At 72.6% G+C, this 82,737-nt stretch carries 87 protein-coding genes and 1 riboswitch; of the genes, 49 read left to right on the top strand and 38 right to left on the bottom strand.

Annotation, left to right across the window (positions count from 1 at the left end; genetic code table 11):
- On the bottom strand, window positions 1–1,988 hold a 1,988-nt coding region (locus AB0J71_RS39470; protein ID WP_364419192.1), incomplete at its 3' end, for a helicase.
- A 139-nt stretch (window positions 1,989–2,127) separates the two neighbouring features.
- Between AB0J71_RS39470 and AB0J71_RS39465 the strand changes: the two genes are divergently transcribed.
- Window positions 2,128–2,889 (top strand): SDR family oxidoreductase, encoded by a 762-nt coding sequence (locus AB0J71_RS39465; RefSeq protein ID WP_364419190.1) that lies wholly within the window; start codon window positions 2,128–2,130, stop codon window positions 2,887–2,889.
- 40 nt (window positions 2,890–2,929) lie between these two features.
- Here the strand turns inward: AB0J71_RS39465 and AB0J71_RS39460 are convergent, their stop codons facing one another.
- Both AB0J71_RS39460 and AB0J71_RS39455 read right to left on the bottom strand, forming a co-directional pair.
- On the bottom strand, window positions 2,930–3,508 hold the full coding sequence (locus AB0J71_RS39460) for a CGNR zinc finger domain-containing protein (RefSeq protein ID WP_352328270.1): 579 nt from the start codon (window positions 3,506–3,508) through the stop codon (window positions 2,930–2,932).
- Complete coding sequence (locus AB0J71_RS39455; RefSeq protein WP_364419188.1) at window positions 3,505–3,891, bottom strand: VOC family protein; 387 nt, start codon at window positions 3,889–3,891, stop codon at window positions 3,505–3,507. The genes AB0J71_RS39460 and AB0J71_RS39455 overlap by 4 nt, the downstream gene beginning before the upstream one ends.
- 65 nt (window positions 3,892–3,956) lie before the next feature.
- Between AB0J71_RS39455 and AB0J71_RS39450 the strand changes: the two genes are divergently transcribed.
- Both AB0J71_RS39450 and AB0J71_RS39445 read left to right on the top strand, forming a co-directional pair.
- The gene (locus tag AB0J71_RS39450; RefSeq protein WP_352328272.1) at window positions 3,957–4,292 is read left to right on the top strand and encodes a metalloregulator ArsR/SmtB family transcription factor; all 336 of its coding nucleotides are present in this window, start codon (window positions 3,957–3,959) and stop codon (window positions 4,290–4,292) included.
- On the top strand, window positions 4,289–4,714 hold the full coding sequence (locus tag AB0J71_RS39445; RefSeq protein ID WP_364419186.1) for an SRPBCC domain-containing protein: 426 nt from the start codon (window positions 4,289–4,291) through the stop codon (window positions 4,712–4,714). Before AB0J71_RS39450 ends, AB0J71_RS39445 begins: the two co-directional genes overlap by 4 nt.
- A gap of 13 nt (window positions 4,715–4,727) precedes the next feature.
- Here the strand turns inward: AB0J71_RS39445 and AB0J71_RS39440 are convergent, their stop codons facing one another.
- The 3 genes from AB0J71_RS39440 to AB0J71_RS39430 are packed head-to-tail and all read right to left on the bottom strand — an operon-like array spanning window position 4,728 to window position 6,622.
- On the bottom strand, window positions 4,728–4,940 hold the full coding sequence (locus AB0J71_RS39440; RefSeq protein ID WP_352328267.1) for a hypothetical protein: 213 nt from the start codon (window positions 4,938–4,940) through the stop codon (window positions 4,728–4,730).
- Window positions 4,941–4,979: 39 nt separating this feature from the next.
- Window positions 4,980–5,591 (bottom strand): LysE family translocator, encoded by a 612-nt coding sequence (locus AB0J71_RS39435; RefSeq protein ID WP_352328266.1) that lies wholly within the window; start codon window positions 5,589–5,591, stop codon window positions 4,980–4,982.
- A 59-nt stretch (window positions 5,592–5,650) separates the two neighbouring features.
- Complete coding sequence (locus AB0J71_RS39430) at window positions 5,651–6,622, bottom strand: WYL domain-containing protein (protein WP_352328265.1); 972 nt, start codon at window positions 6,620–6,622, stop codon at window positions 5,651–5,653.
- Between the two features lie 44 nt (window positions 6,623–6,666).
- On the opposite strand from AB0J71_RS39430, the gene AB0J71_RS39425 reads away from it, so the two are divergent.
- Together AB0J71_RS39425 and AB0J71_RS39420 are read left to right on the top strand one after the other, a co-directional pair.
- Entirely contained in the window at window positions 6,667–7,419 is a 753-nt protein-coding gene (locus AB0J71_RS39425; RefSeq protein WP_352328264.1) for a DeoR/GlpR family DNA-binding transcription regulator, read from the top strand.
- Window positions 7,416–8,537 (top strand): MFS transporter, encoded by a 1,122-nt coding sequence (locus AB0J71_RS39420; RefSeq protein WP_364419184.1) that lies wholly within the window; start codon window positions 7,416–7,418, stop codon window positions 8,535–8,537. Before AB0J71_RS39425 ends, AB0J71_RS39420 begins: the two co-directional genes overlap by 4 nt.
- A gap of 30 nt (window positions 8,538–8,567) precedes the next feature.
- Here AB0J71_RS39420 and AB0J71_RS39415 read toward each other — a convergent pair whose 3' ends face one another.
- Window positions 8,568–9,329 (bottom strand): TSUP family transporter, encoded by a 762-nt coding sequence (locus tag AB0J71_RS39415; RefSeq protein ID WP_352328262.1) that lies wholly within the window; start codon window positions 9,327–9,329, stop codon window positions 8,568–8,570.
- A 172-nt stretch (window positions 9,330–9,501) separates the two neighbouring features.
- On the opposite strand from AB0J71_RS39415, the gene AB0J71_RS39410 reads away from it, so the two are divergent.
- The 8 genes from AB0J71_RS39410 to AB0J71_RS39375 all read left to right on the top strand — a co-directional run bounded on the left by AB0J71_RS39410 (window position 9,502) and on the right by AB0J71_RS39375 (window position 14,173).
- Entirely contained in the window at window positions 9,502–9,960 is a 459-nt protein-coding gene (locus tag AB0J71_RS39410; RefSeq protein ID WP_352328261.1) for a MarR family winged helix-turn-helix transcriptional regulator, read from the top strand.
- Between the two features lie 182 nt (window positions 9,961–10,142).
- Window positions 10,143–10,316: a hypothetical protein gene (locus AB0J71_RS39405; RefSeq protein ID WP_352328260.1), complete on the top strand. Its 174-nt coding sequence runs from the start codon at window positions 10,143–10,145 to the stop codon at window positions 10,314–10,316.
- 8 nt (window positions 10,317–10,324) lie between these two features.
- Window positions 10,325–10,480 carry a hypothetical protein gene (locus tag AB0J71_RS39400; RefSeq protein ID WP_364419182.1) on the top strand — a complete coding sequence of 52 codons (156 nt, stop codon included), beginning with the start codon at window positions 10,325–10,327 and terminating at the stop codon, window positions 10,478–10,480.
- An 80-nt stretch (window positions 10,481–10,560) separates the two neighbouring features.
- The gene (locus tag AB0J71_RS39395; protein ID WP_364419180.1) at window positions 10,561–11,082 is read left to right on the top strand and encodes a thioredoxin family protein; all 522 of its coding nucleotides are present in this window, start codon (window positions 10,561–10,563) and stop codon (window positions 11,080–11,082) included.
- Window positions 11,075–12,874: an ABC transporter ATP-binding protein gene (locus AB0J71_RS39390; RefSeq protein WP_364419178.1), complete on the top strand. Its 1,800-nt coding sequence runs from the start codon at window positions 11,075–11,077 to the stop codon at window positions 12,872–12,874. Before AB0J71_RS39395 ends, AB0J71_RS39390 begins: the two co-directional genes overlap by 8 nt.
- Window positions 12,871–13,293 (top strand): S26 family signal peptidase, encoded by a 423-nt coding sequence (locus AB0J71_RS39385; protein ID WP_364419176.1) that lies wholly within the window; start codon window positions 12,871–12,873, stop codon window positions 13,291–13,293. The genes AB0J71_RS39390 and AB0J71_RS39385 overlap by 4 nt, the downstream gene beginning before the upstream one ends.
- Before the next feature lie 119 nt (window positions 13,294–13,412).
- A complete protein-coding gene (locus tag AB0J71_RS39380; RefSeq protein WP_364390373.1) occupies window positions 13,413–13,904 on the top strand; it encodes a hypothetical protein in 492 nt (163 codons plus the stop codon).
- A 2-nt stretch (window positions 13,905–13,906) separates the two neighbouring features.
- Complete coding sequence (locus tag AB0J71_RS39375; protein WP_364390375.1) at window positions 13,907–14,173, top strand: hypothetical protein; 267 nt, start codon at window positions 13,907–13,909, stop codon at window positions 14,171–14,173.
- 29 nt (window positions 14,174–14,202) lie between these two features.
- Here AB0J71_RS39375 and AB0J71_RS39370 read toward each other — a convergent pair whose 3' ends face one another.
- Both AB0J71_RS39370 and AB0J71_RS39365 read right to left on the bottom strand, forming a co-directional pair.
- Window positions 14,203–14,820, bottom strand: a complete 618-nt coding sequence (locus AB0J71_RS39370) for an ATP-dependent Clp protease proteolytic subunit (RefSeq protein WP_352328090.1) — start codon at window positions 14,818–14,820, stop codon at window positions 14,203–14,205.
- A gap of 2 nt (window positions 14,821–14,822) precedes the next feature.
- Window positions 14,823–15,386 (bottom strand): ATP-dependent Clp protease proteolytic subunit, encoded by a 564-nt coding sequence (locus tag AB0J71_RS39365; protein ID WP_352328091.1) that lies wholly within the window; start codon window positions 15,384–15,386, stop codon window positions 14,823–14,825.
- A gap of 144 nt (window positions 15,387–15,530) precedes the next feature.
- Between AB0J71_RS39365 and AB0J71_RS39360 the strand changes: the two genes are divergently transcribed.
- The gene (locus tag AB0J71_RS39360; RefSeq protein WP_352328092.1) at window positions 15,531–16,832 is read left to right on the top strand and encodes a histidine kinase; all 1,302 of its coding nucleotides are present in this window, start codon (window positions 15,531–15,533) and stop codon (window positions 16,830–16,832) included.
- A 110-nt stretch (window positions 16,833–16,942) separates the two neighbouring features.
- On the top strand, window positions 16,943–17,581 hold the full coding sequence (locus tag AB0J71_RS39355; protein ID WP_352328093.1) for a response regulator transcription factor: 639 nt from the start codon (window positions 16,943–16,945) through the stop codon (window positions 17,579–17,581).
- Here AB0J71_RS39355 and AB0J71_RS39350 read toward each other — a convergent pair.
- Window positions 17,551–18,429 (bottom strand): DUF2268 domain-containing putative Zn-dependent protease, encoded by an 879-nt coding sequence (locus AB0J71_RS39350; RefSeq protein ID WP_364419174.1) that lies wholly within the window; start codon window positions 18,427–18,429, stop codon window positions 17,551–17,553. The genes AB0J71_RS39355 and AB0J71_RS39350 overlap by 31 nt on opposite strands.
- Before the next feature lie 43 nt (window positions 18,430–18,472).
- On the bottom strand, window positions 18,473–19,234 hold the full coding sequence (locus AB0J71_RS39345) for a hypothetical protein (protein ID WP_364419172.1): 762 nt from the start codon (window positions 19,232–19,234) through the stop codon (window positions 18,473–18,475).
- Between the two features lie 55 nt (window positions 19,235–19,289).
- Here AB0J71_RS39345 and AB0J71_RS39340 point away from each other — a divergent pair, with 55 nt between their 5' ends.
- From AB0J71_RS39340 to AB0J71_RS39310, 7 genes are all read left to right on the top strand, one after another.
- Window positions 19,290–20,291, top strand: coding sequence for a MoxR family ATPase (locus AB0J71_RS39340; protein WP_352328096.1), 1,002 nt, complete (start codon window positions 19,290–19,292; stop codon window positions 20,289–20,291).
- Window positions 20,288–21,220, top strand: a complete 933-nt coding sequence (locus AB0J71_RS39335) for a DUF58 domain-containing protein (protein ID WP_364419170.1) — start codon at window positions 20,288–20,290, stop codon at window positions 21,218–21,220. The genes AB0J71_RS39340 and AB0J71_RS39335 overlap by 4 nt, the downstream gene beginning before the upstream one ends.
- Entirely contained in the window at window positions 21,217–22,164 is a 948-nt protein-coding gene (locus AB0J71_RS39330; protein ID WP_352328098.1) for a VWA domain-containing protein, read from the top strand. Before AB0J71_RS39335 ends, AB0J71_RS39330 begins: the two co-directional genes overlap by 4 nt.
- Before the next feature lie 11 nt (window positions 22,165–22,175).
- A complete protein-coding gene (locus AB0J71_RS39325) occupies window positions 22,176–22,766 on the top strand; it encodes a methyltransferase (protein WP_352328099.1) in 591 nt (196 codons plus the stop codon).
- Window positions 22,763–23,302: a TrmH family RNA methyltransferase gene (locus AB0J71_RS39320; protein ID WP_352328100.1), complete on the top strand. Its 540-nt coding sequence runs from the start codon at window positions 22,763–22,765 to the stop codon at window positions 23,300–23,302. The genes AB0J71_RS39325 and AB0J71_RS39320 overlap by 4 nt, the downstream gene beginning before the upstream one ends.
- A gap of 34 nt (window positions 23,303–23,336) precedes the next feature.
- Window positions 23,337–24,137, top strand: coding sequence for a glycerophosphodiester phosphodiesterase family protein (locus AB0J71_RS39315; RefSeq protein WP_364390380.1), 801 nt, complete (start codon window positions 23,337–23,339; stop codon window positions 24,135–24,137).
- 175 nt (window positions 24,138–24,312) lie between these two features.
- A complete protein-coding gene (locus tag AB0J71_RS39310; protein ID WP_352331228.1) occupies window positions 24,313–25,746 on the top strand; it encodes an MFS transporter in 1,434 nt (477 codons plus the stop codon).
- A 6-nt stretch (window positions 25,747–25,752) separates the two neighbouring features.
- On the opposite strand, the gene AB0J71_RS39305 is transcribed toward AB0J71_RS39310, so the two are convergent.
- Window positions 25,753–26,196: a hypothetical protein gene (locus AB0J71_RS39305; RefSeq protein WP_364390382.1), complete on the bottom strand. Its 444-nt coding sequence runs from the start codon at window positions 26,194–26,196 to the stop codon at window positions 25,753–25,755.
- Between the two features lie 113 nt (window positions 26,197–26,309).
- Complete coding sequence (locus AB0J71_RS39300; RefSeq protein ID WP_364390384.1) at window positions 26,310–26,789, bottom strand: helix-turn-helix domain-containing protein; 480 nt, start codon at window positions 26,787–26,789, stop codon at window positions 26,310–26,312.
- Window positions 26,790–26,822: 33 nt separating this feature from the next.
- Here AB0J71_RS39300 and AB0J71_RS39295 point away from each other — a divergent pair, with 33 nt between their 5' ends.
- From AB0J71_RS39295 to AB0J71_RS39285, 3 genes are all read left to right on the top strand, one after another.
- Entirely contained in the window at window positions 26,823–27,317 is a 495-nt protein-coding gene (locus tag AB0J71_RS39295) for a nuclear transport factor 2 family protein (RefSeq protein WP_352324947.1), read from the top strand.
- A 111-nt stretch (window positions 27,318–27,428) separates the two neighbouring features.
- The gene (locus AB0J71_RS39290) at window positions 27,429–28,043 is read left to right on the top strand and encodes a hypothetical protein (protein WP_352324946.1); all 615 of its coding nucleotides are present in this window, start codon (window positions 27,429–27,431) and stop codon (window positions 28,041–28,043) included.
- Between the two features lie 153 nt (window positions 28,044–28,196).
- Window positions 28,197–28,541 (top strand): RNA polymerase-binding protein RbpA, encoded by a 345-nt coding sequence (locus tag AB0J71_RS39285; protein ID WP_043625492.1) that lies wholly within the window; start codon window positions 28,197–28,199, stop codon window positions 28,539–28,541.
- Window positions 28,542–28,602: 61 nt separating this feature from the next.
- On the opposite strand, the gene AB0J71_RS39280 is transcribed toward AB0J71_RS39285, so the two are convergent.
- From AB0J71_RS39280 to AB0J71_RS39265, 4 genes are read right to left on the bottom strand one after another with little or no spacing between them, the layout of a single operon-like run.
- Window positions 28,603–29,586, bottom strand: coding sequence for a DUF2804 domain-containing protein (locus tag AB0J71_RS39280; protein WP_352324944.1), 984 nt, complete (start codon window positions 29,584–29,586; stop codon window positions 28,603–28,605).
- Complete coding sequence (locus tag AB0J71_RS39275; protein ID WP_364419168.1) at window positions 29,573–31,279, bottom strand: sugar-binding domain-containing protein; 1,707 nt, start codon at window positions 31,277–31,279, stop codon at window positions 29,573–29,575. The genes AB0J71_RS39280 and AB0J71_RS39275 overlap by 14 nt, the downstream gene beginning before the upstream one ends.
- Window positions 31,276–32,895: an alpha-amylase family glycosyl hydrolase gene (locus AB0J71_RS39270; RefSeq protein WP_364419166.1), complete on the bottom strand. Its 1,620-nt coding sequence runs from the start codon at window positions 32,893–32,895 to the stop codon at window positions 31,276–31,278. The genes AB0J71_RS39275 and AB0J71_RS39270 overlap by 4 nt, the downstream gene beginning before the upstream one ends.
- 4 nt (window positions 32,896–32,899) lie before the next feature.
- Window positions 32,900–34,150, bottom strand: a complete 1,251-nt coding sequence (locus AB0J71_RS39265) for an MFS transporter (RefSeq protein ID WP_352324941.1) — start codon at window positions 34,148–34,150, stop codon at window positions 32,900–32,902.
- Between the two features lie 74 nt (window positions 34,151–34,224).
- On the opposite strand from AB0J71_RS39265, the gene AB0J71_RS39260 reads away from it, so the two are divergent.
- The 9 genes from AB0J71_RS39260 (at window position 34,225) to AB0J71_RS39220 (ending at window position 43,424) form a co-directional block, all read left to right on the top strand.
- Window positions 34,225–34,860 carry a TetR/AcrR family transcriptional regulator gene (locus tag AB0J71_RS39260; RefSeq protein WP_352324949.1) on the top strand — a complete coding sequence of 212 codons (636 nt, stop codon included), beginning with the start codon at window positions 34,225–34,227 and terminating at the stop codon, window positions 34,858–34,860.
- A gap of 76 nt (window positions 34,861–34,936) precedes the next feature.
- Window positions 34,937–36,061: an alcohol dehydrogenase catalytic domain-containing protein gene (locus AB0J71_RS39255; RefSeq protein WP_364419164.1), complete on the top strand. Its 1,125-nt coding sequence runs from the start codon at window positions 34,937–34,939 to the stop codon at window positions 36,059–36,061.
- A 30-nt stretch (window positions 36,062–36,091) separates the two neighbouring features.
- Window positions 36,092–37,450: a sugar ABC transporter substrate-binding protein gene (locus AB0J71_RS39250; protein WP_352324939.1), complete on the top strand. Its 1,359-nt coding sequence runs from the start codon at window positions 36,092–36,094 to the stop codon at window positions 37,448–37,450.
- The gene (locus AB0J71_RS39245; RefSeq protein WP_352324938.1) at window positions 37,447–38,331 is read left to right on the top strand and encodes a sugar ABC transporter permease; all 885 of its coding nucleotides are present in this window, start codon (window positions 37,447–37,449) and stop codon (window positions 38,329–38,331) included. The genes AB0J71_RS39250 and AB0J71_RS39245 overlap by 4 nt, the downstream gene beginning before the upstream one ends.
- Window positions 38,325–39,143, top strand: a complete 819-nt coding sequence (locus AB0J71_RS39240; protein WP_352324937.1) for a carbohydrate ABC transporter permease — start codon at window positions 38,325–38,327, stop codon at window positions 39,141–39,143. The genes AB0J71_RS39245 and AB0J71_RS39240 overlap by 7 nt, the downstream gene beginning before the upstream one ends.
- Before the next feature lie 7 nt (window positions 39,144–39,150).
- The gene (locus AB0J71_RS39235; RefSeq protein ID WP_364419162.1) at window positions 39,151–40,311 is read left to right on the top strand and encodes a mandelate racemase/muconate lactonizing enzyme family protein; all 1,161 of its coding nucleotides are present in this window, start codon (window positions 39,151–39,153) and stop codon (window positions 40,309–40,311) included.
- Between the two features lie 14 nt (window positions 40,312–40,325).
- Window positions 40,326–40,991 (top strand): GntR family transcriptional regulator, encoded by a 666-nt coding sequence (locus AB0J71_RS39230; protein ID WP_352324935.1) that lies wholly within the window; start codon window positions 40,326–40,328, stop codon window positions 40,989–40,991.
- Window positions 40,984–42,387 (top strand): NAD-dependent succinate-semialdehyde dehydrogenase, encoded by a 1,404-nt coding sequence (locus AB0J71_RS39225; protein WP_352324933.1) that lies wholly within the window; start codon window positions 40,984–40,986, stop codon window positions 42,385–42,387. The genes AB0J71_RS39230 and AB0J71_RS39225 overlap by 8 nt, the downstream gene beginning before the upstream one ends.
- 23 nt (window positions 42,388–42,410) lie before the next feature.
- Complete coding sequence (locus tag AB0J71_RS39220; protein ID WP_352324932.1) at window positions 42,411–43,424, top strand: DUF2804 domain-containing protein; 1,014 nt, start codon at window positions 42,411–42,413, stop codon at window positions 43,422–43,424.
- A gap of 5 nt (window positions 43,425–43,429) precedes the next feature.
- Here the strand turns inward: AB0J71_RS39220 and AB0J71_RS39215 are convergent, their stop codons facing one another.
- The 4 genes from AB0J71_RS39215 to AB0J71_RS39200 all read right to left on the bottom strand — a co-directional run bounded on the left by AB0J71_RS39215 (window position 43,430) and on the right by AB0J71_RS39200 (window position 49,143).
- Window positions 43,430–43,942, bottom strand: coding sequence for an FxsA family protein (locus tag AB0J71_RS39215; RefSeq protein ID WP_364419160.1), 513 nt, complete (start codon window positions 43,940–43,942; stop codon window positions 43,430–43,432).
- Window positions 43,943–44,039: 97 nt separating this feature from the next.
- Window positions 44,040–44,786, bottom strand: coding sequence for a polyprenol monophosphomannose synthase (locus tag AB0J71_RS39210; RefSeq protein WP_352324930.1), 747 nt, complete (start codon window positions 44,784–44,786; stop codon window positions 44,040–44,042).
- On the bottom strand, window positions 44,783–46,444 hold the full coding sequence (gene lnt / locus AB0J71_RS39205) for an apolipoprotein N-acyltransferase (protein WP_364419158.1): 1,662 nt from the start codon (window positions 46,442–46,444) through the stop codon (window positions 44,783–44,785). The genes AB0J71_RS39210 and lnt overlap by 4 nt, the downstream gene beginning before the upstream one ends.
- Window positions 46,445–46,977: 533 nt before the next feature.
- Window positions 46,978–49,143, bottom strand: a complete 2,166-nt coding sequence (locus tag AB0J71_RS39200) for an ATP-binding domain-containing protein (RefSeq protein WP_364419156.1) — start codon at window positions 49,141–49,143, stop codon at window positions 46,978–46,980.
- Window positions 49,144–49,484: 341 nt separating this feature from the next.
- On the opposite strand from AB0J71_RS39200, the gene AB0J71_RS39195 reads away from it, so the two are divergent.
- The 6 genes from AB0J71_RS39195 to AB0J71_RS39170 all read left to right on the top strand — a co-directional run bounded on the left by AB0J71_RS39195 (window position 49,485) and on the right by AB0J71_RS39170 (window position 56,142).
- Window positions 49,485–50,681 (top strand): ROK family transcriptional regulator, encoded by a 1,197-nt coding sequence (locus tag AB0J71_RS39195; RefSeq protein WP_364419154.1) that lies wholly within the window; start codon window positions 49,485–49,487, stop codon window positions 50,679–50,681.
- A gap of 64 nt (window positions 50,682–50,745) precedes the next feature.
- The gene (locus AB0J71_RS39190) at window positions 50,746–52,077 is read left to right on the top strand and encodes an ABC transporter substrate-binding protein (protein WP_352330748.1); all 1,332 of its coding nucleotides are present in this window, start codon (window positions 50,746–50,748) and stop codon (window positions 52,075–52,077) included.
- Between the two features lie 6 nt (window positions 52,078–52,083).
- On the top strand, window positions 52,084–53,025 hold the full coding sequence (locus AB0J71_RS39185) for a sugar ABC transporter permease (RefSeq protein WP_364390392.1): 942 nt from the start codon (window positions 52,084–52,086) through the stop codon (window positions 53,023–53,025).
- Window positions 53,022–53,912 (top strand): carbohydrate ABC transporter permease, encoded by an 891-nt coding sequence (locus tag AB0J71_RS39180; protein WP_352350803.1) that lies wholly within the window; start codon window positions 53,022–53,024, stop codon window positions 53,910–53,912. The genes AB0J71_RS39185 and AB0J71_RS39180 overlap by 4 nt, the downstream gene beginning before the upstream one ends.
- Window positions 53,909–55,168 (top strand): 6-phospho-beta-glucosidase, encoded by a 1,260-nt coding sequence (locus AB0J71_RS39175; RefSeq protein WP_364419151.1) that lies wholly within the window; start codon window positions 53,909–53,911, stop codon window positions 55,166–55,168. The genes AB0J71_RS39180 and AB0J71_RS39175 overlap by 4 nt, the downstream gene beginning before the upstream one ends.
- Window positions 55,168–56,142: a BadF/BadG/BcrA/BcrD ATPase family protein gene (locus AB0J71_RS39170; protein ID WP_352326805.1), complete on the top strand. Its 975-nt coding sequence runs from the start codon at window positions 55,168–55,170 to the stop codon at window positions 56,140–56,142. Before AB0J71_RS39175 ends, AB0J71_RS39170 begins: the two co-directional genes overlap by 1 nt.
- A 115-nt stretch (window positions 56,143–56,257) precedes the next feature.
- Here the strand turns inward: AB0J71_RS39170 and AB0J71_RS39165 are convergent, their stop codons facing one another.
- From AB0J71_RS39165 to AB0J71_RS39145, 5 genes are all read right to left on the bottom strand, one after another.
- The gene (locus AB0J71_RS39165; RefSeq protein WP_352326804.1) at window positions 56,258–56,743 is read right to left on the bottom strand and encodes an Lrp/AsnC family transcriptional regulator; all 486 of its coding nucleotides are present in this window, start codon (window positions 56,741–56,743) and stop codon (window positions 56,258–56,260) included.
- 23 nt (window positions 56,744–56,766) lie between these two features.
- Window positions 56,767–57,360 (bottom strand): ATP/GTP-binding protein, encoded by a 594-nt coding sequence (locus tag AB0J71_RS39160; protein WP_352326803.1) that lies wholly within the window; start codon window positions 57,358–57,360, stop codon window positions 56,767–56,769.
- Window positions 57,361–57,608: 248 nt separating this feature from the next.
- On the bottom strand, window positions 57,609–58,475 hold the full coding sequence (locus tag AB0J71_RS39155; protein WP_364419149.1) for a terpene synthase family protein: 867 nt from the start codon (window positions 58,473–58,475) through the stop codon (window positions 57,609–57,611).
- A 394-nt stretch (window positions 58,476–58,869) separates the two neighbouring features.
- Window positions 58,870–59,634 carry a protein phosphatase 2C domain-containing protein gene (locus AB0J71_RS39150; protein ID WP_364419147.1) on the bottom strand — a complete coding sequence of 255 codons (765 nt, stop codon included), beginning with the start codon at window positions 59,632–59,634 and terminating at the stop codon, window positions 58,870–58,872.
- A gap of 4 nt (window positions 59,635–59,638) precedes the next feature.
- Window positions 59,639–60,754 (bottom strand): Xaa-Pro peptidase family protein, encoded by a 1,116-nt coding sequence (locus AB0J71_RS39145; RefSeq protein WP_352326800.1) that lies wholly within the window; start codon window positions 60,752–60,754, stop codon window positions 59,639–59,641.
- A 176-nt stretch (window positions 60,755–60,930) separates the two neighbouring features.
- Here AB0J71_RS39145 and AB0J71_RS39140 point away from each other — a divergent pair, with 176 nt between their 5' ends.
- Together AB0J71_RS39140 and AB0J71_RS39135 are read left to right on the top strand one after the other, a co-directional pair.
- On the top strand, window positions 60,931–62,175 hold the full coding sequence (locus AB0J71_RS39140) for a SpoIIE family protein phosphatase (protein ID WP_364419145.1): 1,245 nt from the start codon (window positions 60,931–60,933) through the stop codon (window positions 62,173–62,175).
- Between the two features lie 10 nt (window positions 62,176–62,185).
- Entirely contained in the window at window positions 62,186–63,079 is an 894-nt protein-coding gene (locus AB0J71_RS39135; RefSeq protein WP_352326809.1) for a 5'-3' exonuclease H3TH domain-containing protein, read from the top strand.
- Here AB0J71_RS39135 and menD read toward each other — a convergent pair.
- Both menD and AB0J71_RS39125 read right to left on the bottom strand, forming a co-directional pair.
- Window positions 63,069–64,730, bottom strand: a complete 1,662-nt coding sequence (menD, locus tag AB0J71_RS39130) for a 2-succinyl-5-enolpyruvyl-6-hydroxy-3-cyclohexene-1-carboxylic-acid synthase (protein WP_352326798.1) — start codon at window positions 64,728–64,730, stop codon at window positions 63,069–63,071. The genes AB0J71_RS39135 and menD overlap by 11 nt on opposite strands.
- Window positions 64,727–65,689, bottom strand: a complete 963-nt coding sequence (locus tag AB0J71_RS39125; protein ID WP_352326797.1) for an o-succinylbenzoate synthase — start codon at window positions 65,687–65,689, stop codon at window positions 64,727–64,729. Before AB0J71_RS39125 ends, menD begins: the two co-directional genes overlap by 4 nt.
- A gap of 13 nt (window positions 65,690–65,702) precedes the next feature.
- Here AB0J71_RS39125 and AB0J71_RS39120 point away from each other — a divergent pair, with 13 nt between their 5' ends.
- The 3 genes from AB0J71_RS39120 (at window position 65,703) to AB0J71_RS39110 (ending at window position 68,751) form a co-directional block, all read left to right on the top strand.
- On the top strand, window positions 65,703–66,848 hold the full coding sequence (locus AB0J71_RS39120; protein WP_352326796.1) for an AMP-binding protein: 1,146 nt from the start codon (window positions 65,703–65,705) through the stop codon (window positions 66,846–66,848).
- A 44-nt stretch (window positions 66,849–66,892) separates the two neighbouring features.
- A complete protein-coding gene (locus AB0J71_RS39115) occupies window positions 66,893–67,243 on the top strand; it encodes a hypothetical protein (protein ID WP_364390399.1) in 351 nt (116 codons plus the stop codon).
- Window positions 67,244–67,413: 170 nt separating this feature from the next.
- Window positions 67,414–68,751, top strand: coding sequence for an RNA polymerase sigma factor (locus tag AB0J71_RS39110; protein ID WP_352331384.1), 1,338 nt, complete (start codon window positions 67,414–67,416; stop codon window positions 68,749–68,751).
- A 189-nt stretch (window positions 68,752–68,940) separates the two neighbouring features.
- Here the strand turns inward: AB0J71_RS39110 and AB0J71_RS39105 are convergent, their stop codons facing one another.
- Complete coding sequence (locus tag AB0J71_RS39105) at window positions 68,941–69,339, bottom strand: hypothetical protein (RefSeq protein WP_352331214.1); 399 nt, start codon at window positions 69,337–69,339, stop codon at window positions 68,941–68,943.
- 130 nt (window positions 69,340–69,469) lie between these two features.
- Here AB0J71_RS39105 and AB0J71_RS39100 point away from each other — a divergent pair, with 130 nt between their 5' ends.
- The gene (locus AB0J71_RS39100; RefSeq protein WP_352331216.1) at window positions 69,470–70,009 is read left to right on the top strand and encodes a TetR/AcrR family transcriptional regulator C-terminal domain-containing protein; all 540 of its coding nucleotides are present in this window, start codon (window positions 69,470–69,472) and stop codon (window positions 70,007–70,009) included.
- Between the two features lie 198 nt (window positions 70,010–70,207).
- Window positions 70,208–70,405: a DUF5999 family protein gene (locus tag AB0J71_RS39095; protein ID WP_125637444.1), complete on the top strand. Its 198-nt coding sequence runs from the start codon at window positions 70,208–70,210 to the stop codon at window positions 70,403–70,405.
- On the opposite strand, the gene AB0J71_RS39090 is transcribed toward AB0J71_RS39095, so the two are convergent.
- A complete protein-coding gene (locus AB0J71_RS39090; RefSeq protein WP_364390401.1) occupies window positions 70,362–70,997 on the bottom strand; it encodes an alpha/beta family hydrolase in 636 nt (211 codons plus the stop codon). The genes AB0J71_RS39095 and AB0J71_RS39090 overlap by 44 nt on opposite strands.
- An 82-nt stretch (window positions 70,998–71,079) precedes the next feature.
- On the opposite strand from AB0J71_RS39090, the gene AB0J71_RS39085 reads away from it, so the two are divergent.
- Window positions 71,080–71,442, top strand: a complete 363-nt coding sequence (locus tag AB0J71_RS39085; protein ID WP_364419142.1) for a hypothetical protein — start codon at window positions 71,080–71,082, stop codon at window positions 71,440–71,442.
- A gap of 18 nt (window positions 71,443–71,460) precedes the next feature.
- Here the strand turns inward: AB0J71_RS39085 and AB0J71_RS39080 are convergent, their stop codons facing one another.
- The 8 genes from AB0J71_RS39080 to AB0J71_RS39045 all read right to left on the bottom strand — a co-directional run bounded on the left by AB0J71_RS39080 (window position 71,461) and on the right by AB0J71_RS39045 (window position 81,411).
- Window positions 71,461–72,261 carry a hypothetical protein gene (locus AB0J71_RS39080; RefSeq protein WP_352325609.1) on the bottom strand — a complete coding sequence of 267 codons (801 nt, stop codon included), beginning with the start codon at window positions 72,259–72,261 and terminating at the stop codon, window positions 71,461–71,463.
- A 127-nt stretch (window positions 72,262–72,388) separates the two neighbouring features.
- On the bottom strand, window positions 72,389–75,214 hold the full coding sequence (gene gcvP / locus AB0J71_RS39075) for an aminomethyl-transferring glycine dehydrogenase (protein ID WP_364390404.1): 2,826 nt from the start codon (window positions 75,212–75,214) through the stop codon (window positions 72,389–72,391).
- 166 nt (window positions 75,215–75,380) lie between these two features.
- Window positions 75,381–75,477, bottom strand: a riboswitch (glycine riboswitch).
- 48 nt (window positions 75,478–75,525) lie between these two features.
- Window positions 75,526–76,146, bottom strand: coding sequence for a MerR family transcriptional regulator (locus tag AB0J71_RS39070; RefSeq protein WP_352325612.1), 621 nt, complete (start codon window positions 76,144–76,146; stop codon window positions 75,526–75,528).
- A gap of 147 nt (window positions 76,147–76,293) precedes the next feature.
- Window positions 76,294–76,764 (bottom strand): bifunctional nuclease family protein, encoded by a 471-nt coding sequence (locus tag AB0J71_RS39065; protein WP_090771501.1) that lies wholly within the window; start codon window positions 76,762–76,764, stop codon window positions 76,294–76,296.
- A 132-nt stretch (window positions 76,765–76,896) separates the two neighbouring features.
- Complete coding sequence (locus AB0J71_RS39060; RefSeq protein ID WP_352325613.1) at window positions 76,897–77,523, bottom strand: MerR family transcriptional regulator; 627 nt, start codon at window positions 77,521–77,523, stop codon at window positions 76,897–76,899.
- A 23-nt stretch (window positions 77,524–77,546) separates the two neighbouring features.
- Window positions 77,547–78,059 carry an FHA domain-containing protein gene (locus tag AB0J71_RS39055; protein WP_352325615.1) on the bottom strand — a complete coding sequence of 171 codons (513 nt, stop codon included), beginning with the start codon at window positions 78,057–78,059 and terminating at the stop codon, window positions 77,547–77,549.
- Window positions 78,060–78,320: 261 nt separating this feature from the next.
- Entirely contained in the window at window positions 78,321–80,825 is a 2,505-nt protein-coding gene (locus AB0J71_RS39050; protein ID WP_364419140.1) for a mannose-1-phosphate guanyltransferase, read from the bottom strand.
- Window positions 80,826–80,829: 4 nt separating this feature from the next.
- Entirely contained in the window at window positions 80,830–81,411 is a 582-nt protein-coding gene (locus AB0J71_RS39045) for a CDP-alcohol phosphatidyltransferase family protein (RefSeq protein WP_352325617.1), read from the bottom strand.
- Window positions 81,412–81,592: 181 nt separating this feature from the next.
- Between AB0J71_RS39045 and AB0J71_RS39040 the strand changes: the two genes are divergently transcribed.
- Window positions 81,593–82,737: hypothetical protein (locus tag AB0J71_RS39040; protein ID WP_364419138.1), on the top strand; the 1,145-nt coding region annotated here is incomplete at its 3' end.

Below are 82,737 nucleotides of genomic sequence, written 5' to 3'. Positions count from 1 at the left end.
GCCAGCTCCGCCGCCACCAGCGCCGGCAGCTCCGCGACCGCCGCCCGCACCGCGCGGGGTTCGTCGCCGCCGTCCCGCACCGACTCCGGCGGCTCCTGCCCCGGCGCCACCGCCGCCAGCACGTCGGCCGCCACCCGCATGATCTCCACCGGCGTGCGGTAGTTGACCAGCAGCCGCTCCTCCCGCCAGCGCCCCTCCAGGTACGGGTCGAGCACCTGCGCCCACGAGCGCGCCCCCGCCGCCGACCCCGTCTGGGCCAGGTCGCCCACCACGGTCAGCGACCGCGCCGGGACCCGCCGCAGCACCGTCCGCCAGGCCATCGGCGACAACTCCTGCGCCTCGTCCACGATCACGTGCCCGTAGGCCCACGTGCGGTCGGCCGCCGCCCGCTCGGCCGTCGTCAGCCCCGCGCCGTCGTCGGCCTGCCGCTCGGCCAGCACGTCGGCCCGGTCGAAGACGCCGCCCTCCAGCAGGCCGGTGGTCTCCAGCACCTCGCGCGCGTACAACTCCTGCTCGGCCCACTCCTCCCCCGCGCGCCGCGCCGCCACCCGCTCGGCCGAGTCGTCATGGCCCAGCAGCTCGGCCGCCTCGTCCAGCAGCGGCACGTCGCCGACCGTCCAGGGCGACTCGCGGGGCCGCACCAGCGCCGTCCAGTCCAGGCCCGGCGGGCACACCGACCACAACGTGTCCGGCGTGGACAGCAGATCGGCGACCAGCTCCTGCGGCGTCAGCTCCGGCCACAGCTCGGCCACCGCGCGCCGTACCGGCTCCTCCCCCCACAGCCGCTCGGCCGCCAGCGCGATGTCCGTCTCGTCCAGGTCGCCCTCCAGGTCCAGCGGCTCGGCCAGCTCCGGGTCGTCGGCCGCCAGCTCCTCCAGGTGCAGCGACTCCTCCAGCGCCCGCGCCTCCGCCCTGGCCAGCTCCTTCAGCAGCTCGGTGACGTACAGCTTGCGGGCCATGTTGTGCGGCAGGCGCACCGCCCGCGCCCGCTCGCGCAAGCGCACGCACACCGCGTGCGGCACGCGCAGCCGCAGCCCGTCGAGCTCCACCTCCAGATCCCCTGCGGGCACCCGCTGCCGGTCGGCCACCGCCGCGGCCACCACCTCGGCCATCCGCAGGTCGCCCTTGACCACCGCGGCCGCCGGCGGATCGGCCGCCACCGCCCGCACCCCCGGGAACAGCTCCCCCACCGTGGCCATCACCACCTGCGTCTCCCCCAGCGCCGGCAGCACCTGCCCGATGTAGCGCAGGAACATCGGGTTGGGCCCCACCACCAGCACCCCGCGCCGCTCCAGCGTGTCGCGGTGGGTGTAGAGCAGGTAGGCGGCCCGGTGCAGCGCCGCGACGGTCTTGCCGGTGCCCGGCCCGCCCTGCACCACCAGCGCCCCCTGCAGACCCGCCCTGATCACCCGGTCCTGCTCGATCTGGATCGTGGCCACCACGTCGCCCATCCGGCCGGTACGGCCCCGCCGCAGCGCCGCCAGCAGCGCCGCCTCGCCCACCAGCGTGCGCCGGTCGCCGTCGGACATGCCGTCCAGGTCGAACACCTCGTCGTCGATGCCGACCACCGTGCGGTCCTTCAGGTGCAGATGCCGGCGCCGCACCAGGCCGCCCGGGTCGGTGGCGGTGGCCACGTAGAACGGGCGCGCGGCCGGGGCCCGCCAGTCGATCAGCACCGACTCGTGGTCCTCGTCGCGCAGCCCGATCCGGCCGACGTACGTGCTGACGCCGCCGGAGTCGTCGATCCGGCCGAAGCACAGGCCGCGCTCGACCGCGTTGAGCTGGGCCAGCCGCCGCGCCTGCTCGGCGGCGGTCACCTCGCGCTCGAACCGTGCCTGGCGGGTGCCCAGCGCGCCACCGCCGGCGTACACCTGGCGCAGCGTCGCCTGCGCCCGCTCCCTGGCCGCGTCGAGCCGGGCGTACAGCCGCCGGACCGTACGCTGCTCGCTGTCAAGGGCTTGCGCGAGACCATCTTGACGATTAGCCATTCCCTGCTATACTCCTTTACGGGAGCTCTGTGGAGCCGCTTCTCGTATTGTCGAGCTCACGAGCCTAGCCCCCCTTCGCCGTTCCGGCAACCGACGCCGCCCGCCCGCCTTCCCGCGGCTGCTGCTACCTTGAGCCGTCGTGTCGGACTATCTGCGTGACCTGTTCTCCCTGCACGGCCGCCGCGCCCTCGTCACCGGCGGCAGCTCCGGCATCGGCCTGGCCATGGCCGAGGCGATCGGCCGGGCCGGAGCCGAGGTCGTCCTCGCCGCCCGCAGGCCCGCCGAGCTCGACCGGGCCGCCGAACGGCTGCGCGCCCACGGCGTCACCACCTCCGCCGTCAGCGCCGACCTGCACGACCGGGACGACCTGGCCCGCCTGTGCGCCGCCGCCGGCGAGATCGACATCCTGGTCAACGCCGCCGGCAACAACATCCGCAAGCCCATGGCCGAGCTCACCCCCGGCGACTACGAACAGACCATCGCCGTGCACCTGACCGCCCCCTACCTGCTCGGCCAGCACTTCGGCCCCCGCATGGCCGCCCGCGGCCGGGGCCGCATCATCAACGTCGGCTCCCAGCAGTCCATCAGCGCCTTCGGCGACAGCGGCGTCTACGGCGCGGCCAAGGCCGCCGTCGCCGGCCTCACCCGCTCGCAGGCCGAGGCGTGGTCGGCGCACGGCGTCTGCGTCAACACGATCATCCCCGGGTTCGTGCTCACCCCGCTCACCGAGCCTGCCCAGACCGTCCCCGGCCGCGTCGAGGAGCTGGCCGCCCGGCACATGACCGGGCGCAACGGCGTGCCGGGCGACTTCGCGGGCGCGGCGGTGTTCCTGGCGGGGGACGCCTCGGCGTTCGTCACCGGCCAGCTGCTCTTCGTCGACGGCGGTTTCTCCGTGCACTGACGGAGGTGGCCGTCCCGGCCCGACGCCTTTACGTTGTAGATCAGGTACGGCGGCGGGCCCGGTAGGCGCTGGCCTTGGCGCGGTTCTGGCACGACAGGCCGCAGAACCGGCGCGAGGCGTTGCGGGTGACGTCGAAGAAGACCAGCTCGCACGCCGCCGCCTCGCACGTGCGCAGCCGTACCCCCTGGCCGACGCCGATGACCATGGCCAGCGCGGTGGCCGTGTCGGCCGCCCACGCCTCCACCAGGCCGGCGGCGGGCCCGTGGAAGGCCAGGACCGGCGGGTCGCCGTGCAGGTTGGGCACGGCGCCGTGGCGCAGCAGGGCCCGGTTCAGCGCGGCCGGCGCGGCGGGGCTCGCGGTGAAGGCGGGCCGCAGCTCGCCGGCCACCCCGGCCAGCCGGTCGGCGTCGGCCACGGTCAGCGCCCTGCTGGGCGTCCAACCGTGCCGGACGAAGGCGGCGTCGAGGGCGGCGCGCCGGTCGGCCGGCGGCCCGGCGGGACGACCACGCACCTGGGTGACGGCCAGTTCGTTGACCAGCAGGACGGCCAGATCAACCCATCTACCGACATAACTGTCGATCTGGGACTGGCCGGTGATGCGCCACGCGTCTGTCGTCACCGGCGAAGCCTACCCAGGCAGTGACGCCGGCCGGGCGAGGGGCACGCGAAGCCGGGGGCGGGCTGCCACAGGCTGATCTCGGTGCCCTGGTCGTCGGTGCAGGTGCAGCCGCGGCCGGACTTGCTCTCGTACACCTCGCCCGTCGTGCCGCCGAGCTCGCGCACCCGCTCGACGGCGGCGTCGATGTCCTCGACGTGGTAGTAGAGGTTGGGCTGCGCGGACCGGCCGGCGGCGTGCAGGCCCATCGGCACGTCGGTGTTGGTGACGTGCAGGTAGCGCTCGTGCTCGCGCCTGAACTCCCAGCCGAACAGCGGCCCGTAGAAGGCCGCCGCCCGCTCCAGGTCCTCGACCGACAGGGTGTAGTAACCCAGTTGGACAGTCATGCACGTCTCCCCGCAATAATTGCCGCTGACGTTAAGCACCAACACCATAACGGAAGCAGGCAAAGATTAACAACGACGTTAACGACCTGGACGCCACGCTGGCCGCCCTGGCCGACCCCACCCGGCGCAAGGTGATCGACCTGCTGCGCGAGGGCCCGCGCCCGGCCGGCGAGCTGGCCCAGGCGGTGCGCATGAGCGCCCCCGCGCTCAGCAGGCACCTGCGCGTGTTGCGGGCCGGCGGCCTGGTACGGGCCGAGGCGGGCGGCGACGACGCCCGGCTGCGGCTCTACACCCTGCGCCAGGAGCCGTTCGCGGCGCTGCAGGCGTGGCTGGACCAGGTGCAGGCGTTCTGGGCCGAGCAGCTCGGCTCGTTCAAGGACCACGTGGAGCGCGGGCGGTGACCGCCGTACGGGCGGCGGTCGTCGTGCCGGTCGATCCGGCGACCGCGTTCCGGATGTTCACCGACGAGATCGACCAGTGGTACGTGCGCGGCCGCCACAGCTGGGTCGACCCCGCCCGCGCGGTGGCCATCCGCTTCCAGGACGGCTACCTGCGCGAGCTGTGGGACGACGGCGGCCACGCCGACCTGGGCCGGATCGTGCGCTGGGAGCCGCCCCGCCGCCTGGTCTGGGCCGACCTGCTCAACCCAGGCGGCCGGATGGAGATCGAGGTGGCCTTCACCGCGGTCAGGGACGGCACACAGGTGCTGCTCGAACACCGCGGCCTGGACACCCTGCCCCCCGACGTGGCCGGGCGCATCCGCCGCGGCTACTCCTGGAACATCGTGCTGGACTGGTTCGCCGCCCGATGGACGCGGGCGTGATACGCGGGCCTGATCAGCGGCGGCCGTACTTCTTGTGCACGGCCTGCTTGCTGACGCCGATCGCGTCGGCGATCTGCGCCCAGGGCAGGCCCGCCACCCTGGCCCGGCGCACCTGGACGGCCTCCAGGCGCTCGATCTCGCGCCGCAGCGCGGTGGTGGCGTGCAGGGCCAGCAGCGGATCGTCGTCCTGCGCCTGCCTCATCAGGGACGCCAGGTCGTTGGTCATGCCCTAACGGTAGTCCACGATCTCCCGCCGCTCAGCAGGTCATCGCGCGTCCAGGACCAGGCGGACGCCGAGGCCGATGAGCACGACGCCGGAGATCTGCTCCAGGCGGCGCCGGACGGCCGGGCGGCCCAGGAAGTCCCTGGCCCTAGCGACGGTCCAGATGAGCAGGCCGTACCAGACGGTGTCCACCAGCACCCACACGACGGCGAGGGTCACCAGCGTCAGCGGCACGTTCTGCCCGGCCGGCACGAACGGCGGCAGGAACGACATCGCGAACACCGCGGCCTTGGGATTGGCCAGGCAGGTGCCGAGCCCCGACAGGTAGGACCCGCGCAGCCCGGCCACCGCCTCGCCCTCCACCGGCGGGGTGCCCCGGCGCGCGTTCCACAACGCCTGCGCGCCCATCACCACCAGCACGACCGCGCCCGTGACGCGCATGACGTCGTAGGCGACCTGCGAGGCCACCAGCAGCGCCGACAGCCCGAACGCGGCGGCCAGCCCCCACAGCAGGATGCCGGTCTCGTTGCCCAGCGTGGCCGCCACGCCGGAACCGCGGCCGGAGCGGATCGTCTGACGCAGGATGACGGCGGTGCTCACGCCGGGGACCATGGCCACCAGGAAGCACGCGCCGACGAAAGCCAGAAGGTACATGGTGGGCATGCTGACAGAGAAGGCGGCCTATTTCTCGCGATTTATCCGGACAGGTGGATCTAGAGGTACAGCTTGCCGAGGCCGGCCACCGCCTCGGCCATCAGCGCCCGCAGCTCGGCCGGCTCCAGCACCTCGACGTCGGCGCCCATGCGCAGCAGCAGCCAGCGCGCGTGGGTGAGCGACTCGACCGGCACGGTGATCGTGCGCCAGCCCTCGGGGTCCGGCTCGCCGGCCGCGGCCAGCGCCGCGGCGACCACGTCGGACCCCATCGTGTACGCCAGCAGGTCCTCCCGGCCGGGCGCCAGCCTGATGACGGCCTCGGCGGTGTACATGCGCTCGCGGAACTCCTTGGCGTACGCCCGCCAGAACGCCGCCAGCTCGAACCCATCCGGCCTGCGGAAACGGCCCGGGAGCTGCTCGACGGTGAGGATGCGCGAGACCCGGTAGGTGCGCGGCGAGCCCTCGGGCGGGGCGGCGACCAGGTACCAGGAGCCCCCCTTGAGCACCAGCCCGTACGGGTGGATCACCCGGTCGACCTCCCGCTGCCCCCACCGGCGGTAGGTCATGTGCAGCGGCCGCTGGTCCCACACCGCCTCGGCCACGTCGCTCAGGTGCGGCACGTCGTCGGCCGAGCGGTACCAGCTGGGCACGTCCAGCAGGAAACGCTCGCGCATGCGGGAGGCGTGCGAGCGTGGCTCGGGCGGCAGCGCGGCCAGCAGCTTCAGCTCCGCGGTCGCCGCGACGTCGGCCAGCCCCAGCTCGGCGGCGGGCCCCGGGAGCCCGGCCAGGAACAGCGAGGACGCCTCCTCGGCCGTCAGCCCGGTCAGGCGGGTGCGGTAGCCGTCCAGGAGCTGGTAGCCGCCCGCCGGGCCGCGGTCGGCGTAGACCGGGACGCCGGCCGCCGACAGGGCCTCGACGTCCCGGTAGACCGTGCGGATCGACACCTCCAGCTCGGCGGCCAGTTCGGGCGCGGTCATGCGGCCCCGCGTCTGCAGCAGCAGGAGGAGGGAGAGCAGACGGCTGGCGCGCATATCCGTCATTGTATTGCGCACATTTTCGGTGTTTGTATGAACAGATGGAACGTTTGACCGCCATCATGAACGCCCTGCGCGCCCAGGACAGCGTCACGGTGACCGAGCTCGCCGAGCGGCACGGCGTGTCGGAGATGACGATCCGCCGCGACCTGGACGAGCTGGCCCAGCAGGGCGTGGTCCGCCGGGTCAGGGGCGGGGCGCTGTCCCTGCTGCTGCGCGGCGAGGAGCCGCCGTTCGGGGTGCGCGAGCGGGAGGCGGTGGAGGCCAAGCGGCGCATCGGCGTCCAGGTCGCGGCGATGATCGCGGACGGGGAGGCGGTCGTCCTGGACGGCGGCACCACCGTCCTGGAGGTGGCCCGCGCCCTGGCCGGGCGGCGGCTGACCGTGCTGCCGCTGGCGTTGCAGGCCGTCTCGCTGCTGGCCGCCGCGCCGCGGGTGCGCCTGGTGCTGCCCGGCGGCGAGGTGCGCAAGGGCGAACTGAACCTCACCGGCCCGCTCGCCGAGAGCTCGATCGCGGCGCTGCGCTTCGACACCGCGGTGATCGGCTGCTGCGGCCTGTCGGCCGAGCACGGCCTGACCGCGCACGACCTGCCCGAGGTCGCGGTCAAACGGGCGGCCATCGCCGCCGCCCGGCGGGTGATCGTGGCCTGCGACTCGGGCAAGTTCTCCCGTACGGCCTTCGGCGCGGTCTGCCCGATCTCCCGCCTGGACGTCGTGGTGACCGACGAAGGCGTGCCGCCCGAGCAGCGTGACGCGCTCCTCGCGGCCGGGGTGGACGTCAAGGAGGCCGGGTGAGACGCGAACGGACGGCCGTCTACCTGCTGTTCTTCCTGGCCGGCCTGGCCATCGGCACCTGGACGGCCCGCATCCCCGCCATCAAGGAGAGCCTCGGCCTCGACGCGGGACGGCTCAGCCTGGCGCTGCTGGCCATCGCGGCGGGCGCCGTCGCGGGCATGACGACCGTCGGCCGCCTGGTCGACCGGTACGGCAGCAGCCGGGTCATGATCCCGGCGGCCCTGTCGCAGGGCGTGGTGCTGGTGCCGCCCGCCTTCGCGCCGGGCCTGGGCGCGCTGGCCGCCGCGCTGCTGGCCTTCGGGATCGTCCACGGCGTCCTGGACGTGTCCATGAACGCCAACGCCGTCGAGGTGGAACGCGCCCACGGGCGGCCGGTGATGTCGTCCTTCCACGCCGTCTACAGCATCGGCGGGTTCGCCGGGGCCACGACGGGCGGGGTGTTCGCGCAGGCCGGGCTGCCGCCGTCGGTGACGTTCGGATGCGTGGGGACGGTGATCGCCGTGCTGGCGGTGTGGGCGTGGCGGTGGGCGCTGCGCTCGGCGCCCGCTCCCCTGCCGGCCGGCGGCTCGGGGTCCGGACGGCCCAAGGGCATCCTGTTCCTCGGCGTGCTGGCCTTCTGCTGCCTGGTGGGCGAGGGGGCGGCGGCCGACTGGAGCTCGGTCTACCTGCGCGAGGACCTGGCCTCCTCGGCGGGGTTCGCCGCCGCCGGGTACGCCGCGTTCTCGATCGCGATGACCGCGGGGCGGCTGGCGGGGGACCGGCTGGCCGCCCGGTTCGGCCCCGTGGCGCTGGTGCGGTGCTGCGGGCTGCTGGCGGCGGCGGGGCTCGGCCTGGCGCTGCTCGGCGGTGGGCCGGTGGCCGGGGTGGTGGGGTTCGGCTGCTTCGGGGCGGGGTTGTCGTGCATCGTGCCGCAGGTGTTCTCGGCCGCGGGGCACCGGGATCCGGCCTTCGCCGGGCGGGCGCTGGCGCGGGTGGCGTCCGTCGGGTACCTGGGGTTCCTGTCGGGGCCGGTGATCATCGGGGCGGTGGCCGAGCTCGCCGGGTTGCCCCGGGCGCTGGCCGTACCGGCGCTGATGGCGGCCTTCGTGGCCCTGACGGCCCCCGCCGTGCGCCCTTGAGGAGTCCGGGCGCGGGCGGCGGGCCGGGGTTCAGCCGAACTGCTGCCAGCCGAGCCTGATCACCATCGCCACCACCACGCACAACAGCACGACCCGGACGAACGCCGTGCCGCGCCTGATCGCCATCCTGGCGCCGAGCTGCGCGCCGGCCACGTTGCACAGCGCCATGCCCAGCCCGAGCGCCCACTGCACGTGGCCCTGCAGCCCGAACACCGCCAGCGCCCCGAGGTTGGTGCCCACGTTGATGATCTTCGCCGAGGCGGAGGCGGAGACGAAATCCAGGCCGAGGATGGTGGTGAAGGCGATGATGAGGAAGGTGCCGGTGCCCGGCCCCATGATGCCGTCGTAGAAGGCGATGCCCACGCCCGCCGCGGCCACCGCCGCCACCACGCGGGCGCCGGTCCGCAGGTGCGGCTGCGGCAGGGCGCCCATCGAAGGGCGCAACGTGACGAACGCCGCCACGCCGAGCAGCACCACCATCACGACCGGGCGCAGCACGTCGGCCGAGATCGCCGCCGCCGCCCACGCGCCCAGCCCCGCGCTCACCACGGCCAGCGCCGCGCCCGGTAACGCCACCTGACGGTCGATCTTGGTGGAGCGCGCGTACGCCACGGCGGCCGAGGCCGTGCCGAACACCGAGGAGAACTTGTTGGTCGCCATGGCCTGGACGGGCGGCATGCCGGTCATCAGCAACGCCGGCAGCTGCACCAGCCCGCCGCCGCCCACGACCGCGTCGACCCATCCGGCGCCGGCCGCGGCCGCCAGCAACACCACAACCTGCTCCAGCGGCACGCCGCTCCCCCACTCCCCCAGGAAACGCCCAGAAGACTACAGCCCCCCTCCAACCACCCACCCCTCCGGTGGAGCAGTCAGACGGCCAGGAGGCGGCCGGCCGGCCGGCGACCCGGCGTTGCGCGGGTGGCCGGCGGGTGGACGATGTGGCCGGGTAGGCGAGACTGGACCGGTGACGATCGAGAACGGACCGCCCGTGTCGAGCACCTCCATCGTGGTGCTGACGCTGGCGCGGCGGGTCGAGACGGAGCTGTCCGCCGAGCTGGCGCCGCTTGAGCTGACGATCAGCCGCCTGGGGCTGCTGGGACACATCGCCGGCGTGCCCGGCGCGTCGTTCAGCGACCTGGCGCGCATGTCGGGCATCTCCGTGCAGAGCGTGCACACGGCGGTGAAGGGGCTCGTCCAGGCGGGGCTGGTACGCGACCGTACGGCGCGGGCGGGGTCCGCCTCCACCATCGAACTCACCCCCGAGGGACAACGCCTCCTGCGGCAGGCCGCCCAGGCCGTCACCAAGGTCGACGAACGCCTCTTCGGCCCCGACGCCGACCCGATCCACCAGCAGGTGGGCGACGCGATCCGCACCGCCTTCACCGGCCCCCGCCGACCGGGCGACACCACCTCCCCCGCCTGACCTGCGACACGCCCCCCACGCGGCCCGCCGGCCATCCAGGTAGGAAGCGCACCCGCGCCGGGCCGCACGGGGAACACCTCTCGCTCCTTTGAGAAATCGCTGCGAAATCACTGAGAAACCGCTGAGACGGCCGGGTCAGTGTGCAGGCGAAAGGTTCGTTCGCCGCAGGAAGCGAGGGCTCGATGAGCGTGTTCACCCGGCTCTGCGACCGCACGGTCGCACTACTCGTCCCCCGGGTCGAGGCCGAAGCCTCGAACTGTTACTGGGACTACCTGCACGTCGACGGCACCTGCTACAAGCGCTGGTGCTGCCTCTACACGTCCGGAACCAGGTGCAACGGCTACGTGGCCTGCTAGGAGGGCTCATGATGCACGACTTGTGTGACCGCCTCGTCGCCCGGCTCGTCCCCCGCCTGACGGCCGCGGCCAGCAACTGCTGGGACGAGATCAACGGCCGCTACTGCCGCCGGTGCTGCGTCTACAGCACCGGGACCAGGTGCAACGGCTGGACGCTCTGTTAGGAACCCGTCGAAGCCGTGATCCGCGGGCCGGGCTCCGCCACCGGGGTCCGGCCCTCCTTTTCCCTCGACGAGGAGGTCAGATGATGTACGCGCTGTGGACCGCCGTCATGATCCTTGCCGTGCTGTGCGTGGCCAACGCGATGCTCGCGTTGGGCGTCATCCGCAGGCTCCGCGAGCACACCGAACGGCTCAACGCCCTGTACGAGCGGCCCGCGGACGGCCCGCCGCCCGCCGTGCAGCCCGGTGAGACGGTCGCCGGGTTCGAGCCGGGAGCCCCGCTGCCCGAGCGCACGCTGATCGGCTTCTTCTCGCCCACCTGCGCCCCGTGCAAGAAGCTCGCGCCCGCGTTCGCCGAACTGGCCGCGACCATGGGACGCGAGCAGGTCGTCGCGGTGATCGCCGGATTCCCCGACGACACGGGCACGCTGCGGGAACTGCTCGACCCCGTCGCCAGGATCCGGCACGGCGGGCCGGACGGCGGGCCGCTGGCCGAGGCGTTCAAGGTCGAGGCCTTCCCCCAGGTGTTCCTCCTGGACGCCGGCCGTACCGTGCTGGCCGCCGGCCACACGCTCGACGACGTGCTCGCCGCCACGCATGACTGAGGTGTCCTCCCCTCGCGCGCTGGCCGGGGCCGCGGAACTGGCCTGGCGCGGCGCGCCCGCCATGGTGATCGTCTACGTCGCGACCACGCTGGCCCAGGCGCTGCTGCCGATCGCCGCGGCATGGCTGACCAAAGCCCTGCTCGACGCGCTGAGCCGGCACAGCGGGCCCGTGCTCGGCCCGGCGGTGGGGCTGGCCGCCTGCGGGCTGGCGGCGGGGGTGCTGCCCGCGGTGTCGTCCTTCGCCAACAGCGCACTGGGCCGGTCGGTGGGACTGCGCGCCACCGACCGGCTCTTCGAGGCCACCGAGCGCTTCGTCGGGCTGCGGCACTTCGAGGACCCGGCGTTCCTCGACCGGCTGCGCCTGGCCCAGCAGTCCACCGCGAGCTGCCACGGGCTGCTCGGATCGGTGTTCGAGGCGGGCCGGGCCGCGCTCACCATCGCCGGCTTCCTGGGCGCCGTGGCCCTGATCAACGCCTGGATGGCCGCCGTCGTGCTGGCGTCGCTGGTGCCCGCGCTCGCCGTCCAGCTGGGGCTGGCCAGGCGGCAGGCGGCGATGTTGTGGCGGACCAGCCCCGCCGAACGCCGCCAGTTCTTCTACGGGCAGTTGCTCACCGGCACCCAGGCCGCCAAGGAGATCAGGCTCTTCGGGACGGGAGCCTTCCTGCGCGGCCGCATGCTGGACGAGCGCAGGCAGGTCAACCGCGTCCGGCGCCGCCTGGACGTGCTGCAGCTGGCCTCGCACGGCGGGCTCGAACTGCTGGCCGCGCTGGTCGCCGGCGGCGGGCTGGTGTGGACGGGGCTGGCGGCGAGCGCCGGCGAGCTCAGCGTCGGTGACGTCGCGATGTTCGCGGGCGCCGTGGCGGGCACCCAGCAGGGCCTCAACACGCTGGCGCAGACCATCGCGCAGATCTCGCAGAGCCTGCGGCTCTTCGCCCACTACCTCCGCGTCACCTCCACCCCGCCCGACCTGCCGGTCGCCGCCGTCCCGCTGCCCGCGTTGCGCCGCGGGATCGAGCTGCGCGACGTGTGGTTCCGTTACGGCGACGACCACCCCTGGATCCTGCGCGGCGTCGACCTCTTCATCCCCTGCGGCGGCGCCCTCGCCCTCGTCGGCCTGAACGGCGCGGGCAAGAGCACCCTGGTCAAGCTGCTGTGCAGGTTCTACGACCCCACCAGGGGCACGATCCTGTGGGACGGCGTCGACCTCCGTGACGCGGCGCCGCAGGACCTGCGGGCCAGGATCAGCGCGGTGTTCCAGGACCACATGGCCTACGACCTGTCGGCCGCCGAGAACATCGGACTCGGGAACCTCCCGCTGATCGGCTCGGCATCCGCCATCAGGGCCGCGGCCGGGCGAGCGGGGATCGACGGCGCCATCGAGGCGCTGCCCAGAGGCTATGACACGTTGCTGACCAGGCTGTTCTTCGACGACGAGGCCGAGGGCAGCGCGGGGGTCGAACTGTCGGGCGGGCAGTGGCAGCGGATCGCCATCGCCCGGGCCCTGCTGCGGGACGATCCGGAGCTGATGATCCTGGACGAGCCGAGCTCCGGGCTGGATCCCGAGGCGGAGTACGACATCCACCTTCGGATGCGTGCGGGCCGGGCGGGCCGGACGAGCCTGCTCATCTCGCACCGGCTCAACACCGTGCGCGACGCCGACCTCATCGTGGTCCTGGACGAGGGACGGGTCGTCGAGCAGGGCCGGCACCGGGACCTGATGGGACGCGACGGCCCCTACTCCCGGCTGTTCACCCTGCAGTCCAGCGGGTACGTCGCGGAGGCGGTCGGATGAGGTACCTGCTGGTGGCGGCGGTCACAGCGGCGGTCGCGGCGGCGGTCGCGGCGGCGGTCGCGGCGGCGGTCGCGGCGGCGGGGCTGGCGTGGCTGCGCGGGCGCTACCTGGCGGTCACCGTCGAGGGCGTCAGCATGGTGCCGACCCTGCGGCCGGGTCAGCGACTGCTCGCACGCAGGGGCGCGGGCGTCACCGGTGACATCGTCGTGGTGCGCGGGGGCCGCGGGCTGATGGTGAAGCGACTGGCCGCGTGCGAGGGGGAGCGGCTGCCCGCCGTGCTCGGGGGCGGCCTCGTGCCCGTGGGGCGGGTCGCCGTCCTGGGCGACAATCCGGGCCGGAGCGCGGATTCACGGCAGTTCGGCCTGCTGCCCGCCTCGGCGGTGGTCGCGGTGGTGCGCTCCGCCCCCGTCCGGACGTAGCAGCGGGACCTGTCGTCGAGAACGTGGCGCTGCGGCGGAGCCTCCAGACGTCCGGCCGAGTTTCAGGGGGACTGAAGGTCTCGCTAAGCTTCAGGCACCCTGAAGGTTGGAGGAGATCCATGGAGCATGTCCTGTTGTCCGTTCATGTGCTGGCGGCCATCGTGTTCGTCGGCGGCTCGGCGGTGGCGTCGAGCCTGTTCCCCCGCTACGCCCCCGTCGCCGGCCCCGTCGCCAGCGCCGCCACCGGCCCCGCCACACCCCCCACCACGGAACGCAACACGGAACGCAACGCCGCCGTGGCCGCCGTGCTGCACCGCATCACCGGCGGCTACGCCGTGTTCGGGCTGGTCGTCCCGCTGGCCGGGATCGTGCTGGCCGGCGTGCAGGGACGGATGGGGCAGACCTGGATCGTCGTGGCGATGATCCTCACCGCCGTCGCGGGCGCGTTGCTGGCCACCCAGATCCACCCCCGCCAGCGCCAGGCGCTCGACGCCCCCGACGACGGCCGGCGGCTGCGCACACTGGCGATGCTCGCCGGCGTCTACAACCTGCTGTGGGCGGTCGTCGTGGTGCTCATGATCGTCCGCCCCGGCGAGCAGACGGGAGCCTGAACGTGCTCACCCTGCGCATCGCCGCCGCCGTCGAGGCCGTCACGCTGGCGATCCTGCTGGCCAACCTGCTCACCGTGCACGCCCAGCCGGTCACGACCTACGCCGGACCGCTGCACGGCATGTCCTACCTGGTCGTCATCGCCACGGCGGCCATGACGCCCAGGGCACAGGGGACGCCCGGGGCCCGCTGGAGCGCGTTCGTCCCCGGCGTCGGCGGGCTGCTCGCCCTGCGCCGCCTGCGCGCCGGACGCGACGGCCGGGACGGATGACCCCCGGGGCCCGGCCGGGCCCCGGGAGGTCAGCGGGCGGGGACCAGGGCGCGCTTCCTGGAGGCGTAGATGTCGTCGATCAGCCGGTAGCTGCGCGCCTGCTCGGCGGTGAAGATGCGGTCGCGCTCGATGTCCTTCCTGATCTCCAGCACCCCGCGCCCGGTGTGCCGGGCCAGGATCTCCTCCTGCTGGTCACGCATCCGCACGATCTCCCTGGCGTGGATCTCCAGGTCGCTCGACTGCCCCCGGCCGCCCTCGGTGGCCGGCTGGTGGAGCAGGACGCGCGCGTGCGGCAGGGCCGCCCGCTTGCCCGGCGTGCCCGCCGCGAGCAGGACGGCCGCCGCCGAGGACGCCTCCCCGATGCAGACCGTGTGGATCTCCGGCCGGACGAACTGCATCGTGTCGTAGATGGCCGTCATCGCCGTGAACGACCCGCCCGGCGAGTTGATGTACATGTTGATGTCCTGGTCGGGATCGAGCGACTCCAGCGTGAGGAGCTGGGCCATGACGTCGTTGGCCACCGTGTCGTCGATCGGCGCGCCGATGAACACCACCCGGTCCTCGAACAGCTTGTTGTACGGGTTCATCTCCCGCACCCCGTAGGAGGTGCGCTCGGTGAAGGAGGGCAGCACGTAGCGACCGCTCATGGTCAGTTCATCCCTTCGGCGATGTGGTCGACGAACCCGTACTCCAGCGCCTCCTGGGCGGTGAACCACCGGTCGCGGTCGGAGTCGGCCTGGATGCGCTCCAGCGGCTGGCCGGTGTGGTGGGCGATGATCTCGGCCATCCTGCGCTTGGTGTAGAGCATGTTGTCGGCCTGGATCTGGATGTCGCTGGCCGAGCCGCCGATGCCGCCCAGCGGCTGGTGCATGACGATGCGGGCGTTGGGCAGGGCGTAACGCTTGCCCGGCGCGCCGGCGGTCAACAGCAGCTGGCCCATGGAGGCGGCGAAGCCCATCGCCACCGTCGCCACGTCGCACGGGACGAACTGCATCATGTCGTAGAGCGCCATGCCGGCCGTCACCGAGCCGCCCGGCGAATTGATGTAGAGCGTTATGTCCCGATTGGGGTCTTCGGCGGCCAGCAAAAGCAGCTCACCGCAGAGCCGGTTGCAAATCTCGTCGTCGACCTCCTGGCCGAGGACCACGATGCGTTCCTTCAGCAGGCGCTGACTGAGCTGGTCAGGCCAGGCCGCGCGCTGGGTCTCCGTCATTGACGTCGCCTTTCTGCCGAAACTAATTCCGCGAAAAACGCTAGACCCGGCGGCGGCTAATTCCGGCCCATTTTCGCTGGGGGCGCATTTCACTCAAGGCGCATTACTCCCAGCGCGAAAAAGTATCGACATACAATCCCGGATGTGAGAAGGAACCTCCCCCGTCGCTGGGCGTGCCTCATCCTGGGCGGGGCGCTGCTGATGCCGTACATGATGGCCGGGGTGCTGGTCGCCGGGTTGTGGCGCGGCGTGTCGTCTGACCTGCTGATGCCGATCCAGGTCGGGGTGTTCGTCGCGGTGCTGCCGGTGGTGGCGGTGACCGGGCTGTTCCTGCCGGTGCGCGCGCTGGAGGTGAACGCCGCCCAGGGGCTGCTCGGGGCCCGGGTGGAGACCCCGCCGCGGCAGGCCCGCCGGTCGTGGCAGGAGCGGCGGCGCACCGCCGCGTGGTTCACGCTGCATCTGGCGGTGGGCGGCGTGGTCAGCGGGTTCACGCTGGCGGTGGTGCCGTTCACGGTGTTCACGATGGCGCTGCCGTTCGTCGGTGAGCCAATGCCGGTGCTGGGCCTCACGGCCGAGCCGGGGTGGCCGTCCCTGCTGTGGGCGGCGGCGGGCGTGGGGGCGCTGGCGCTGCTGGTGGCGGGCGCGGCGGGCGCGGGCGCGCTGCTGGCCGCCCTGGCTCCCCCGCTGCTCGGCCCCACCCCCGCCGAACGGCTGGCCGCCGCCGAAGATCATGCCCGTACGCTGGCCGAACGCAACCGGCTGGCCCGCGAGCTGCACGACTCGGTCGGGCACGCGCTCAGCGTCGTCACCCTGCAGGCCGCCGCGGCCGGCCGCGTCCTCGACCGCGACCCGGCCACCGCCAGGACCGCGCTGGCGGCCATCGAGCAGTCGGCCCGCGCCGCACTGGAGGACCTCGACCACGTGCTCGGCGTCCTACGCGAAGACGCACGCGAGGACGGGCGCAAGCACGCACGCGACGACGGGCGCGAGGACGTGAGCGAGGACAGGCGGGAGGGGCGCCGCGAGGGCCATCGGGAGGACGGTGAGGCGGCGCGGCGGGCGCCGCAGGGGACCTTGGCCGACCTCGCGGCGCTGGTGGCGGGCTCCGGCGCCGAGGTGCGGCAGGACGTGGGCGACCTGTCCGGCGTGCCCGCCGTCGTCTCCAGGGAGGCGTACCGCATCCTGCAGGAGGCGCTGACCAACGCGATCCGGCACGGCGGCGGCACGGTCCGGCTGGCCGCCGCCGTCCAGGGCGACGACCTGCGGCTGGAGGTCAGCAACCCCGCCGGGAAGCGCGCCGGAAGCCACGGGCGGGGCGGCCGGGGCGGCCGGGGCGTGGCCGGCATGCGCGAACGCGTCCGCCTGCTCCGCGGCGACCTGCACGCCGGCCCCGACGAGGACGGCTGGACGGTCTCGGTCCGCCTCCCCCTGCGCCCGACCCCCTGACTCCCACACCCTGCCCCCTCCAGACAGCTCGCTCCCGGGACAGGCCCCGCCCCCGTCAACCCAGGACGCCCCCGGCCCCTGCCCGACCGGGTGCCGCTACGGTCGGGGGCATGACACTCAAGGTCGTGATCGCCGACGACGAGGACCTCATCCGCGCCGGGCTGCGCGTCATCATCGACGCCGAGCCCGGCCTGCGCGTGGTCGGCGAGGCCGCCGACGGCGCCGCGGTCCTGCCGGTCGTCCGCCGCGAGCGCCCCGACGTCGTGCTGATGGACGTCCGCATGCCGGCCATGGACGGCATCCAGGCCACCCGCCGGCTCGTGGCGCTCGACGACCCGCCCAAGGTCCTGGTCGTGACCACGTTCGAGAACGACGACCACGTCTACGACGCCCTGCGCGCCGGCGCGAGCGGCTTCCTGCTCAAACGCACCAGACCGGACGACCTGCTCCAGGCGATCAGGCTGGTGGCGGCCGGGGAGTCGCTGCTGTTCCCGGCCGCGATCCGCACCCTGGCCGGCCGTCGCCCGCAGGCCCACGTGCCGGGCATCGACCGGCTCACCGGCCGCGAGGGCGACGTGCTGCGGCTGATGACCAGGGGCATGTCCAACACCGAGATCGCCGCCGAGCTGGTCGTCAGCCAGGAGACCGTCAAGACGCACGTCGGCAACGTCCTGGCCAAGCTGGGCGCGCGCGACCGCACCCAGGCCGTGATCGCCGCCTACGAGTCCGGGTTCGTCTCGCCCGGCTGAGATCGGCCGAGCAGCCGCGCGGCCGGCAGCAGGGTGGCCTCGGCGGCGCTCAGGCCCTGCTCGGCCAGGGCCCGGTCCACCAGCCGCAGCCCCACCGCGTAACCCGCCATGTCGGGAATGCCGCGGGGCTCCTGCCCGAAGCGCCGCATGGCGCTGTCGCCCAGCACGTACGCCGGGGTGTTGTGCATGCCCTCCAGGTCGAACGCGTCCATGATCAGCTCGTGGGCGCGCTCCAGCTCCTCCCCCGTCACCATCCGCGACCAGGGCCCCATGGCCTCCGGCCCGGACAGCTCCCGGACGAACGCCTCGGCCAGCCCCTCGGCCACCACGTGCTCGCCCACGGTGACCTTCCGCGGGTCCCACTCGACGTTGGTGTAGCGCACGTTGTGGTGGAACTCGTGCACCGCGCAGTGCGCGATCCGGCCGATGACCTCCTGCGACGGCCAGCCCAGCAGGTACAGCCAGCCGGGCGAGCCGCCCATCCCGTAGTAGCCGCCGCTGACCTTCATCAGGTGCTCGTTGTCCGGGTCGCCGAGCACGAACATCACCTGCAGCGAGGAAGCCTGCCTGGCCTCCTTCAGCGCGTGGGAGGCGCGCTCCAGCTCCCTGCGCACCTGGCCGAGCACGTCGGCCTCGATCATGGCCAGGACGGCGGGCAGGTAACGGGCGTCCTCGGCGTCGACGCGGAAGCCGCCGCCCTGGTGGTGGATGTCGACGATGTCGCCGGGCACCGGGATCGCCGGCCGGATCGGCGCCAGCATCTCCCGCAGCGCCTCGGGCCGGTCGGCGAGCGGCCGGGCGAGCAGGTCCGCCATGGCCGTGAGCGTGTCGTGAACGATGAACTCCATGCCGCGGACGCTAAAGCCTCACGTAACGTGAGGCTCAAACGCATTAAAGCGGCGACTCGCCCAGATCGTCGCCCGGCGACTGCCCCGGCGTGCCGGGACCGGTGCGCGTCGGCGACGGCGACTGCGACGGCGAGGGCTCCGGCACCGGCGTGGCCGGCGTGGGCGGCGGCGTGGGCACGAACACCGTCGGCGGGAGCTGCCGGGGCATCGGCTCGCTGTCGCGCCGGCCGAACAGCAGCAACAGCAGGATCGTCGTGACCAGCACCAGCAGCAGCGCCAGCGCCAGTGCGGCGAGCAGCACCCGCCGCCGCGTCTCGGTCAGCGGCAGCCGCCGCCCCAGCGGCCCCGGCAGCGCGGGCGCGCGGTCGGTCAGCCAGTACGGCACGAAGTCCGGCCCGTGCGCCTGCCCGATGAGCGTCCCGCCCACCATGACCGGTTCCAGGAAGCGTTCGGCCCCCGGCTGCCCCGGCGCGTACGGCACCGCCACCCACGGCGCCGGCCCGTCGTGCACGTCGAGCACCTCGGGCGTCCCGTCGAGCACCGAGGCGCGCGCCCGGCCGAGCCCCAGCCACCCGCGCCCGCCGGACCGCCCCGACGCCTCCTTGATCGCGGTCAGGAACCGGTCGCGCGCCGCCGCGTCGAGGGCGGCGCCCCGGGTGAGCACGGCCAGCGACACCGCGCGCCCGTCGGGTCCCTGTCCCAGGTAGACGAACCCGGCCGGAGCCGTGTGCAGGCGGGCCTGCACGACGTAGCGCCCCAGCTGGGGCGGATCACCGTACTGCAGGGGACTTGCCACGTTTGCCATGAAAGCACAGACGTGGCGTCGTGCACGTTCGCGGCGCGTTTGGTGGAATGGCGTCATGAGCGTCGCCGAAGAGTTGCCAGGCGGAAACGACGCGGCACTGCTGCGCCGAAGTCTCGATGAGGTCCGGCGTGTCATCGTGGGACAGGAGCACATGGTCGAGCGGCTGGTCGTGGCCCTGCTGGCCCGCGGTCACTGCCTGCTCGAAGGTGTGCCGGGAGTCGCCAAGACCCTCGCCGCCTCCACCCTGGCCACCGTCGTGGGCGGCACGTTCGCCCGGATCCAGTTCACCCCCGACCTCGTGCCGAGCGACATCGTCGGCACCCGCGTCTTCCACCCCTCCAACGAGAAGTTCGACGTCGAGCTGGGTCCGGTGTTCGTCAACTTCCTGCTGGCCGACGAGATCAACCGGGCCCCCGCCAAGGTGCAGTCCGCGCTGCTGGAGGTGATGGCCGAGCGCCAGGTCACGCTGGCCGGCGTCACCCATCCGCTGCCCAGGCCGTTCATCGTGCTGGCCACCCAGAACCCGATCGAGTCCGAGGGCGTCTACCCGCTGCCCGAGGTGCAGCGCGACCGTTTCCTGTTCCGCGTGCGGGTGCCGCACCCCAGCGCGCACGAGGAGCTGGAGATCCTCCACCGCATGAGCGTCACGCCGCCCGTGCCCGACCGCGTGCTCGACCCGGCCCGGCTGCTGGCCCTGCAGCAGGCCGCCGAGCAGGTCTCGGTGCACCAGCTCGTGGCCGACTACGTGGTGCGCCTGGTCATGTCCACCCGCGCGCCCGCCGACTACGGGCTCGGCGACCTGGCCGAGACGATCGAGATCGGCGTCAGCCCCCGCGCCACGCTCGGCCTGGTCTCGGCCGGGCGCGCGCTGGCCCTGCTGCGCGGCCGCGACTACCTGCTGCCCGACGACGTGCGCGACGTGGCGGTCGACGTCATGTCCCACCGGCTCATGCTGACCTTCGACGCCCTGGCCGACGGCGTCGATCCCGAGCAGGTCGTCAAGCAGATCCTGCACGCCGTGCCGCCGCCCCTGGTCGTCTGGAACCAGAACCGTTGAACACCGCCGAGCAGGCGCTGCGACGGCTGGAGCTGACCGTCACGCGGCGGCTCGACGGCCTGCTGCACGGCGCCCACCAGGGGCTGCTGCCCGGCACCGGCAGCGAGACCGGCGACAGCCGCCTGTACGTGCCCGGCGAGGACGACGTGCGCCGCATGGACTGGGCCGTCACCGCCCGTACGACCGTCCCGCACGTCCGGGACCTGATCGCCGACCGCGAGCTGGAGACCTGGGCGCTGGCCGACAGGTCGGCCAGCATGGACTTCGGCACCGCCGACACCGACAAGCGCGACCTGGTCGTGGCCGCCGTCGGCGCGATCGGCTTCCTGTCCAGCCGCATGGGCGACCGGTTCGGCGCGCTGGTGCTGCACGAGGAGTACATCCACCGCATGCCCGCCCGTACCGGCCGCCCGGCCCTGTACGGGCTGCTCAGCTCCCTCATGGACGCCCCGCGCGGCCGGGCCGTGCCCGACGCGCCCGACCTGGCCGAGGGCATCGACGTGCTGGCGGCCACCCGCCGCCGCAGGGGCCTGCGCCTGGTCGTCTCCGACTTCCTCGACGACCGCCCCGAGCTCGACCCCGACGCCGAACGCCCCTGGGAACGCCCGATCAGGCGGCTGGCCGCGCGCCACCAGGTGCTGGCCGTGGAGGTCATCGACCCGCGCGAGCTGGAGCTGCCGGACGTCGGCCGGGTGGCGTTCACCGATCCCGAGACCGGGAACGTACGTGAAGTGCACCTTTCTCCCAAAGTCCGGCAAGCATATGCAGAAGCCGCCGCCCTCCAGCGCGAGGGCACCCGGCTCGCCCTGCGCCGCGCCGGCATCGCCCACCTGGTGCTGCGGACCGACCGGGACTGGGTGTTCGACGTGGCGCAGTTCGTCCTGCGCCAGCGCCGCATGAGCCACCTCGCCCACCGGAGACCCGTATGACGTTTCTCGCGCCCGGCTGGTTGTGGCTGTTCGTGCTGGTGGCGCTGCTGATGGCCGGATACGTCGTGGCGCAGTTCGCCCGCCGCCGCTACACCGTGCGCTTCACCAACCTGGCGCTGCTCAACCTCGTCGCCCCCGCCGGGCCGGGCTGGCGCCGGCACGTGCCCCCCGCGCTGTTCCTGGTCATGATGTCGCTCCTGGTGGTCGGCGCCGCCAAACCCGCCGACCAGGTGCGCGTCCCGCGCGACCGCGCCACCATCATGATCGCCCTCGACGTCTCCTTGTCCATGGACGCCGGCGACGTCCAGCCCAACCGGATCAGCGCCGCCAAGGCCGCCGCCCAGGCGTTCGCCAGGGAGCTGCCCGACCGCTTCAACGTCGGCGTGGTCTCCTTCGCCCGCTCGGCCAACGTCGTCATCTCCCCCACCACCGACCACCAGGCCGTCGTCACCGCCATCGGCAACCTGACCACGCGGCCCGGCACCGCGATCGGCGAGGCCGTCTTCAACTCGCTCGACTCGGTGCGCTCCTTCGACCAGCAGGCCGCCACCGACCCGCCGCCCGCCGCGATCGTGCTGCTGTCCGACGGCGACAACACCTCCGGCCGGTCGGTGACCGAGGCCATCGAGGCCGCCCAGCAGGCCCACGTCCCGGTCTCCACCATCGCGTACGGCACCCAGGAGGGCACCGTCGACATCGACGGCAGGCCCGTGAACGTCCCGGTCAACAAGCAGACACTCCAGTCGCTCTCCGACGGCACCAGCGGCCGCGCCTACGCCGCCGAGTCCGGCAGCGAGCTGCGCGACGTCTACGAGCAGATCGGCACCTCGCTGGGGTTCAAGCTGGTCAGCCAGGAGATCACCCAGTGGTTCATCGTGGCCGCGATCGTGCTCGGGCTGCTCGTGGCCGGCGCCGCGGTCTTGTTCGGCACCCGCATCCCGTAACGTTTTCCCACGTGGCCCACTACTTCTCCGAACGTCCCGAGACCGCGAGCAGGCCGGGCTCGGTCGACCTGGTCCTGCCCGACCTGCACCTGCGGCTGGAGACCGACCGGGGCGTGTTCTCACCCGACCGGGTCGACGTCGGCACGCGCGCGCTGCTGGAGTCGGTCCCGCCGCCGCCGCAGGAGGGCGACCTGCTCGACCTGGGCTGCGGCTACGGGCCCATCGCGCTGACGATGGCCTCGCGGGCGCCCGGGGCGACGGTGTGGGCCGTCGACGTGAACCGGCGGAGCCTGGAGCTGACCGGACGGAACGCCCAGGCCGCCGGCCTTTACAAAGTAAGACCTGTTCATATTGATGAAGTGCCGGATGACGTGAAATTTCGGGCCATCTGGTCCAATCCCGCCATCCGGATTGGCAAGCCGGCTCTGCACGAGATGCTCACCAGGTGGCTCACCCGGCTGACGCCCGACGGCGTCGCCTACCTGGTCGTCCAGAAACACCTCGGCTCGGACTCCCTGCAACGCTGGCTCGGCGAGCAGGGCTGGCAGGCCTCCCGCGAGGCCTCCCGAGCCGCCTACCGCATTTTGAAGGTGGCCCGATGAGAAGGCAGCTGCGCCCCACCGACGTCAAGCGGCTCAACCGCACCTGGCGCAGGAACACCGACAACCGGCTCGCGCTGATCCTGGAGTCGGTGACGGGCCCGTTCAACGTCGGCTCGATCTTCCGCAGCGCCGCGGCGTTCGGCGTCGACCAGATCTGGCTGGCGGGCAACGCCACGCCGCCCACCAACCCCAAGGCGGGCAAGACGGCGCTCGGCACCGAGCGCCTGGTCACCTGGCACGAGCCGGTCCCGGCCACCGAGGCGGTCAAGGCCGCCAAGGACGACGGCTACGCCGTGCTGGCCATCGAGCTGACCGCCGAGGCCGTGCCGCTGCACCGCGCCGACCTCGGCCGCGACGTGTGCCTGGTGGTCGGCAGCGAGGACCACGGCTGCTCCCCCGCCCTGCTGGAGGCCGCCGACGGCGTCTGCTACATCCCGCAGGTCGGGCGGGTCGGCTCGTTCAACGTGTCGGTGGCCGCGGCCATCGCGCTGGCCGAGGCGCGCCGCCAGGAGTGGGAGAATCTCCCCGAACCGTGACCGAACCGTCCACCATCGGAAGGGACACCGGGTCGTGCTCAGCCGTCGTTTCGCCTTTCTCGACCATCCGGGGCCGCTGGCCTTCGCCCACCGCGGCGGCGCGCTGGAGGGCGCCGAGAACTCCCTGGCGGCCTTCGAACGCGCGGTCGCGCTCGGCTACGACTACCTGGAGACCGACGCGCACGCCACCGCCGACGGCGTGCTGCTGGCCTTCCACGACCACACCCTCGACCGGGTGACCGACCGGCGGGGCCGCATCTCCGAGCTGCCCTACCGGGAGGTCCGGCAGGCCCGCATCGCCGGCGTGCACGAGATCCCGCTGCTGGAGGACCTGCTCGGCACCTGGCCGCAGGTGCGCTTCAACATCGACGTCAAGGAGGCGGCGGCCATCGCGCCGCTGGCCGAGGCGGTCCGCCGCACCGACGCCTACGACCGCGTCTGCCTGACCTCCTTCTCCGACGAGCGCCTGGTCATGGCCAGGGCCGCCATGGGCCGCGAGGTGTGCTCGGCGCTCGGCCCGCGCGGGGTGGCCGCGCTGCGGGCCGCCGCCGCCACCTCCGGCTACGGCCGGCTGCTGGCCCGCCTGTCGCGCGCCGGGATCCCGTGCGCGCAGGTGCCGGTGGGCTTCCGCGGCCTGCGCGTCACCACCCGGCGCCTGGTCCGCACGGCCCACGCCATCGGCATGCAGGTGCACGTGTGGACGATCAACGACACCGTCCGCATGGAGCACCTGCTCGACCTCGGCGTCGACGGGATCATGACCGACAACGTCACCGGCCTGCGCGAGGTGCTCGAACGGCGCGGCCTGTGGCACCCGCGCGGCCTGGCGGCCTGACCCGCCCGGCGGTGACCTTCCTCTCCTGAGGTGATCACTGTAAGGTCATGGGCACGACACGTGGACGTGACCCACGACCTGCGAAGATGGGCACTTCGTCAGGCATGACCCCACCCCGTGGCCGGGCCGCGCGAGGCCCCCCGGCCGCCCGGCCGCAGAGGAGCGACACGACACCATGGCCTCCACCGCACCCCCCGCGGCCCTCGACGACTCCCCCGCGGCACGCCGCCGCGAGCAGCGCGGCTGGTACTTCTACGACTGGGCCAACTCGGCCTTCTACACCACGATCATCTCGGTGTTCCTGGGCCCGTACCTGATCCCGGTCGCCAGGACCGCGGCCTGCGCGAAGGACTTCCCCGGCCTCGCGCCCGAGACGTGCGCCTCCCAGTTCGACGCGCTGGTCCTGCGCCACCCCGGCCTGGGGTACGTCGACGTGCTCGGCGCCGACATCAGGCCCGCGGCCTTCTTCGGGCTGACGCTGACGGTGGCGGTGTTCCTGCAGATCGTGTTCCTGCCCATCGTGGGCGCGCTGGCCGACCACACCGGCCGCAAGCGGGAGCTGCTCGGCGGCTTCGCCTACGTCGGCGCGCTGGCCACCATGGGCCTGTACTTCGTCGAGGGCGACCGGTACCTGCTGGGCGGCGTGCTGTTCGTGGTGGCCAACCTGGCCTACGGCTCCTCCGTGGTGGTCTACGACTCCTTCCTGCCGCAGATCTCCACCCCCGAGGAGCGCGACGGGGTCTCCTCGCGCGGCTGGGCGATCGGCTACCTCGGCGGCGGGCTGCTGCTCCTGCTCAACCTGGCGCTGTTCCTGCAGCACGACAGCCTCGGGCTGAGTGAGGGCATGGCGGTGCGCATCAGCATGATGTCGGCCGGCCTGTGGTGGGCGACGTTCACGGTCATCCCGCTGCTGCGGCTGCGCAACCGTCCCGTGGCGGCGCACGAGACCACGGCGCTGCGCTCGGTGCGCGGCAGCTTCCGCCAGCTCGGCCGGACGCTGGCAGAGCTGCGGCGCTACCCGCTGACGCTGCTGTTCCTGGTGGCCTACCTGGTCTACAACGACGGCGTGCAGACGGTCATCGGCAACAGCGCGGCCTTCGCCTCCGAGGCCCTCAAGCTGGGCAAGACCGTACAGATCACGGCGATCCTGATGGTGCAGTTCGTGGCGTTCTTCGGGGCGCTGCTGCTGGGGTGGCTGGCGCGCAGTTTCGGCACCAAGCGCACGGTGCTGGCCAGCCTGGTGGTGTGGACCGGGATCGTGGTGGTGGCGATGTTCGTCGGCGAGGGGCAGGCGCTGCAGTTCTACCTGATGGCCTTCGCCATCGCCATCGTGCTGGGCGGCACGCAGGCGTTGTCGCGGTCGTTGTTCTCGCAGGTGATCCCGAAGGGGCGGGAGGCGGAGTACTTCAGCCTGCTGCAGATCAGCGACAAGGGCTCGGCGTTCATCGGATCGCTGACCGTGACGATCGCGCTGCAGGTCACCAACAGCTACCGGATCGCCATCGTGTCCATGATCATATTCTTCGTGGCGGGCTTCGTGCTGCTCGCCCTGACGAACCTGCCCAAGGCCATCAGGGCGGCCGGCAACGAGGTCCCCGCGGGGATCTGAGGCCCGTCAGGGGCCGTACCGGCGCGAGAGCCAGTACGAGGCGCCCACCAGCGCGCCGGTGCCTAGGATGGCCAGCAGCACCAGCGGGCCGGCGTGCCCGCCGCCGGTCAGGGCGCCGCTCTCCAGCCGGATCTCAGCCCGCTCCGGAGCCCGCTCCGGGCGGGTGACGGGCTCGGCCGGCCGGGAGTCGCGGGCCTCCAGGCCGGGGATGGCCTCGACGTCGTCGTCCCGGCGCGGGGCGTGGGCCTGTCTCCTGGCCGGTTCGCGCCGCCCGGACCGGGGGGCCGCGCGGTCGTCGTCGTCATCGTCGCCGCCGTCCTCGTCGTGGACGGCCACGACGAGCGCCGGAGGCGGGCCGGCCGCCGCCTGGGCCGGAAGCAGCGTCCCTCCCCCGACGAGGACGAACGCGAGCGCGGCGGCCGCCGCGGAGCAGCGTGGCACGAGATCCATCTACGCCTCCTGATCGACGTCGCGGTTCCCTCAGCCTGCGGGGCCGCCGTGGGGCGGCCGTGAGCGGGCCATGAGAGTCCTCTCACGAAGGGTCGCGCGTCAAACACCTGGCGTCACAGATCGGCGGCGAGCACCATGGTGCCCGGCCCCCGGGCGGCTCCGGGACCGGGCATCGGCAGCACGGTCTCGGCCGTGGCCTCGCCGCCGCAGTGGGGGCAGGTGACGACGGGCGTGAACTCCCGCCCGCAGGAGTGGACGAGCAGCGCGGGCGGCCCGCCGGGCGGGGTGGACCACCGGTCGCCCCAGGCCATGAGCGTCAGCAGGGCTGGCACGACGTCACGCCCCGCTTCGGTCAGCAGGTATTCGTGGCGCACCGGACGCTCCTGGTAGGGCCGTTTCTCCACGACCCCCGTGGCGACGAGATGGTCGAGCCGGCGGGCCAGCAGGTTGCGCGAGATGCCGAGGTCCGTGGCGAGGTCGTCGAACCTGCGCAGGCCGAGGAACAGGTCGCGCAGGATCAGCGGCGTCCAGGGCTCGCCGATGACGCCGACGGCCTGGGCGATGGAGCAGTGCATCTCACCGAACCTGTTCATGCACCCATGATAGTCGGTTGATATTGTGAACCCATGACAGTTCACATTCAGGACTCACCAGCCGGCGCCTACCGCCGGGCCGGCGAGGCGCACGACGTCCAGGCGCTCAAGGCCACCCTCGCCGACGGCGTGGTGTTCCACTCGCCGCTGAGCTACCGGGCCAGGTTCGAGGGCCTGACACAGGTGGGAGCGCTGTTCGAAGCCGTCTTCGACGTGCTGTCGGACCTGCGCTACCGCAGCGACATCGGCGACGGCCGCACCCGCATGCTCACGGCGACCGCCCGGGTGGGCCGCCAGCCGCTGAACGAGGTGGCCCAGCTCGAACTGGACGACGACGGCCTGGTCCGGGAGATCACCATGTGGATCAGGCCACTGCCGGGCTTGACCGCGCTGATGGCCGCCCTGGGCCCCCGCATCGCCAGGGACAAGGGCAGGCCGGGCCTTCCGCTGCTGGTGGGGGCGGCCTCCGCGCCGCTGGCCGCGATGACCAGGTTCGGCGACCGGACCCTGGTGCCGCTGCTGGCCTGACACCCGAATGCGGCCATCGCCCCAAAGAGAGAGCAGTGCTCTTGACACAGAACCCCTGTCACGAGAGCATTGCTCTCACAACAGAGCGATGCCCTCAACCAGGAGTTGTCCATGGCCTCCCCCCGCCTCACCTCCGCCGCCTTCGCCCTCGGCGGCGTGCTGCTGTTCGTCTACCCGCTGGTGCGGCCGTCCGGTGACGACGCCGTCGCCATGGCCTCGACCGCGTGGGTCACCGGCCATGTGGCCGCGATGCTCGGGTTCGTGCTGCTCGGGCTGGGCACGCTCGGGCTGCACCAGGTGCTCGGCGACCGTCTGTCGCTGCGCGCGGCCGCGGTGACCTGGGCCGGCGCCGGCCTGACACTCCCCTACTACGGGGCCGAGGACTTCGGCCTGCACGTGATCGCGCAACGTTCCCTGCGCGACGGCACTCCCGCGCTGATGGAACTGGCCGAGCGGTTCCGCTTCGACCCGCTGGCGATCACGCTGTTCGCCGCCGGGCTGGCGTTGCTGGGCGTCGGCACGGTGATGGCGGCCGTGGCGGTGTGGCGTTCGGGGATGCTGCCCAAGGGGGCCGGGACGGCGCTCGCGCTGGGTCTGGCGCTGTTCATCCCGCAGTTCTTCGGCCCGTACCCGGTGCGGATCGCGCACGGGGCGCTCATCATGATCGGCGCGTTGTGGCTGGCGGCGAGCCTGCTCAGAGCCCCGCGGACGACCGCCGCGGCCTGAGGAAGGAGCGCCGGTGGGAGCGGGCTCGAATACCCGAGGCCCCAAGCGCGATTGGATCACCCCGCGGGTGGGAATCCCATCACGGTACCAAGCGTTAGACACCGTGGGAGACAGACCCCCCACGTATGGGGGCCCTGTAGGAGGCATTTAGACATGGGCGAGCGCGCGCTTCGTGGCACCCGGCTCGGGGCAACCAGCTACGAGAACGACCGTAACACGGATCTGGCCCCACGCCAGGAGGTGTCCTACACCTGTCCTAAGGGCCATCGCTTCGAGGTTCCGCTTGCCGCCGAGGCCGAGATCCCCGCGACCTGGGAGTGCCGCATGTGCGGCGCGACCGCGGTGCGGGTCGACGGTGAGCAGCCGGAGTCGAAGAAGACCAAGCCCCCACGGACTCATTGGGACATGCTGCTGGAGCGGCGGTCCATCGAGGATCTGGAAGAGGTGCTCAACGAGAGGCTCGCGGTCTTGCGCGCCCAGCGCCGCAAGAGCGCCTGACCACTTCTCACGGTGAAAACCCCCGGGCGACGCCCGGGGGTTTTGCTGTGCCCGGCCCCCGCTACCAGCGCTGACGCGCCTCCTCGGCCCAGCCGGTGAGGCCGTCGAGGTCCACCCACGCGCCGTCGTCGTCCTGGACGCGGCCGGAGAAGTGGCCGAAGCACTGGTGGGTCTCGCCGGCCACCACGCCCAGCTGGGTACGGGCCACCTTCTCGTGGAACGGCCGGAACTCCACCTCGACCCGCGGGCCGGTGATCCGCCAGGGGCGCAGCCAGTCGCCGCGGTCGTAGGCCCACTCCAGCTCGTCGCCGATCTTGTGCAGCCGGCCGCCGGTGAACAGGGCGTTCTCGGTGACGCCGGTGCCGTCGGTCCACTTGCCGCCGAGCTGGACGGACCGGCCGGGCCCGCTGCCGGCCGCCCAGTTCCAGGTGACCGCGTACGGCCACTTGCCCCGGCCGTGGTCGAGCACCGCGAAGGAGTCCGCGGGGTCGATCGCGAACTCGTCCGGGCCCAGGCGCAGGCGTCCGCGCGCCGGGCGGCCGACGTCCTTGACCGTGTACTGGAACCGGTTCGGCCCCCAGGGGACGACGACGCCGAGCGACTCGTGGCCCTGCGGCAGCGGCACCTCCAGGTCGATCCGCACGCCGGGGGCGGCGGCGCGGATGACGGTGGCGGCCGGGTCCTGCCGGATGTCGATCGTCAGCCCGCCGCCGCGCACGGACACCGTGCCGGCGCCGCTGCGGTCGGGGAAGACGGCGCCGCGGGCCAGCGGCACGACGACGTCCTTGGCGAACTCCGCGCCGGTGGCCCGGTCGAGCACGTAGACGCCGTGCACCCCGGCGTAGTCCAGTGAGGAGGCCACCAGGCCGATGATGTGGGAGGGGGTGACGACGCCCCAGTACTCCCAGCGCTTGCGCCGTCCCCAGCCGCGCAGGTTGGCCCGGTGCAGCGGCGTGCGGGTCCAGCCGACCGCGGCCGGGTTCAGCCGCCCGCCGGGCAGGCACAGGTCGGCGGGGGCGGTGAGCTCCCGTTCATGGGTGGTCATGGAAGGCGAGCCTCCTCGTGACGGAGCGGATGAGGTCGGCGGGCAGCTTCAGCTCGGCCCGGTCGTAGGTGAGCAGGCCGTTCAGCTCGTCCTCGACGTCGGAGAGCTGGGTGTAGACGGTGGCGCTCAGGCCCTTGCGGATGGCCGGGACGATCTGCTCCTCGTGCAGCCGGACGAACGCCGCGCCCAGCTCGTCGGCGGTGCGGTAACGGCGGTAGCCGAACTCCTTCTCGCCCCAGGTGTGGCCTTCGACGGCCAGGCTGTAGCCACCGTACTCCGTCAGGGCCAGGACGCGGCCGTCCGGGCGGGGCGGGCGGAAACGGCGGAAGTAGACGTGCAGGCTGTGCAGGTCGCCCGCGCGCTGGTCGTGCCAGCCGCTGGCGTGGTCGATCGTGCGGGTGGGGTCCAGCCGGGCCAGCTCGCCGGCGATCCGCGCGGCGTCGAACTGGCCCCAGCCCTCGTTGAACGGCACCCAGACCGCCAGCGCGACCACGTTGCGCAGGTGCTCGACGGTCTCGCGCAGCTCGGCCTCGAACGCGGCCCGCCCGGCGGCGTCGGCTCGTCCGAAGCGGCGGTGGCGGCGGTCGTCCAGGCGCAGCGGCAGCAGCGCGGGGGTGGTGACGACCAGCGGCCGGTAGGTCTGGCCGCCGTTGACCAGGTCCTGCCAGACGAGCATGCCGAGCCGGTCGCAGTGGTGGTACCAGCGCAGCGGCTCGATCTTGATGTGCTTGCGCAGCATCGTGAAGCCGAGCTGTTTCATCATGACGATGTCGTCGACCATGGCCTCGTCGGAGGGCGGCGTGTAGAGGCCGTCGGGCCAGTAGCCCTGGTCGAGGATCCCGGCGTGGAAGTACGGCCGGCCGTTCAGCAGCAGCCGGGGCACGCCGTCGGCGTCCGGGCCGACGGAGAAGGAGCGCATGCCGACGTAGCCGCGGACGTGGTCCTCGCCGAGCGAGACGGTCACGTCGTACAGGAAGGGGTCCTCGGGGGTCCACGGGCGCGCGCCGGGCAGCGGGACGCGCACCGGCCGCCCGGCGGGGACGGTGGCCCGGCCCGCCACCTGCCCGCCGGCGAGGATCTCGACCTCGGCCTCGCCGCCCGCGGCGTGCACGGTCACCTCGATGCACTCCTCGGCGAGCACGGGGGTCAGCGTGAGCCGTTCCACGTGCAGTCCGGGCACGCGCTCGGCCCAGACGGTCTGCCAGATGCCCGACTGGGCGGTGTACCAGATGCCGCCGCGGCGCAGCCGCTGCTTGCCGCGCGACCGCCAGCTGGTGTCGCTGTCGTCCTGGACGGCCACGTCGAGGGTGTTGACGCCCTCGGTCAGCGCGTCGGTGACGTCGAAGGAGAACGGCAGGTAGCCGCCGCTGTGGCCGCCGACCTCGACGTCGTTGACCCACACCCGGCAGGTCTGGTCGACGGCGCCGAAATGCAGGATCACCCGCCCGCCCGCGGGCCCGGCGGGCGGCCGGAAGGTGCGGCGGTACCACAGCGTCTTCCCCGGCAGCAGCTGCCGGCCGACCCCGGACAGCGGCGCCTCCGGCGAGTACGGCACGAGGATGTCGCCGTCGTAGGCCCCGGGCCGCGAGCCGTCGTTGATCGCGTACTGCCAGCGGCCGTTGAGGTTGACGTAGCTGTCGCGGACGAGCTGGGGCCGGGGGTACTCCGGCAGCGGGATCGGGTCGCCGGTCACGACAGCCACACCGCCGTGTCGGCGGGCAGGACGCCGCCGTCCAGGGGGCCGCTGGCCAGCAGGACGTCGTGGTGCGGCGGCAGCGGCACCGCGTCCGGGCCGAAGTTGACCATGAGGGTGAAGCCGGGCTCGCGGGTGAGGGCCAGCACGCCGGGCGGGGCGTCGAGCCAGGTCAGGTCGCCGTCGCCGAGCGCGGGATGCTCCCGGCGCAGGGCGATGGCGGCGCGGTGGAGGTTGAGGGTGGAGCCGGGGTCGTCCCGCTGGGCGGCGACGGTGAGGTGCGCCCAGTCGGCCGGCTGGGGCAGCCAGGTGCCGCCCGGCCCGAACCCGTACGGCGAGGACGTGCCCGACCAGGGCAGCGGCACGCGGCAGCCGTCCCTGCCGATGAAGGCGCGGCCGGTGCGCTCGAACATCGGGTCCTGCCGCGCCTGCGCCGGCATGTCGAGATATTCGGGCAGGCCGAGCTCGTCGCCCTGGTAGAGGTAGGCGGCGCCGGGCAGGGCGAGCAGCAGCAGCGTCGCGGCGCGGGCCCGCCTGCGGCCGAGCTCGTGGTCGACGGCGACCCTGCCGAGCAGCACGTCGGCGGTGGGGGCGCGGACGAGGTCCTGGTCGATGCCGAACCTGGTCGCCATCCGCGGCACGTCGTGGTTGCCCAGCACCCAGGGGATCGACCCGCCCGTCTCGCGGGCCAGCCGGTGCGACTCCTCGATCACCGCGCGGAACTCCGCTGCCGACCACGGCAGGGGCATCAGGCGGAAGTTGAACAGCTGGGCCAGGCCGTCGCCGGTGAGGTAGGGCCGGGCCTGGGCGGGGTCGGCGAACCAGATCTCGGCCACCGTGCCGCGCGGCCCGGGGTAGGCGGCCAGGATCTCGCGCCAGGACCGGTACAGCTCCAGCAGCTCGGGCTGGTGCTCGTACGGCACCGCGGACCGTCCGGGCGCCAGCGGCGCGCCCTGGCTGCCGGGGACGACGTCGGGCAGGCCGTCCTCCTTGAACAGCATGGCGGCCACGTCGATGCGGAACCCGGACACGCCGCGGTCCAGCCAGAACCGCAGCACGTCCTCGAACATGGCGGTGACGCCGGGGTGCCGCCAGTTCCAGTCGGGCTGGGCGGAGTCGAACAGGTGCAGGTACCACTGGCCGTCGGGGGTCTGGGTCCAGGCCGGGCCGCCGAACATGGACTGCCAGTTGTTGGGCTCGTCGCGGAAGAGGAACCACTCGCGCTCGGGGCTGCCGGGGCCGGCCGCCAGCGCCTGCCGGAAGCGCGGGTGGGCGGCCGAGCAGTGGTTGGGCACGATGTCGACGATGACCTTGATGTCCCGGGCGGCGGCCGCGGCCACGTAGGCGTCGAAGTCGGCCAGCGTGCCGTAGCGGGGGTCCACGTCGGTGTGGTCGGCGACGTCGTAGCCGCCGTCGGCCAGCGGCGAGGGGTAGAACGGGCTCAGCCAGACGGCGTCCACGCCCAGGTCGGCCAGGTGGTCCAGGCGGGCCAGCGCGCCGGGCAGGTCGCCCTGGCCGTCGCCGTCGGCGTCGGCGAAGCTGCGGGGGTAGATCTGGTAGACGACGGCGTCACGCCACCAGGCGTCGCCGTCGAAGACTGCCAGACCGTCGGACACTGCTTTATCGGACACTGCGGATTCTCCAGATGAGGCAGGCGCCGAGCGCGGCGAAGGCCGCCGCGACGGCGTACATGAGCGGGTAGCCGCCCGCGGAGGTGACCAGGGGCGCGGCGATGACCGGCCCGAACGTGCTGGAGGCGGAGTTGGCCAGGCTGACGATCCCCAGGTCCTTGCCGCGGTCGGCGTCGGCGGGCAGGAGCTGGGTGACCATGGCCTGGTCCACGGCGGCGAACATGCCGTAGCCGGCGCCGAGCAGGACGCTGGCGGCGATCGCGGCGGGCCAGCTGGTCAGGAAGGTCAGCACGAGCCCGGAGGCGGCCATCGTGAGCCCGCCGACGAAGACGGCCGTGCGGCGGTTGCCGAACCGGTCCGACAACCAGCCCGCGACCAGGGTGGGCGCGACGCTGCTCAGCGTGAAGACCGCGACCAGCACCACGACGCCCTGCTCGACGGTGGAGCCGGGGAAGAGCGCCTCGTAGCCGACGCCGTCGCGCAGGTAGTACTGCAGGTAGCCGATCGCCATGGCCAGGGTGAGGGTGATCAGGAAGCGGCTCAGCCAGGCCCAGGCGAAGTCGGGGTGCCTGCGCGGGCTCACCTTGAAGCTGCGCAGCAGCGAGCGCGGCCCGAACGGCGGCAGGTCGGCCGGCGCGCTCGCGGGTTCCTTGGTGAACAGGCTGAACGGCAGCACCAGCAGCAGCACCAGGACGGCCATCGCCAGGAACCCGGCCTGCGAGCCGGTCGCCACGACGGTGACCACGACGCCGCCCAGCAGCGGCCCGGCGAGCTGGCCCACGCCCGCCAGCGCCGAGGCCTTGCCCCGCTGGCTGATCGGCACCTGGTCGGGCACGGTGGCGATGGCGGTGGCCAGGGCGGCGGTGAAGGCGAGCTGGGCGACCGCCCAGCCGACGACCAGCCCGGCCAGGGAGTCCTGGCGGGACAGGAAGACCAGGGACGCGGCGCAGACCAGCGCGCCGCCCGCGATCCAGGGGCGGCGCCGGCCCATCCGGGCGCGGGTGCGGTCGGAAAGAGCTCCGAACAGCGGGTTGGCCACGATCGTGCAGACGGCGGCGACGGCGAACACCACCGCCAGCGACGCCTCCTTGTGCTGCGGATCGATGCGTGCCACGTGGGAGGGGAGCAGGATCTGGTTCCCGACGGTCATCGCCATGATGACCCCCATCTGGGCCAGCGCCAGCAGAGACATCCAGCCCGCGGACACCCGTCTGTCAGGCGCGAGGCGCGGTTCGGCCATGCAGGTCCTCCCTGGGGGGAACGTGAGAGGATGTCACGTTAGAACATGACAGGTCGTTATGTTAAGACTTGTTCGTGGAGAACCCCGGCATCCGGCGGCGACCGGTCCAGCGACGCAGCATCGACAGGGTCGAACGCATCCTCGACGCCTGCGCCCGGCTGCTGGACGAGGTCGGCCTGGACGCCCTGACGATCTCCGACGTCGCCAGGAGCGCCGGTGTGCCCTCCGGCACGATCTACCAGTTCTTCGACGGCAAGCCGGGCATGCTGCGCGAGCTGGCGCTGCGCAACCTGGAGGTGCTGCTGGCCCGGCTGCGGGCCAGGGTCGCCGAGGAGCCGCCGCTGACCTGGCCGCGGGCGGCGGAGCTGGTGCTGGCCGAGACGGTGGAGATGCGCAGGAGCGTGCCGGGCTTCACCGTGGTCGACTTCGCCGACACCCGGCCGGGCGGCCCGTCGTTCCTGCCCGCCGGGCGGGTGCGGGAGAGCGGGGACGTGCTGGCCGAGCGGCTCTACCACTTCGCGCTGGAGGAGGCGGGGCTGCCGGCGCTGCCGGATCCGTACCGGGTGATGCGGCTGGCGATCCAGTCCACGGCGGCGGTGTTGTACCTGACGTTCTCCGCGACGCCGCAGGGCGATCCGGCCATGATCGAGCAAGGACGCAGGCTGCTGCGGGCCTACTTCGTGGACGTGGCCTCAGAAACATTCCGGTAACAAGGATTGACCATACAAAACCGGACGAACTAGCGTCTTCCACATTCTATAGAAAGCAGAATGCAGGAGGCGGTGCATGGACGCGACGGCACGCGCGGCGATCGTCACCGACGTCGCGGGAGCGGTGGAGGTGCGCGAGTACGGCCTGCCGCAGCCCGGTCCGGGAGAGTTCGTCCTGGAGGTCGAGCTGTGCGGCATGTGCGGCACGGACGCCCACATCTACCGGGGCCGGCTGGCCAGCGTGCGGTTCCCCGCGCTGCTCGGGCACGAGATCGTCGGCCGGCTGGCCGCGCTCGGCGACGGCGTCGCGACCGACCACGCGGGCCGGCCGGTGGCCGTCGGCGACCGGGTCGGCGTCTTCCCGTCGCTGAGCTGCGGCCGGTGCTTCGAGTGCCAGGTGCGCCGCAGGCCGGGCAGTTGCCCGGACCGGCGGCCGTCCTACGGGTTCGCCTCCCCCGCCGACCGGCCGCCGTACCTGACCGGCGGCTTCGCCACCCACCTGTACGCCTCGAACGCGGGCACGGTGTTCTACCGGACCGAGCTGCCCGCCGAGGTCGCCGTGCTGCAGGAGCCGCTGTCGGTGGCCCTGCACGGCGTGGAACGTTCCGCGATCCGGATCGGCTCCACCGTCGTGGTCCAGGGGGTCGGCGCGATCGGCCTGATGGCCGTGGTCGCCGCCCGCGCCGCCGGGGCGGCCAGGGTGGTCGCCGTCGGCGCGCCGGGCGCCCGCCTGGAGCTGGCCGCGCTGCTCGGCGCGGACACCGTCGTCGGCCTCGGCGAAGGACCCGCCGGGCGCCGCCGGGCGGTGTTCGACGCACTGGGACGCGCGGGCGCCGACGCCGTCATCGGCACCGCGGGCTCGCCCGAGGCGTTCACCGAGGCGCTCGGCCTGGTCGCCGACGGCGGCGTGCTGGCCGAGCTGGGCAACTTCACCGACCGCGGCGCCGTCCCCGTCAATCCCTACAGCGACCTGCTCAAGCGGGACCTCACCATCGCCGGCGTCTACGGCGCCGGCCCCGACATGCAGCGCCGCTACCACCAGGCGCTGACGATCCTGGAACGCGGCGGCAGCCCCTTCGAGCGCGTGGTCAGCCACCGCGTGCCGCTCGGCCGGGTCCGCGAGGCGCTCGAGGCCCTGGGCTCGGGCCACCCGCTGGACGGCCGGGACGTCGTCAAGCTCGCCGTCGACCCCTCCGCCTGAAATCCCCCATTCCCCTCCGGGAGGACACCCGTGTTGACCAACACCCGGCTCGTCACGGCCGCGGCCGTGCTCGCGCTCAGCGTCGCCGCCTGCGGCTCGTCGTCGCAGGAGGTCCCGGCCGACGGCGGCGGCCTCGGCACGGCGCAGGCCCCGGTGTCGATCCGCGTGATCGCCAACGACGCCTTCGCCAAGCAGTGGCAGGACAAGCTCGTGCCGGAGTTCGCCAAGAAGCACCCGAACATCAAGGTCACCGTCGACGGCATCCCCTACAACGACCAGCTGCCCAAGACGATGCTGGAGCTGACCGGCACCACCGCCACCTACGACGTGGTGCTCGCCGACGACCCCTGGCTGCCGCAGCTGGCCAAGACCGGCGCCCTGTACGACCTCAAGGGCCCCGAGCTGGCCAAGTGGAACGACCCCGGCTACGACTGGGCCGACTTCAACCCCTCGCCGCTGGCCGCCGGGGAATGGGAGGGCAAGCAGTACGCCGTGCCCGTGCGCTCCAACCTGCTGCTGATGTTCTACAACAAGTCGCTGTACAAGAAGGCCGGCGTGGCCGAGCCGACCGCCGAGACCACCTGGGAGCAGTACTTCAAGGACGCCCCCAAACTCGTCCAGGACACCGACGGCGACGGCAGGACCGACTCCTGGGCCGTGGGCACGTACTTCACCAAGGACCCGCTCACCCCCACCGTGTGGCAGACCGTGCTCAACTCCGACGGCGGCAAGATCCTGGACGGCACGAAGGTCGCCTTCGGCGGCCCCGCGGGCGTCAAGGCCCTGCAGACGCAGGTGGACCTGCTCAAGTACGCGCCGCCCGGGGCGAGCACGTACCAGTTCAACGAGCCGCTGGAGGCCTTCCGGCAGGGCAAGACGGCCACCATGTTCATGTGGGGCAGCGTCTACAAGGGCACCGCCGTGGACAAGGAGACCACCACCCTGACCCCTGAGCAGGTGGGCCTCACCACCCTGCCCGCCGGATCGACCGCGCCGGGCGCCCACCGCGGGATCTGGACGGCGGGCATCTCCAAGAAGTCCACGCACCCGGCCGCCGCCTGGACCTGGCTGCAGTGGGTGACCTCCAAGGAGGGCGAGCAGTTCACCGGCAAGGCGTTCGGCACCTTCCCCGCCCGCAACTCCAGCCTCGACGGCACGCCGCCGGCCGAGTGGGCCGTCCCGGTCTACAAGGCGCTCAAGGACGGCTACGAGGTCGTCTCCAAGGGTGAGATGTGGCGGCCCAGGCTCCCGGAGTCCGACGCCGTGCAGCAGATCCTGGCGCTGCAGACCAGCCGGGCCATGTCCGGGCAGGCCACCGCGCAGCAGGCGATCGACCAGGCCGCCAAGGAGATCGGCGACCTGCTGACGTCCAAGGGCTACAACCAGTGAGGCGTGCCCGACTGGGAGAGCCGGGCACGGCCTGGCTCTTCCTGGCCCCCGCCCTGCTGCTGCTGGCGGGCATGCTGCTCTACCCGATCCTCTACACGGCCTGGGTGAGCGTGTCCGACTTCGACCTGGCCTCCTTCCAGCCGTCCGGGTGGGTCGGCTGGCGGCACTACGAGGCCGTGCTGCGCGATCCGGGCTTCCTGGACTCGCTCCGGGTCACCGGCGTCTACCTGGTGATCGCGCTGCCGTTGCAGATGGTGCTCGGGTTCGCCATCGCGTTCCTGCTCAACGTCGCCTGGCGGGGGCGGGGCGTGCTGCGCGCCCTGTTCCTCATCCCGATGGTGGTGGCGCCGGTGGTCGCCGGCGGCGTGTGGCGGATGTTGCTCGACCCGCTGTGGGGCGTGGTCAACTACGCCCTCGGCCTGGTCGGCGTCGGGCCCGTCGAGTGGATCGGCGACCCGGCGCTGGCCATGGTCAGCCTGATCGTCATCGACACCTGGCGCTGGACGCCGTTCGTGGTGCTCATCGCCTCGGCCGGGATCATGGCACTGCCCGGCGACGTGTACGAGGCCGCCCGCTCCGACGGCGCCGGCCGCTGGGCGATCCTGCGGCGCATCACGCTGCCGCTGCTGGTGCCGGTGATGGCCGCCGCGTTCGTGGTGCGCTGGCTGGGCGCGGTCAAGATGTTCGACATCGCGCTGGCCGCGACCAGGGGCGGGCCGGGCAACTCGACCAACGTCATCAACCTCTACATCTACGAGAAGGGGTTCCGGAGCCTGGAGTTCGGCTCGGCCTCCTCGATGGCGACGATCGTCCTGGTCCTGACGATGCTGATCACCTTTGTCCTGTTCCGCGTGACCCGGCGTCTGGAGAACCGATGGTGAGACGGTACGCGGCCGTCACGGGGGCCGTCCTGGTGACGCTGGCCTTCCTGTTCCCCGTGCTCTACATGGTCTCGATCTCGTTCAAGCTGCCCAGGGACATCTTCACGGTGCCGCCGCGCTGGCTGAGCGAGTTCACCCTCGACAACTACGTCAGCTACTTCCAGCAGGCGCGCATCCTGCCCCGCATGGTCAACACGGTCATCGTGGCGGCCGGCGCCTCGGCCATCTCCATGGTCGCCGGCTCGATGGCCGGGTACGCGCTGTCGCGGCTGCGGATGCGCGGCGCGGGCGTGGTGGGCGGGCTGATCCTGGCCTCGCGCGCGGTGCCGCCGATCGCGCTGGTGGTGCCGCTGTTCCTGGTGGCCAGGAAGCTCGGGCTGACCGACCAGTACATCACCGTGATCCTGGCGTACGTGACCTTCCTGGTGCCGTACGTGGTGTGGCTGATGCGGGCCTTTTTCCGCGGGCTGCCCAAGGAGCTGGAGGAGGCGGCGATGATCGACGGCTGCTCGCGGTTCGGGGCGTTCTTCCGGATCATCGTGCCGACGAGCCTGACCGGCCTGGTCTCGACGTTGATCTTCTGCATCATCCTGGCCTGGGAGGAACTGCTGTTCGCGCTGATCCTCACCAACGACCGGGCGGTCACCATCCCCGTCGCCATCGCCGGGATCGCGGCCGACACCGAGAAGGGCGGGATGTGGGGGCCGCTGGCCGCGGTCGGCGTGCTGACCGTGCTGCCCGTGGTGGTCTTCGCGCTGCTGGTGCAGAAGTACCTGATCAAGGGTCTCGCGGACGGCGCGACCAAGGGGTGAGGAGCCGATGAGGATCACAGACGTCCGCGCGCGGGTCATCGAGCTGCCCTATCCCCGGCCGTTCGTGCCGTCATGGGCCCCGGAGGGCGCGCACCGGGCGATGTCGGCGGTCATCGTCGAGGTCGAGACCGACGAGGGCATCGTCGGGGTGTCCGGCGGCGACATGGGCCACGGCACCGGGCCGATGCTGCTGGAGGCGATCCGCGGCTGGATCCGCCCGCAGCTCGTCGGCCTGGACGCCTTCGACACCACGCACGTCGCCAACCGGCTGCGGTACGTGGCCGAGTACGTCTTCCCCCGGCCGTGGGTCGTCGGCGTCGCCGTGTGGGACGCCGTCGGCAAGGCCTGCGGGCAGCCGCTGTACAAGCTCTGGGGCGGGCACTCGGGAGCTGTCCGCGCGTACGCGAGCTTCGGCGAGCTCCGCGACCCGCGGCAGCGGGCCGAGGACGCCCTGGCCGCCGTCGAACGGGGTTTCCAGGGGATCAAGCTGCGCGTGCACGCGGCCACCGTCGCCGAGGACGTGCGGCAGGTCGCCGCCGTGCGGGAGGCGGTCGGCCCCGACGTGGCGATCATGGTGGACGCCAACCAGGCGGCCGCCCGCTGGCGCTACGCCCCCGACGGCACCCGCCTGATCTGGGACTTCGAGCGCGCCCTGACCACCGCCAGGGAGCTGGCCGGGCTGGGCGTGGCGTGGCTGGAGGAGCCGCTGCCCCGGCACGACTACCGCGCCCTGTGCGAGCTGACCGCGGCCTCGCCGATCCCGATCGCCGGCTGCGAGCACAACCGGGGCATCGGCCAGCTCGTGCGCATGCTGGAGGATGGTTGCTTCGACATCTTTCAGCCCGACGCGAACGAGAGCGAGGAGATCGGCGCGCTGCGCGACTTCGGCGCCATGGCCGCCGCCCGGCAGCGCAAGGTCATCCCGCACGCCTGGGCCACCGGGCTCGGCGTGGCGGGCAACCTGCAACTTTGCGCCTCGCTGCCGAACTGCGACTGGCTGGAGTACCCCTACGATCCGCCGGTGATCGTCCCGGACGTGTTCCACGCCATGCTGACCGAACCGCTGCTGCCCGACTCCCGCGGTCTCGTCGCCGTTCCGACGGGGCCCGGAATCGGTGTAGAGCTGGACCACGCGGCGATCGAGCCGCTCACCGTCCAGCGGGTCTGAAGGGCTCCTCAACCATGGCCGAATCACGTTCCCCCTTCCGCACCAAGGCGGATCTTGCGGCGGAGCACATCAAACATCTGATCATGAGTGGCCAGGCGCCTCCCGGCACGAAGATCACCACGAGGGTGGTGGCCGAGGCCGTGGGCATCAGCGAGACGCCCGTGCGCGAGGCGATCAAGCAGCTCTGCTCCGAGGACTGGCTGGTCGAACGCCCGCACGTCGGCGCCGTGGTCGCCGAGCTCACGGTGGCCAACGTGCGCGAGCTCTACAGCGTCCGGGCCGCGCTCACCGCGCTGGCGCTGGAGCTGGGCGGCGTGCCGCTGGAGGGCGCGCGGCTGGCCGAGGTCGACGCCGTGCTCGCCGAGTGCGAGACCGCCGTCGCCCGCGAGGACGTCGCCGCCTTCGCCCGCCTCAACCGGCGCTTCCACTCCCTGCTGTGCGACACCGAGCACAGCAAGCTCACCCACCGCATGCTGCAGAGCCTGTGGGCCCGCACGGAGACCGCCCAGCGCGGCTTCCGCCTGGTGCCCTGGCGGCTGCCCAAGTCGCACGCCGAGCACATCGCCATCAGGAACGCCCTGGTCGAGGGCGACATCCCGCTGGCGGGCAGGCTGCAGCACGCGCACGAGATGGCCGCCATGAAGGCCCTCATCGAAGGAATCCAGGAGACACATGGCTGACACCCGCAGGGCTCTCATCGGAGCCGCATGGCAGGAGGCCGACCAGACCTTCACCGTCCGCTCCCCCGCCACCGGCGAGCCGCTGGCGCAGGTCGCCGACTGCGGCCCCGAGCTGGCCACGCAGGCGATCGACGCGGCCGCGGCGGCGCTGCCCGGCTGGCGGGCCATGCCCGCGCACGAGCGCGCCGGCCTCATGCGGGCCGCCGCCGGCGAGCTGACCGCGCGGGCGGACCGGATCGCCGCGATCATGACGGCCGAGCAGGGCAAGCCGCTCGCCGAGGCGACCGGCGAGGTGCTCTCGGGCGCCGACCACCTGCTGTGGGCCGCCGAGGAGACCCGCCGCCTGTACGGTGAGACCGTGCCCGGCGCGCACGAGGGCAACCGCATCTGGCTGCTGCCCGAGCCGGTCGGCGTGGTCGCGGGCATCACCCCGTGGAACTTCCCGGTCTCGATGATCACCCGCAAGCTCGGCCCGGCGCTGGCCGCCGGCTGCACGGTCGTGCTGAAGCCGGCCGAGCAGACCCCGCTGTCAGCGATCGCGGTGGCCGAGGCGTTCGTCGCGGCCGGGCTGCCGCCGGGCGTGTTCAACCTGGTCACCACGTCCCGCCCGGCCGCGTTCGGGCAGGCGGTGATGACCGACCCGCGAGTGCGCAAGGTGTCCTTCACCGGCTCCACCGAGGTCGGCCGCGAGCTGATCAGGCAGAGCGCCCACGACGTCAAGCGGCTCAGCGTCGAGCTGGGCGGGCACGCGCCCGTGCTGGTCTTCCCCGACGCCGACCCGGTCGCCGCCGCCCGCGCGGTGGCCCGCAGCAAGTTCCTCAACGCCGGGCAGGCCTGCACCTCGCCCAACCGCCTCTTCGTCCACTCCTCGCTGGCCGCCGCCTTCACCGACGAGCTGGTGCGCCAGGCGCGGGCGGCCGAGCTGGGCCCGCTCATCGACGAGGCGGCCGTGGCCAAGGTGAGCAGGCACGTCGAGGACGCCGTCACGAAGGGCGCGGCCGTCCTGACCGGCGGGCGGCGTCCGGAGGGGGCGGGCACGTACTACCCGGCGACCGTGCTGGGCGGGGTGAGCGAGGACATGCTGGTCTGCCGCGAGGAGACGTTCGGGCCGGTCGCGCCGGTGCTGGAGTTCGACGACTGCGACACGGTCGTCGAACGCGCCAACGCCACCCCGTACGGCCTGACCGCCTACGTGTGGACCAACGACCTGACCAGGACCCTGCGGGTGGCCGAGGAGCTGCAGTTCGGCATGGTCACCGTGAACGGCGGCCCGCTGGCGCCGCCGCAGGCGCCGTTCGGCGGGGTCAAGAGCAGCGGCTACGGGCGCGAGGGCGGCCACCACGGGGTGGCCGACTACCTGGAGTACAAGTACCTCAGCGTGGGGCTGGGACGATGACGGAGAGCACGACGGAGAGCACGATGAAGACGAGCCCGCGCGCGGTCGCAGAGCGCGAGATCACCCGCCGGGTCGACCTGTGCCTGCCCGACGGCCGGCTCAACCCGGCCGCGGTCGGCTGGAGCCGCACCCCGCTGCACCGCGCCAACATCCGTGGCTGGGGCCGCACCATGCGCTGGGACTACTGGTGCGTCACCAGCCCCGGCCACGTGTTCGCCTTCAGCGCCAGCAGCCTCGACTACCTGGCCGGCGAGTCGGCGTTCTTCCTCGACCGGCGCACCGGCGAGCAGGTCTCCAGCCGGGGCCTGCTCGTCCCGGCCAGGGGCGTGTCCTTCTCCGAGCGCGGCGGCGAGGGCAGCGTGCGCATCGGCGCCGGCCCGGTCCGCATCAGCGTCGACGAGACCGCCGACGGCACCCGGCTGCGGCTGAAGTCCGCCGAGATCGCCGCTGACGTGCTGGTGCGCCGGGTGCCGGGCCGCGAGAGCCTGTCGGTCGTGGTGCCCTGGAGCCCCCGCCGTTTCCAGTACACGGTCAAGGACGTCGGCCGGCCCGCCGAGGGCACCGTGCGCGTGGGCGGGCTGACCTACGAGTTCGACCCGGCCGAGGCCCTGGCCACGCTCGACCTCGGGCGTGGGCGCTGGCCCGGCGACATCCGCTGGAACTGGGGGGCGGCCGCCGGACGGCCCGGCGGCCGCGACGTCGCCCTGCAGATCGGCGGCAAGTGGACCGACGGCACCGGCAGCGTGGAGAACGGCCTGATCCTCGACGGCCGGCTGCACAAGATCAGCGAGGAGCTGGTCTGGCGGTACGACACCACCGACTGGCGCGCGCCCTGGCGCATCGAGGGCGAGCGCGTGGACCTGGAGTTCGTCCCCGAGCACGTGCGCGAGGCCGACGTGCGGCGCGCGTTCTACATGCGCAGCCAGGAGGCCCAGGCGTTCGGCCACTACCGCGGCACGGTCGTCGCCGACGACGGCGCGAGCGTCACGGTCGACGGCCTGTACGGCTGGGCCGAGGAGGTCTACCGGCGCTGGTAGCGCCCTCAGGCGTCGCGGTCGTGGCGGATGACCTCGCCGTGGATGACCTCGCCGTGGATGACCTCGCCGTGCACGACCTTGCCGCCCTGCGGGGCCCGGTCCACGCCGGGCGCCGGCGGGAACACGTTCGCGTACGGCGAGGCCGCCGCCATCCGCTTGATCCGCCGGTCGAAGAACGACGACGCCAGCCGCCGCATCAGCGGCCGGGTGAAGGGCAGTACGAAGACGAAGCCGACGACGTCGGTGAAGAAGCCCGGGATCGTCAGCAGGGCGCCGCCGGCCAGCACCAGGCCGCCGTCGGCCAGCTCACGGTCGGGCACCCGGCCCTCCGACAGGGCCGCCTGCAGACGCCGCCAGACCCGGCGGCCCTCGCGGCGCACCAGCCAGGCGCCCAGCAGGCTGCCCGCGATCAGCAGGCCGACGGTCGGCCATCCGCCGATCATCGATCCGACCTGGATCAGCAGCCAGACCTCCAGCACCGGGACGCCCAGCAGGGCCAGCAACAGCAGCAGCCGCATCGTTTCCTCGATTCCGCGCACACGTACATCAGGAACAACGTCCGGCGGGCCGCGCGCGTTCCTGGACGCGGATCCTCACGCGCCCGTCAGCCGCCGGTCAGCCGCGGGTGCGGCGCAGGCGGCGGGGCAGGCCGGTGACGCCCCACATGCCGATGCGCCACAACGCCTCGGACATGACCTTGCCGTTCATCTTGCTCTTGCCGACCGTGCGCTCGACGAACGTGATCGGCACCTCCACCACCCGCAGCCCGTGCCTGGACGTGCGGAGCGTGAGGTCGACCTGGAAGCAGTAGCCCTGCGACTCGACCCCGGCCAGGCCCACCTTCTCCAGCGTGGCGGCCCGGTAGGCGCGGAAACCGGCGGTGGCGTCGCGCACCGGCAGGCCGAGCATCACCCGGGTGTAGATGTTGGCGCCCTTGGACAGCAGCTCGCGCCGGTGGGGCCAGTTGACCACCTTGCCGCCGGGCACGTAGCGGGAGCCGATCGCCAGGTCGGCGCCGTCGGCCAGCGCCTGCAGCAGCTTGGGCAGCTCCTCGGGCTGGTGGGAGCCGTCGGCGTCCATCTCGACCAGCACGTCGTAGCCCTCGCCCAGGCCCCAGCGGAAGCCGGCGATGTAGGCCGCGCCGAGCCCCTGCTTGCCCGGCCGGTGCAGCACGTGGACGTGCTCGTCGGCCTCGGCCAGCGCGTCGGCGGCCGCGCCGGTGCCGTCGGGGCTGTTGTCGTCGGCCACCAGCACGTGGGCGTCCGGCACGGCGGCGCGCACCCGCTCGACGATCGCGGGCAGGTTGTCGCGCTCGTTGTAGGTCGGGACGACGACGAGCACCCGGCCGACAGTCTCCATCATGAGCCGTTCCCCATTCGGTCGCCTCGCCTGCCGCGCCGTGCGGCGACTCCGACAGCCACCGCTCCCATCAACATCAATGCCCATTCAGGAAGGTCGCCCACCTTTGTGGCGATCGTTTCCTGGGTGCGTACGGGCACCTTGACCACGTTCATGTCAGGGACAAGTTCACGGGTCTGCCAGGAGACTTTACCGTCAGGCGTGACATATGCGGAGATCCCGGTCGTGGCGGCCGTGACGACGGCCCTGTTGTGCTCGACGGCCCGCAGCTTGGACATCGCGAGCTGCTGCGGCGGCAGGTTGGACAGCGCGTAGCTGGCGTTGTTGGTCTGCACCACCAGCGGGGTGCCGCCGGCGCGCACGGTGCCGCGCACGGTGTCGTCGTAGGCCACCTCGTAGCAGTTGACCGCGCCGATGGTGACCGGGCCGAGCTTCAGGTCGCCCGGCCTGGTGCCCGCGACCGACTGCCGGCCGACCAGGTTGGCCCGCTCCCACAGGGCCAGCACGATCTCCTTGAACGGCGTGTACTCGCCGAACGGCACCAGGTGCTGCTTGTCGTAGTAGGCGCCGGGACCGCTCACCGGGTCCCACACCAGGCTGCGCGTGGCGCGGTGCTCGTCGCCGATGGCCACGACGGCGCCGACCAGGGTGGGGACGCCGACGTACTTGACCGACTCGTCGATGACCTGGCGGGCGAAGGCGCTGGTGTAGGGGTCGATGTCGGTGGAGTTCTCGGGCAGGACGACGATGTCGGGCTTCGGCAGGGCCCCGGCGCGCACGGCGTCGGCCAGCCGCTTGGTCTCCTCGGCGTGGTTGCGCAGGACGACGGCCGGCTCGTCGCCGAGCGGGTGCATGCCGCGCCCCGGGACGTTGCCCTGCACGATGCCGACGTTGATCGAGCGGCCCTCGTCGCCCGGCCTCGGCAGGACGAGCGTGAGCAGCGGCACGGCCAGCGCCACGGCCACCGGGACGGCCCTGCGCACGACGTGGTTCACGGCCCTGCCCACGGGGGCGGCGGGCCGCACCAGGACGGCGTGGGCCAGCAGGGCGCCGCACAGCGTGACGGCGAAGGAGACCAGTGGCGCGCCGCCCAGCGCGGCGTAGGAGGTGAACAGCGACTCGCCCTGGCTGAAGGCCACCCGCGCCCACGGGAAGCCGCCGACGGGCACCAGGCTGCGGATCCACTCCATCATCACCCACAGCGCGCCGAACCACAGCGGCCACAGCCGCAGCCGGAACACCAGGGCCGCCAGGGCGGCCATGACGGCGTAGAACACGCTCTCGGTGGCCACCAGCATGACCCAGACGTCGTCGCCGATCGTGCGCACCCAGGCCAGGGTCGGGAACAGGAACACGGCGCCGCCCAGATAGCCCAGCCACGCGGCGCGCCGGGGACGGGCGCGGTAGAGGGCGGCGACGATCAGCCCGATGCCGATCGGCGCGCACAGCCACCAGTCGAGCGGCGGGAAGGCGGTGTAGAGCAGCAGCCCGCCGGCGACCATGGCGGCGACCCGCGCGGCCAGGACCCACCGGCGCTCACCCTGGGCGCCGATGCCTTCGACCGCGGAGGAGACGGTGTCCGCGGGGCCGTCGGCGGCCTCCGCCTCGGGAGCCGGTTCGCGCCCGGGGACGGGCGGAACGCTCGTCTTGTCCTGAACCACGCCGGGTCTCCTCGCACAATCGCACGCCTGCTTGCGAAAACGCTACCGCCCCGGGGCCGCGCTCAGGCCGGCGGCGCACGCGAAGATCGAAAATGGAGATCGAGAACGGCCGCTCACAGGCGGCCGGCTGGGTGATCCCGTTAGGGACGGGATCACCCGGCGCGATCCGCGATCCTGCGCACGAGAGCGGGAAGAGGGCCCGGAAACCCTTCGGACCGGACCCGTCTCGTCGGCGGCGAGCGCGGAATTCCGTTGTCTACTGGGCTCCCGGACCCGTCCCGGGTCCAACCCCCCAACCGGTTGGGGTGCCCCGACTCGACGGACCGACGGCCCTGCACCTGGCTGTGTGGACGAAGTCACGCTCCGTCACGGACGCAGGATCCGGCGATGTCAGAGACGGCCAACCGGCCAAGTCCCGTGCTGGACTGCGCAGCAAACTACCGACTCCACCTCAGATGTCAACCGTGTCCCGATCAGCGGGAACATCAAGTTTCCGCAGGTGGGACATGTTCGGCCTGCCATCGCAAAGCGGGTCAAAGCCCATTTGCCGACGTCGGGGACCTGCCCGGCAGGCCCGACAGCGCCTGCGACAACGGCCCTTCGTGGACGACGCCCAGCCGGTGCGTGGCACGGGTCAGAGCAACATACAGGTCGCTCGGCCCGCGTGGCGACTGGGCGGCGATGAGGTCCGGCTCGGCCACGATCACCGAGTCGAACTCCAGGCCCTTGGCGTCGGCCACGCCCATCACCGCCAGGGGCGCGTCCAGGGCGGCGGCCCCGGCGGCCCGTCCGGCGCCGGGCGTGACCACCGCGGCGCCCTCCACGGCCGCGACCAGCCGCGCGCCGAGCGTGTCCAGCAGCGCGTCGGGCACCACGACGGCGACCTTGCCGCCCTCCGCGACCTCCGCCCCGGCCAGCTCCGGCAGCGCGGACAGCGGCGCCGACCAGGGCCGCGCGCCGAGCTCGCGCACGGACGTCGGCGCCTGCAGGGCCGGGTCGATGGTGGCCAGCACCCGCGCGGCCACCTCCATGAGCTCCACGGGCGTGCGGTAGTTGACCGTCAGCCGCTCCTGACGCCAGCGCCCGGCCACGTACGGGTCGAGCACCTGCGCCCACGAGCGCGCCCCCGCCGCCGAGCCGGTCTGGGCGATGTCGCCGACGATCGTCATCGACCGCGTCGGGCAGCGCCGCATGACCGCCCGCCAGGCCATCGGCGACAGCTCCTGCGCCTCGTCCACGATCACGTGCCCGTAGGCCCAGGTGCGGTCGGCGGCGGCGCGTTCGGCGGTGGTGAGGTAGGGGCCGTCGCCGCGCTGGCGCTCGGCCAGCCGCTCGGCCTCCATGACGTCGGACAGGCCGGTCAGCTCCAGCACCTCGCGCGCGTAGGCCAGCTCGGCCTCGCGCTGGTGCTCCTCGGCCTGCCTCGCTGCGGCCAGCTCCTCCTCGGCCTGCATCGCCGAGGCGCGCAGCACGTGCTCGTCGATGTCGCCCAGCAGCTCGGCGGCCTCGTCCAGCAGCGGCACGTCGGCGTCGGTCCACTCGGCCGAGTCGCGGCGCAGCAGCGCCCTCTCCGCGGGGCTCAGGACGCCCCCCGCCGCCTCGAGCCGCTCGGGTGACCCGTACAGGCCGAGCAGCAGCCGCTGGGGCGTCAGGTACGGCCACAGCCGGTTGAGGGCCGCCTTGACCACCGGCTCGGTCCGCAGCTCCTCGCGCAGGTCGGCCAGCTCGTCGTCGTCGATGAGCCCCTTGCCGATCTTGCGGGCCTGCTGCCGGGCCAGCGCGTTCAGCAGCGACCTGACGAACACCGCGCGCGCCTGGTTGTGCGGGCGGCGCGAGCGCACGGCCTTGTTCTTGGCCGCGTCGAGCATGGCGCGGTCGACGGTGAGCGTCAGCCGCCCCACCGTCAGCTCGACGGGCTTGCGCGGCACCTTCTGCCGCTCGCGCACCGCGCGCTCGATCACCTGGGCCATCCGCGCGTCGCCCTTGACCGCGGCCACCTCCGGACGGTCGCGCCGGGTGGCGGTCACGCCGGGGTACAGCTCGCCCACGGTGGACAGCAGCACGTCGGTCTCGCCGAGCGAGGGCAGGACCTGCTCGATGTAGCGCAGGAAGGTGAGGTTCGGGCCGAGGATGAGCACGCCGCGGCGCTCCAGGCGCTCCCTGTGGGTGTAGAGCAGGTAGGCGGCCCGGTGCAGGGCCACGACGGTCTTGCCCGTGCCGGGGCCGCCCTGCACGACCAGGACGCCGTTGAGGTCGCTGCGGATGACGCGGTCCTGCTCGGCCTGGATGGTGGCGACGATGTCGCGCATGCGGCCGGTGCGGCGCTCGTCGAGGGCGGCCAGCAGCGCGGCCTCGCCGTTGAGGGTGGCGCGGTCGTCGTCGGTGAGCGCGTCGAGGTCGAGCAGGTCGTCGTCGACGCCGACGACGTTGCGTTCCCTGGTCTGCAGGTGGCGGCGCCTGGTCACGCCCATGGGCGCGGCGGGGGTGGCGCGGTAGAACGGCTGCGCGACGGGCGCGCGCCAGTCGATGAGCAGGCGGCGTTGCTCGTCGTCGGTGAGGCCGAGCTTGCCGATGTAGAGGCGGCCCTCCTCGACGTGGTCGAGCCGGCCGAAAACCAGGCCGCGCTCCACCGCCCAGAGCCGGGCCAGGCGCCCGGCGTACATGTCGGCGAAGGAGTCGCGCTCCGATCTGTTCTGCATCGTGCCGACGGCACCCGTGGCCAGCACCTCCTTGAGCCGGCGCTGGGTGCGCTCGCGCAGCTCGTCGAGGCGGTCGTACAGACCGGTGACGTAGGACTGCTCCTTGGCGAGCTCCGTTTGACGAGTTGCCGCCTGACCATTATTGTGGTTAATGGGACACTCCGGGCCATTCTGCTTGTTGTTGCGACAAACGATGACATTAGCACGCCTGTCGAGGCACTCCCATCTTCCCTTCCCCCTTCCGGGTCACGGCTTGGTTTCGCCCTCTTGACCAGCATGGGAGAACTCCCTATGTTCTCGAGTTAGGAAAGTTTCCTAACTTCGTCGAAGGGGTCCTCCTGATGAGCGGTCCGGTTCCGGGAACGCCCAGCCTGCTGCGCGCGATCAACGACCGCGCGGCCCTGCGGGCGCTCCTCGAGCGCGGGTCGCTGACCCGTCCGGAGCTGGGCGCGCTGACGGGCCTGTCCAAGCCCACCGCCTCCCAGCTCCTGTCGCGCCTCCAGGACGCCGGGCTGGTGGTCCTGGACGGCATCAGGGAGGGCCTGCCGGGCCGTACCGCCGAGGTCTACCGGATCAACCCGGCGGCGGCCTACGTGGGCGCCCTCGACGTCACCCCCGACCGCATCGAGGCCCGCGTCGCCGACATCACCGGCACCGTGGTGGGCTCGTACACGCTGCCCACGCCCCGGCGGCCGGGCGGCGAGCTGGTCGACCGGCTGGGCGCGGCGCTGGCCGGCGCGAACCCGCCGGACAAGCTGCGCCGGGTCGTGATCGGCGTGCAGGCGGCGATCGACCCGGCCACCGGCCGGCTCGGCTACGCCGCCGCCAAGGACGTGCCCGGCTGGCAGATCGACGACCTCGTGCCCACCCTCAGCGCGGGTCTCGGCACGGCCGTGGACGTGGAGAACAACGTCAACCTCGTCGCCCTGGCCGAGCAGGCGCACGGCGCGGCGCGCGGGCACTCCGACTTCGTGCTGCTGTGGGCCGACGAGGGCATCGGCTCGGCCATCGTGCTCGGCGGGCGCATGCACAGGGGCGCGACCGGCGGCGCGGGCGAGGTGGGTTACATGCCGACCCCGGGCGCGCCGACCGCCCGCGAGGCCGGCCGCTACGCCAACCACGGCTACCAGGCGCTCACCGGCGGCCCGGCCGTGCTGCGGCTGCTGCGCTCCTACGGCGTGCACGGCACCGACTTCCGCCAGGCCATCGCCAAGGCGGTACGCGTCTCGGAGGGCTCGGGGCAGAAGGCCGACGACGCCAAGGCGGGGCTGCGCGACATCGCCGCCCGCCTGGCGGTGGGCCTGGCGGCCATCACCTCCGTCATCGACCCGGGCCTGATCGTGCTGACCGGCGGCGTCGTGCTGTCGGGCGGCGAGCCGCTGCGCGAGCTGGTCGAGCACGAGCTGCACGCGCTCACCATCCCCCGCCCCGTCGTGCGGCTGTCGCACGTGGAGGGCAACCCCGTGCTGGCCGGGGCGCTCGACCTGGCCCTGGACACCGTGCGCGACGAGGTCTTCAGCTCGACCGTCCCTTCCTAGAGCCTCTTTCTCCATCCCGTTCCACCCTCCCTTCATGATCCCCCAGCGGTAGGAGGCACCCCCCGTGCGCTTCGTCCCCCTGGCGGCCGTCGCGATCCTCGCGCTCGCCGCCTGCACCGCCGGCAGGGAGGCCGGGCCCTCGCTCGGCTCCCAGCCCAGACCCTCGGGCTCGGCCTCCGCGGCCCTCCCGGCGGCCACCATCCAGCTCTGGCACGGATTCTCCACCGACGCCGAGGTCAAGGCGTTCGAGGAGGCCATCGCCGGGTTCCACGCCAAGTTCCCGCAGATCACCGTCAAGGCCACCAAGGGCGTCCAGGACGACCAGATCACCCAGGCCATCCGGGGCGGCAACGCGCCGGACGTGGCGGCCTCCTTCACGACCGACAACGTCGCCCAGTGGTGCAGGTCGGGATCGTTTCAGGACCTCACCCCGGTCATCAAGCAGGACGGCATCGACCTGTCGGTGCTGCCCGAGGTGGCACGTTCCTACACCGGCTTCGGCGGCCGGCAGTGCACGCTGCCGCTGCTGGCCGACGCGTACGGCCTCTACTACAACAAGGCCCTGATGAAGGGCAACCAGCCCCCCAAGACGCTGACCGAGCTGGCCGAGCTGGCCAAGAAGCTGACCGTGCGGGACGCGAACGGCGACATCAAGGTGGCCGGGTTCGTCCCCAGCACGCAGTACTACGAGAACAGCCCGAGCCACCTGGCCCCCATGGTCGGCGCCACCTGGTACAACGCCGACGGCACCTCCGCCATCGGCACCGACCCGGCGTGGAAGGCCCTGCTGCGCTGGCAGAAGGAGCTCATCGACTGGTACGGCTACGACAAGCTGGAGAAGTTCCGCAAGAGCCTGGGCGACGAGTGGAGCGCCGACCACCCGTTCTACAAGGGCAAGATCGCGATGGTCCTGGACGGCGAATGGCGCAACGCCATGATCGCCAACGACGCCAAGAAGCTCGACTACGCCACCGCTCCCCTGCCGGTCGCCGACGACAAGCCCGACCTGTACGGCAGCGGCTTCACCGCCGGCACCGTCATCGGCGTCCCCAAGGGCGCCAAGAACCCGCAGCAGGCCTGGGAGCTGGTCAAGTACCTGACCACCGACACCAGCTCGCTGGTGACGCTCTCCAACGCCCTGCGCAACGTGCCCACGACCAAGGCCGCGATGGAATCGCCCGACCTGACCAAGGACGCGAACTTCGCCACCTTCCTCGACGTCTTCTCCCACCCCAAGACCTCGACGCTGCCGCCGAGCGTCAACAGCGTGTTCAACCAGGAGGCGCTGGCGACCTTCGTCGTCAAGTGGGAGAAGGGCGCGGTCACCGACCTCGACGCCGGGCTCAAGGGCGTGGACAAGCAGATCGACGACAAGCTGAAGCTGTCCGGGGGCTGATCGGCGATGGCCTCCTCCCCCCACGCCGCGCCGCCGAGGCGGCGCGGCGAGGGCCTGCGCGCCCTGCTGTGGTTGTCGCCGTGGATCGCCGGAGTGTCGATCTTCTTCGTCTATCCGCTGCTGTCCACGGTGTACTTCTCCTTCTACCGCTACGACATGACCAGCACGCCGGAGTTCATCGGGCTGGACAACTACGCCTACCTGCTGCACGACCCGCGGGTCGCGATGTCGGCCAAGAACACGCTGTGGCTGGTGGCTATCATGGTGCCGGCCACGGTGCTGTTCTCCCTGGCCCTGGCCCAGCTCGTGGTCCGGCTCAAGGCCGGCGTCGGCATCCTGCGGACGATCTTCTACCTGCCGTCGCTGGTCCCGCTGGCGGCCGGGACGATCACCTTCGTCTTCCTGATGAACCCGGCCACCGGGCCGTGGAACAAGTTCCTGGCCCTGTTCGGCATCCACGGGCCCGACTGGTTCGGCGACCCGGCCTGGTCCAAGCCGAGCCTGACGCTGCTGTCGCTGTGGAGCTGCGGCCAGCTCGCCGTGATCTTCATGGCGGCGCTGCTGGACGTCCCCCGGCACCTGTACGAGGCCGCCGCCATCGACGGCGCCGGCGCCTGGCGGCAGTTCCGCAGCGTGACGCTGCCGACGATCGCGCCGGTGCTGATGTTCGCCCTGGTCACCAACGTCATCTACGCCCTGCAGTACTTCACCCAGGCGATGATCGCCTCCCGGGTGGCCTCGGGCTCGACCGACTCCCCCGGCTCCACCTTCACCCCCGGCTACCCGGACGAGTCGCTGCTGACGCTGCCTCAGTGGCTCTTCCAGTCGGGCTTCCGCGACTGGACGATGGGCTACGCGTGCGTGCTGGCGCTGCTGCTGTTCGCCACGTCGATGATCTTCACGTTGATCCTGCTGCGGCAGTTCCGCCGGGCCGAGGAGGCGATATGAGCGCGACCATGACCGCCCCCGCCCCGCCCGCGGCCCCCGCGCGGCGGCAGGGGGTCAGGGCGCGACGGCGGCGCACGCTGATGTGGATCGCCACGCACGCGACGGCGATCGTGCTGGCCCTGATGTTCCTGGCGCCGGTGGTGTTCCTGACGCTGACCGCGCTGATGACCGACGAGCAGGCGCTGACCGGCGACCTGTGGCCGCGCACGTGGAACTTCGACAACTTCGTGGTGGTGTTCGAGAAGTCGAAGCTGCTGCGCTGGGGGATCAACACGCTGCTGTACGCGGGCCTCGGCACGGTCTTCACGCTGGCCTCCTCGATCCCGGTGGCCTACGCGCTGGCCCGGTTCCGCTTCCGGGGGCGGCGGGCGGCGTTCCTGCTGGTGATCACCGCCATGATGCTGCCGCCGCAGGTCATCGCGGTGCCGATCTACCTGGTGTGGGCCCGGCTGGGGCTGACCGACAGCCTGTGGCCGCTGATCCTGCCGATGTTGTTCGGCGACGCGTTCTCGATCTTCCTGCTCCGCCAGTTCCTGATCACCATCCCGCGCGAGTACATCGACGCGGCGAAGGTGGACGGCTGCTCGGACTTCAGGACGCTGGTGCGGGTGATCCTGCCGATGGCCCGTCCGGCGGTCGCCGCCGTCGCCCTGTTCCAGTTCTTCTATTGCTGGAACGACTACTACGGCCCGCTGCTGTACGCCGGCGTCGAGCAGGAGGGCTGGACGCTCTCGCTCGGCCTGGCCACGTTCAAGGCGTTCCACAGCGTCCAGTGGAACCTCACCATGGCCGCCACCCTGCTGGTGACCGCCCCGGTGATCATCGTGTTCTTCCTCGCCCAGAAAGTCTTCATCGAGGGCGTGACCTTGACAGGAGTGAAGGGTTGAAACTCGCCGTGGTCGGGGGCGGCTCGACGTACACGCCGGAGCTGGTCGACGGGTTCGCGAGGCTGCGTGACGAGCTGCCCGTGACGGAGATCGCCCTCATCGATCCGGATCCGTCCCGTCTTGAGCTGGTGTCGGGGATGTCGCGGCGCATGCTGGCGCACGCCGGGCATCCGGCGCGCGTGCTGGCCACCTCCTCGGTGGCCGAGGGGGTCGCGGGGGCCCAGGTCGTGCTGTTCCAGCTCCGGGTGGGCGGGCAGGCGGCCAGGAACGTCGACGAGACGCTGCCGCTGGAGTGCGGCTGCGTGGGCCAGGAGACGACCGGCGCGGGCGGCCTGGCCAAGGCGCTGCGCACGGTCCCGGTCGTGCTGGAGCTGGCCGAGACCGTACGCCGGCAGGCCCCGGACGCCTGGATCATCGACTTCACCAACCCGGTCGGCATCGTCACCAGGGCGCTGCTCGACGCCGGCCACCGGGCCATCGGGCTGTGCAACGTCGCGATCGGCTTCCAGCGCCGCTTCGCCGCGGGGCTGGGCGTCGACCCCGGCCGCATCTCGCTGGGACACGTCGGGCTGAACCACCTGAGCTGGGAGCGTTCGGTCCATCTCGACGGCCGGGACGTGCTGCCCGACATCATCGACCGGGCCGGCGAGGAGATCGCCGATTCCCTCGGGCTGCGGGTGGAGCTGATCCGGCGGCTCGGCGTCATCCCGTCGTACTACCTGCGCTACTTCTACGCCCACGACGCGGTGGTGCGCGAACAGCGCGCCAAGCCGTCCCGGGCCGCCGAGGTGGCGGAGATGGAGACGCGGCTGCTGGAGATGTACGGCGACCCGTCGGTGGTGACCAAGCCGGAGCTGCTGGACCGGCGGGGCGGCGCGTTCTACTCCGAGTCGGCGGTGGCGCTGATCGCCTCGCTGCTCGGCGACCGGGGCGACGCCCAGGTCGTCAACGTGCGCAACCAGGGCACCCTGCCCTTCCTGGACGACGACGCCGTCATCGAGGTGCCCGCGGCCATCACCGCCACCGGCGCCGCGCCGCTGCCGGTGCCGCCCGTCGAGCCGCTGTACGCCGGGCTGATCGCGCACGTGTCGGCGTACGAGACCCTGGCCCTGGACGCGGCCCGCCGGGGCGGCGCGGACCGCGTGCGCGACGCCCTGCTGGCGCACCCGCTGATCGGCCAGGACGACGTCGCCGAGGAGCTGACCGGCCTGCTGCTGGCGGCCAACCGCGAGCACCTGCCCTGGACGGTGGGCTAGTGGCGGGCTCCCGGCTGCTCCTGGCCGTGGACGGCGGCAACAGCAAGACCGACGTCGCGGTGGTCGCGGACGACGGCGAGGTGGTCGCGACCGGCCGGGCGGGCCCCTTCGAGCCGCAGAGCGCGGGCGTGGCGGCGGCCGTGGACGTGGTGGCCGAGGCGGCGGCCCGCAGCGGCCTGCCGGCCCAGGCGTTCGGCCACGTGTCGGCCTGCCTGGCCGGGGCCGACTTCCCGGTGGAGGAGGAGGCGCTGGCCGCCGAGTTCGCCGCCCGCGGGTTCGCCGACGTGGTGGTGCGCAACGACACCTTCGCGCTGCTGCGGGCCGGCACGTCGGCCCCGTGGGGGGTCGCGGTGGTGTGCGGCGCGGGCATCAACGCGGTCGGCGTCTCCCCCGGCGGGCAGGTCGCCCGCTTCCCCTCGCTCGGCCGGATCAGCGGCGACTGGGGCGGCGGCCAGGGCGTGGCCGAGGAGGCGCTGTGGCACGCCGTGCGCGCCGAGGACGGCCGCGGCGCCCCGACGGCCCTGGCGGAGCTGGTCACGGCCCACTTCGGCACGGCCACCGTCGAGGAGCTGGTGCTCGACCTGCACTTCGGGCGCGTGGACGAAGGGCGGCTGCACGAGCTGGCCCCCGGCGTGCTGGCCGTCGCCGCGGCCGGGGACGCGGTCGCCCGGTCGCTGGTCCAGCGGCAGGCCGAGGAGGTGACCGTGATGGCCGAGGTGTGCCTGCGCCGGCTCGGCCTGCTGGGGACGCCGGTCGAGGTGGTGCTCGGCGGCGGCATGCTGGCGGCCCGGGACCCGCTGCTGACGCCGCTGCTGGAGTCGGCGTTCGCGGCCAGGGCGCCGCAGGCCGAGCTCGTGGTGGCCGACCTGCCGCCGGTGGCGGGGGCGGCGCTGCTGGGGCTGGAGCACCTGGGCGCTCCGGAGTCCGCGCTGGCCCGGCTGCGCTCGCACTTCGCGCTCCCGGTCACCCGCTGACCGGGCCGCCGGCGTGCGGGTGCCGCTCGTCGGGTACGTGCACCGGACGCGGGCGCCGGTCCCTGCGGGGGCGGCGCCCGTCGGGGCTGTCGGGGGAAGGCGTTCCGGTGGGCTTTCAGGCGGACGCGTTCTGGTCGGGCTCGGGGGGCGTGACGTCGGGGGCGACGACGGGGGCACGGTGCTCGTAGGGCGTGCTCAGCACCACGGTGGTGCGGGTGGAGACGTTGGCCGAGGCGCGGATCTGCTGCAGCAGGTCCTCCAGCGCCACCGGCGAGGCCACCCGCACCTTCAGGATGTAGCTCTCGTCCCCGGCGACGCTGTGGCAGGCCTCGATGGCGCTCAGATGGGCCAGCCGCACGGGGGCGTCGTCGGGCGCGGCGGGGTCGATCGGCTTGATCGACACGAACGCGGTCAGCGACAGCCCGATCGCGTCGTGGTCGATGACGGCGGCGTAGCCGCGGACGACGCCGCGCTTCTCCAGGCGGCGTACGCGCTGGTGGACCGCGGAGACGGAGAGCCCGGTCTCCCTGGCCAGGTCGGTGAAACTCATGCGGCCGTCGTGGGCGAGCAGCGTGACGATCCGGCGGTCGATCTCCTCCATCGGTCAAAGGTAGCCGGTGATGGTCACGACATGGTCCCGACGGGAGCGACCCCTCGGTTCATCGCGTGCTCGACCAGGGTGATGAGCACCTGGCGGCCGGAGTCGCGCCGGCGGGCGTCGCACAGCACGATGGGCACGTCGGGTTCCAGCCCGATGGCCGAGCGCACCTCGCCGACGGTGAACGGGCGGGTGCCCTCGAAGCAGTTGAGCGCGATGATGAACGGCTGCTCGCGCTTCTCGAAGTAGTCGACGGCCGGGAAGCAGTCGGCCAGGCGGCGGGTGTCGGCCAGCACCACGGCGCCCAGCGCGCCCATGGCCAGCTCGTCCCACACGAACCAGAAACGTTCCTGCCCCGGGGTGCCGAACAGGTAGAGCATGTAGTCGTCGCGGATGGTGATGCGGCCGAAGTCCATCGCGACGGTGGTGGTCAGCTTGCGCTCGACGCCCGACAGGTCGTCGACGTGCGTGCCGACGTGGGTGAGCGCCTCTTCCGTGCGCAGCGGGCGGGTCTCGGAGACGGCGCCGACCATGGTGGTCTTGCCCGCGCCGAATCCGCCGGCGATCAAGATCTTGATCGCGGTCGGCAGCCGCCAACGGTCGACGCGACCGAATTCCATCCAGCACCGCCCGTACAGGTCCCGCGCACGTCCCGGCCTTCGCGCATGGTCAGTGATATCTGTCAAGGCGCGTGGTGAAGGCCGTTCGACGTGCCTGGCATCGAGCCACCCTAGCAACGCCACATTTTCCACTCAAGACATAAACTTTTACAACGAACCAAATGTCACGATTTATCGTCGGTAGTCCCATAAATCGCCTGGCGGGCGACGGGCGGTCAAGAGACTTGTCAGCTTATTCGACGAGATCGTTAGGTTACGGGGTCGAGGTCCGAAATGCCGGTGAAGCCGGCGTTGAAGCCGATCCGTCGGCCCAGGTAGGCGGCGGTCCGCGGGCTGCAGCCGCGCAGCGCCTCGATCAGGCCGGTCGCCTCGCGGGCCAGGCCGGCCATCGCCGCGGTGACCTCGCCGCCGGTGACCCCGAGCCCCAGCACGTTGAGGTCGCCCCAGCTCAGGTCCCTGCGGTAGGAGGCGACGTCGCCGAGCAGGTGCAGGTAGCGCTGCACCTGCCGGCTGACCGTCCGCAGCTCCTCCAGGTGGCCGGTGGTCCAGCCGTCGCCGGTGTAGATCCAGTGGGACAGGTCCACGAAGCAGGAGCCGCGGCTGTCGGCGTTGTCGAGGTAGCGCTCCAGCGTGGGCGCGGCCCGGGTGTCCCGCCACACCCAGGCCCTGGCCATCCCGTCCAGCGTCCGGGCGAGCTGGTCGTGCCATAGCCGCCGCGCCGGCCCGAACCCCTCGACGGTGGCCAGCTCGTCGCGCAGGTCGGCCAGGAAGCGGGTGACCTGCGACCGCGGCACCGCGCCGCCGGCGACCTCCACGCACTCGCGCGTCAGCCGGTCGACCTGCTCGCGGGTGGTGGCGGTGTGGTCGACCAGACGGCCGACGGCCAGCACCCACAGGGCGCTGCGGTTGACCGCCTTCAGCCCGCCCGCGCCCGCCCAGGGGGCGCTGAAGGCCGTGCCGAGGGTCAGGGTCTGGTAGAACTCGGCGTCGAAGGCGGCGCCGGGGAACAGGCCGTCGTACAGCTGGGCGCAACGCCGCAGGTCCCTGCCGCACTCGGCGGCCAGGGCGCAGGTGCGGCCGAGCCGGTACGCCTCCTCCAGCTCCTCGCCGGGCACCCTAGGGCCACCCGCACGGTACACAGCTCATGGCGACGCCCCCCCAACAGCCGGCCGGACGAATGCACCTGCCGAAGAATTCTTTCATGATCACTTACCCCCATCAAGCCATTCCCACCTCCGCTAGCCGACGGCAGCTAGGCGGCACAGGCCAGTCGGAAGGGCGCCGTCAGTCGGGAGCGGCGTCACCCACAAAGCCGCGTCACGCGCGGGTCAGGGCCGGGTGGGGGCGGCATCAGGTGGGGGTGGGTCGTCAGGTGGGCTGCGGCCTCGGGTGGCCGTGGGCCGGGCCTTCAGGTGTCTGTGGGCCTTCAGATGGCCGCGGGCGCTCAGATGGCCGCGGGCCGGCCCTCAGATGGGTGCGGGCCGCCCTCAGGTGCGGGCGGGGGCGAGGTCAAGGGGAAGGGAAGGCGGCCCAGAGGGCGGTGGCGTCGTCGTGGGGTTTGCCGCGTACCGCGCCGCGTTCGGCCTCCAGCCCCCGTACGGCCGAGATCACCGCCCCCGGCCCCCCGCCGGCCAGCTCGGCCAGCACGGACTCCCAGCTCCACCCGTACCACTCCACCAGCCGGGTCACCCCGTCGGTGAACAGCCCGGCGCCCAGCAGCCCGGACGCCTCCACGACCCCGCTGACCGCCTGACCGGCGGCCTCGGGACGGGTGGAGGCCACCCAGAACCCGCCCTCGGCGTTGCGCAGACGCCGCACCAGCTCCGGCGAGTACGGCCGCCCGCCCGGCAGCCGCTCCACCCGGTCGTCGCCGATGACCTCGGCCCCGCCGTCGGCCCGCGCGAGCACCACCGGGGAGTCCCCCAGCACGAGGTACTCCACCACTCCCCCGCCCAGGCGCACCATGGCCACGGTGGTGGACGGCGAGTCGGGGTCGCCCAGGTCGCACGTGCCCGCATGGGCGCCCATGGTGACGGAGATGGCCTCGGCCAGGATGTCGGCCAGCGACGAGCGCCCGCCGGCGGCCAGCCCCGCGGCCAGCGCCCCGCCGAGCCGCCCGACCAGCCAGGCGACCCCGTGGGCGCAGCCGCCGCCGGCCCCGGCCGCCGCCGTGGCCCCGTCGAGCACGACCGCCCACGAGGGCCCGGCCACCGCCAGGTCCTCGTTGGGCCGCGCCGACCCCGGCCGGGTGGCGTACCTGACCTCGGTGAACATGCCGTTACGGCTGGACGGTCACCAGCTCGCGCGGCGTGTTGTTCAGCCGCTCGCCGCCGGTCTCGGTGCAGACGACGATGTCCTCGATGCGGGCGCCGTGGCGACCGGGCAGGTAGATGCCAGGCTCGACGGAGAAGGCGAACCCGGCCTCCATCGGCTCGTCGTTGCCCGAGACGATGTAGGGCTCCTCGTGCGTCTCGATGCCGATGCCGTGGCCGGTGCGGTGGATGAAGTAGTCGCCGTAGCCGGCCTCGGCGATGACCTCGCGGGCCGCCGCGTCGATCGACTCGCACGACACGCCCGGCCGCACCGCGGCGCAGGCGGCGTCCTGGGCGCGGCGCAGCACCTCGTAGTAGGCGGCGAACTCGGCGGGCGGCTCGCCCACGCAGTAGGTGCGGGTGGAGTCGGAGCAGTAGCCGTTGTGGAGCTGGCCGCCGATGTCGACCACGACCGGCTCGCCGGCCTGGATCACCCGGTCGGAGACGTCGTGGTGGGGGCTGGCGCCGTTGGGCCCGGAGGCGACGATGACGAAGTCGACCGTGGCGTGGCCGGCGGCCAGGATCGCCTCGGCGATGTCGCGGCCCACCTCGCGCTCGGTGCGGCCGGCGCGCAGCAGGCCGGGCACCTGCCGGTGGACCGCGTCGATGGCCTCGCCGGCCTCGCGCAGGGCGGCCACCTCGGCCGGCGACTTGCGCATGCGCAGGTCGCGCAGCACCGTGCCGGCCAGCACCTGCTCGGCCTCCGGCAGCACGTCGCGGAAGCGCAGCGACGACATGGCCCACATGCGGTCGGCCAGCCCCACCTTGGCCACCCGGCCCAGCCGGGAGGCGGCGATGCTGTAGGGGTCGTCGGTCTCGTCCCAGGCCACGAACTCCAGCCCGAGCCGGGAGGCGGGCGAGGCCTGCGCGGCGGGCAGCTCAAGGCGGGGCACCATCATGTACGCCTCCCCCGAGGCGGGCACCACGAGGCAGGTCAGCCGCTCCAGCGGCTTGGCGTCATAGCCGCTGACATAGCGCAGGTCGGGCCCGGGGGTGAGCAGCAGGGCGTCGAGGCCGGCCTTGGCGGTGGCCTCCTGCACGGCGGCAAGACGGGACACGGGATACAGGTCTGAGGACGTCACGAGCCAAATCTACTCGGACGCCCGGCGCCCCCGCTCCAGCAGGCCACTTGTCCGCCGAGGGCTAAAATCCGCGAAAACTTCTCACAACATGGGAGCCCATGACTACACTCCGTTCCACATTGATCACGTAGTGTGGGACCAATTGTCCAGTTCCACTGCACTTTGAGAGTGAGGCCATGGTCGACTTCGCAGGCGCGGCAGAGCTGGTCAGGGAGGCCCCGCACGGGCGGGCGCGCGGGGCGGGGGCGGAGCTGCTGGCCGTCCGGCTGGCCCACGCCGAGCGGCTGGGCAACATGGGCTGGGCCGAATGGAACCTGCGCACCGGGGCCGCCATCTGGTCCGACCAGGTCTACGCGATCTTCGGAAGAGACCGTGAGGAGGGGCCGCTGTCCCTTCCCGACCTGGCCGCCATGGTCGAGCCCGCCGACCTCGACGCGCTCGACCGGCTGCTGTGGCACGTGGTGGAGGGCGTCGAGCCCGTGCACGCCGAGTTCCGCGTCAGGCGCGGCACGGGCGAGCTGCGCGATCTGCGCGTCGTGCTCGAACCGCTGATGTCGCCCGGCGGTCCGGTCGGCATGCACGGCGTCATCCAGGACATCACCGGCCGCCGCAGGGCCGAGCGCATGATGTCGGAGTCGCGCCGCCAGCTCCTGGAGGCCCGCGAGCAGGCGGCCGAGGAGCGCAACGTGATGCTGGCGCTGCGCGAGGCCATCCTGCCCGCGCCCACCGGCTGCCTCGACCTGCCGGGGGCCAGGATCGCCGTCCGCTACGTGCCGGCCGAGAAGACCGCGAGCCTGGGCGGCGACTGGTTCGAGGCCGCGACCACCCCCGACGGCCGCCTGCTGCTGGCCATCGGCGACGTGTCGGGCCACGGGCTGCCCGCCATCGCCCACATGGCCCACCTGCGCCACGCCCTCGTCGGCCTCACCATGACCGGCCGGCCCGCCGACCGCCTGCTGTCGTGGCTCAACGACCTCGTCCTGCACCAGCTGAAGGACACCACCGCCACGGCCGTCATCGGCCACCTCGACCCCGAGACGCTGCTGTTCACCTGGGGGCAGGCGGGCAACCTCGACCCGATCCTGGTGCGCGGGGGCCGGGCGGCCCGGCTGGGCAGGCCGGGGGGCGTGCTGCTCGGCGCGGTCTCCGGGCGGCCCTACGAGCTGGCCCGCACCCGGCTGCGCCCCGGCGACCTGCTGCTGATGTTCACCGACGGGCTGGTCGAGCGGCGCACCCGCGACATCGACGTCGGCCTTGAGCTGGTGCTGGCGGCCGCCGGCGGCCTGTCCGCCCACGATCTAGAAGCCGGGCTCGACCGCCTCCTGGCCGACATCGGCGGCCCCAACCCCGAGGACGACGCGTGCCTGCTGGCCGTCGCCGTCCCGGAGCCGGACGGGAGGGCGGTGGGAGTGCGACCATAGACGGGTGCTCATGCTTCTGGACACACCGTCCCTCTACTTCCGCGCCTTCTACGGCGTGCCCGAGTCGGTCAAGGCGCCCGACGGCTCCCCGGTCAACGCGGTGCGCGGGCTCATCGACATGATCGCCACGCTGGTCCGTCAGCATTCACCGGCGGCGCTGGCCGCCACCATGGACGCCGACTGGCGGCCCGCCTTCCGGGTGGCGGCGATCCCCACCTACAAGGCGCACCGGGTGGCCCACGGCGACGTCGAGGAGGTGCCCGAGGCGCTGGTGCCGCAGATCGCCGTGATCAACCAGGTCCTCGACGCCGTGGGCATCGCCCGTCCCGAGTCGCCCGGCTACGAGGCCGACGACGTGATCGGCACCCTCACCCACCAGGCGCGGGGCGCCGTCGAGATCGTCACCGGCGACCGCGACCTGTTCCAGCTCGTCGACGACTCCCGCCCGGTCCGCGTCCTGTACACCGCGCGCGGCATCCGCAACCTGCAGTTCGTCGACGAGGCGTTCGTCACCGCCAAGTACGGCGTCCCCGGCCGCGCCTACGCCGACTTCGCCACCCTGCGCGGCGACCCCAGCGACGGCCTGCCCGGCGTGCCCGGCGTCGGCGAGAAGACGGCGGCGGCCCTGATCACCCGGTTCGGCTCGCTCGCCGCGCTGCTGGAGGCGCTCGACTCCGGCGTCACCGAGGGCTTCCCGGCCGGCAGCCGCAACCGCCTGGCCGCGGCCCGCGACTACCTCGACGCCGCGCCCGCCGTGGTGCAGGTGGCCTCCGACGCGCCGCTGCCCGCCGCCGACCTGACGCTGCCGGACAAGCCGCGCGACCCGGAGGCCCTGGTGGCCCTGGCCGACCGCTACGGCCTCGACAGCCCGCTCAACCGCCTGCTGGAGGCGCTCAGGAGCTGAGGAACTCCCGCACGGCGTCCTGGGCCGCCTCGCGCAGGCGGCCGTGCACAGCGGCGTTCTCCTCGCGGTCGGTGCGCACCTCCACCACCCGCGGCCCCTCGCCGCGCATGGCCTTGGACAGCTCGCTGACGTCCCCGAGCAGCGTGTACGGCGTTCCGCTCGCGGCGGCGGCGTAGGCCAGGTCCACGCCGTGCGGCGTGCCGAAGACCCGCTCGAACGGGTCGCGCACCGCCGCCTGCGGCAGCAGCGAGAAGATGCCGCCGCCGTCGTTGTTGACGACGACCATGCACAGGTCCGGCCTGGGCTCGCGGGGGCCGAGGATCAGCCCGTTCTGGTCGTGCAGGAACGACAGGTCGCCGAGCAGCGCGTACGAGGGCCCGTTGTGCGCCAGCGCGGCGCCCATGGCGGTGGACACCAGCCCGTCGATGCCGGAGGCGCCCCGGCTGGCCATCAGCCTGATGCCGCGCCGCGGCCGCATGAACTGGTCGAGGTCCCTGATCGGCATCGAGGAGCCGCAGAACAGCAGCGCGCCGTTGGGCAGCGCGTCGGCCAGGTCGCGGGCCAGGCGCGGCTCGGAGGTGCCCGAGACGTCGAGGACCGCGTCGAGGGCCGACCGGACGGCCGTGTCGGCCTGCCGCCAGGCGTGCAGCCAGCTGTCGTCGCCGGAGGCCACCGGGATCTCCACGGCCTGCGCTACCTGGGTGGCCGACCGGGTGGGGTCGGGCCAGCGGTCGAGGTCGGGGGCGACCACGATGTGCTCGTCCGTGCGCTTCAGCCACGACAGCAGCGGCCGCGACAACCCCGGCCGGCCCAGCGTGACGACCACGTCGGGGCGGTGGGAGTCGGCGAACTCGGGCGTGCCGAGCAGGTAGTGGTAGCTGGAGATGGAGTGGTCGCCGTAGCGGGCGCCGCCGTTGGGCTCCGACAGCACCGGCCAGCCGGCCATGCCGGCGGCGGCCACGTAACGCCGGACGTTGGCCGCGCCGTCGCCGACGACGAGCACGCCGCGCCTGGTGGGCGGGATGTGCAGGGCGATGGGCGGGGGCGCGACGCGGGCCCGCACCCAGGGGCCGTTCGCGCCGCCGTCGAGCGGCTCGGACCAGCTCGTGTCGCCGTCGGGGATCAGCGGCTCCCGGAAGGCCAGGTTGAGGTGCACGGGGCCGGGGTTGGCCGCCCCTGCGGCCCGCTGGTAGGCGCGGCAGGCCAGCGAACGCCAGTAGGCGACCATGCCGGGACGGTCTTCCGGCACGCCGACCTCGGCGAACCAGCGGACTGCGGTGCCGTACAGCTTGACCTGGTCGATCGTCTGGTTGGCGCCGGTGCCGCGCAGCTCGGGCGGACGGTCGGCGGTCAGGACGAGCAGCGGCACGCCCGACTCGTCGGCCTCGATCACCGCCGGATGGAAGTTGGCCGCGGCCGTGCCGGAGGAGCAGATCAGCGCCACCGGCCGCTCGGAGCGCTTGGCCAGGCCGAGCGCCAGGAAGGAGGCCGAGCGCTCGTCGATGCGCACGTGCAGGCGCACCCGCGACTCGGCGTGCAGCGCCAGGGCGAGGGGGGCCGAGCGGGAGCCGGGGGCGAGCACCACGTCGGTCAGGCCACAGCGCACCAGCTCGTCGACGAGCACGGTGGCCAGCGCGGTTGCGGGGTTCAAAGTGACGCCTCCTGCATCCGGCCGAGCCACTGGGGAGATTCAATCTCAAATTCCGACAAATGCTGAAAATTCACCGAGGGGCGGCGCACCGGGAGCCATCCGTCCACGGGCACCAGCGAGTCCTCCACCACGTCGCCGGCCAGCAACGACATCGTGCCGAGCCCGCACGCGTACGGCAGCGACGGCAGCGCCGCCGCCAGCGCGACCCCCGCGGCCAGCCCCACGGACGTCTCCACGGCGCTGGAGACCACGGCGGGCAGCCCGCACGACTCCACCACCCGCAGCGCGGCGCGCACCCCGCCCAGCGGCTGCACCTTGACCACCGCGATGTCGGCCGCCTCGGCCGCCCTGACCCGCAGCGGGTCCTCGGCACGCCGGATCGACTCGTCGGCCGCGATCGGCACGTCGACCGCCCTGCGCACCGCCGCCAGCTCCTCCAGGGTCGCGCACGGCTGCTCGGCGTACTCCAGGCCGAACCGGTCGAGCCGCTTGAGCCGGGTGACGGCCTCGTCGACCTCCCAGGCGCCGTTGACGTCGACCCTCAGCCGCCCGGACGGCCCCAGGGCGTCACGCACCGCCTCCACCCGCGCCAGGTCGTCGGCGAACGTCTGGCCGCGCTCGGCCACCTTGACCTTCGCCGTGCCGCAGCCGGAACGCCGCACCAGCTCGTGGGCCTGCTCGGCGTCGACCGCCGGGACGGTGGCGTTGACCGGGACGCGGTCGCGCACCGGCTCGGGCCACCCGTCGAAGGCGGCCTCACGGGCGCACGCCAGCCAGCGGGCGCACTCGCGCGGACCGTACTCGGGGAAGGGGGAGAACTCGCCCCAGCCCGCCGGGCCGTGCAGCAGCACGCCCTCCCTGACGGTCTGCCCGCGAAACCGCGTCCGCATCGGAATCCGGAAGACCACGGGAGAACGCGTCACGACCCTACCCTGCACCTGTGTCCGACCTGTCGCCATTAACCTTACGAGCATGTGGAGGAACCCGTCGCATCCGGACCGTCCGCTGCATGCCATTGTGCAGCCTCCCGGCCCCGGCCTTCTCACCGCGATCCGCGACGCCCTCTCCGGCGACGGCCCGGCCGTCCTGCCGCTCCAGCCCGGCCACGAGCACCAGGTCCTCCAGGCTCTGCGGCCCACGCACGCCGGCGGCGAGCCGCGGCCCGGCGGCGAGGGCGTCCCGGGCGACGTGGCGGTGGTCATCGCCACCAGCGGCAGCACCGGCGCGCCCAAGGGCGTGCAGCTGTCGGCCTCCGCCCTGCGCGCCTCGGCGTCGGCGTCGCTGAGCAGGATCGGGGCCGCCGAGGGCGACCGGTGGTTGTGCTGCCTGCCCGTCTCCCACGTCTCCGGCCTGCAGGTGCTGGTCCGCGCCCTGCTGTCGGGCAGCGAGCCGATCATCCACCCCTCCTTCGACGTGCGGGCCGTGCTGTCCTCGGGCGCCCACCACGTCTCCCTGGTGCCGACGCAGCTCCACCGGCTGGTCGAGACGGGCGCCGACCTGTCGGTGTTCCGCACGATCCTGCTCGGCGGCGCGGCGCCCAGGGCGGGGCTGGTCGAGCGGGCCGTGGAGCTCGGCGCCCGGGTGGTCACCACGTACGGGATGAGCGAGACGTGCGGCGGCTGCGTCTACGACGGCCGCCCCCTTTACGATGTAGATCTCAAAATCGGCGAGGACGGCCTGATCAGGATCGCCGGGCCCGTGCTCTTCTCCGGCTACCGCTTCGCCGGGCGCACCGGCTTCGACGGCGACTGGTTCGTCACCTCCGACCTCGGCGAGCTCAGCGGCGGCCGGCTGCGCGTGCTCGGCCGGGCCGACGACGTCGTCAACACCGGCGGCGAGAAGGTCGTGGCCGCCGTGGTGAGCGCGGTGCTCGGCACGCATCCCGAGGTCGCCGACGTCGCCGTGGCCGGCCTGCCCGACCCGGAGTGGGGCGAGGCGGTCACGGCGTTCGTGGTGCCGGCCGACCCCGCCGCGCCGCCCACGCTGGCCGAGCTGCGCGCCTACTGCCGCGACCGGCTGCCCGCCCACGCCGCGCCCCGCGACCTGCGTCTCCTCCCCCGTCTGCCGCTGCTGCCCAACGGCAAGACCGATCTCGTACGGCTGCGTACAGGAACCTGACGCGGCGCGGCTGCGTCATAACGGGGAGAAGGAAGGGAGCCTTCATGAACCAGACCCGCAAGATGTGGGCGTCCGCGGCGGTCGTCGGCGTGATCGTCGTCGGTGGCGCGTCGGTCGCGGCGGCCGCCTCGGCGGGCAAGCTCGACGCCGTCGCCAGGGAGACCCGGGCCGTGGTCGATCAGCAGGTCGACCAGGCAGCCGACCCGGCGGCCGAGCAGACGTCGCCGACCGGCCGCCCGGCGCCCTCGCCCGGCGACCCCGAGGGCGTCGTGGTCTCCACGGAGGTCAATCCCGATCCGCGCGAGGTCATCGACTACTGGACCGACAAGCGCATGGAAGAGGCCGAGCCGATGCCCATGCCGGAGGGGACCGGAAGCTTCGAGGTGGCGGAGTAGTTCCCGCCTGCCGGGGGTGGCGCGCCCTGTGGGCGTTCCGCCCCTTTTTCAGCCCTCCGGGAACAAATAGCGGTGGATGGCGTTATTGATACTGGTGCGCCGAGCGGAGTGACCACCGCCCCACCACAACCTGCCTGATCGCTTCGACTCCGTACGGAGGAGGTGTCCTCATGCCCAGAACCGCCGTGGCGACCCCACCCGCGACTCTCGACCAGCTCATTGAACGAGGGCGAGCCCAGGGTCACCTTTCTCTGGCGGAGCTGCGCGACGCGTTCGCCGAGGCCGGCATCAGCCCCTCTGAAGGCCGCACGATCCTGCGTGAGCTCTCGGAGGCCGGTGTGAGCCTGGCTGCCGAGAACGAGCCGTCGCTGGCCAAGACCGCCGCCAGAAAGACCACCCAGAAGACCGCGAGCAAGAGCGCCCCCAAGCCGAGGAAGGCTTCCGGGGCAAAGGCTACCGGCCGCACGGCCGCCGAGGCAAAAAACCCGGTGGACGGCAAGCCGGAGCACGAGGAGGACGTGGCCCCCGACGACCTCGAGCTGACGGCCGAGGACGCCGAGATCGAGAACGAGGCCATGGACCTGGACGACAACCAGTCCGTGATGGGCGACTCGGTCCACACGTACCTGAAGTCGATCGGCCGCCGTACCCTGCTCACCGCCGCCCAGGAGGTCGAGCTGGCCCGCCGGATCGAGGCCGGCCTGTATGCCGAGTACAAGCTGGAGACCGACCCCGACGTGCCGCCGTCCGTGCGCGACGACCTGCACCTGGTCATCGAGGACGGCCGGCAGGCCAAGGACCACATGCTGGAGGCCAACCTGCGCCTGGTGGTCTCGGTGGCCAAGAAGTACACCGACCGCGGCATGTCGCTGCTGGACGTCGTCCAGGAGGGCAACCTGGGACTGATCAGGGCCGTGGAGAAGTTCGACTACACCAAGGGCTTCAAGTTCTCCACCTACGCCATGTGGTGGATCCGGCAGGCCATCCAGCGCGGCTTCGCCGACTCGGCCCGGACGATCCGGCTGCCCGTGCACGTGCTGGAGATGCTCTCCAAGCTGTCGCGGATCGAGCGGGACATGCACCAGAGGCTGGGCCGCGAGCCCACGCCCGAGGAGCTGGCCGTCGAGCTCGACAAGACGCCGGACCAGATCGAGGAGCTGCTGCGCACCAGCCGCCAGCCGATCTCGCTGAACGCGACCATCGGCGAGGACGGCGAGACCACGATCGGCGACCTCATCGAGGACGTCGACTCGCCGGAGGCGTCGGAGATCGTCGACCGCCAGCTGCTGGGCGACCAGCTGCGCGGCGTGCTCGACAACCTCTCGCCGCGCGAGGCGAAGATCATGGCCCTGCGGTTCGGCCTGGTGGACGGCAAGCCGCACACGCTGGACGAGATCGGCAAGCACCTCGGCCTCACCCGCGAGCGCATCCGCCAGCTGGAGAAGGAGTCGCTGTCGAAGCTGCGCCACCCGAGCAACACCCGCCCGCTGCTCGACTGGGCCAGCTGACCCGCACCGCCCCGGCCGCCGCCGTCAGCCCCTGACGGCGACGGCCCAGCAACGCGGACCCCGGCCGTCAGGACCTGACGGTGACGGGCCCGGAACGCGGGCCCCGGCCGTCAGGACCTGACGGTGACGGGCCCGGAACGCACGAAGAGCCCCGGCGCGCGCGGCGCCGGGGCTTTCGGGTGCCTTCGGTCAGACGGTGGCGGGCACCGGCCGGGGCACGCGCGGGATGCCCCACATGCGGTTCTCCTCGCGCAGCGTGCGCAGCCGGTCGACCTCGGCCGTCCACATGGCCCCGCGGGGGGTGGCCCTGGCCTTGCGGCGCGCGATGCGGTCGTCGTACGAGCGCACGCCGAACGTGGCCCGCTGCCCGGCCTCGGCGGCCCGCAGCGCCTCGGTCAGCGCGACGTCGAACGCCCGGCCCGCGGCCAGCAGCTCGATCTCGTCGGCCGCGGCCGCACGCAGGTCGCGCACGATCTGCTCGGCCTGCCTGGCCTTGTCAAGCAGCTGCGGGAAGCCCTTGGAGATCTCCTGGTCCGCGTGGTAGCGAACCTCGGCCTCCCGGCTCACCCGCGGACGGAAAAACGCCATCGACCCTGCCCTTCACGCAGTCTTTGCTGTTCAACCCACAAGGGTACGCCGTCCGACACCGCCGCCGAACACCGGGCGACGGACGGGGCCGCCCAGTAAGATGATCACCATGCCCGCAAAGAGACCTCCCGTGCCACTCTCCCGCGAGCGCATCATCGAGGCCGCACTCCACATCGCCGACAGCCAGGGGTTGCGCCGGCTCACCATGCGCCGGCTGGGCGACGCCCTGGAGGTGGAGGCCATGGCCATCTACCACCACCTGCCCCGCGGCAAGGAGGCGCTGATGGACGCGCTGGCCGAGCACGTCACGACCGTGCACGTGGAGCAGGCGGCCACCTGGCAGGAGACGGCCAGGGCGTGGTGCCGGGCGGGCCGGGAGCTGCTGCGCGAACATCCGGGCGTGCTCGCCCTGGCGCTGACCAAGCCGCCCAAGGGCGCCACCGCGGTGGCCATCAGGGAGCAGACCGAGCAACTGGCCGACGGCGGCCTGAGCGACGCCCCGGAGGCCGTGCGCGCGCTGCGGGCGTTCGTGTTCGGCAGCGTGGCGGTCGAAGTCCAGCAATCCGGATGGGCTGACCCAGAAGTCGATGAATGGGTCAGGAGGGACGAAAGAGCGGATGTCGACTTCGAAAGAGGGCTCGACGCTTTGCTCAAGGGGTTGCAAACGTAGTGCGCGTGTCGCGCTTGGCCCGTTATCCTGCATAAGGCACGCTGTGTCGAAGGTCACACGACCGGGGGATCCTCCTGTAACAGTCCGAACGGGCTATGTCGGACCGTGTGACACACGTCGCACACTTGCCAGAACAACAAACCCGAGCGGCTCCCGTCCCTCTCCCGGGAGCACCCACGAGATATCGGAGGCACGCCGATGTGCCCGCACGACCCGGCCTGTCCGTCTGCCGAGGCGCCGGACCGCGAGGCAGCACGCACCCTCGCATGCCACCCCGAGCAGGGGTGGAGCCTTCTCTGCAACGGCGTCGTCCTGTTCGAGGACACCGGGGAGCTGCTGCCCAGCGGCACCGTCATCGCGCCGCACCGGCCCGACCCCCTGGTGGGCGCCGCCTGACGGCGGCGTAGCCGCCGATCCACCGGGCCACGACCTCGCCCACCCGGGCGGGGTCCCGCTTCAGGTCGTGGCCCTCGCCCGGCAGCACCACCAGCCGGGCGCAGTCCGCGGGATCCGGCACTCCGAACGGATCCCGGTCCCCGTTGACCACCAGCACGTCGACCCCGGCCCCGCGCAGCTCCTCGGCCCTGGAACGCTCCGGCTTGCCGGGCGGGTGCAGCGGGAAGGCCAGCGCCACCACCGCCGCCGCGCCCACCGCCGAGGCCGTACGGCAGGCCACCCGGGCGCCGTTGCTCCGGCCGCCCTGCACCAGCGGCAGCCCCGGCCACCCGGCGCGCAACTCGCCCAGCACCGCTTCCCATGCCTCGTCCTGCCGGGCGGCCGAGCCCGGCGCCCGCGCCCCCGCGACCCGGAACGCCTGCGACACCCTGGCCACGGTCGCGCCCACCCCGAGCGCGGCGTCGCGGACGGCCAGCAGGTCGGGCGCGTCCACTCCCCCGGCCGAGCCGTGGGTCAGCACCAGCAGCAGCCGGGCCTCGGCTGCCTCGTCGACCTGCACCAGCGCCGGCCCCCGCGGAGTCATGATCTCCATGGCAGCACCGTACCTGGGGAGGATCCGCCGTTGGCTCCCAGGTCTGATGACGGCGCGCCGGACAACCGGGATGATGGCTTTCATGTCAGAGATGCGCCCGATCCGGGACGACCTGCAGGCCACCCTCGACGCCCGCCGCGACCTCGGCCCCGACTACGAGGCCGCGCTCGTCGAGTCCTTCGTCGAACGGCTCGACGCCACCATCGCCGCCCGCGTCCAGGCCGAGCTGAGCGGCCAGGGCCTCGCGCCGGTCAAGGCCAAGGCGAAGCAGCGGCAGAACAATGGCGCCGCCATCATCCCCGTCGCGCTGGGCTCGATGGGTCTCGGCATCCCGCTGACCGCCATCGCGGCGGGCAACGCGGGGCTGGTCGGCCTGACGATCACGTGGCTGGCGATCGTCGCCATCAACGTGGCCGCCGCCGTGGCCATCATGCGCCGCGGCTGAGCCTTCCCCTCACGGCACTCAGGTGTCGCGGTGGAAACGCAGCCGGACCTCGGCGGCCATGGTCCGGTCCTCGTGTTCGAGGCCGTAGGTCCACACCTGGCCGGCGTCCTCGGTGCGCCCGCGCAGCGGCAGCGTGCGCGCCAGCAGCTCGATGGCCAGCGCGCCCGTCTGGGGGTCGGCCCCGCTCTCGACGGCCTCGGCGAACTCGGCGCAGGCCAGTTCCAGGTGCGCGATGCCGAGCAGCACCCGCAGCCCCGGCAGCTCCCGCGCCGGGGCGAACTCCAGCGCGTCCAGCAGCAGCCCGGCGGCCTCCCCCGGGTCGCCGTACTCCAGCAGCGTCTCGGCGAGCTGGCGGGCCGCGTGCGCGGCGGCCTCGGCGTCGCCTGAGTCGAGGCTCGCGTCGAGGGCGGAGCGCAGCTCCTTGCCGGCCTCCTGGGGGCTGCCGGCCAGCCGGGCCAGCGCGAGGTGCGCCAGCGGGACGTAGGCCGGCGTGCCGACGCCGAGCACCGCCTGCCAGGCGGCCCTGGCCTGGTCGTCGCGGCCCTCGCGCTCGAACCCCTGGGCCAGGTGGCAGGCGGCCTGCGCGGCGTACTCGGGATGGCCGGTGGCCAGCGCGGTGCGGGCCGCGGCGCGGGCGGCCTCGGTGTCGCCGCGCTCGTCGAGCACCACGGCCAGCCCCACGGCCGCCTGGGCCCGGTCGGGGCTGTCGGGGTCGGCGACCAGCTCGGTCAGGATCGCCGCCGCACCCTCCAGGTCGCCCCCCTCGGCCAGGCGGCGGGCGGTGTCGAGGGGCGGGGTCTGCAGCTCTGAGAACGTCAAGAGAGCTCCTTCCGGCGACGGATCGCACCGAGCCTAACGGCTCGTCGCGATCATGTCTGCTCACTTGACGGTGCAGGACTGGGCCGGGTCCGGCGCGGGCCCCCGGGCGGGGACCCGCGCGGGCGGATCAGTCCTCGTACGCCTCCAGCGGCGGGCAGGAGCACACCAGGTTGCGGTCGCCGTACGCCTGGTCGATGCGGCGCACCGGCACCCAGTACTTGCCCTCGCGCAGCGAGGCCAGCGGGTAGGCCGCCTCGGTCCGCGAGTACGGGTGGGCCCACTCGTCGGCGGTGACCGACTCGGCCGTGTGCGGCGCGTTGCGCAGCGGGTTGTCGGTCGTGTCGTAGTCGCCGGAGGCCACCTTGGCGATCTCACCGCGAATGGCGATCATGGCGTCCACGAACCGGTCGAGCTCGTCGAGGTCCTCGCTCTCGGTCGGCTCGATCATCAGCGTCCCGGCCACCGGGAAGGACATGGTCGGCGCGTGGAAGCCGTAGTCGATCAGGCGCTTGGCCACGTCGTCGACGGTGACGCCGGTCTCCTTGGTGATCTGGCGCAGGTCCACGATGCACTCGTGGGCCACCAGGCCGCCACGGCCGGTGTAGAGCACCGGGTAGTGCGGGGCCAGCCGCCGGGCCAGGTAGTTGGCCGACAGGATGGCCTGCTCGGTGGCCGCCGTGAGGCCCTCGGAGCCCATCATCCGCACGTACGCCCACGAGATCGGCAGGATGCCCGCCGAGCCGTACGGGGCCGCCGAGACCGGGCCGACCGGGCTGCCGTCGCGCAGCGGGTGGCCGGGCAGGTAGGCCGCCAGGTGGCCGCGGACCGCGACCGGGCCGACGCCGGGGCCGCCGCCGCCGTGCGGGATGCAGAACGTCTTGTGCAGGTTGAGGTGGGACACGTCGGCGCCGAACTCACCCGGCTTGGCCAGGCCCACCAGGGCGTTGAGGTTGGCGCCGTCGACGTAGACCTGGCCGCCGGCCTCGTGCACCTTGGCGCACACCTCGGTGATCGACTCCTCGTACACGCCGTGCGTGGACGGGTACGTCACCATGATCGCGGCGAGCTTGTCGCGGTGCTTGGCGATCTTGGCGTCGAGGTCGGCCAGGTCGATGTTCCCGTCGCTGTCGCAGGCCACGACCACGACCCGCATGCCGGCCATGACGGCGCTGGCCGCGTTCGTGCCGTGGGCCGAGGACGGGATCAGGCACACGTCCCGCCCGGTGTCGCCGTTGGCCTGGTGGTAGGCGCGGATGGCCAGCAGGCCGGCGAACTCGCCCTGGGAGCCGGCGTTCGGCTGGATGGAGACGGCGTCGTAGCCGGTCACCTCGGCCAGCCAGCCCTCCAGGGTGCCGATGAGCTCCCGGTAGCCCTCGGTCTGGGCCTCCGGCGCGTACGGGTGCACGCCGGCGAACTCCGGCCAGGTGATCGGCTCCATCTCGGTGGTCGCGTTCAGCTTCATCGTGCACGAGCCGAGCGGGATCATCGAACGGTCGAGCGCGATGTCCTTGTCCTGGAGCCTGCGCAGGTAGCGCAGCATCGCGGTCTCGGAGCGGTGGCTGTGGAAGACCGGGTGGGTCAGGTAGTCCGACTCGCGCAGCAGCCCGTCCGGCAGCGCGTCGGCCTCCAGCGCCACCTCCTCGCGCTCGACGCCGAAGGCGGCCCACACCTTGACCAGCTCGGCCGCGCCGGTCTTCTCGTCGCAGGCGATCGAGACGTGGTCGTCGTCGGCCTGCCACAGGTTGACGCCCCGCTCGGCGGCGGCGGCCACCACCTCGGCGGCCCTGCCGGGCACGCGGACGAGCACGGTGTCGAAGAACTCGCCGTGCACGACCTCCAGGCCGGCCTCGCGCAGCCCGCCGGCCAGCGCGACGGCGTGCCGGTGCACGCGGTGCGCGATCCGGCGCAGGCCCTCGGGGCCGTGGTAGACGGCGTACATGCCGGCGATCACGGCCAGCAGGACCTGGGCGGTGCAGATGTTGCTGGTGGCCTTCTCGCGGCGGATGTGCTGCTCGCGGGTCTGCAGGGCCAGCCGGTAGGCGGGGTCGCCGTCGACGTCGACCGACACGCCGACCAGGCGGCCGGGCATCTGCCGCTGCAGGCCCTCGCGTACGGACATGTAGGCCGCGTGCGGCCCGCCGAACCCGAAGGAGACGCCGAAGCGCTGGGAGGAGCCGACGGCGATGTCGGCGCCCAGCTCGCCGGGGGCGGCCACGAGCGTGAGGGCCAGCAGGTCGGCGGCGGCCACGACGAGCGCGCCCGCCTCGTGCGCCCTGGCGGCCACGTCGCGGAAGTCGCGCAGGCGGCCCGAGGCGCCCGGGTACTGGACGAGCACGCCGAAGCACTCGGGCAGCTCGCCGTCGAGGTCGTGCTCGACCAGCGTGATGCCGAGCGGCTCGGCGCGGGTGGCCAGCACGGCTTTGGTCTGGGGCAGCGTGTCGGCGTCGACGACGAACACGTCGCTCTTGGACTTGCCGGCGCGGCGGGCCAGCGTCATGGCCTCGGCCGCGGCGGTGGCCTCGTCCAGCAGGGAGGCGCCAGCGACGTCGAGGCCGGTCAGGTCGGAGACGACCGTCTGGAAGTTCAGCAGCGCCTCCAGGCGCCCCTGCGAGATCTCCGGCTGGTACGGCGTGTAGGCGGTGTACCAGCCCGGATTCTCCAGCAGGTTGCGCCGGATGACGGCGGGCGTGACGGTGTCGTAGTAGCCCAGGCCGATCATGGAGGTCAGCACCCGGTTGCGGGAGGCCAGTTCGCGCAGCTCGGCGATGGCCTCGGTCTCGCTCGCGGCGGCCGGCAGCTTGAGCCGGTCCTTGACCCTGATGGCCTCGGGCACGGCCACGGCCACCAGATCGCCGACGGACTCGAAGCCCACGGCCTCGAGCATGCGCTGCTGCTCGGACTCCGATGGGCCGATGTGCCTGGACGAGAACGGCGGAGCGGACAGGTCGGTCATGGAGGTTGCCTCCCGAGGCTTGGAGACCGGCGCCAGGGCGCGGGCGAGTGCCGGATCTCCCCCTCTGTCATCGCGACGTCATCGCGACCTGAGAGCTTCACCCCACCGTGGGGCTTGCACCGTCGGTGAGGTGCGCCTGGCGGGCGCACCTGCTTTCCAGAGTTGCCTCACCCGAGCGGTACGGGATGCCTGAGAGATTCCGGGGAGGGTTGCTCCTTCGGCGCCCCAGGACCGAAGCCCAGGGACTCTCCCGCACGGGGTCATCAGCCTTACTCTGTCCTAGATTACTACGGTGTGTTCAGCGGTTCAGCTCACCCCGTGCGGCGTGCGCGACGCCGCTTGGCGAGCTCGTCAGCGGGATGGTCGGCCGGGACGGTGTCCTCGACCGCCGCCCGTTCCCCCGGCAGCTCCGCGAGGGAGCCCTCGACCTCTCGCCAGACCCGGCCGAGCGCGATGCCGAACACGCCCTGGCCGCCCTGGAGCAGATCGATCACCTCGTCGGCCGAGGTGCACTCGTAGACGCTGACGCCGTCGCTCATGAGCGTGATCTGCGCGAGGTCGGCGACCCCGCGGTCACGCAGATGCTGCACGGCGGTGCGGATCTGCTGCAACGACACCCCGGTGTCGAGCAGCCGCTTGACGACCTTGAGCACCAGGATGTCGCGGAAGCTGTAGAGCCGCTGCGAGCCCGAGCCGTGCGCGGCTCTTATCGTGGGCTCGACCAGGCCCGTGCGCGCCCAGTAGTCGAGCTGCCTGTAGGTGATGCCGGCCGCCGAGCAGGCTGTGGGCCCGCGGTATCCGATGTCGTCGGGCACGGTCGCAGGCTGCTCGTCGAAGAGCAGGCCCTGCTCTCCGGCACGCTGCCGCGCGCTCTCGCGCCGCACCGGATCTTCCTGGCCGGCCGTCTTTCCCTCGCCGCTGCTGACCGCCACGCGGACCTCCGGCTTTCTCTCATCCCATGGCCTGATCTGGGGGTTCGTAAAGGGCGACCACGGGTTTCACTTGCACCGTAGGACCGTGACCATGCTCAGTCAACGATCCGGCTCGGCGCGTCGTGAAGCGTAAATGCACTGAAATACCTACCCCGCCCTGCCGAAGTCCTCGGGAGTGATCGTGTCAAGGAACTCCCTGAACTTCTCCACCTCGTCCTCCTGGTCGTCAGGGATGATCACACCGGCCTCCTGGACGACCTCTTCGCTGGCGAAGATGCGCGCACCGGTGCGCAGCGCCAGGGCGATCGAGTCGGAGGGCCGGGCGCTGACCTCCACGCCGTTGGAGAACACCAGGTCGGCGAAGAAGATGCCGTCACGCAGGGCCACGATGTTGACCGCGCGCAGCCCGACGCCGAGCGCGCTCAGCACGTCCCTGAACAGGTCGTGCGTGAGCGGCCGGGGCGGCGGCTCCTCGGCCTGCGCCAGGGCGATCGCGGTCGCCTCGGTCATGCCGATCCAGATCGGAAGGAACCGTTCCCCGTGTGCCTCCTTGAGCAAGACGATCGGCTGATTTGTGGGCATCTCAACTCGAACGCCCACGACCTCCATCTGCAACACGGGCTGCTCCGTATTCGACCGGCCGGTCGCCCGGCACAGCTGTTGACTGGGTCGTTTCTGCTACACGCTTGTGTATTTCAACGTAACACCCGGCAGGCGTGGAATGTGCCCCGGCCTTCCAGCTCCGTGCCCTCAACGGCCCAGGACAGACCTGACGCCGAGGCGCACCAGGGAGGCGTGCAGGTCGAGCAGGAGGGTGGACAACTCCCTGGCAGCCTCGTCGGCCTCGCCGATGGCGCCGGGCGCGCGCCGCTTGAGTATGGGCGCGACGGTCTGCTCGACCAGCCCGCACTCCCGCTCGGCGGCGGCCTTGACCGCGCGCAGGTGGCGGGCGTGCAGGCCGAAACGGGCCAGGGCGCCGACGGTGCGCGCGATCTTCAGCGCCTCCTCGTCGTAGCGCCTGGCCACGGGGGCGAGCAGGCCGTAGTCCTCCAGCTCGGCGAGGGTCTCCTCGTCGATGCCGGCCGCCTCCAGCAGCTGGGCCCGGTCGTAGCGGATCTCCTGGGCCTGCTGCACCGCGCGCGGACGGCCGAAGCTCTCGGCCATCCTGTCCTTGATCACCCGAAGCGGCAGGTAGTGGTCGCGCTGCTCGGTCAGGATGAACCGCAACTGCTCGACGTGGAGATGGGTGAACTTGCGGTAGCCCGAGGGGCTGCGCTCGGGCTCGATCAGCCCCTCACCCTCCAAGAAGCGGATCTTGGACACGGTGACGTCGGGGAACTCGCCCTGCAGCAGGGCGAGCACCTCCCCGATGCTCATGTGCGAGCGTGCCGCCTGTGAGCTCATGCGCCGGCGTTGACCCTCATCAGGAAGACGAGGCGGAACTTGCCGATCTGCACCTCGTCTCCGGAGTGCAGGGGGACCTCCTCGATGCGCTCCCGGTTGACGTAGGTGCCGTTGAGGCTGCCCACGTCGCGTACGGAGAACTGGCCGCCGCGGTGGCGGTAGAACTCGACGTGGCGGCGCGAGACGGTGATGTCGTCGAGGAAGATGTCGCTCTCCGGGTGGCGCCCGGTCGTGGTGAGGTCCTTGTCCAGCCGGAACCGGCTGCCCTGGTTGGGCCCTCTGGTCACCGTGAGCAACGCCGTGCCGGGCGGGAGCTGTTCGACCAGCGCCCGTTCGGCCAGGAGCATGTCGCCTGTCTCAGCCTCGTACGCCTCGATTCCCGCGACCGAGATCGTCGACGTGGTGTCCCCGGAGACCTCGGGTCTGGTCAGCGGTGACCCACAGCGGGAACAGAAACGGGCATCCTCGGGGTTGGCGTGCCCGCACTGCGTGCAGTAGACGCTCGGCATCGATCGGCTCGGCCTCCTACCGCGAAGACGCGGCGACGGTGCTGGGGACGCGCCTGCCTTCGCTCTTCAAGTTTGCGAATGCCGCAACTTACGCTGATCAGCGGCAAAGGTCAAGGCGGGGCGCTGGACTGCGGTTCGGACGCTGACAAAGTTACCGCCGCCCCCACCCCGTGGTCCATGCCGCCGCGCGTTTCTACATTACGATCTTGCGGCACTCCGCGCGCACATCTCGGGCGAAGGCTTTTCCGCTACTCTACGTGATCAGACGGCCGCCTGCTCGACCACGCGGGCCCACCGTTCGAGCAACGCCTGCGCGCCGTCCATGTCGGGGGCCTCGGCCCACAGGTCGGTGACCGGCTCGGCGGCGGCGGGCAGGATCAGCACCCACGACCCGTCGTCGCGGGCGACGCGCACGCCGTCGGTGGTGTCCACGCGCCAGCCGTCGGGCTCGGCCTCGGCGGCCTCGATGACCGAGCGCATCACCGCGCCCTTGGCCGCCCACTGGGTCGGGACGCTCCGCCGCAGCAGCTTGACCTCGGGGATCCTGGCGTCGATCTGGCTGAGCGACAGCCGGGTGCGGGCCACCAGCCCCAGCAGGCGCATGAACGCGGCCAGGCCGTCGATGGCCGGGCTGAACTCCGGCACGACGAACCCGCCGCGCCCGTCGGCCGCGAAGATCATGTCGGGGCCCTGGGCGGCGGAGGTCAGGGCGTCGAGCGCGGTCGAGGTCCACTGCACCTGCACGCCGTGGAAGCGGCAGACCTGCTCGGCGACCCGGGTGGTGGTGACCGGCAGGGCCACCCGGCCGCCCCGGCGCTCGGCCGCCACCAGGTCCAGCACGACCAGCAGGGCGCGTTCCTCGCTGATGAGCTGGCCGGTCTCGTCCACCAGCGCGATGCGTTCGCCGACCGGGTCGAAGCGCACGCCGAACGCCGCCCGCGAGGAGCTGACCAGCTCCGACAGGCGTTGCAGGTCGCGGCGGCGCTCGGCCAGCGTCTCGGTGGGCGAGACGTCGTCCAGCCGGGCGTTGACGGTGAGCACCTCGACGCCGGCGCGGCTGAGCAGCGTGGGCATCACCAGGGAGGAGGTGCCGCCGGCGCAGTCGACCACGACCTTCATGTCCTTGACGCCGGTGACGCCGATGGCCCGCATCAGCTCGTGCGTGTAGCCCTCGACGGCCCTGGCCGGGTAGTGCAGCTCGGCGATCTCGCCGGGGAAGGCCCGCCGGTACTCCTGGCGGGAGAAGACGCGCTCCAGCTTGCGCTGGGCGGCCGGGGGCAGGTCGGCGCCGCGGTCGTCCATGATGACGATGTCGACGCTCTGCGGGTCGCCGGGCGTGGTGCGCAGGGCGATGCCGCCGGCGGCCGACTCGCGCGCGGTGTGGAAGCGGGCCACCGGCAGCGGCGCGGCTTCCAGGTCCAGGACGTTGATCGCGGCGGCGGTCAGGGCGCCGATGACGGCCCGCTTGAGCGCCCTGGCGGCCAGCGAGCAGTCGCGGGAGGTGACGACGTAGGCGCCCTTGCGCAGGGTGGTGGCGTACGCGCCGGCCAGCCGGACGCACAGCTCAGCGGTGATCTCGACGTTGACCAGGCCGCTGACCCCGCGCGGGCCGAACAGGTTGCGCTGGCCGCGCGACTCCCAGATGACGCTGGTGTTGACGACCGCGCCGGCCTCGATGGTCTTGAACGGGTAGACCTTGACGCCGCTGGAGACGTACGCCTCGGCCTCGATGACGCACTCGTCGCCGATGACGGCGTTCTCCTCGACGCGGGCGCCGCCCATCACGTCGGTGCTCTTGCCGATGACGCAGCCGCGCAGGTGGGCGCCGGGACCGAGGTAGACGTTGTCGTGGACGACCGCGCGGTGCAGGAAGGCGCCCTCGCGCACGACCGCGTTGTTGCCGAGCACGGTGTACTCGCGCAGCTCGGCGCCCGCCTCCACCTTGGCGTAGTCGCCGATCAGCAGCGGTCCCTTCAGGACGGCGTCGGGGTCGACCGTGGCCGAGTCGGCCACCCAGACGCCCGGGGAGAGCTCGAAGCCGCCGATGTCGAGGCGGACCCGGCCGGACAGCGCGTCGGCCTGGGCCTTGAGGTAGCTGGCGTGGGTGCCGACGTCCTCCCAGTAGCCGTCGGCGACGTAGCCGTAGATGGGGGCGCCGCGTTCCAGGAGGGCGGGGAAGACGTCCGAGGACCAGTCGACCGGTTCGCCGTCGGCGACGGCGTCGAGGATCTCGGGCTCCATGACGTAGATGCCGGTGTTGACGGTGTCGGAGAAGACCTGGCCCCAGGTGGGCTTCTCCAGGAAGCGCTGCACGCGTCCGCTCTCGTCGACGATGATGATCCCGAATTCGAGTGGGTTGGGTACGCGTTTCAGACCGATGGTGACAAGAGCCAAATTTTCGCGATGAAAACGGATCATGTCGGATAAGTCGATATCGGTGAGGGCGTCGCCGGAGATGACCAGGAAGCGGTCGTCGCGCAGGCGGGCGGCGGCGTTCTTGACGCTGCCCGCGGTGCCGAGCGGCAGGTCCTCCGTGGCGTACTGGAGGTTCATGCCCAGCTCGTCGCCGTCGCCGAAGTAGTTGCGCACGAGGGCGGCCAGGAACTGCAGGGTGACGACCGTCTCGGTGATGCCGTGCCGTTTGAGCAGGCGCAGGACGTGTTCCATGATCGGGCGGTTGGCCACCGGGAGCAGAGGTTTGGGCTGGTTGGCGGTCATCGGACGCAGCCGAGTCCCCTCCCCGCCCGCCATGACGACCGCCTTCACCCGATCACTCCTTCGTGGTCGCGGTTACGAGTTGGCGCACCTGCACCACATACAGGATCCCTGCCCACCAATACAGGCCCGTGCCCCAGAGCGCGAAGGCCCACCCGGCAATTCGCGCTATATCGGCATACCACCCGGTGTGGGAGGCGAGGAAGAGCAGCGGGAAGGCGTACATGAGGTTGAACATGGCGGCCTTGCCCAGGAAATGCACCTGAAGTGCCTTATATCCGTGTTTGCGAAGTACGGGGAACGAACAGGCGACGAAGAGCTCCCGCGCCACGATGACGGCCACCAGCCACCACGGGATGACCTCGCGCAGCAGCAACGCCAGGATCGTGGCGAAGACGTACAGCTTGTCGGCGGCCGGGTCGATCACCCGGCCGAGCTTGCTGGTCTGGTTGAACGCGCGAGCGATCTTGCCGTCGAGCCAGTCGGTGAACCCGGCCACGATGAGGATGGCGATGGCCCACCCGTCCGCCCGGGGCCCCAGAACCAACCAGAGGAACACGGGCACGCCGAGCAGGCGCAGGAAGCTCAGCAGGTTGGGAACCGTCCAGATCCGGTCCTCGGCGGAAGTTTCGCTCACGCAGAGACCCTACTGCGTGGAACTCCGGCACAGACGCCCCACCAGGGACCATTCCCCGCCCGCACTCCCCCGCCCGGACGCGGGGGCCGACGGGGGTTGGTGGCGTTTCGCGGCATGTGGGGGCGGGAAAAGGCTGGATGATCGATCCCCCCGCGTCGCCGGCCTGCCTTGGGGGGATCGGATGTGGCCCTGGGAGTCCGGCGTGCTGCGGGACGCGCCGGAGATCGCCTTGTTCCTCTGCCTGGCCCTCGGGTTCGCCCTGGGCAGGCTCAGGTTCCGCGGCGTGGCCCTCGGCGGCGCGGCCGGGACGCTGGCCGCCGCCCTCGCCGTCGGGCTGCTGACCGGCGGCGTCGAGGTCCACCAGCAGGTGCGCGTGATCGCCTTCTCGATCTTCGCCTTCACCCTCGGCTACACCCTCGGGCCCGCCTTCTTCGCGGCGTTCTCCGGGCGCAACCTGCGGTACCTGTGGTTCACGGTCGTCGAGGTCGTCGGGGCGCTGGCGGTGGCGGCGCTGGCGGCGGACGCGCTCGGGCTCGACCCGGGCGTCACGGCCGGGCTGGTCGCCGGGGCGGCGGCCGGGCCGGTGGCGTTGGGCACGGCGGCCGACGCCCTGCAGGGCGCCGGGGTCGCGCAGCAGGCGCTCGGGCCCGCGTACGTCCTGTCCTACCTCCTCGCCCTGGTCACCATCGCGCTGCTGACCGTCAGGGCCGCGCCCGCGGCGCTCCGGTTCGACCCCCGGGAGGAGGCCGCGGCGCTGTGGCGGCGGCTGGACGGCGCGGAGGAGACGCCGCCGCCGGCGGTGCTGGGCCGGGCCCACCAGGTCACCACCGGCGAGGGCCGGACGGTCGGGCAGGCGGAGATCGCGATGGGCACCCGGGTCTCGGTGGAGCGGCTGCGCAGGAACGGCCGCCCGATCCCGTTCGGCCCCGACACGCTGCTGCGGCGGGATGACGAGGTGGTGGTCGTCGGGGTGCGGCAGGACGTCGTCAACGCCGGCGCGGTGGTCGGGCCCGAGGTGCCGGGCGGGCGGGAGCTCGACCTGGACCTGGAGGTGGCCGACGTCATGCTCGGGGGCAGGCCGCCGGCGACCGTGCGCGAGCTGCGCGCCGGGCTGTCCGGCCAGGGGGTGCAGGACCTGCACGTGTGCGAGGTGACGCGGGTGGGGTGCCGGTTGCCGGTCCGGCCCGGCACGCAGCTGTGCGCCGGTGACGTGGTGCGGGTGACCGGGCTGAAGCGGGACGTGGACCGGGCGGCGTCCTGGCTCGGGGCGCGGGGGGACGCCGGGCGGCGGGCCGACGTCGTCTACCTGGCCGCCGGGCTCGTGGC

The sequence above is a fragment of the Nonomuraea sp. NPDC049637 genome, from assembly GCF_040675235.1.
GTDB lineage: Bacteria > Actinomycetota > Actinomycetes > Streptosporangiales > Streptosporangiaceae > Nonomuraea.
The sequence above is the reverse complement of the archived record's forward strand: the minus strand, read 5'-3'. Positions and strand labels throughout refer to the sequence as shown.

Coding starts and splice junctions, on each gene's coding strand:
- AB0J71_RS39140 (WP_364419145.1), top strand. CDS start 60,931: ATGGTCGACTTCGCAGGCGCGGCAGAGCTGGTCAGGGAGGCCCCGCAC.
- AB0J71_RS39115 (WP_364390399.1), top strand. CDS start 66,893: ATGAACCAGACCCGCAAGATGTGGGCGTCCGCGGCGGTCGTCGGCGTG.
- AB0J71_RS39365 (WP_352328091.1), bottom strand. CDS start 15,386: ATGACGGAGACCCAGCGCGCGGCCTGGCCTGACCAGCTCAGTCAGCGC.
- AB0J71_RS39285 (WP_043625492.1), top strand. CDS start 28,197: ATGGGCGAGCGCGCGCTTCGTGGCACCCGGCTCGGGGCAACCAGCTAC.
- AB0J71_RS39425 (WP_352328264.1), top strand. CDS start 6,667: ATGGAACGTTTGACCGCCATCATGAACGCCCTGCGCGCCCAGGACAGC.
- AB0J71_RS39440 (WP_352328267.1), bottom strand. CDS start 4,940: ATGACCAACGACCTGGCGTCCCTGATGAGGCAGGCGCAGGACGACGAT.
- AB0J71_RS39125 (WP_352326797.1), bottom strand. CDS start 65,689: ATGGCGACAGGTCGGACACAGGTGCAGGGTAGGGTCGTGACGCGTTCT.
- AB0J71_RS39385 (WP_364419176.1), top strand. CDS start 12,871: ATGAGGTACCTGCTGGTGGCGGCGGTCACAGCGGCGGTCGCGGCGGCG.
- AB0J71_RS39390 (WP_364419178.1), top strand. CDS start 11,075: ATGACTGAGGTGTCCTCCCCTCGCGCGCTGGCCGGGGCCGCGGAACTG.
- AB0J71_RS39200 (WP_364419156.1), bottom strand. CDS start 49,143: ATGCAGAACAGATCGGAGCGCGACTCCTTCGCCGACATGTACGCCGGG.
- AB0J71_RS39185 (WP_364390392.1), top strand. CDS start 52,084: ATGGCCTCCTCCCCCCACGCCGCGCCGCCGAGGCGGCGCGGCGAGGGC.
- AB0J71_RS39345 (WP_364419172.1), bottom strand. CDS start 19,234: ATGGCAAACGTGGCAAGTCCCCTGCAGTACGGTGATCCGCCCCAGCTG.
- AB0J71_RS39280 (WP_352324944.1), bottom strand. CDS start 29,586: ATGACCACCCATGAACGGGAGCTCACCGCCCCCGCCGACCTGTGCCTG.
- AB0J71_RS39435 (WP_352328266.1), bottom strand. CDS start 5,591: ATGTACCTTCTGGCTTTCGTCGGCGCGTGCTTCCTGGTGGCCATGGTC.
- AB0J71_RS39230 (WP_352324935.1), top strand. CDS start 40,326: ATGGCCGAATCACGTTCCCCCTTCCGCACCAAGGCGGATCTTGCGGCG.
- AB0J71_RS39340 (WP_352328096.1), top strand. CDS start 19,290: ATGAGCGTCGCCGAAGAGTTGCCAGGCGGAAACGACGCGGCACTGCTG.
- AB0J71_RS39400 (WP_364419182.1), top strand. CDS start 10,325: ATGATGCACGACTTGTGTGACCGCCTCGTCGCCCGGCTCGTCCCCCGC.
- AB0J71_RS39350 (WP_364419174.1), bottom strand. CDS start 18,429: ATGGAGTTCATCGTTCACGACACGCTCACGGCCATGGCGGACCTGCTC.
- AB0J71_RS39210 (WP_352324930.1), bottom strand. CDS start 44,786: ATGATGGAGACTGTCGGCCGGGTGCTCGTCGTCGTCCCGACCTACAAC.
- AB0J71_RS39290 (WP_352324946.1), top strand. CDS start 27,429: ATGGCCTCCCCCCGCCTCACCTCCGCCGCCTTCGCCCTCGGCGGCGTG.
- AB0J71_RS39305 (WP_364390382.1), bottom strand. CDS start 26,196: ATGGATCTCGTGCCACGCTGCTCCGCGGCGGCCGCCGCGCTCGCGTTC.
- AB0J71_RS39160 (WP_352326803.1), bottom strand. CDS start 57,360: ATGGAATTCGGTCGCGTCGACCGTTGGCGGCTGCCGACCGCGATCAAG.
- AB0J71_RS39380 (WP_364390373.1), top strand. CDS start 13,413: ATGGAGCATGTCCTGTTGTCCGTTCATGTGCTGGCGGCCATCGTGTTC.
- AB0J71_RS39455 (WP_364419188.1), bottom strand. CDS start 3,891: ATGACTGTCCAACTGGGTTACTACACCCTGTCGGTCGAGGACCTGGAG.
- AB0J71_RS39215 (WP_364419160.1), bottom strand. CDS start 43,942: ATGCGGCTGCTGCTGTTGCTGGCCCTGCTGGGCGTCCCGGTGCTGGAG.
- AB0J71_RS39300 (WP_364390384.1), bottom strand. CDS start 26,789: ATGAACAGGTTCGGTGAGATGCACTGCTCCATCGCCCAGGCCGTCGGC.
- gcvP (WP_364390404.1), bottom strand. CDS start 75,214: ATGACCGACCTGTCCGCTCCGCCGTTCTCGTCCAGGCACATCGGCCCA.
- AB0J71_RS39220 (WP_352324932.1), top strand. CDS start 42,411: ATGAAGACGAGCCCGCGCGCGGTCGCAGAGCGCGAGATCACCCGCCGG.
- AB0J71_RS39150 (WP_364419147.1), bottom strand. CDS start 59,634: ATGTTCACCGAGGTCAGGTACGCCACCCGGCCGGGGTCGGCGCGGCCC.
- AB0J71_RS39105 (WP_352331214.1), bottom strand. CDS start 69,339: ATGGCGTTTTTCCGTCCGCGGGTGAGCCGGGAGGCCGAGGTTCGCTAC.
- AB0J71_RS39165 (WP_352326804.1), bottom strand. CDS start 56,743: ATGGAGGAGATCGACCGCCGGATCGTCACGCTGCTCGCCCACGACGGC.
- AB0J71_RS39295 (WP_352324947.1), top strand. CDS start 26,823: ATGACAGTTCACATTCAGGACTCACCAGCCGGCGCCTACCGCCGGGCC.
- AB0J71_RS39060 (WP_352325613.1), bottom strand. CDS start 77,523: ATGAGCATCGGGGAGGTGCTCGCCCTGCTGCAGGGCGAGTTCCCCGAC.
- AB0J71_RS39355 (WP_352328093.1), top strand. CDS start 16,943: ATGACACTCAAGGTCGTGATCGCCGACGACGAGGACCTCATCCGCGCC.
- AB0J71_RS39265 (WP_352324941.1), bottom strand. CDS start 34,150: ATGGCCGAACCGCGCCTCGCGCCTGACAGACGGGTGTCCGCGGGCTGG.
- AB0J71_RS39370 (WP_352328090.1), bottom strand. CDS start 14,820: ATGAGCGGTCGCTACGTGCTGCCCTCCTTCACCGAGCGCACCTCCTAC.
- AB0J71_RS39240 (WP_352324937.1), top strand. CDS start 38,325: ATGGTGAGACGGTACGCGGCCGTCACGGGGGCCGTCCTGGTGACGCTG.
- AB0J71_RS39085 (WP_364419142.1), top strand. CDS start 71,080: ATGTCAGAGATGCGCCCGATCCGGGACGACCTGCAGGCCACCCTCGAC.
- AB0J71_RS39330 (WP_352328098.1), top strand. CDS start 21,217: ATGACGTTTCTCGCGCCCGGCTGGTTGTGGCTGTTCGTGCTGGTGGCG.
- AB0J71_RS39055 (WP_352325615.1), bottom strand. CDS start 78,059: ATGCCGAGCGTCTACTGCACGCAGTGCGGGCACGCCAACCCCGAGGAT.
- AB0J71_RS39395 (WP_364419180.1), top strand. CDS start 10,561: ATGATGTACGCGCTGTGGACCGCCGTCATGATCCTTGCCGTGCTGTGC.
- AB0J71_RS39430 (WP_352328265.1), bottom strand. CDS start 6,622: ATGCGCGCCAGCCGTCTGCTCTCCCTCCTCCTGCTGCTGCAGACGCGG.
- AB0J71_RS39405 (WP_352328260.1), top strand. CDS start 10,143: ATGAGCGTGTTCACCCGGCTCTGCGACCGCACGGTCGCACTACTCGTC.
- AB0J71_RS39320 (WP_352328100.1), top strand. CDS start 22,763: ATGAGAAGGCAGCTGCGCCCCACCGACGTCAAGCGGCTCAACCGCACC.
- AB0J71_RS39255 (WP_364419164.1), top strand. CDS start 34,937: ATGGACGCGACGGCACGCGCGGCGATCGTCACCGACGTCGCGGGAGCG.
- AB0J71_RS39195 (WP_364419154.1), top strand. CDS start 49,485: ATGAGCGGTCCGGTTCCGGGAACGCCCAGCCTGCTGCGCGCGATCAAC.
- AB0J71_RS39120 (WP_352326796.1), top strand. CDS start 65,703: ATGTGGAGGAACCCGTCGCATCCGGACCGTCCGCTGCATGCCATTGTG.
- AB0J71_RS39310 (WP_352331228.1), top strand. CDS start 24,313: ATGGCCTCCACCGCACCCCCCGCGGCCCTCGACGACTCCCCCGCGGCA.
- AB0J71_RS39235 (WP_364419162.1), top strand. CDS start 39,151: ATGAGGATCACAGACGTCCGCGCGCGGGTCATCGAGCTGCCCTATCCC.
- AB0J71_RS39180 (WP_352350803.1), top strand. CDS start 53,022: ATGAGCGCGACCATGACCGCCCCCGCCCCGCCCGCGGCCCCCGCGCGG.
- AB0J71_RS39090 (WP_364390401.1), bottom strand. CDS start 70,997: ATGGAGATCATGACTCCGCGGGGGCCGGCGCTGGTGCAGGTCGACGAG.
- AB0J71_RS39135 (WP_352326809.1), top strand. CDS start 62,186: ATGCTTCTGGACACACCGTCCCTCTACTTCCGCGCCTTCTACGGCGTG.
- AB0J71_RS39095 (WP_125637444.1), top strand. CDS start 70,208: ATGTGCCCGCACGACCCGGCCTGTCCGTCTGCCGAGGCGCCGGACCGC.
- AB0J71_RS39110 (WP_352331384.1), top strand. CDS start 67,414: ATGCCCAGAACCGCCGTGGCGACCCCACCCGCGACTCTCGACCAGCTC.
- AB0J71_RS39225 (WP_352324933.1), top strand. CDS start 40,984: ATGGCTGACACCCGCAGGGCTCTCATCGGAGCCGCATGGCAGGAGGCC.